The organism is Stenotrophomonas sp. YJH_SMC_122, from assembly GCF_059369535.1.
This window is the reverse complement of record NZ_JCAFST010000007.1, coordinates 112656-225088: the sequence shown is the minus strand read 5'-3', so window position 1 is coordinate 225088 and position 112433 is coordinate 112656. Positions and strand designations below refer to the sequence as shown.

Here is a 112433-nt window from a genome sequence, read left to right as displayed (position 1 = left end):
CGCCGACGCCAGGTCTCGCACCTGCTGCCCTTTTTTTATCCGCTTGATGGCATCAGCCAGTGGAACCGGATGTATGGTCCGGCCGGCTTCGTGCAGTACCAGTGCGTGCTGCCACCGCACGCGGCCGCAGATGGAGTTCCCGCCCTGTTGCAGGAAATCGCCCGCAGTGGCCAGGGTTCGTTCCTGGCGGTGCTCAAGCAGTTCGGCACGCGGCCGTCCCTTGGCATGTTGTCCTTCCCGCGCCCGGGTACCACCCTGGCCCTGGACTTCCCCAACACCGGCGAGGCGTTGTGGGCCCTGCTGCAGCGCCTGGACCAGATCGTCGATGCCGCGGGCGGTGCCCAGTACCCGGCCAAGGATGCGCGGATGACCGCCGCCTCGTTCCAGCAGGCGTACCCGCGCTGGCGGGACTTCAGCCGATTCATCGATCCACGTTTCTCGTCCGGCTTCTGGCGCCGGGTCACGGAGTAAGCATGCAGAACGTCCTCATCATCGGCGCCACCTCCGCGATCGCCGAAGCCGTCGCACGGCGTTACGCCGCACGCGGCGCGGCGCTGTTCCTGGTCGCTCGCCGTTCCGAACGGCTCGCCGCCATCGCCGACGACCTGCGCGTGCGCGGTGCACGCGCCACGCACGCTTCTTCGATGGACATCAACGATCTGGCCGCCCACGCCGAGCTGCTGGCGCAGGCCTGGCAGGCGCTGGGACGGGTGGATGTGGTGCTGGTTGCACATGGCACGCTGCCCGACCAGGCAGCGTGTGAGGCCTCGGTGGAAGCCTGCATGGCCGAGTTCGCCACCAATGGCACCTCCACCCTGGCCCTGCTGGGGCCTGTGGCCAATCGGCTGGCCGACGCCGGCAGCGGCGCGCTGGCGGTGATCACTTCGGTGGCCGGTGACCGCGGCCGCCAGAGCAACTACGTCTACGGCGCCGCCAAGGCTGCGGTCAGCACCTACCTCAGTGGCCTGCGCCAACGCCTGGCCAAGCAGGGTGTGGCGGTGGTCGACATCCGCCCCGGCTTCGTCGACACGCCGATGACGGCCCACCTGCGCAAGGGCCCATTGTGGGCAACGCCGGACCAGGTCGCACGCCGCATCGTCGCCGGCATCGGCCGCGGCACCCCGGTGCTGTATGCCCCGGGCTTCTGGCGGTTGATCATGACGGTGATCCGCCTGCTGCCGCAGGCCCTCTTCAACAGGATCTCGCTGTGAGCACTGCAATGGACTCCGTGCTGGAGCAGAAGATCATCATTCCCGGTGGTGCCGGCCTGGTCGGCCAGAACCTGGTCGCCATCCTCAGGCGCCAGGGCTATCGCCGGCTGGTGGTGATCGACAAGCACGCTGCCAATCTCGGGGTGCTCGCGCGTCTGCATCCGGATGTGGTGACCGAACACGCCGACCTCGCCGAACCTGGCGCCTGGGAGCGCCATTTCGCCGGTGCCGACGCCGTGGTGATGCTGCAGGCGCAGATCGGCGGCACCGATCCGCTGCCATTCGTGCGCAACAACATCACTGCCACCGACCTCATCCTGGATGCCATCGAGCGCCACGCCGTGCCCTACACGGTGCACGTCAGCTCCTCGGTGGTCTGTTCGGTGGCCGATGACGATTACACCCGCACCAAGCGTGAGCAGGAGCAACGGGTCGCCGCGCGCGGCATTCCATCGGTCATCCTGCGCCCGACCCTGATGTTCGGCTGGTTCGACCGAAAGCACCTGGGATGGCTGTCGCGCTTCATGCGCAGGGTTCCGGTATTCCCGATTCCCGGCGATGGCCGCTACATGCGCCAGCCACTGTATGCCGGCGATTTCGCCACCATCATCGCCAGCTGCCTGCGTTCGCGCATTGCGGGTCAGCGCTACAACATCACCGGCCTGGAGAAGGTCGACTACATCGACATCATCCGCCAGATCAAGCGCAGCACGCGTGCCCGCACCCTGCTGCTGCACATCCCCTACCGCCTGTTCCGCCTGCTGCTGAGGACCTGGGCGCTGTTCGACCGCGACCCACCATTCACCGCAGCGCAGCTGCAGGCGCTGGTGGCCCATGATGAGTTCGAAGTCATCGACTGGCCTTCGATCTTCAACGTAAGGCCGACGCCCTTCGCGCAGGCCATCGACGCCACCTTCAACGACCCTGAGTACGGCGACATCGCCCTGGAGTTCTGATCATGAGCGAGCGCATCGCCGTTCTCGGCGCCGGCCCCATGGGTCTTGCCGTGGCTTACCAGCTGGCCCGCGACGGCCATCAGCCCGTGGTGTTCGAAGCCGATGACCGCGTTGGCGGAATGACCGCGAGCTTCGACTTCGGCGGCATGCCGATCGAGCGCTACTACCACTTCCATTGCACCTCCGATCACGATTTCCTGGCCGTACTCGACGAGTTGGGGCTGGGCGAACGCATGCGCTGGACCGAGACCCGCATGGGCTACTGGTTCGGCAAGCGCCTGCAGCCGTGGGGCAACCCGATCGCCCTGCTGCGCTTCAGGGGCCTGGGGCTGATGGCCAAGATCCGTTACGGCCTGCATGCTTTCGTGTGCACGCGCCGCAACGACTGGCGCCCGCTGGACCACGTTGAAGCCTCGTCCTGGATCCGGCGCTGGGTTGGCGCCGAAGCCTATGAAACACTGTGGCGCCGGTTGTTCGACTACAAGTTCTACGACTATGCCGGCAACCTGTCCGCGGCCTGGATCTGGAGCCGGATCCGGCGCATCGGGCGCTCCCGTTACAGCCTGATGCGCGAAAAGCTCGGATATCTGGAAGGGGGTTCATCCACCCTGCTCGATGCCCTGCACGCGGACATCCAGCGCCATGGTGGCGAGGTGCGGCTGTCCAGCCCGGTGCAACGCATCGTGATCGAGGAAGGCCGCGTGCGCGGCGTCCAGGTCGGCGGCGAGCATCTGCCCTTCGACAAGGTCATTTCCACGGTACCGCTGCCGTTCGTGCCACGCCTGGCGCCGGACCTGCCGGAGTCCATCCTGGCGAAGTTCCGCGCCTTGAACAACATTGCGGTGGTCTGCGTGATCGCCAAGCTGCGCAGGCCGGTCTCGGCCAACTTCTGGGTCAACACCAACGACCCGGACATGGACATCCCCGGCATCGTCGAGTACACCAACCTGCGCCCGATGGATGCACATATCGTCTACGTGCCGTTCTACATGCCCGGCGAGCACGAGCGTTATGGCGACAGCGACGACGTGTTCGCCGACAAGGTGCGCCGCTACCTGTGCATGATCAATCCGCAGTTGGGCGCGGATGACTTCATCGACGTGCGGGTCAGCCGCTACCGCCACGCGCAGCCGATCTGCGAGCCGGGCTTCCTGGACCGGCTGCCGCCGCGCCGGCTGCCGGTGGAAGGACTGTGGGTGGCCGATACCTCGCACTACTACCCCGAAGACCGCGGCATCTCCGAGAGCATCGGCTTTGGGCGTGCCATGGCCCGCGAGGCGGTGGCGTGACCCTGTCCCGCCCGTTCCTGCTGTTCCTGCTCGCCGGCGGCACCGCTGCGCTGGCCAACATCCTGTCGCGCATGCTGTACAGCCACTGGATGCCGTTCACCCCGGCGATCATCGCCGCCTACCTCACCGGCATGGTCACCGCCTTCGTGCTGACCCGCTGGTTGGTGTTTTCCGGCAGCACACGCCCCCTGCACCACTCGGCGTTCTACTTCGTGCTGGTCAACCTGTTCGCGGTGGCCCAGACCTGGCTGGTCTCCACCCTGCTGGCCTACCACGTGCTGCCATGGCTGGGCGTGGACCTGCTGCGCCTGGAGATCGCCCACGTGGTAGGTGTGGCGGTGCCGGTGGTGTCCAGCTACTTCGGCCACAAATACCTGTCGTTCCGATGACTGCCCGGGAACGCTGTTTCCAGAAAACGGTTCCCACACATCCGTGGCCGTAAACTACGGCGCTGACCTCATCCAGGATCCCGATCGATGCCCCTGCCCGCCTTCAAGGCCTATGACATCCGCGGCCGCGTGCCGGAAGAACTGAACGAAGATCTGGCCCGCCGCATCGGCGTGGCGCTGGCGGCGCAACTTGCGCCGGGCCCGGTGGTACTGGGCCATGACGTGCGCCTGACCAGCCCCGCGCTGCAGGATGCACTGGCCGCAGGCCTGCGCGGTACCGGGCGCGAGGTGATCGACATCGGCCTGTGTGGCACGGAAGAAGTCTATTTCCAGACCGACCACCTGGGCGCGGCCGGCGGCGTGATGGTCACCGCCAGCCATAATCCGATGGACTACAACGGCATGAAGCTGGTCAAGGAGAACGCACGGCCGATCAGCTCCGATACTGGCCTGTTCGCGATTTCCGATGCGGCTGCCGCCGATACGTCCGCGGCGCAACCGCCGCGTGCCGCGCAGAGCGTCCAGCACGACAAGAGCGCGTACATCCAGCACCTGCTGAGCTATGTCGACACCGGCAAGCTGCGAGCGCTGAAGCTGGTGGTCAACGCCGGCAACGGCGGCGCCGGTGCCATCGTCGATCTGCTGGCACCACACCTGCCGTTCGAGTTCATCCGCATCTGCCACGAGCCGGACGGCAGTTTCCCCAACGGCATTCCCAACCCGCTGCTACCGGAGAACCGCGCCGCCACCGCCGACGCCGTGCGCGAACACGGTGCCGATTTCGGCATTGCCTGGGACGGTGACTTCGACCGCTGCTTCTTCTTCGATCACACCGGCCGCTTCATCGAGGGCTACTACCTGGTCGGCCTGCTGGCCAAGGCGATCCTGGCGCGCAACCCCGGCGGCAAGGTCGTGCACGACCCGCGCCTGGTCTGGAACACCGTGGACATGGTCGAACAGGCCGGCGGCGTACCGGTGCAGTGCAAGAGCGGCCACGCCTTCATCAAGGAAAAGATGCGCGCCGAAGACGCGGTGTACGGTGGCGAGATGAGCGCCCACCACTATTTCCGCGAGTTCGCCTATGCCGACTCCGGCATGATCCCGTGGCTGCTGATCGCCCAACTGGTCTCTGAAAGCGGGCGCTCGCTGGCCGACTGGGTCGAAGACCGCATGGCTGCCTACCCGTGCAGCGGCGAGATCAATTTCAAGGTCAGCGATGCCAAGGCCGCCGTCGCACGCGTGATGGAGCACTTCGCGGCGCAGTCGCCCACGCTGGACCACACCGATGGCATCAGTGCCGACTTCGGCGACTGGCGATTCAACCTGCGCAGCTCCAACACCGAGCCACTGCTGCGCCTGAATGTCGAAGCCCGGGGCGATGCCGCGCTGATGCAGGCACGCACCGACGACATCTCCCGCCTGATCCAGCAGTAACCGAGGAACGCATGAGCAGCATCCAGCCCGTCATCCTGTCCGGTGGATCCGGTACCCGCCTGTGGCCGCTGTCGCGCGAGGCGTATCCGAAGCAGTTCCTGCCCTTGGCGGGTGAACTGACGATGCTGCAGGCCACCTGGAAGCGCGTGGCGCCGATCGCCGCGCGCGGGCCGCTGGTGATCGCCAACGAAGAGCACCGTTTCGTCGCCGCCGAGCAGCTGCAGCAGGTTGGCGCCGAGCCGGCCGCGATCATCCTGGAGCCGGTCGGCCGCAACACGGCCCCGGCGATCGCGGTGGCCGCGCTGGAAGCCACCCGCGACGGTGCCGACGCCCTGCTGCTGGTGCTGCCGTCTGATCACGTGATCACCGACGAGGCCGCGTTCCGCAGTGCGGTGCAGGCGGCGGCCGGCGCTGCCGAGGCCGGCAAGCTGGTGACCTTCGGCATCGTGCCGACCGGCCCGGAAACCGGCTACGGCTACATCAAGGCCGCCGATGGCCAGGGCCTGCGTGCGGTCGAGCGCTTCGTCGAGAAGCCCGACCTGGACACCGCGACCGGCTACGTCAGCAGCGGCCAGTATTACTGGAACAGTGGCATGTTCCTGTTCAAGGCCTCGCGCTACCTGCAGGAACTGGAACGCTTCCAGCCCGCGATGCTGGCTGGCAGCCGCCAGGCCTGGCAGCAGGCGCGCCGAGATGCCGACTTCACCCGCCTGGACAAGGACGCCTTCACTGCCGTTCCGTCCGATTCGATCGACTATGCAGTGATGGAGAAGACCGCCGATGCGGTGGTGATTCCACTGGATGCGGGCTGGAACGATGTCGGTTCGTGGACTGCGCTGCGCGATGTCTCGCAGCAGGACGGCGATGGCAACGCCCACCAGGGCGACGTGATCGCCATCGACTGCCGCAATACCTATGCCTACGGTCAGCGCCTGGTGGCCATGGTCGGCCTCGATGACGTGATCGTGGTCGAGACCGACGATGCGGTGCTGGTGGGCAAGGCCGACCGCATGCAGGAGGTCAAGACGGTGGTGGCACAGCTGAAGGCCGAAGGCCGCAGCGAGGCCACCTGGCATCGCAAGGTCTATCGCCCGTGGGGCGCCTACGATTCGATCGACAACGGCGAGCGCTTCCAGGTCAAGCGGATCACGGTCAAGCCCGGTGGCACGCTGAGCCTGCAGATGCACCACCATCGCGCCGAGCACTGGATCGTGGTCAGCGGCACCGCCGAAGTGACCCGTGGCGATGAAGTGATCCTGCTGAGCGAGAACCAGAGCACCTACATTCCGCTGGGCGTGACCCACCGCCTGCGCAATCCGGGCAAGCTGCCGCTGGAACTGATCGAAGTGCAGTCGGGCAGCTACCTCGGCGAGGATGACATCGTGCGCTTCGAGGATACCTACGGGCGCAGCTGAGGTTTGCCCGGGGTCGGATCCGGTTGCTGCGCAGCGGGCTGTGACCCGTTCCTGATCGGCCCGGCCGCGCTGCGTCGCCGGGCATGGCCCGGCGCTACGGCCATCAGGCCAGCTCCGCCATCACCCGCTTCAGGCCGTCCTGCCAGGTTGGCAGCACGATGCCGAAATCCTGCTGCAGCTTGCGGTTGTCCAGCACCGACCAGGCCGGACGCTTGGCCGGGGTCGGGTACTCGGAGCTGGGAATCGCCTCGACCGTCGGCACCTTGGCCAACACGCCGGTGGCCAACGCTTCGGCGAAGATCGCCTCGGCAAACCCATGCCAGCTGGTCTGGCCGCTGGCGGTCAGGTGCCAGGTCCCGGACAGCTGCCCTGGATGCTGCAACGCCTGCAAGGTGACATCGGCGATCAGCGCGGCCGGCGTCGGCGTACCGACCTGGTCGGCCACCACCCGCAACGCATCGCGCTCGGCGCCCACGCGCAGCATGGTGCGCAGGAAGTTCGCGCCATGCGATGCATACACCCATGCCGTGCGGAAGATCAGGTGGCGCCCGCCTGCGGCACGCACGGCATCCTCGCCGTCGCGCTTGCTGGTGCCATACACGCCCAGCGGTGCAGTCGGCTCGTCCTCGCGGTAGGGCGCGCTGCCCTGGCCATCGAACACGTAGTCGGTCGAATAGTGCACGAACGGCACGCCGTGGGCCGCGCACCAGCGCGCGATCATGCCCGGCGCCTGCGCGTTGGCGGCGAAGGCCGCATCAGCGTCCTGCTCTGCGCGGTCAACGGCGGTGTAAGCGGCCGCATTGACCACCAGCGACGGCCGCACGCGGTCCAGCAAGGCAGGCAGGCTGTCGGGCTGGCCGAAATCGGCGGTTTCGCAGGCGCTGCCGTCGGGCAGCTGGCCGCTACGGGTGGTGGCAACCACTGCCCCCAGCGGGGCCAGCGCGCGCAGCAGCTCCTGGCCGACCTGGCCGTTGCCACCCAACACCAGCACGGTCATGGCACGTAGACCGGCAGGAGGTCTTCCGCGATGTCCTTCAGGAACGGCGCGTTCTCGTCCTTGGCCGACAACGTCGGTGCACTGACCGGCCAGTCCACGGCGATGTCAGCGTCGTTCCAGCGGATACCCGCATCGGCTTCCTTGACGTAGACATCCGTGCACAGATAGCTGAACAGAGCGCGCTCGGACAGCACGGCGAATCCGTGGGCGAAGCCTTCCGGAATCCAGAACTGCCGCCTGTTCTCAGCGCTCAGTACCACCGCTTCCCAACGCCCGAAGGTCGGCGAGCCGCGGCGGATATCCACGGCGACGTCGTAGACCTCGCCCTCCAGCACGGTCACCAGCTTGCCCTGCGGATGCGGCCACTGGTAATGCAGCCCGCGTAGTACGCCGCGCGCGGAGGATGAGACATTGCTCTGTACGAAATTGCCTGGCAATCCCTGTTCCTGGAAGCGCTCCGCATTCCAGGTTTCAAAGAAAAAACCGCGTTCATCGCCGAACACCGCCGGCTCGATGACCCGGCACCCCGGCAGTGACGTCTCGATCACTCTCACGGAACCACTCCGCGCTGGGCCAGCGTGTGCAAATACTGGCCGTAGCCATTCTTGATCAGCGGCGCAGCCAGTGCTTCCAGCTGCTCGGCACTGATCCAGCCCTTGCCGAACGCGATTTCTTCCGGGCAGCAGACCTGCAGGCCCTGGCGAGTCTGGATGGTCTCGATGAAGTTGGACGCCTCCAGCAGCGACTGATGGGTACCGGTGTCCAGCCAGGCGTAGCCACGGCCCAGCGCTTCCAGATGCAGGTTGCCTTCGGCCAGGTAGCGCTTGTTGAGATCGGTGATTTCCAGCTCACCACGCGGCGACGGCTTGAGTTCGGCCGCATGCGCGCTGGCATTGCCGTCGTAGAAGTACAGGCCGGTCACTGCGTAGTTCGAGCGCGGTTTCTCCGGCTTCTCGACCAGGTCGATGACCTTGCCACTCTTGTCGAACTCGGCCACGCCATAGCGCTCCGGGTCATTGACCCAGTAACCGAACACCGTGGAGCCTTCCACGCGCTCATCGGCGCGCTTGAGCACGTCGCGCAGGCCGTGGCCGTGGAAGATGTTGTCGCCCAGCACGAGGCAGCTCGGCTTGCCGGCGACGAAATCACGGCCGATCAGGTAGGCCTGGGCCAGGCCATCGGGGCTCGGCTGCACGGCGTACTGGATGTCCATGCCCCACTGCGAGCCGTCGCCCAGCAGCTGCTGGAACAGCGCCTGCTCGTGCGGGGTGTTGATGATCAGCACTTCGCGGATGCCCGCCAGCATCAGCACGCTGAGCGGGTAGTAGATCATCGGCTTGTCGTACACCGGCAGCAGCTGCTTGCTGACGCCCTTGGTGATCGGATACAGCCGGGTGCCGGAGCCGCCGGCGAGGATGATGCCTTTACGCTGCGTCATGTCGTCTCCAGGGTTCAGGCCGCAGTGCCGATGCGCTGCAGACGGTAGCTGCCGTCCAGCACGCCGTTGACCCAGTCCTGGTTGTCCAGGTACCAGTCGACGGTAAAGGCGATGCCCTGCTCGAAGGTGTAGGCCGGTTCCCAGCCCAGATCGTTCTTCAGCTTGGACGCATCGATCGCATAGCGGCGATCATGGCCGGGGCGGTCGGTGACATAGGTGATCTGGCTGCTGCGCGGCTGGCCATCCGCGCGCGGGCGGCGCTGGTCCAGCAGGGCGCAGATCGCCTGCACCACTTCGATGTTCTGCTTTTCCGAATTGCCGCCGACGTTGTAGGTCTCGCCGACCTTGCCCTTGGCCAGCACGGTGCGGATCGCCTCGCAGTGGTCGGACACGAACAGCCAGTCGCGCACCTGCTTGCCATCGCCGTACACCGGCAGCGGCTCGCCGGCCAGCGCCTTGGCGATCACCAGCGGGATCAGCTTCTCCGGGAAGTGATACGGGCCGTAATTGTTGGAGCAGTTGGTGGTCAGCACCGGCAGCCCGTAGGTGTGGTGGAACGCACGCACCAAGTGGTCCGAAGCGGCCTTCGACGCCGAATACGGAGAATTCGGGGCGTACGGCGTGGTTTCGCTGAACTTGCCGGTCTCGCCCAGGGTGCCATACACCTCATCGGTGGACACGTGCAGGAAGCGGAAGGCCGCGCCCTGCTCGGCCGGCAGCGCCTTCCAGTAATCACGCACGGCTTCCAGCAGGCCCAGGGTGCCCGCCACGTTGGTCTGGATGAAGGCACCCGGGCCATCGATGGAGCGATCGACGTGGCTCTCGGCGGCGAAATTCAGCACCGCGTCCGGCCGGTGTTCGGCCAGCAGGCGGGTCACCAGAGCGCTGTCGCCGATGTCACCCTGCACGAATACGTGGTTCGGGTTGCCGTCCAGGCTGGACAGCGTCTTCAGGTTGCCGGCGTAGGTCAGGGCGTCGAGATTGACGACCTTGATGCCACGGGCGACCGCTTCGAGAACAAAGTTACCGCCAATGAATCCGGCACCGCCGGTGACAAGCCATGTGGGCACTACCTGTTCTCCTGATCTAAATTCATCCAAGGGCGCGCTACCAAGCACCCAGCACAGCAGCACAGGATACATGTGGTTCGTCTTCACGACTGCCTGCGCGACGTGAACGACGCCTCGAATCGGACAAGCCATGCCGCATCGCAACATAACCATACGCATTCGCATGGTCGTCTCAAGCCAGCTAGAATCGGGATCCCACCCCCGAACCGGTCGCTGCGCCAGGACCGGACGTTCTCCCCGTTATTGAAGGACCCCGTACCAGATGAAAATCCTCGTCGCGTACAAGCGCGTGGTGGACTACAACGTCCGCATTCAGGTCAAGCCGGACGGTTCCGGCGTGGTCACCGACGGCGTCAAGCTGTCCCCCAATCCCTTCGATGAAATCGCCCTGGAAGAAGCCCTGCGCCTGCGCGACAAGGGCATCGCCAGCGAGGTCGTGGTCGCCACCATTGCTCCGGCCGACGCCCAAGCGCACCTGCGCAACGGCCTGGCCATGGGTGCAAACCGTGCCATCCACGTCATCACCGACCAGGCCATCCAGCCGCTGACCGCCGCACGCACCCTGCTCAAGCTGATCGAGAAGGAACAGCCGGACCTGGTGATCCTGGGCAAGCAGGCCATCGACGACGACGCGAACCAGACCGGCCAGATGCTGGCCACGCTGTGGGGCCGTCCGCAGGCGACCTTCGCCAGCAAGCTGGACATTGCCGACGGCAAGGCCACGGTGACCCGCGAAGTCGACGCCGGCCTGGAAACGCTGGAAGTGGACCTGCCGGCCGTGGTCACCACCGACCTGCGCCTGAACGAGCCGCGCTTCATCAAGCTGCCGGACATCATGAAGGCCAAGGCCAAGCCGCTGGAGACCCTGCAGCTGGCCGACCTCGGCGTTGAAGCCGCCGATACCTTCAAGACCACCCAATACGCCGCACCGTCCAAGCGCAGCAAGGGTGTGATGGTCAAGGACGCGGCCGAACTGGTGGCCGCACTCAAGCAGAAGGGGCTGCTGTAATGAGCAAGATTCTCGTCATCGCCGAACACCACGACGGCAAGCTCAACGCCGCCACCGCCAAGACTGTCAGCGCCGCCGCCGCCATCAGCGGTGCCAGCGTCGATGTAGTGGTGCTGGCCTCCGATCCGGCCGCCGTCGCCGCCGAGGCCGCGAAGATCAGTGGCGTCGCCAAGGTCCTGACCGTGGCCAACGCTGCCAACGCGCAGGCCATCGCCCAGGTGCTGGCGCCGCAGATCGCGCAGCTGGCCGAGGGCTACACCCACGTGTTCGGCCCGTCGACCACCTTCGGCAAGGACCTGATGCCGTGCGTGGCCGCGCTGCTGGGCGTCAACCAGGTCTCCGACCTGATGACCGTTGAAGGCAGCCATACCTTCAAGCGCCCGATCTACGCCGGCAACGCGATCATCACCGTGGAAGTCCCGGCCGACCAGATCGTGGTCGCCACCGTGCGTGCTGCCTCGTGGCCGGAAGCCGCCCAGGGCGGCAGCGCCGCCATCGAAGCAGCCAGCGTCGATGCTGTCCTGCCGACCCACACCCGCTTCGTCGGCCTCGCCGCAGGTGCCAGCGACCGCCCGGACCTGCAGAGCGCCAAGCGCGTGGTCTCCGGTGGCCGCGGCGTCGGTTCGGAAGAGAACTTCAAGGTGATCTTCCAGCTGGCCGACAAGCTCGGTGCCGCCGTCGGTGCCTCGCGTGCCGCGGTCGATGCCGGCTACGTGCCCAGCGACCTGCAGGTGGGCCAGACCGGCAAGATCATCGCCCCGGAGCTGTATGTGGCGGTGGGCATCAGCGGTGCGATCCAGCATCTGACCGGCATCAAGGACGCCGGCACGATCGTCGCGATCAACAAGGATCCGGATTCGCCGATCTTTGAGATTGCCGATATTGGGTTGGTGGGGGATCTGTTTGCGATCCTGCCGGAGCTGGAAGCGGCGCTTTAACCCTTATCGCATCATTTTCAAACTCTCTTGGACAAAAGTGCACATGGAATCCGGCAGGGATCTCGTCAGCGACACTATTCTCGACGTTTCTGTCGTCGTTCCCGTATATGGCTGCAAGGGATGCCTTGAAGAACTCGTGGACCGAGTAGGTGCGACCCTCGACCGGGAGGGTCGCACCTATGAAATCATCCTTGTTGATGACCAGAGTCCCGATCAAGCCTGGCCTAGAATCGAGGAACTTGCCAATCTTCGCTCGGAAGTGCGCGGATTGCGCCTGTCCAGAAACTTCGGACAACACGCAGCAATCAGCGCAGGCCTGGCCAACGCCGTCGGCCACCACGTCGTAGTAATGGACTGTGACCTTCAGGATATCCCGGAGGAGATTGCCCCGTTGCTGGCCGCGTTGCAGGGTGACGTGGAGGTCGTACTGGGGCAGCGCGCTGAGCGACAGGACGGCTGGCTGAAACGCAAGGGTTCCTTGGCCTTTTATCGCACGCTGGGCTGGTTGACGGATACAGAATACGACCCTAGCACCGCTAACTTTGGAGTTTATAGCCGCAAGGTTGTTGATGCCTTGAACCGCATGCCAGAAGCGGACCGCTTCCTTCCATTGCTGGTTCGCTGGACGGGATTCAACACACGGAAAATCGTCGTTTCCCACGGTCGGAGAACCGAAGGCAAGAGTGGTTATACGTTCGGGGCACTGCTCAAAATGGCGACCAGGATTGCGTTGTCTTTTTCGGACAAGCCACTCAGGCTTGTCATGACCGCAGCGCTGATCATCGCCGCAGGGGCAGCTGCGATTGCCGCATTCAGCGTTTATAGGTACACCGCAGGTGACATCCGGGTCGCTGGCTTTACCAGTGTCGTTGCATCGATCTGGCTGGTAGGGGGCTTGATCATGGCCAGCATTGGCGTGCTTGGCCTTTACCTGGGGAAGGTCCATAGTGAGTCCAAGGGACGTCCTCAATATCTCGTGTGGGAAGACACTCGGAAGCAGAAGAAATGACTCCATCCTCAACATTGACCGAGTCTGCCTTTGACTCGAAGCGCTTCGGCGTGAAAGTGGCGCGAGGATTGTTCGACGCAACCGACGCTGCCGAAGATGTCATCTTTGAGATTGCGCGAAGCGACGCTGACCTCATCATCTTCAGAGTCCCTGCTGGCCAGTCTCTCATCCCCACTTCACTGACGCGCCAAGGGCATGCAGTCATTCACGCCGACACATTGGTCTATTACGGCATCGACGTGCCTGCGCTGACACAGCCGGCGACGACGGCCAACGTCCGGCGAGCACGCGAGGACGATAGCGAGGCGGTTGCCCTGATCGCCAGAAATGGCTTCAACGGCTATCGGTCCCACTATGCCGCAAATCCCCTTCTGCCGGCCGAACTGGTCCATTCCGGATATGTCGAGTGGGCGATGAACCTTCTGGACGGATCGCGCGAAGGCAGCGCTACGTGGGTCGCAGAATCTGAAGGCGTCGTCGCTGGTTTCGCCAGCTGCGATTCGAAGGTGGATGAGATGGAAATCATCCTAAATGCGGTTCGACCGGATTTCGAGCGGCGGGGGCTCTATGGGAATTTGCTGCAGGCCATCATTCGTCATTGTTCTGAAGCCAGTGTCCCGAGGTTGACGGTGTCCACTCAGATCTGGAATTACACCGTGCAACGCCAGTGGATCAAGGCTGGCCTTCAGTTGTTCAAGGCCTACGATACCTACCATGTGGATCGACGCCTCACAGTTTCAGGAATTCAGAAGTGAGCCAGGTCTTTCCATGGCTGATGGTAGCGATGACGGTCATACTGACCAGCTACGGCCAGCTGATCATCAAGTGGCAAGCCGCCCTGTTCCAGCCTGCTTCGAACGGACTACTCGCCAAGCTTCCATCGGTTATCCAGTTGCTGCTGAAGCCTTGGGTTCTATCTGCATTCGTGGCGGCGTTTGGGGCCTCGCTTTGCTGGATGCTGGCAGTGTCCCGACTTGAGCTGAGCAAAGCTTACCCATTCATGGCGCTGAACTTCATACTTGTATGTGTCATGGCCGTCCCTCTTTTTGGCGAATCCTTTGGAATTGCCAAGGCACTGGGCTTGGCTACAGTTGTCGTCGGCCTGCTGATTCTCAGCCAAGGCTAGAAAGCCCATCCACCCAGCTACAAGGTGTTTCCATGATTCGTTTCAATCGACCCTTCATGACGGGCAAGGAACTTGGTGCCATTGAGCAGGCCCATACCAATGGGCACCTGTCCGGCGACGGCCCGTTCACGAAAATCTGTCATGCATGGCTGCGCGAGAAGACTGGAGCGCAGTCGGCGCTTCTGACTCATTCCTGCACTGCAGCCCTCGAAATGGCGGCCCTTCTTCTGCGACTGCGTCCGGGCGACGAAGTCATTCTACCTTCCTTCACTTTCGTTTCGACTGCAAGCGCATTTGCGCTGAGGGGTGCCGTTCCCGTATTCGTGGATATCCGCGCCGACACTTTGAACATTGACGAAAGCCTGATCGAGGCTGCCATCACCCCTCGTACGAAAGCGATCTGCGTCGTCCATTACGCGGGTGTTTCATGCGAGATGGATGAAATCCTGGATATTGCCCAGCGGCACGGACTGGCGGTTGTTGAGGACGCTGCGCAGGCCATCATGTCGATGTACAAGGGCCGCCCGCTTGGCACCATCGGTGACCTCGGCGCATTCAGCTTCCACGAGACAAAGAACATCATTTCGGGCGAAGGCGGCGCGCTGCTTTGTCGCGATGATCGATTCGCTGAAGAGGCAGAGATCATTCGCGAAAAAGGGACAAACCGAAGCCGCTTTTTCCGCGGACAGGTAGACAAATACACATGGGTGGAGGTGGGATCCTCATACCTGCCTGGCGAGATCACTGCGGCATTCCTGGCATGCCAGATGGAGGACGCAACGGAGATCACCCAACGTCGGCTGGCGATCTGGGACACCTACGATCAATGGGCAAAGAAACACGAAGCCTCTGGCCGAGTAAGACGCCCGGTTATTCCTGAGCACTGCACTCACAACGCACATATGTATTACATGCTGCTGCCCAGTCTCCATCACCGCACTCGCTTTATTGATGGATTGCGATCGCGTGGCGTGCAGGCTGTCTTCCACTATATTCCGCTGCACTCCTCTCCAGCCGGCATGGAATGTGGCCGAACCCATGGCACCCTTACGGTAACCGACGAAACTTCAGAGCGGCTTGTACGCATGCCGTTGTGGCTGGGCCTGGAAGACGAGATGGATGATGTACTTGCAGCTGCCAACGGGGCGCTGGATGAGGCATTCTCGTGAGCAGTCAGGTTCCATGGGGGCATTTCGAAGAAGGCACTCGATTTCGCTTGGATCGACGCGCGCTGTTCGTAATTTCGTACGTCGTGGCTTTTGTAGTATCAAAGTACCTGGGGTTTTCACCCGGCTATGCTCTTGACGATTACCACATCATCAGTGCACAGCAAGACGGCGAGAACATTTCATTCTTCATTTCCCAGGGACGCTATGGCTCTGCTTTGATAGAAGCAGCGCTACGTGGAAGTGGCCTGAACATGGCGAGCTTCTCAGTTGTGTCCTTGATCGCGTCCATGGTATTCAGCGGATTGTTTTTCGCCTCCGTTCTGTCACCAGACGCCAGAACCAGCGCCTTCACTACCGCAGCTGCGGCTGCGGTGCTTGGCGCCCACTCGTACTACAGCGAGTACGTGACGTTCCGGCAATCCGCACTGCCGATGGGGATGATGTTTGGATTGATGTGGCTTTCATCAGTCGCTTATCGTCAGTTCAGATGTAGCAATCAGCTCAAGCACGCGGCTATTGCACTTCTCGCTGCCACCGGCGCTATGGGCTTCAACCAGCTGGCAGTGTGCTACTGCGCGTCCGCCATTCTTTACATGCATCTGAAGGAGACAGCAAGCTCTCAGATAGAAGCAGGCGCCTGCCTCAAGGCAGCAGCCTGGGGAACGGTTGCCGCAGCTGGAACTGGAGCACTCCTCCTTGTTGCGAATACTGCATTATCAGCCTTGCTGCGGGAAGCACTGAGCCTCTCGACTGATGCCCGCGCGTCACTACTTGGCATTGCTCAAGTGCCTGAGCGCGGCGCTCAGATCCTTTCGCTGATTCCGCAGATGCTCTATCGTTCGGAGACAGTTGCGTCTCCATTGGCAAAGCTCACGCTGCTTGCAGGAATTGCAGCGCTCGTCATTCCACTCGGGCGCAAGGAACTCCGCAACTCTTTTCTCGCGATTTACTTTTTCTCAATTGGCACTGCAATCACGCTCGTTCCTGTGAGTCTCTCCAGCACGTGGTGGCCCGTTCCCCGTACATTGGTTTCGCTTGCTTTTGTTCTCGTAGGCACTGCCTCGATCATCAGCGCGGACGGCAGAAGGAGGCGTTCAATCCTTGCGGGAGCGCTTTTTACTGTAAGTGCACTTCTTTTCGCCGCACACAGCAATACTGTTTTACTCAATCAACAACGCTTGAACCGATGGGATATGGCGCAGGCCCAGGCCATCGCCCTCCGGTCAACCGCACAGTTCCCGGAGGCATCTGGAAGAATCGCCCTCTCAGGTGCCAATTGGTATCACCCGCTCGCACCTGGTATCGCTCAAGGGGACATGAATACATCCGCCATGGCCGTAGGATGGGCAGTTGACGCTCTGTTTGATGAAGCGACCGGCCTAGATCTTCATGTCCGAAACGCTCCAGACCGCGCTGCGATCTGCGAGAATCGCCAACCGTTCCCGGCAAGGGACTCCATGATTGATATTGACGGTGAGGTTGTCGTATGCCTTTGACCGCTCGAGCAGCCACCTCCATGCAAAAGCGCCAGAATCCATGATCGTCGGAAGCGGACTTCTCGCCAAAGCATTCTCGTCATCTTTTGCCCTTGACGATAGCATCCTTGTATTCGCGTCTGGCGTTTCGAACTCCTCGGAGCATCGGGGGTTCGAGTTTGCAAGGGAGCGCGACATGCTGCGCGCCGCGCTCAATGGCAGCCATCAAACTGTGTACTTCAGCAGTTGCGCAGTTGCCAACCCAAACCAACCAGCTACGCCCTACTTTTCCCACAAGCGAGAGATGGAACGGCTCGTCATCAAGAGCAACGGCATTGTCTTCAGACTTCCCCAAGTGGTGGGAAAATCGACCAATCCCAACACACTGACAAACTTTCTGTTTGATCGCATTCGCACCGGAGAGCCGTTTGACCTTTGGACCGGGGTGGAAAGGAATCTCATCGACATCGACGATGTGGCAATCATTGCCACTACCCTCATTCGTCGTGGCTTGGTAACTCCTGGAGCGACCGAATCAATTGCCGCACCGCGCTCTGTGACAATGCAGGAAATCGTGAACGTGTTTGAGGACGTGCTAGGCAAGAAGGCATCTTACGCCCCAATGGAAAAGCACCTCGCGTTCCCGATCGAAAGCGAACTGTGCCAAGCAGTTGCACGTGAATTGGGCATTCAGTTCAATGACTCCTATCTGCGAAACCTCATCGCAAAATACTATCCATCCGCAGATGCGTAGGGCAACCCGCCCTACGCAACACCCATGTAATTCTTGATTCCATGAAGGCTGGAGGTGAACGCAATCCAGCTTCTGTCCCGCGCAAGACTCATATACTGACTACGCCTCAGCTGAGCTCGCAGCTCTGTCGAAGTTGCCAGTTCCGTCAACTTGCGTGAGAAGGTAGCGACGTCCTCGAAATCCTCGACCAGCCAGGATCGATCGACGAAATCGCGTATCCCCCCGACGTCCGGGGCCACGATTGGCAACCCCGCAGCCGCCACATCGAAGAGGATCGTGGGCACCCCCTCCCATGCCGACGTGTGTAGATATGCCACGTGATCTGGACGAACAACATCTTCCAGTCTTTTGAATGGTCCATGCATGGTGACGTTTGGGAGCTTTCTAAGCTGCTCCTCAGCTGGGTCTCCCGCAGATATGACCGCAACGCCATGCACATCGAAATGGAAACTGGGCAACCTCAATGCAATCGCGGCGAGCACGTCAGGCCTCTTCTGTCGATCCAAACGACCTGCCCATAGAACACGTGGGCGGTCTACCGACTGAAGAGTGGCGCTCGACTCACTCCACTCACGATCATAAGGGAAGGGTAAAACCGTGAAGGAGTTGATTGGCACACCGAGCTCACGCGACCAAATGGACGGATATACGCTGTTGTCACAGAAGACAGTCTCGATGTGCTTGTAGCACTCGCGAAGATACGCTCTCGCGTATCCAACAGGCACCATGCTTGAGTTGTAGTCGTCGCAGAAGAGCGACGCAAACAGCATTGATCGCTGGCGCAACGCCAATCCAGCCAACTTGATCGACTGCCAAGCAACGCGTGAATTGATGTTATGAATAACAGCCGGCTTAAGCTGAATCAGCAATCGAATCATCAACTGGACTTGAACGTCGAAGTTCAACTCTCCCACAAGGCGGCCGAACTCAACCAATCGGACACCGGACGGGAGCTTATCTGCCCAAGGAGAGGGATTTGGCTCGGTGGTGATTACCAGAATCTGCGCGGGAGAAACCGATTCGCTCCACGCCTTGAGATGGTAGAGCGCGCCACGATCCGCCCCTCCCGGCACCAACCAAGGAATTATCATCACATGAGAGTAGGCCTTTCGACCGATCTCCTGCATTACTTCCTTGTAGACCTCGCCCGGCCGGGGGATCACAGGAATGCCGTAGTGCTGATAGTGAAGGGTGTCTCCATGCGGACTCAGCAACTCAGGCTCGATCTGCGCCAACGCCACGGCTTCCTCAACCAACCAGGATGGCATCTGAGGATTTCCATGCGTCGCCACATCGGCCACACGTCCCATGCGACGCGCAAACCAACCGAGAATGCGCCCCAGCTCATAGCGAGGATTGCTCAACAGCTGGCGAAAGCTGACTTTGCCTATCAGCTGGATAAGACGGCGGATCACGACAGCCCCTCGAAATCAAAGAGCTTGCTAGGCGGCATTACGACCTGCAGGGCTTTGCTCGTCTCGTTGACGGAACCGGAGAATTTCCGACGGTAGAAATACGCAGTTCCAGGAACAACCAGATGCTCATAGCCAGCCGCCGTCGTTTCGCAGTTCCAGTACCAATCTTCATAGCCGAAACCGGTGGTACCCGGGTAGCAGGCAAGATAAGGGATCTCACTAAACACATTGCGCCGTGCAAAAACAGCACTAATCCATGGATTGATCAGCAGCAAAGATTCACGCGAGTAATACTGACCACGCTGATCGATCTGCCAATTAAACGCGTTGTACATCCCGAAACTGACAACCATCTCCGGATGCAGGACAGCGTTCTCTGCCATACCAGCGGAGTATTCCACGTGCCGCTGGAAGTAGTCTCGACTAATCAGGTCATCTCCATCCAGAGTGCACACAAAAGCACCGCTGCACCGGTCGACTCCCACGTTGCGCGCCAGTGCAGAGTCTCCGACAGTCGTTTCAATTATCAGTTCATTTCCCGCCAAAGCAGGATGTCCACAGACGATACGCGTCGTTTCGGCGTCCGCATTGTCTAGCACCAGCACAAGCTCCATGTTCACACCAGCCTCGCGCGCCCGCTCTTTGGAGAGCAGGTAGCTGCGCAGCGTGGCGTGAGCCAGGATGCCCTCTCGATGAAACGTAATGATCGCCGACAACTGGCAGCTCACTTGACCGATCTCCTACCGAATACGTACGACAACATACGCAGAGACATCCTCACAATTCTTCTGAACGGAACTTGGTCCAGCGCTGTTGCCAGACGGTTCATTTCCTCTGCAGCGACATCACCAGGAAGGGGCGCCTGATGATTAATGCTCACAAAGAACTGGCCAGCGTTGGTGAGCCGGCGTGCAGCGTCCACAACACGACCGTAAGCAAGATCCAATTGTCTGACCTCGTCCTCAAGCCTCTCGATCCTGTTCAGAAGCTCCATCTTCTCAACTGTGGCACGCCGCGATGCCAACCTGAAGGCCGCTTTTGCTCCTGCAAGATCCTGGCTGTACCTATTGTTCTCTTCGGTAACTCGATCCAGCTCAGAGGTTAGATTGTGATACTGCCCGTCCAGCCAGTCCTTCGCGTCCTGTAGACGCTCTTGCCATTTCTGCCTGCGCTGCTGCTCGGTTCGTAGTTCGACCAACTGCGCACGCCATGACCGATTCGCCCATTGCCAGGCCAGACCAGGTCGAAGCGGTGTCTCCGCGGTCAACCGCAAGGCCGCGGCAAGACAGGCGGCCTCGTCCATGACAGCGGCAAACTCAGGCATGGCGAATGTTTCCGGTGCCTGCGGATCACCGACGACCGCACTCCAGTCTGGCTGCGCAGACAACCTGCGAACTTCGTTCAGCCCATGTGCCCAGGCATTTTTGGCACCGACGAGATCGCCGTGGCCAAAACGAATCCACCCCAGCCTCGTAGCGGCCGCGGTTGTTTTGGTTCCCAGCAAAGGACTGAAAGCCAGCACATCGAAACCGAGCACTCGCTGATAAAGCGCGGCAGCCTGCTCAAGCTCCCCCGCAGCGTGATGCACGGAGGCCGCCGCATATGTGAGCGAAACCTGCCAGCGGAGTACGGTTGGGTTATCCGCCGGGACTTCGATGTAGCGCGCAGCAGCGTCAAGCAAGGGTCTGCGGTCATCGCTCTGAACTGCCACCGGATCGTACAGAAGAACGCACAGCGCGGCTCCATGGTCCGCCGACCCGCTTGGGGCGTCGGCCAGGATCTGTCGGGCTAACTGTCTGCGCAGGGGAGCCGAATGAATGCGTAGACCATCAGCCACGATCAGCCTGACCACACTAGCATCCACGTAGTCACGCTGGAACGCGATGATATTTGGCAACTGGCAGTCCGACCTGCGAGTTACGCCGGGCCCTTTGGTCTTCACCGCCAGCAGCACCAGCGCATCGGCGACCGCCTTGCAGTCGGGATCGATCAGGAGCTGTCCACTGTCATCACGCAGCACCTCCAGAAACTGATTGACGCCTACCGGGCGAGACAGGCTCTGCCACCAAGCACGGTCAATCTGGAGCCCATGCTGGGTCAGCGCCTGCATCAAGGCACGCTCACCAATATGACGTCCGTCTTCCAGCGGCACGGCGATTACGAGACGGCCACTGCGCACGAGTGCTGTCTGCACGTCGTGGAGCTCCTGCGCCCAGTCCGATCCGTCGTGTCCAAGACAAGTGACGACCACGTCCGCTTCTGCAGCTTGAGGCTGCCATGTCGCACGCGGCAGCCAGGCAACGTCTGGCCCGAGGTCCGACGGCTCAGGTTGGTCAGTGACAACGCCAAGCCAGCCGCAGCGCGCCTGCTGATGCAGGATTCGCCAGAGATTGTGGTCTGCCGCGTCTGCGGCAAGCACCCTGTCGCCAGGGCGGACCAAGGCGGAGGCCAGCCCGTGGTAACACGCGCGCAACAGCGTTTGGTCTGATTCTTGATCGACACCGACGCGGGCGAGCAACAGCACGCAGAGCTCTTGGCTGACACTTCGTAACGCAAACTGAGCGGTATGCCGCTGCCAGCCGGAAGCCGCTGCCTCACCCACCCATAACGCGGCTTCATTGAGAAGCTCTCCAGGTGCGACTAGCATCAAAACAGCCGCGTCCAGTGCCAGTGCTTGCTGGCGCTGTTCCAGTGTCTCGCCCCAGGCGATGACGCCGCGTTCTGGACGCTCGAATGCAAGGGCCATGTCCCGGTGCGCGACCGCGCAGCCCGCCGCACGCAGTGGCGGCAGCAGATGCTGTAAGGCTGAGCCGACCAGTGCGCAGTCCGACGGCCCTACTGCCTGCAGGTAGTACTCGGCAAGCTCGCCTGCCAGCAGGGACGGAAGTGCTGGACGCATGACCTCTTGCAAGTCAGTCGTGGTCATCAAGGCCTCACGTAATGCCGTCGACGTCCGGCCCGCGGGCCTGATTCAACCGTTGGATCTCTGCGTTCAGCGCGTGATACTGCCCGTCCAGCCAATGGCGGGCCAGTTCCAACTCTGCCGTATGACTCTCCAACTCGCTGATGCGTTGCATGTGCTCGTGGTACTTGCCGTCCAGCCATGCCTTCGCATCGATCAGCTGACGTACCTCGCGCGCGCCCATGTTGATCTGCTCGGCACCATCAGCAGGTCCAGACACGACCGCGCGATCCTCGCCGTCGCCCAGCATCGTATCGCCTGCGCCCAGCAGGTCGGATAGCACGCTGGCATGTTGGCGCAGCACCAGGTAGGCATGACCAGGCCGGTCACCTCGGCTTCCATCACACTGAGTAGCGGCCAGATGAAGCAATCCGGCAGCCGCCGCCTCCGACCCGGCACACGATAGCGCCTGACGGGCGGCAGCCTGCACGCGTTGCCAGCGCTGCTGGGCACCGTCGCGCTGGCCCTGCAGCATCAGGATGACAGCAGCAAGCGCCTGCTTTCGCGCATCGCGCAGGGAGTCCGATCCATCCAAGTCGGCATCGAGCAGTGCCAGGGCCGCTTCGGGGTGGCCGTCGGCCAGCAATGTCCTGGCCTGCGCAAGCGGATCCGTTGAGGGCTGGTCGGCGGCGCTGGCCTTTCGCGCCAGCACCAGCAGCCACTCGCCGTCGCCGGTCGGCCCCACTGCCGGATCAATCTCCAGCATGGAGCGCGCCGAAAGATGCCGCTTCTGGCCACCGCCTGCATCCTGCAGCCAGGCTTTCTCGATTACAAATCCGTTGCGTTGAAACTGGGCGATCAGACGCGGCCAATCGTAGACATGGAAATGGAACGGATTGGGGTCTTCGCCGGTTTCGTCCGACCAGTCGTTGGGAACGCTTGCGTAGACTCGTCCGTGTGGCGACAGCACGCGGTGCAGTTCGGCCAGCAGGCGGTCGGGTTCGGGAAGATGTTCCAACGTCTCAACAGACACGGCGAAATCAGCTGATGCGTCGGCCATGCCTGACAGGTTCTGCGCATCACCGACGACGAACGTCATCGGCGTCGGTGACACCGGCGCAAAATTCAGATTGGCATACTCCACCGCGTAGTCGCTGGCATCGAGACCCGTAAACGAGGCAGCGTCGCTGTTGTGGGCCAACTGATAGGAACCGTAGCCAAGGCCGCAGGCCACGTCGATGACACGATCACCCGGTCTGATGAACTGGGCCGCCTGTGCGTAGCGGGTCATGTGGGCATCCGATCGCCGGCCCGGCTCGCGCGTCATATCGGTGTGCAGGTCGCGTTCTTCCTCAAGCGCTTTCAGCGGATACACAGCCAGTGCCGGTGCCGGAACACGCTCGAACGACACCATCAACAGTCCGGTAACGCGGTCGAGTTCGCCGTAAGGCGCGACGCGCTCGTTGAGCGGGTGCTTGCGCCACTCCGCCTTGATGAGCACGTGCTCCCAGGTCGCGCGATCAATCTGGGCAGCTGCGTCACCCAGCACTACCAGACAAACCGGTCCGGCAACGCCTGTGAGCAACCGTTGCACCTCCGTAGCCGGGGAAGCGCTTGCGTGCGCCCTCACAAGCACAGTGGCGGCTGCGGCGCTGCCGTCGCCGTCCGTAGTGACGTTGACTCCCGCCCGCCGCAGTGCGCGTGCGAGAGCCGGCACTTCATCCCCCAGCAGCGACACGGGCCGTGACGGCAGCCAGTTGAGCAGACGGGCGACTGTCACGCGCAGGATTGCGGGCGTCATCGCCGCTTGACGCAGGGGGGTGTTCGTTTCCATCACAGGCGCCTCGATCATTGTGCACCCACAACTTCCGCATGCATGCGGAGGTCGCAGACGCCGCCAAAGGTGTATTCCTTCTGACGCATTCCAACTTGGAAGAAAGCAGCTTCGTCGCGCCAATGCAGCATGCGTTGTGCTCCACCAAAGCGCTCAAGTTCTTCCGACACTGAGACCTGCACTTCGTAGAAGTTCACGCCCAGCGAGCAATCGAACTCAAAGCGCACGGTAAACGGCGTATCGGCCCGGAAGGTGGTGCCCCAAACCCCCGGATCCTGCCGACCTTCCTCCGTCCACAGGCGCACGTCTTGGTTGAGTGTTCCCCACGAGTAGAGCTTGACGCCTTCCTTGTTGCGCAAGCGGACATTCACATTGAGCTTGTCCATGTCACGCACCGGGCGTGCGGTCACCTCGATGACCAGCCTCTCGCGCGGCAGGAAGTAGGCGCATTCTTCGCCCTGACCATCCAGCACCCGAACCCGCTCGACCACGCAATCGTAGTCACCGAAAGAAAGCTTGTCGCTGCGCGCCCCCAGAACGGGGGATCCTTCATGCGGCCCTCCCTCGACAGGCGCATCAGCAGCGGCCTGCGCCTCCACGATCTTCTGCGCGTGCTGCAGATGCTGCGCACTGATGGACGCATAGTAATCACGCTCGTCCTCGTGCAACTGCTTGCGATACTCCAGCACGACGTCGGAAGACGGACCAGCGGCGCGCGCGACGCCGTCTCGCAGAAGAATCGCATGATCGGTCAGAGTACGAATGGACTCCTGGTCGTGCGACACCAGCAGTAGCGTGCAGCCATTGGCTCGCAGGGCTTCCATCTGCTGGAAGCAGCGCTTCTGGAACAGTGCATCACCGACCGCCAGAGCCTCATCGACGATGAGAATGTCCGGCTCGACCTGCGTCTGCACGGCAAAGGCCAGACGCAACATCATGCCGCTGGAGTAGGTCCGCACGGGCTGGTCGATGAAGTCTCCGATGTCGGCAAACGCCGCAATGGCATCGAAACGCTGTAGCACCTCGCGCTCGGTCAGGCCCAGGATCATGCCGTTCAGCAGCACATTTTCGCGCCCGGTGAAATCTGGATTGAAACCGCTACCGAGCTCCAGAAGGGCAGCAATGCGTCCGTTGACCTGTGCCCGGCCGGTCGTCGGCGCGAGTGTTCCGGCAATGATCTGCAGCAGGGTCGACTTGCCGGAACCGTTACGCCCGATGATGCCCACGGCGTCACCCCGCTTCACCCTCAGGCTGACATCGCGCAGGGCCCAGAATTCACGTCCGCGCTGCCGCGACGACCATTCGCCCGCGCCAGGCACGATCCGCCCCAACCTGGGCAGCAACATCTGCAGCAACCGATCAGATGGCTTCTCGAAAATGTTGAAGACTTTGCTGACATTTTCGATATCAATGACGAGATCATCAGACGACATCGGCGAAGGCCCTCCGAGTACGCTGGAACCACCAGTATCCAAAGAACAGGATGGCCAGCGACCAGCCCAGGGCCCATGCGTAGCGCCCCCAGTCCGGCAAGGTACCGCTGACGATGAGCGCGCGGATCTGCTCCACGTACACCGCAAGAGGGCTCAGCCGCATCCAGGTGCCGATCTTCTCCGGGAAAATGATCGACGGGTACAGCACTGGCGTAAGGTACTGGAGCACACGAGCCAGCAGGCCTGCAATCTGGTCCACGTCGCGGAAGAACACTCCCAGCGAAGCAAACAGATAGGACACTCCGAGGGTCAGAGCCAGCAGCGGCAGCACGAGCAGCGGCAACAGCACAATCTGCCAGTGCAGGCCAAAACTGCTGAAGATCAGGAACCCGACCAATGCAACACTGGCGACGCCCGCATTGTAAAGCGAGGACAGAACGACCACGGGAGGCAGGACTTCCAGTGGGAATACCACCTTCTTTACCAGATTCGGATTGCTGAGCACCGCACTAGGTGCACGCGTCAACGACTCGGCAAAGAAGTTGTAGACGATCAGTCCGATGAACAGCAGAACGGCATAGTCCACCCTGCTGTGCGTTTCGATGCCTTTCCATTTCGCACTGAAGATGGTGGCAAAGATGATCGTGTAAATGGCCAGCATGATCAGGGGCACAAGCACGCCCCACAGCGCACCCAGCAGTGAATCCTTGTACTTCTTCTTGATGTCGCGCCCGGTCAGGCTGAGCATCAACTCGACGCGCTGCCCCATCATGCCCCGGCGGCCTCCAGCGCCCTTTCCAGATCCACCTGCAGATCCCCCAGCTCCTCCACGCCCACGCTCAGCCGCACCAGCGCATCGCTGATCCCCAGCTGCTCCCGGCGCGCGACCGGGATCGAGGCATGCGTCATCACCGCCGGATGGTTGACCAGGCTTTCCACGCCGCCCAGCGATTCGGCCAGGGTGAACAGTTCGGTCTTCTCGCAGAAGCGCTTGGCGGCTTCGAAACCGCCCTTGAGCACGATCGAGACGATGCCGCCGTAGCCCGCCATCTGCTTCCCGGCCAGCTCATGCTGCGGGTGCGAGGGCAGGCCCGGGTAGATCACTTTCTCCACCGCTGGATGCTTGTCCAGCCACTGCGCCAGCGCCATCGCATTGGCACAATGCGCCTTCATGCGCAGCGGCAGGGTCTTCAGGCCGCGCAGGGCCAGGAAGCTGTCGAACGGGCCCTGCACGCCACCCACCGAGTTCTGCAGGAACGCCATCTGCTCGGCCAGCGGCGCGTTGTCGCCGACCACGACCATGCCACCGACCATGTCCGAGTGGCCATTGAGGTACTTGGTGGCCGAGTGCAGCACAAGATCGGCGCCCAGCAGCAGCGGGCGCTGCAGCATCGGCGAGGCGAAGGTGTTGTCCACCACCACGATCAGGCCATGGCGCTTGGCGATGGCGGCCACCGCGGCGATGTCCACGATCTTCAGCATCGGGTTGGTCGGGGTTTCAATCCAGACCATCTTCGTCTTCGGGGTGATCGAGGCTTCAAAGGCCGCCAGATCGGTCAGGTCGACGAAGCTGAAGTCCAGCCCGGCGGTACGGCGGCGCACGCGCTCGAACAGGCGGAAGCTGCCGCCGTAGATGTCATCCATGGCCACCACGTGGCTGCCGGCGTCCAGCAGCTCGATCACGGTCGAGCTGGCCGCCATGCCCGAGGCGAAGGCGAAGCCGCGGGTACCGCCTTCCAGCGAGGCCACGCAGCGCTCATAGGCGAAGCGGGTCGGGTTGTGGGTACGCGAGTACTCGAAGCCCTGGTGCTCGCCCGGGCTGGACTGGGCATAGGTCGAGGTGGCGTAGATCGGCGGCATCACCGCACCGGTGCTGGGATCGGGCGACTGGCCACCGTGGATGGCCAGCGTGGCCAGGGCCAGCGCGCGGTCGGGCGAAGAGGAGTTGGACATGTCGTTTCCTGAATGGCGCCGACGTGCGGCGCCGTCAAAGGATCGGGAGTCTATCAGCGCAGCCTTAACGAGCTTTGACGCGAATAAACCGGAATTCAGCGGTGAACGGCAGCGATCAGCGGCTTACTGCACGCGACGGCGCAGATAGTTCAGCAGGTCGATGCGGGTGATCAGGCCGAGGAAGGCGTCACCGTCCATCACGATCGCCACCTGCCCGCGGTCGAACACCGGCAGCAGGGCCTCGATCGGCGACTTCACGTCCAGCCGGTCCAGCTTGCTGACCATCGCAGTGGCGACGGTATCGCGGAAGCGCGCTTCGTCGCCGTAGACGTGCAGCAGCACGTCACTTTCATCGACGATGCCGACCAGCTGGTCGCCGTCCATCACCGGCAGCTGCGACACGTCGTACAGCTTCATGCGCTGGTAGGCGGTGGTCAGCAGGTCGTTCGGGCCGATCACCACCGTGTCGCGCTGGCCGTACGGGCGCAGGATCAGGTCGCGCAGGTCGCCATGCTGCGGGCGCTGCAGGAAGCCGTTGTCCAGCATCCAGTAGTCGTTGTACATCTTCTACAGGTACTTGTTGCCGGTATCGCAGACCAGCACCAGCACCTTCTTCGGCGTGGTCTGCTCCTTGCAGTACTTCAGTGCCGCGGCCAGCAGGGTGCCGGTGGACGAACCGCCGAGGATGCCTTCCTTGCCCAGCAGCTCGCGCGCGGTGTGGAAGCTCTCGGCATCGCTGATGGCGTAAGCCTTCTTGACACGGCTGAAGTCGGAGATCGAGGGCAGGAAGTCCTCGCCGATGCCTTCCACCAGCCAGCTGCCCGACTTGTCGTTGAGCACGCCGTCGTTGATGTACTCGGCCAGGATCGAGCCGACCGGATCGGCCAGCACCAGCTCGGTCTTCGGCGACAGCCTGGCGAACGCACGCGACAGGCCGGTCATGGTGCCGGAGCTGCCGCAGCCGAACACGATGGCGTCGAGGTCGCCGCCCATCTGCTCGAGGATCTCCGGGCCGGTGCCGAACTCATGCGCGGCCGGGTTGTCCGGGTTGCCGAACTGGTTGATGAAATAGGCGCCCGGGGTCTGCTCGGCGATGGTCTTGGCCAAGTCCTGGTAATACTCGGGATGGCCCTTGGCGACGTCCGAACGGGTCAGGCGCACTTCGGCGCCCATCGCCTTCAGGTTGAAGATCTTTTCGCGGCTCATCTTGTCGGGAACGACCAGGATGAGCTTGTAGCCCTTCTGCTGGGCCACCAGTGCCAGGCCCAGGCCGGTATTGCCAGCGGTACCCTCGACCAGGGTCGCCCCCGGCTTCAGGTCACCCCGCTGCTCCGCTGCCTCGATCATCGACAGGCCGATGCGATCCTTGATCGATCCGCCCGGGTTGGCGCTCTCGAGCTTCAGGTAAAGCTCGCAGACGCCGGTGTCCAGGCGCTGGGCCTTGACGATCGGGGTCTGGCCGATGAGTTCGAGGACGGAAGAATGGATGGGCATTCGGAGGACTTTCGATTCGCGCCACGCAGGGCCGGACCGATGATTATCCGACGGATGGCGCTGAATGTCAGGTCGGTGCGGGCAAGCCGCCCGCCGGCCCGTAGAGGGATGCGGGCGGCCCCGGATCGACGAGGAGACCGGTACCGCCCGCATCGGTGAGTGGTGCCTGCAGGCCAAGGCACCACCGCCTGTGGTGCCTTGGCGCGACCGCCTCATCGGCGGTGCCGCGATGCCGGGGCAGGAGCGCACGGCGGGGCCATCGATGGCCGGGTCACGCCATTCCGGGCGTGACGACATGCGTCAAAGCGTGGGGGACGTCGTTGGGAGCGGTGTTTCGTACATTCGCAGAAGACGTTGCTTGGCCAGCAGCTTCTCACGCTTCATGCGACCCAGGGTGACATCATCGATCGGGAGTACACCCAACTCCGCGTCCATGCACTTCTTGTTCAACTTGCGGTGCTGGTCATGGAGTGCCCTGAACTCCGGATCACGCGCGCGACGGGCGTCGATCTCGCTCTGGGGCTGATCTTCAAACATGATGGACCTCCTTCGACAGATACACGAACGCCCCGGCCGCAAGGCACGGGGCGTTGTTCATGGAGGAGTGCCGGTCGATGGCCACCTGGACGCCTGCAACGACCTGCGGCACTGGCCTGCGCACGTCGATCTGCTGCGGTTCGCGCCCTGCTTGCATCGGCCCGGCCCTCCCATCGTCCGGTCCGCGGCATTGCGTCCCGGACGATTGACCCTACGCCTGCTCAGGGCGGGGTACAAGACCCCTGCGACAAAAAGACCGAACCCCGCCGGGGCGGGGTTCAGGCTGAATGCTCATTGCAACGAAAAACAAACAATATCAATGCATTACGGCGCGATGATGACCTCGGCCGAGCGCGCCCGGGTGGACGCAGCCTTCTTGCCACTGACCTGGATCCGGTTGCTGGCGACACCACCTGCGACCAGGGCGTCGCGCAGCGCTTCGGCACGCTTCTGGCCCACGCCGTTGGCACTGTCGTAGGCCTCGATGCGCAGGCGCCCCTTCTTGCCGATGTTCAAGTACTCGGCGAGCGCTTTGGCCTGGTTGCGGGCGCCGCCAGACAGGCTGGACGCACCTGCAGCGAACGCGTCGCCCCCGAAGGTGAAGACCTCACCGCGCGCATCGAACCTCGAACCCGGCAGCTTCTGCCCAGACACCAGCTCGGCCTCCTCACGGGCCAGCTTGGCGGCGTTCTGCTGGGCAGCGCTCAGACGCTGCTGCTGCTTGCCGGCCACGCTGGTCAGGGCGTTCTCGGCGTCCTGGCGGGCAAGGGTCTCGGCCTCGGCGGCCTGGCGCAGGCGTTCGGCCTCCTCGGCCTGCATCTGCGCCTGCATGCGCAGCTGCTCGGCTTCCTGGCGGGCACGGGCGGCATCGCGGCGGCTGGCCTCGATCAGCAGGTCGCTGCGGGTACGCTCCAGACGGTCGACCTCGCGCGCGGCCAGCGCGGTGCGCACGGCGGTCTCGGCAATCTCCACCCGGCGCTCGGCCAGGTACGTGGCCAGCTCCTGGTCGCGGCGCTTGGCCTTGTCCAGGGTGGCGATCGCCTGCTGCGCCTGCATGCGCTCGAAGGCGCCCAGCTCAGCGGTATCGGGGTTGGCCTGGATGGCCATCAGGCGCTGGCTCAGCTGCGCCACCATCGGGTTGTCGGCGGCCACGGCCAGGGTCGGCAGCGCCAGCAGCGCGGCCAGGGTTGCGGCGGTCATCGGCTTCACCGGCGGTCCTCCCCGGTCGACAGCTGGCGTTGCAGCTGGTTGACCTCGTTGCGGCGCAGCTGCAGCTGCGCGGTGACGGTGGCTTCCTCACTGCGGACGCGGGCCAGGTCGGCATCGGCGGCAGCGCGCAGGGCCATCGCCGGGGCGTTCTTGCGCTCGCGGCGGTCGCCGGCGGCGCGCTGGGCCTGCTCCAGCCCCTGCCGGGCCAGCCCGATCAGGTCCGGGGCGTACTGGTCGGCATCGGCCTGGGTGGCCTTGTCGACCGCCTGCCGGGCCTGCGCCAGTTCCAGGGCGGCGTCCTGCGCCCAGGCGGGGGCAGACAGTGCGAATGCAAACGCCATCACATACAGGCCATGGCGCATTCGTGCGAAGCTAAGTCGTTTCATTGGGGAGGCCGTACCGGTTGTCGGTTCACGGCCATTGTCGTCAAGCCGACACCGTGCTGGCAACGGGCGTCGGCCGTTTCGTTGGGGAAAATTCGCAATGGATATCGGCTACTTCCTGAAGCTGATGACCGAAAAGAACGCTTCGGACATGTTTCTGACCACCGGGGCACCGGTCTACATCAAGATCGAGGGGAAGCTCTATCCGCTGGGCAACACCGGCCTGCCGCCGGGCATGGTCAAGAAGATCGCCTACTCGCTGATGGATGAGGGCCAGGTGCCGCAGTTCGAGCGCGAGCTCGAGCTCAACATGGCCATCGCCCTGCCCGATGCCGGGCGCTTCCGCGTCAACGTGTTCAAGCAGCGGGGCGAGGTCGGCATGGTCATCCGCGCCATCCGCAGCCGCATCCCGAGCATCGAGGAGCTGAACCTGCCGCAGGTGCTGAAGGACGTCATCATGACCCCGCGCGGGCTGGTGCTGGTGGTGGGGTCCACCGGCTCCGGCAAGTCGACCTCGCTGGCGTCGATGATCGACCACCGCAACAGCACCACCACCGGTCACATCCTCACCATCGAGGATCCGATCGAGTACCTGCACAAGCACAAGATGTCGATCGTCAACCAGCGCGAGGTCGGCCTGGACACCCATGCCTTCCACAACGCGCTGAAGAACGCGATGCGTGAAGCGCCGGACGTGATCCTGATCGGCGAGATCCTGGATGCGGAGACGATGGAGGCGGCGATCGCCTTCGCCGAGACCGGCCACCTGTGCCTGGCCACCCTGCACTCCAACAACGCCGACCAGACCATCGAGCGCATCCTCAACTTCTTCCCGGAAAGCGCGCACAAGAACGTGCTGATGAACCTGGCGCTGAACCTGCGCGCGGTGATCAGCCAGCGCCTGGTGAAGAACAAGGAGGGCCGACGCCTGCCGGCCACCGAGGTGCTGATCAACACGCCGATGATCCGCGACCTGCTGCGTCGCGGCCAGGTGCACGAGATCAAGGCGGCGATGGAAGCCTCGCTGGAAGAAGGCATGGAGAGCTTCGACCAGTGCCTGTTCCGGCTGGCCAAGGCCGGCACCATCGAGCAGGAGGAAGCGCTGCGCGCAGCCGACTCGCGCGATGGCCTGGCCCTGAAGTTCCGCCTTTCCGAGGGCAGCAGCGGCGAGCACGACCCGTACGCGGACTTCTCGGCAGGCGCACCCAGCATCACCCACGGCTTCTGATCCCACGAAAAAGGGGACGGAGGGGATTAAGTCGTTTGTGCACTTGCGACTTGATCCCCTCCAATCCCCATTTTCTGAAGAATTCAGGGGCGGTCTCATCCAATGAGACCCCTCATCCGTAGGTTTCCTCAATGGAAACCATACGCAAGCTGGCCATTCTGGCTGATGCCGCCAAGTACGATGCCTCCTGCGCCTCCAGCGGCTCGGGAAAGCGCGATTCGCGCGCCAGTGGCGGTATCGGCAGCACCGAGGGCATGGGCATCTGCCACAGCTACACGCCCGATGGCCGCTGTGTTTCGTTGCTGAAGATCCTGCTGACCAACTTCTGCATTTACGACTGCGCCTATTGCGTGAACCGGGTCTCCAGCAACGTGCCCCGTGCGCGTTTCAGCGTGGATGAGGTGGTCACGCTCACCCTGGACTTCTACAAGCGCAACTACATCGAGGGCCTGTTCCTGTCCAGCGGCATCATCCGCAATGCGGACTACACCATGGAACAGATGGTGGAAGTAGCCCGGCAACTGCGCGAAGAGCACCGCTACGCCGGCTACATCCACCTCAAGACCATTCCCGAGGCCTCGCCGGACCTGCTGGCCAGCGCCGGGCGCTATGCCGACCGCCTGTCCATCAACGTGGAACTGCCGACCGAAGCCGGCCTGAGCGCCTTGGCGCCGGAGAAGACGGTTCATTCCATCCGTGGCGCGATGGGGGAACTGCGCTGGCGCATCGAGGAAGCCAAGGAAGCTCGCAAGGCCCCTGCAGCGGTGGCACCGACGGCCAGCCGCAGCGCTCGCCCGCGCCCTCCCCGTTTCGCACCGGCCGGGCAGAGCACCCAGATGATCGTCGGCGCGGACGGGGCAAACGACCAGCAGATCCTGGCCAGCGCCGACAGCCTGTACGGCAACTACCGCATGCGCCGGGTCTATTACTCCGCGTTCAGCCCGATTCCGGACGCCAGCCGGCAGCTGCCACTGCAGCCGCCACCGCTGCAGCGCGAACATCGCCTTTACCAGGCTGACTGGCTGCTGCGCTTCTACGGCTACGGCGTGGATGAGATTACCGATACCACCCAGGACGGCATGCTTGACCTGGATATCGACCCGAAGATGGCCTGGGCGATCCGCCACCCCGAGCGCTTTCCGGTCGATCTGAACCGGGCACCGAAGGAAATGCTGCTGCGCGTACCCGGCCTTGGCGTGCGCAACGTCAAGCGCGTGCTGATGGCACGCCGCCACGGGCGGCTGCGCGTGGCCGACATCGCGCGCCTGAAGGCACCGATGAGCAAGCTGCTGCCGTTCGTGCTGCTGGCCGACCATCACCCGCGCAAAGCACTGGATGATCCGGCGGCGCTGCGCGCGCAGCTGGCCCCGCCGCCGCGCCAGGGTTCGCTGTTCGATGCCCCGTCCGCGGCCTGACGCGCAGCGCTGGTCGCTGCGGGTGGATCCGCCATGGTCGCTGCAGGCCTGGCGCGATGCTGCGCGCGAAGCGTTGCTGCGCGGCGTTGCCCCGCCGCAGCTGGACTGGCTGGAAGGGAGTGACACGTCGCTGCTGGATGCGCCGGCCGTGCAGCAGGCGCCGATGCTTGCCGATGCCGGTGCACCCAACGTTCCACGTGACTTCCTGGAGCTGGCGGCCACCTGCCTGTGCCATCGCGATCCCCAGCGCCTGGCCTTGCTGTATCGCCTGCTGTGGCGCATCGCCCATGGCGAGCGATCAGTGCTGGGCAACCCCGCCGACGCCGATGTCCTGCGCGCGACAGCCCTCGCCCAGGCCGTCCGCCGTGACACGCACAAGATGAAGGCATTCGTGCGCTTCCGCGAGGTGCCTGGCCAGCCTGATGCGTTCATCGCCTGGTTCGAGCCACAGCACCACATCGTCGACCGGGTCGCGCCGTTCTTTGCGCGCCGCTTCACCGGCATGCGCTGGGCGATCCTGACCCCTTCGCGCAGCGTCGCCTGGGATGGGCAGGCGCTTGCGTTCGGCCCCGGTGCACGGCGCGAGGATGCCCCGGCCGAGGATGCACGCGAGTCGCTGTGGCAGACCTACTACGCCAGCATCTTCAATCCGGCCCGGCTCAACACGCGGATGATGATGCAGGAAATGCCGGCCAAGTACTGGCGCCACCTGCCTGAAGCACAGTTGCTGCCACGCCTGGTGCGCGATGCGGCCGACCGCGTGCAGGAGATGCATGACCGGCCGGCGCAGGCGCCGCAACGCAGGATTCGCCCACGTGCGAACGCTGCGGCGCCGGCAACCGATGCCAGCAGTCTGGACAATCTGCGCGGACAGGCCAGCGCCTGCCGCCAGTGCCCGTTGTGGGAGCACGCCACGCAGACCGTGTTCGGCCAGGGGCCGGCAGGGGCCGAGGTGATGCTGGTCGGAGAACAACCCGGCGACACCGAGGATCTGCGCGGGCAGCCGTTCGCAGGACCCGCCGGCCAGGTGCTGGACCGCGCACTGGCGGAGCTGGGAATCGATCGCGCCCAGCTGTACCTCACCAACGCGGTGAAGCACTTCCACCATGAGCGGCGCGGCAAGGTGCGGCTGCACAAGCGACCGGAAAGCCGCCACATCCAGGCCTGCCGCCCCTGGCTGATGGGCGAGATCGCGCGTGTGCTGCCCAGGGTGATCGTGTGCCTGGGCGCGACAGCGGCAGCTTCAGTGTTCGGTCGTGACTTCGACCTCTCGCGCGACCGCGGACGCTGGCACACCCTCGAAGACGGCACCCGCGGCTACGCCACCGTGCACCCGGCGTGGGTGTTGCGGCAGGCCGACGATGCGCGCCGCGAGGACGCCTACCGGGTGTTCCGCGATGACCTGGCCCGTTTGCGGCAGAAAGGGGACGGAGGGGATTAAGTCGTAAGTGCATATACGACTTAATCCCCTCCGTCCCCTTTTTTCAGGCGGCGTCGAGCTGGTGTTCCGGGCGGGCGCGGTCGAAGGCATCCAGTGCCTGGCAGGCCGCTTCGATGCGGCGCAGGGTCGGGTACGGTGCCAGGTCCAGGCCGAAACGGTGGGCGTTGTACAGCTGCGGCAACAGGCAGATGTCGGCCAGGCCAGGACGGTCGCCGTGGCAGAAGGTGCCGGTGTCGCGGCTGTTGGCCAGTATCGCTTCCATCGCGTCAAAGCCTTCGGCGATCCAGTGCAGGGTCCACTGGGTGCGGGCATCGGCAGGCAGCTGCAGGTCGCGTTCCAGGTACTGCATCACCCGCAGGTTGTTGATCGGATGGATATCGCAGGCCACAAGCTGCGCCAGCGCCCGCACCCGTGCGCGGCCCGCAGCATCGGCAGGCAGCAGCGGCACCTGTGGGAAGCGCTCTTCCAGGTACTCGATGATCGCCAGCGACTGGGTCAGCGTGTGCCCATCATGCAGCAGGGTCGGCACCAGCTGCTGCGGATTGAGCGCGCGATAAGCCTCATGGTGCTGCTCGCCACCGTCGCGCACCAGATGCACCGGCCGCGCCTCCCAGGCCAGGCCCTTCAGCTCCAGGCCGATGCGCACGCGGTAGGCGGCGCTGGATCGCCAGTAGGTGTACAGCACGATGCCGTCGTCGACCGGAATCTCCATCGCCGCCTCCATGCTCAGGGCTTGGCCGCCTGTTCGATGCGCTGCTCGATCGCACCGAAGATGCTGTTGCCGGCAGCGTCGAGCATCTCGATGCGGACCACGTCGCCGAAGGACATGAACGGCGTGCTCGGCTTGCCGTCACGCAGGGTCTCGACCACGCGCTGCTCGGCGAAGCATGAGGCACCCTTGCTGGTGTCTTCGTTGGCGATGGTGCCCGAGCCGACGATGGTGCCGGCACCCAGCGGGCGGGTCTTGGCCGCATGCGCGACCAGCTGGGCGAAGTTGAACTGCATGTCCACGCCCGCCTCCGGCGCACCGAACCACTGGCCGTTGATGTGGGTCAGCAGCGGCAGGTGCACCTTGCTGTCCTGCCACGCAGCACCCAGCTCATCGGGGGTGACGAACACCGGCGACAGCGCCGAACGCGGCTTGGACTGCAGGAAGCCGAAGCCCTTGGCCAACTCGCCCGGGATCAGGTTGCGCAGCGAGACATCGTTGACCAGGCCGACCAGCTGGATGTGGCCGGCGGCCTGTTCCGGGGTGGCCGCCATCGGCACATCGTCGGTGATCACCACGATCTCCGCTTCCAGGTCGATGCCGTAGTCCTCGCTGACCACCTTGACCGCATCGCGCGGGCCGTAGAAACCGGCGCTGGTGGCCTGGTACATCAGCGGGTCGGTGTAGAAGCTCTCCGGCACCTCCGCACCACGGGCGCGGCGCACGCGCTCGACATGCGGCAGGTAGGCGCTGCCATCGACGAACTCATAGGCACGCGGCATCGGCGCTGCCAGTGCCTGCGGATCGAGATCGAACACGCCATCGGCGTCGCCGGCGTTGAGCGATTCGTACAGGGCGTTCAGGCGCGGTGCGATGTGGCTCCAGTCCTCCAGGGCCTGCTGCAGGGTGGCGGCAATGCCGGTGGCGCGCACGCCGTGGCGCAGGTCGCGCGAGACGACGATCAGGGTGCCGTCGCGGCCGCCTTCCTTCAAAGAACCAAGCTTCATGGGTGGGTGTCCGGAGTCGTGGGCAAACAAGTTTCAAGTGTAATCAAATCTGCGGCGGCGCCAAGCCGCAGCGCGGCATCGGCCCACCCTACCGTAGTGGGGGGTTCGGCAGGGCTTGCAGCCCTGCACCTGCTTCAAGCCAAGGCAACAGCCGACGCAACAGCAACAGCGGGCATTCCGTGGGATGGCGAGGCACTGTGGGTTTGCGGGGACGCCGTAAACCCATCCATGGGGGCTTGGTCGCGGCATCCATGCCGCTCACACCCCGCAAACCCACAGTACCCCGCCTTCGACAGTAGGCCGGTGGCCAGTAGATCCACGCCCTGCATGGATGAAATCTGTCAGATATCGAATGAAATTCCGGGGTCAGATCCGTTTTCCTGCGGAAAACGGATCTGACCCCATGCCATTCCGACAGATCGCAGGAAACTGTCGAAGGGGGGGTGGGTCCGGTGGCGGGAGTGTCCGCGGCATGGATGCCGCGGCCAAGCCCCCAGGGACGGGTTTACGGCGTCTCCCGCCACCGGACCCACCCCGCCATCCCACAGGAAATCAGCTTTTGCCGTTGCCATTGCCATTGCCCTGGCCTCTGCGGGTGCAGGGCGCAGCCCTGCAGAGAGAACCCCTACCTGAACAGGCCTTTTTGCGTGAAGTCTCAAACATCGTTTAGACTTGCGCGGTCTGCAGCGGCCGTCCGTTTCCCTTCGGGATCGCCGGCGACCAGGGTCCGCCCTCTTCGCCCGCCCCCACTCCGACGCCGTTCGTCACGCATTCCAGCCTGCGCTTCGTGCCGGCTGCACCCAATTCTCGCAGCGCGGTTCACGGGAACGCTCCGAGTCAGCCGATCACTTTGATCTGCCCCCGTCTGTCCGTTCGGACAGGCGTTTCTTGTACCTGGAGCAATCTCAATGTCTTTTGAATCGCTGGGCCTGGCGCCCTTCCTGCTGCGTGCGCTTGCCGAGCAGGGCTACGAAAACCCGACCCCGATCCAGCAGCAGGCGATCCCGCTGGCGCTGGCCGGTCGCGACCTGCTGGCCGGCGCACAGACCGGTACCGGCAAGACCGCCGCGTTCGGCCTGCCGCTGCTGCAGCACCTGGGCACCGCCTCGCAGGAAGTGCGTGCCGGCCCGCGCAAGCCGCGTGCGCTGATCCTGGCCCCGACCCGCGAACTGGCCACCCAGGTGCATGACAGCCTGCGCGGCTACAGCAAGTACCTGCGCATTCCCAGCGCCTGCATCTACGGCGGCGTCGGCATGGGCAACCAGCTGGACATCCTGCGCCGTGGCGTCGACCTGCTGGTGGCCTGCCCGGGCCGCCTGATCGACCACCTGGAGCGTCGCAGCGTCGACCTGTCCGGCATTGAACTGCTGGTGCTGGACGAAGCCGACCGCATGCTCGACATGGGCTTCCTGCCGTCGATCAAGCGCATCCTGGCCAAGCTGCCGAAGCAGAACCGCCAGACCCTGCTGTTCTCGGCAACCTTCGAGGACAACATCCGCCAGCTGGCGCTGGAGTTCATGCGCAACCCGGAACAGATCCAGGTGACGCCGAAGAACACCGTGGCCGAAACCATCACCCATCGCGTGCATCCGGTCGATGCCGGCCGCAAGCGCGACCTGCTGCTGCACCTGCTGGCGCAGGACAGCCGCGAGCAGACCCTGGTGTTCGCCCGTACCAAGCATGGCAGCGACAAGCTGGCCACGTTCCTGGAAAAGTCGGGCATCAAGACTGCGGCGATCCATGGCAACAAGAGCCAGGGCCAGCGCCTGCGTGCGCTGGGCGACTTCAAGGCCGGCCGCGTGACCGTGCTGGTGGCCACCGACATCGCCGCGCGCGGCATCGACATCAACGAGCTGCCGAAGGTGATCAACTTCGACCTGCCGATGGTGGCCGAGGACTACGTGCACCGCATCGGCCGTACCGGCCGCAACGGCGCGACCGGCCAGGCGATTTCGCTGGTGGCGCAGGATGAAGTGAAGCTGCTGCGCGCGATCGTGCGCCTGCTGGGCCGCGACATGGACATCCGCGATGTGCCGGGCTTCGAACTGCAGACGCCGATCCGCTGGGGCAACAGTGCGCCGGGCAAGGCCGAGCACGATACCGGCGAGCGCGCACCGCGCAAGAGCCACGCTCGCCGTCCGCACGGTGATGCGCCGCGCCATGCGCATGCCGGCCCGAAGAAGGCCGGTGGCGGCCGCCGCGAGGGTGGTGGCAACGGCCAGCAGCGTGCGGGTGCAGGCGCCGGTCAGGGCCAGCGTCGTGGCGGTGGCGGTAATGGTGGCGGCCGTGGCCGCGGCCAGGGAGGCAACGGCGGCGGTCGCGCCGGCTGATCACAGCTGACAGCTGTTGTGCTTCCCGTTGCGCGGGAGGCTATCGAGGGACGGCGCTGACGCGCCGTCCTTTTTTGTTGCTGGCTACCGGGTGATGAAGCACGCGGTGGCGGTACCGAGGGCGGATGGGCATGGGGCAGCGCAGAACACGCTGTAAATACGTCCATGTAAGCCGAAGTCGCGATTCCTGGCTGTGCTTTTGCTTTTGCCCTTGCTCCCGTCTTGGGGTCTGATGCGTCCGCGCCCGCAGGAAACCGTCGAGGGGCGGCCGGGCGGGCTGCGCAGGACCGTTGGCGCCATGGATGGCGCCATCGAGCCCCCAAGGACGGGTTTACGGCGTGTCCTGCGCAGCCCGCCCGGCCGCCCCCACACGCATCAGTCAAGGCGCCAAACGCCTCAACCCCGCGCCTTGCTCGGATTCACCAGATTCCCGAAGAAGATCGCGTTGATCAGCAACCGGTCCGTGCCATGCCAGTACTTGCGATGCGCCGGATCATCGGCAAACAGCACCACGTTGCCCTGCCCCTGCGCCGACACCAGCAGCCACGCGCTGCCGGCCACCCGCGCACGGTTGCGCTCGGAAAGATAGCCATTCACCCGCGGCGGCGTGTCGATGCGTACCACCGTCGAGAATGGGTTCGCACTCGGCTGCAGGGTCACTGTGTTCTCCTTGTTGATCGCCAGTTGCCGGCGCGGCACGCCGAACGCCAGCGGATGACTGGTGTCCACATCGGCGCTGAGGATGTTGCCGCTGACCCGCTCGATCGCGGCGATGTCGCGCTGGTCGCCGAACGCACGGCGGCTCTCGTCGGCAGTCTCTTCTTCCTTGCCGAGCTTCTCGCCGTCGGCGAGTTTCTGTTCGATCGCCCACTTCGAAGCACTGCCGTAGGTCACCAGCGAGCCACCGGCCTGCACCCAGCGCTTCAGCGCAGCCACCGCCGTGGTATCGACGCCGGTGTAGGTCCCCCCGGACAGCACGATCGTGGTGTAGCGGTCCAGGGACACTTTGCCCAGCTGCTGCGGGTCCAGCTTGCTGGCGGGCAAGTGCAACTGCTGGTCGAGCAGGAACCAGGCCGAGCCGATCTCGGTGGCGGCCACGCCCTCACCCATCACCAGCGCAACCGCGGGTTTGCGCAGCGCCTTGACGCCGTCACTGCCCAGATCGATGCCTTCGCGGCTGCGGCCACTGGACAGCGCGTGCACCTGCACACCCGCTTCGCGCGCGGCCGATGTCACTGCCTCAAGCAGCGCCGCGCCCTGCAGCGTTTGCCCGGCAACCGGAATCACCAGGCTGCCGGCGGCGAAGCTGACCTCGCCCTGCGCGGTCGCGGTGGTGAACGGCTGGAATGCCGCACGTGCGCTCACGCCTTTGCCCTGCAGCGCGGCCAGCGCGCGCCCGGCGTTGTAGTCGCGCCAGTCGATCGCGTACGCGAATCCGGCCTGGCCACCCAGCACCGCACCCTGCTCCGCCGGCAGCGCGGTCACGCGTGCGCCACCGTCGACGCGGCTGCGGCTGCCGGCGAACGCCACGCCGTAGGCCGGTGCGATCGCATAGCTGGTGCTGCCGTAGAACACATCCCCCTTGATCGGCGGCGTCTCGGCAAAGATCGAATGCACCAGGCGGAACTGCGCCTGCTGCACCGGCACCACGTAGGCGCTGCCGGCATCGAAGCGCTGCCCATCGACAGTGACTGCACGCTCCAGTGCGCGCACCTCGATGCGATGCAGCAGCAACAGTCCCAGCAGGCGACGGGTCAGTGCCGGATCGTGCGCGTCGCCGAACACGAAGCTCTTCACCGGCTGCTGTGCGGCCTGCTTCAACGCGCTCTGGAAGAACTGCTTCTGCAGGTCGAACAGGCCGCTGCGCTCAGCTACCGCACCACGCACCGTGCCCAGCCCGGTGGCGACCTGGTTGCGGATGGTGAACGGGAAGGTCAGCAGGCCATTCACCGATTCCTGCACGCGGCCACGCGAACTGGCCTGCTCGACGGTGACGCCGACCGCGCCGTGGAAGTCCGGATAGGTCGAGCCGTACACCGGCGAGAAGTTGTCGAAATTCTCGCCGGTGTAGTACAGCGAACCCAAGACATCCAGCGCCTGCGCGTGGTACCTGGCCAGGGTCTTGTTGAACTCGTACGACGGCGCCGGAATCAACGGGCTGTGCATGCTCTTCGGCGAAGGCTCGAAGTAGTACGTGCTGTCCTTGCCCATTTCGTGGAAATCGATCTGCACGTTCGGGTACCACTGGTGGAACACCTCTACCTTCGGCCGTGAGTCCTGCTGGGTCAGGGCAAGCCAGTCGCGGTTGAGATCGGTGAAATAGTGGTTGGTGCGCCCTTGCGGGAACGGCTCGACATGTTCCTTGTCGGCGGGGTCGGCCGAAGCCGGATCGGAGGCCCAGGCATTGTGCCAGTTGGCGGCACGGTCACGGCCGTCCGGATTCTGCGCCGGGTCGAACAGCACTACCGCCTGCTGCAGCCACTGCTGGGTTTCGGCACTGCGGTTGGCCACCAGGTAATAAGCGGTCAGCATCGCCGCCTCGGCACTGGAGGTCTCGTTGCCATGCACGCTGTAACCCAGCCACACCACCACCGGGCTGTCGCCGGCCGCGCTGCGCGGTTGCGCCGGATCGGCCAGGGTCGCGTGCTGTTGGCGCAGCTGTTCCAGCCGCGCGTGGTTGCCGGCGGCGGTGACGGTGGCGATCAGCAGCGGGCGGCCCTCGTAGCTGCGGCCGATCTCGCGCACGCTGATCTTGTCCGAGCGTCTGGCCAGTTCCTGGAAGTACGCCACCAGCTGGTCGTGCCGGGTGTAGCGGCTGCCGATCGGGTAGCCGAGGAACTGCTCCGGTGTCGGCACCGCTGCATCGAACGCTGCCGCATCCGTGGCCTGCGGGAAGAAATAGGCACTCTGTGCCTGCGCCGGCTGCGGGCAGGACAGTACAGTGGCGGCGGCAAGCAGCAACGGAAGAACGGCACGGCGATGCAAGGACACGGTGACTCCCCTGGAACACAACGGCAGACAGTTGCGCGGCCGGTCCCTTCAGGTGGCCGGCCGCGGCGGATGGATCAGAAGCGGTAATCGAAGCCCAGCGTGAAGTAGCGGCCGCGCAGGTCGTATTGGCTGAAGTCGTACGGCGCGCGGATGCCCGGGAACGAGGCGTCGTACGGCGGCGTCTTGTCGGCCAGGTTCTGCACCTTGGCGTACACGGTCAGCTTGTCGATGCCGGTATAGGCCAGGTACAGGTCGTACTGGCTGTAGCTGCCGACGCGCTGCTGCACGGCCTTGGCCGCGGTGCTCGCTTCCTGGCGGTAGCCGCTGGTGTAGTACCAGGTCACGGCTGCGTTGAAATCGCCGTACTTCCAGTCCAGCGTGGTGGTGGCCTTGTCCTTGGGCAGGGTCGCGCCCAGGTTGCTGCCGGCGTAATCGACCAGCGGGCCGCCGACCACGGTCGGGCGACGATAGTCGCGCACGTGGGTGTAGGCCGAGGACACGGTGAAGTCGCCGAGTGCAGCGGTCGGGATGCGCTGGCGCAGCTCGACATCGATGCCCGAGGTCTTCAGCTCGCTCAGGTTCTGGTAGCGGTTGTAGACCGCCTGCAGCTTGCCGCGCTCGTCGCGCTGCACGGCACCGGCCACGTTGTCGTTGACCAGGGTCTGGGTGTTGTTGGTCCCGACCAGGTTGTCCAGCTGGATGCGGTAGTAGTCCACGCTCAGGTTGGTGTTGGCCCACGGCGACAGCACCACGCCGAAGTTCACGCTCCTGGTGCGCTCGGGCTTCAATGCGTTGTTGCCGACGGTGAAGAAGGTCGGGTTCTGCCGCGAGCCCGGCACGTCCGGATCACGCGGATCGACCACGCTGCCATAGGCGATGCTGGTGCTGTTGGAGTTTTCCGACAGCGACGGTGCACGGAAGCCCTTCGACGCCGAGGCACGCACCAGCAGGAAGTCGAGCGGCTGCCAGCGCAGGCCGATCTTCGGCGAGAACGCATCGCCGAAATCATCGTAGTGATCGGCACGCGCGGCGGCGGACAGTTCCAGGGTCGAGGCCAGCGGCACGTTCACTTCGGCGTAGGCGGCACTGACCTGGCGCTGGCCGTGCACTTCGGCGATCGCCGGGCGCACCTGCAGGCCGGCATCGATCTGCCACGGGTTGTTGGAATCGAGCTTCTCGCGGCGCCACTCGGCACCGGCGGCGAAGCCGATCTCGCCGGCCCAGGTGTGGCCCAGGCTGCCGGAGATCTTCGCGTCGACGCCCTGCAGCTTCGACTCGGCCGGGCGCAGCGTGGCGATGTTGATCGAATCACGTACCGACTGCGGCGTGGCCGCCGGATTCAGCAGGTTGTAGCTGCCGGTGGCCAGCGCGTCAGCCAGCGCCCAGCGGTTGGCGAAGCCGCCGGACACGCTCTCGCGCTCGCTGCTGCGTGCGCCGAATGCGGCCACTTCCCAGTCCCAGTTCGCAGTGGTGCCACGCAGGCCGAACACGCCGCGATAGGCGGTGGAACGGTTGGTCTTGATGGTGCCGCCGAGGTCGAAGAAGGTGTACTCGATCGGGATCGCGCGGCCGTACGGGTTGTACGGATTGTTGGCCGGCAGCAGCGACGACACCGGTTCGGCCAGGCCACTGTTCGCGTTCAATGCGAAGCGGCCGCTCTCCAGGGTGAAGAACGGGCTGCTGCCGAACCACGCGGCGCTCTTGATCTGGCTGTACAGCACTTCGCCGAAGGCCTCGACGTTGTCGTTCAGGCGGAAGGTGCCGTTGGCATAGGCCTGGTAGCGCTTGGTCGAGGGAATCAGCGTGGTGAACGGCGCCTGGTTGAAGCCGCAGGTATCACCGGACAGGCCATCGATCGGCGCGCTGGCGACGCGGGTGGTGCCGGCCGGGCAGTTACCGTTGGCGTCGAGCATCGGCACCGACACGCCGTTGACCAGGTAGCGCGCGCCCTTGGCCGACCAACCGTTCCAACGGCCACCGGGCTTGTCGGTGTAGATGCCACTGCGGGTCAGGTTGCGCTCGTCCTGGTCCAGGCGCTCGCGGTTGTAGCCCTGCAGGCTGAAGAGGATGTTGTAGCCGTCGGTGTCCAGATCACCGAGGCCACCGACGAACTTCAGGTTCTGCTCGTGCAGGCCGCCCTGGTCGGCACCGCCGAAGCTGCCGCCGATCTCGGCGCCTTCGAAGTTCTGCCGGGTGATGATGTTGACCACGCCGGCCACGGCGTCGGAGCCGTACACCGCCGAGGCGCCGTCCTTGAGCACTTCGATGCGCTCGACCGCGACCAGCGGCAGCGCATTGAGATCGACGAAGGTGTCGGACAGGCCGCCGGCCGGGAAGCCGTAGTTGGCCAGGCGGCGGCCGTTGAGCAGCACCAGCGTGTTCTTCTGCGACAGGCCGCGCAGGCCGATGCCGGCCGAGCCGGAGGCCCAGCCGTTGTTGGTGGTTTCGTTGGCAGCGTTGCCGGTGTTGGCCGAGATCGAGCGCAGCACGTCGGCCACGGTGGCCTTGCCGGTCTGTTCCAGCTGCTGGCGGCCGATCACCTGCACCGGGTTGGAGGCCTCGGTATCGGTGCGCTTGATGTTGGAACCGGTGACGCGCACGGCGGCCAGGGTATTGGCGTCGCCAACGGCGTCGGTGGAGGTTTCGGCGGCGGCGGACAAAGGCGCGGCCAGAGCGACGGCCAGGGCCGCCACGAGCAGGGTGTGCTTGGGCATGACGATGTGGGGGAGGTGGTGAGGACGACGAAGTTCCGCAGTAGTCCATGCCTGGCCGGCGCCCGGCCAATAACATCTCTTCATACGGATATAAGAGAAACTATCATCTCTTCATCCGGATGGAAAGAGTCACTTCACGGAAGACCAACGTCCGCTCAGGCTGCCGGGCCGCCTGCGGCGTACAATTGCGCCATGGAAATCTTCAAAATCTTCATGCTCGAGGCGGCGCACCGCCTTCCCAACGTGCCGCCGGGGCACAAGTGCGCGCGCCTGCACGGCCACTCGTTCCGGGTGGAACTGAAGGTCGAGGGCGAGCCCGGCGCGCAGACTGGCTGGATCATGGACTTCGGCGACGTGAAGGCGGCTTTCCAGCCGATCTATGACCGCCTGGACCATCACTACCTCAACGACATCCCCGGCCTGGAGAACCCGACCAGCGAGAACCTGGCGGTGTGGATCTGGAACGAACTCAAACCCAGCCTGCCGGCGCTGAGCGAGATCACCGTGCACGAAACCTGCACCTCCGGCTGCCGCTACCGCGGTCCGACGTCCTGATCAACCCATTGATCTGAAAGCTTTTTCAAAGGCGCCCTGAGCGCCTTTGTTATTTTTGTTGCATTGCCGCATCAAGGGCGTATGCTGCGTTGCATCAAGCCACTCCCTGATGCCCCCATGGCCGCCGCCTTCAGCGATCGCTTCAGTGATGCCACCCGCCAGCTCGCCACCGCGGCAACGCGTGCGAACCGGTTGGCGTTGGAGAACGCGGAAAGCATGTTCGGCGTGCAGTTGAAGGCGATGGAGCGCAACCTGACCGCGACCGGCGGCTGGCTGGGTGAACTGGCCCGCAGCGACGACGCGGCCGGGATGCTCAACAAGGGCGCACAGCTGTGGCAGGACAACCTGCAGCGGCTGGGCCGGGCCCAGCAGGATGTGGTCGGTCTTGGCCTGCAGGCCAGCAAAGCGTGGTCCGAACTGGTGCAGGGCTACAACGAATCAACGGCGGACGCGAGCAACCACTGACGCGACGCAACGCTCATTGCGTGGGTCCCTCCCCCCACGCAATCCGGACCCGGCAGATCCCTCCCTCTGCCGGGTCTTTTTTTGCCTGGCGTTTGGGTATCGAAGTGCGTCTTCGCCCGACGTCTCGGCCGGCTGAAGGGCCCCGCCGGGGCTCGGCGTGCGGTGAGGAGAGCGCAGCACGCGCGGCCGCCTTTCAAGGAAGCGCCGACGAACTCCGAACGCAGGGCGGAGGCCCTTGCGTACGAAGTAAAGGGGGAGGTGACGGCCAACGGCCGGCGCCGGAGGACATTCGTACGCAAGGGCATCCGCCCGGCGCCGCGCTGAATGAATCCGCGACACGCGTGTCTTCATCCGACGTCTCTGCGGCTGAAGGGCCCCGACGAGGCTCGGTGTGCGGTGAGGAGAGCGCAGCACGCGCAGCCGCCTTTCAAGGAAGCACCGACGAACTCCGAACGCAGGGCGGAGGCCCTTGCGTACGAAGTAGAGGGGGAGGTGACGGCCAACGGCCAGCGCCGGAGGACATTCGTACGCAAGGGCCTCCGCCCTGCGCCACGCAGAACACGCCGCGAAGTAACCTCAGCGCCCGCGATTACCGTGCCAGTGCTGGTGCCACGCCTGGAACATCAACACGTTCCACAGGTGCGTATGCCACTTGCGCTCGCCGCGCACGAACGCTTCCCAGATGCCGCGCACCCGTGCCGCATCGAAACAGCCCTGATTGCGCAGCAGCTGCGGGTCCAGCAGCGCCTCCGCCCAATCGCGCAACGGACCGGCCAGCCAGCGCGCCATCGGCGGGCCAAAGCCGCGCTTGGGACGGTACACCAGCGGCTCGGGCAGGTAGCGTGCCAACAGGTGCTTCAGAATCAGTTTGTGTTCGCCATCGTGGTACTTCAGGTGCTGCGGCAGGCGCCAGGCCAGTCGCACCACCTCCATGTCCAGCAGTGGCGCGCGGGTTTCAACGCCCGCCGCCATGCCCGCGCGGTCAACCTTGGCGAGGATGCCCTCGGCCAGGTCCATGCGGAAATCCAGCAGCTGGATGCGCGCTTCGGCCGGCAGCGCCGAGTCCTGCTGCTGGAAGATCGTCACCGGTTCACGCGCGCCCAGCACCACCTGCGCCGGCTGCCGCCAGCGGGTCACCCGCTGCAGGTAGTGGCCTTCCACATCGTTGGCAGCAACCTCGGCCACCAATGCACGCCATCCACCCAGGCGACCACGCTCAGCGTTCATGCGGTTGCCGCTGCGCCGCGCCAGATCACGCACCCAGTCCGGCAAGCCACCGCACAGGCGCGCATTGCGCAGCGCGCGGCCATAGCTGGGGTGGCCGAAGAACAGTTCATCGCCACCGTCACCGGTCAGTGCCACCGGCTTGCGCGCCCCCAGCAGTTCACTGGCCAGCAGCGTCGGCAGCTGCGAGGCGTCGGCGAACGGTTCGCACCAGACCTGCGGCAGGCGCTGCAGCAGGTCCAGGCCCTGGCGCGCGTCCATGCGGTGCAGGTGGTGCTGCACACCCAGATGGCGCGCGACCTGCGACGCCCAGTCGCTCTCGTCATGTCCCGGATCGTCGAAGCCGACCGTCCATGCTTCGATTGGCAGGGTGGATTGGGCCTGCATCATCGCCGTCACCAGCGAGGAGTCGGTGCCACCGGACAGGAACGCGCCACAGGCCAGCGGCGAGTGCATGCGTGAAGCGATGGCTTTCTGAAGTACCGCCTCAAGCTGGTCGGTGGCCTGTTCCAGGCTCGGCGCCGGTTGCAGCGGCTCCTGCAGTGCACTCTGCATCGCTTCGCGTGCGCACCAGTAACGCGCCCCCCCCTGCGCGGCCTGGCTGGAGCAACCCGCGGCATGGTCGCTGAGATCGATGCGCAGCATCGCGCCCGCCATCAGCTTGTGGATGCCGCGGTAGATGGTGTGCGGCGCCGGCACATAGTCGTGGCGCAGCAGCAGGCTCAGCGCATCCTGGTCGATGCTCGGTGCGAACCCGGCGAAGGCCTGCAGCGCCTTCAACTCCGAGGCGAACAGGAACTGGCCCTGGTACCAGCCGTAATACAGCGGCCGCTCGCCCACCGGGTCGCGGGCCAGCCACAGCACGCGCGACTCGCGGTCCCAGACGCTGAAGCCAAAGGCGCCCTCGATACGCGCCAGCGCCCGCTGCACGCCCCATTCGACGATCGCCTGCAGCAGCAGCCGTGCATCGCTGCAGCTGCGTGGCAGATCGCGCAACTGCGCCTGCAGGTCAGCGCGGTTGTACAGGCGGCCGTCCAGGCACAGCACGTAGCGACCGCAGCCCGAGCTCAGCGGCTGCAACGGCGTATCGGTCGGCGCCCGGCAGTGGCCCAGCGCGAGGCCGGCCTCGGCGTCGGTCCAGTAGCCGATGCGGCCACGCCCACGCTGCTGCAGCGCCCGCAGCATCGGTGCCAGCTGCTGCAGCAGCTGCTCGTCCTCGGCGGGCGGCAACCAGGCCCCGACCACGCCACTCATCGGGAGCCTCCGCACTGGCGGCGGCGGGACGGGTTCAGCAGGCAAGAGGCGGCGGGCGACATGGGGACGGCACGCGGAGCGGAGGAGACTCCATGCTCGGCGCCGGGCCGCGCGGCGTCAGTCGCTTTGCTGTCAGCGATCGTCACCCGCCGTATCACGAAGGTAACGCTTTGTAACAGCCTCGGGCTATGCTCAACGCCAAGCTGTTGCCAGGCCTGAAGCGCGGCCCCAGCGCCAGCAACCCCGGCTGAATGGCGCCCACCCGCTGTACCCGGTCGGCCCGCAGGCTGGGATAGCATCGCCGCGCTCGTGCCGTGGCGGTACGTTTGCGTCCACGGAGGCCTTGGAAATGCTGGATATCGTACTGGTCGAAGACGATGCCCGCCTGGGAACGATGGTCAGTGACTACCTGCAACGGCATGGCTACCAGGTGGCCCACGAGCGTAGCGGCGAGCGCGCAGTGGCCCGCATCCTGGCCGAGAAGCCAGCCCTGGTGCTGCTCGATGTCGGCCTGCCCGACCAGGATGGTTTCGAAGTGTGTCGGCAGATCCGGCCCCACTATGACGGCATCATCTGCGTGCTGACCGCCCGCACCGACAACATCGACCAGGTTCTGGGACTTGAGCTGGGGGCCGACGACTACATCGGCAAACCGATCGAACCGCGGGTGCTGCTGGCGCGGCTGCGCGCCCACCTGCGCCGCCACCGCCGGGTCGAACCGCGCGACGGCAGCCTGCGCTTCGGCGAGCTGAACATCGACCCGTCCACCCGCAACGTGCACCTGCAGGGCGGCCTGCTGGAGCTGACCACGGCCGAGTTCGACCTGCTGTTCCTGCTGGCCAGCAACGCCGGCCAGATCCTGGACCGCGACGCGCTGCTGCGCGGCCTGCGCGGGATCGCCTTCGACGGCCTGGACCGTTCGATCGATGCCCGCATCTCGCGCCTGCGCCGCAAACTGGGCGACAACCCCGAGCAGCCGGAACGGATCAAGACCGTGCGTGGCCGCGGCTACCTGTTCAGCCGCTCGGCATGGGGATGAAGCGCACGCCCTCGGCGATGCGCGGCCACGCCTTCCACTTCCTGCGCTACGGGATCGGTTTCCTGGTCGCCCACCTGTTGTTGATCGTGCTGGGCCTGTGGGCCTGGGACGCCCTGCTGGAAGACCGCACCGAAGCCGGCCTGCAGGCCGAGATGCGCGGCACGCACGCGCTGCTGCAGCATCGCTTCGCCGAAACCCCGCGCGAGCAGTGGCCGGCACTGGCGCGCGAACTCGACGCCGATTTCGCTTACGCGCTGCGCATGGTGCCGCTGGCCGAGGCGGTGAGGGCGCTGCCGGCCAGCCAGCGCCCGCCGTTCAACAACGGCCGCGTACAGATCGACCTGGAGCACATGCGCAGCCTGCAGCGGATCGGCGACAGCGACTACGCGGTGATGCTGGGGCCGCTGGACGAAGCGCTGCCGGACGAGGGCTGGCAGGACAGCGAAGTGTCCGGCGTGGCGATCCTGCTGCTGATCCTGATGGTGGCGGTGGCACTGCCGATGTACGTGATGGTGTACCGGCTGTGGCGCGACGTCTCGCAGCTGGCCCAGGCGGCGCGGCGCATGCGCGACGGCCAGCTGGACACGCGGGCGCCGCGCGCCGGCACCGCACTGGTGCGGCCGCTGGCCAATGCCTTCAACCACATGGCCGAGCAGCTGCAGCAGCTGCTGGAAAGCCAGCGTGTGCTGGCGCAGGCGGTGGCGCACGAAGTGCGCACGCCATTGGCGCGGATGCGTTTCGGCCTGGCCGACCTGGAGGACACCGCGCTCGATGATGGGCAGCGCGATGCACTGGGCGGGCTGCGCACCGACGTCGATCGGCTGCAGCACCTGACCGATGCAGGCGTCGAGTACGCCGCACTGGGCCGCTGCCATCAGCTGACCCGGCAGCGCCTGCAGCTGGCGGCACTGGTGCGCGGCGTGGTCGCCCAGTTTGCACCGCTGCCGATGCCGGTGCAGCAGGCGCTGTCGCCGGTGGGCCTGGTCAACGTCAACCGGCACATGCTGGAGCTGGCACTGCGCAACCTGCTCGGCAATGCACTGCGTTACGCGCGCCGGCAGATCCGCATCGCCAGCACGGTCAATGACGGCTGGCTGTGCCTGCAGGTGGAGGACGACGGCCCCGGCATCGCACCCGAACTGCGCGGCCAGGTACTGCAGCCCTACGTCCGGCTGGACCCGGGCAGTCCCGGCTTCGGCCTCGGCCTGGCGCTGGTGCAGGTGGTGGCCGACAAGCATGGCGGCCACGTCGAAGTGACCGATTCGGCGCTGGGCGGTGCCTGCATCCGCCTGCACCTGCCGCTGGAAAACGGCGGCATCGTCGAATGCGAAGCGGCCTGCTAGGCCGCCGGTTCCGCACGCGGCAAGGCAAACACGAACAGCGCGCCACGCTCGCTGTCGCGCAGTTCGATGCGGCGGCCATGCAGCTGCACGATGCGCTGCACGATCAACAGGCCCAATCCGCCGTTCTCGCCGCGCCGCGCGCCCAGCGCGGCCGGTGCCTGGAACAGCTGGGTGCGCAACGCCGGCGCCACCCCGGGGCCGTCATCGGCCACGCTGACCTCCACGCTGTCGGAGGTCGCGCGCAGGCGCACCTCGATCTGTCCACCGTCGGGTGCATGCCGCAGCGCGTTGTCGAGCAGGTTGGTCAACACCCGTTCGACCAGGCCCAGGTCGGCGCGGACCAGCGGCAGGCCGGGCGGAAACGCCGCGTGCAGCTGCTGGTCACGCGCCTGCGCCGCCAGTTCGAACTTCTGCAGCACGTCCTGCAGCAGCTCCGGTAGTGCGAACACCTCCCACTCCAACCGCACTTCGCCATGCTCCAGCCGCGCCAGTTCGAACAGCGCGCGCGCCAGCCGGCCGACCTTGGCGCTCTGTGCCAGCGCAATGCCGAGATAGCGGCGGCGCTCGTCCGGCGACAGCGTAGCGTCCTTCAACGCCAGCGTTTCCAGGTAGCCATGCAGCGACGACAGCGGCGTGCGCAGGTCGTGCGAGATGTTGGCGACCAGTTCGCGGCGCTGCAGGTCCTGCTGGCGCAGCTGCTGCCACTGCTCGCCCAGCCGCTGCGCCATCTGCGCGTGCGCGTGTTCGAGGATCACCAGCTCGTCGCGCTCACCGGGGCGCAGCGGCGCCGGCGGCGGCAACGGCGTGGGTGCGTCGATGTCGAAGGCCTGGATGCGCCGGGTCAGCCGCCGCAGCGGACGGGTCACCCAGTAGAACGCCACCAGCCCGGCCAGCAGGCCGAGGCCACCGACCAGCACCACCGACCACAGCGTGGTGTTCCACTGGCTGCCGGCGGCAAGATCGTCGGCCAGCATTTGCCGGTGCTCGCCGACCAGCACCACGTACACATAGCCCGCCGGCCGGCCCTGCACGATCAATGGTGCCGCGCTGAACACCTTGCGGCCATTCGCGCTGCGCGGGTCATCGCCGAGGATCGGCAACGGCGCACCGGCCAGCAGGCGGCGCAGCGGCGCCACGTCCACCCGGTTTCGCACCAGGTGCCCACTGGGTGCATCGTGGCCGAGGATGCGGCCCTGGTCGTCCAGCAGGTAGACCTCGACGCTGGGGTTGACCGCCATCAGCTGGCCGAACAGCGCGCGCACCGCGGCATCGCGCATGCCGCTGGTGTCCATCAGTTCGCTGCGCTGGGCGATGTGTTCGGCCAGGCCCAGCGACAGCCGCTGCACGACTTCCTGCTCGTGGCGGGTGTTGGCACGCATCTGCAGTGCCAGCAGCGCCATGCAGCACATCAGCATCAGCGCGGCGGTCACCACCGCCAGCTTCTGCCACAGGTTCGGCTTGATCATGCCGCCGCCCCGGCCGGGTCGACCAGCTTGTAGCCGCGGCCCCACACCGTCAGCAACCGCCGTGGGTTGGCCGGGTCGGGTTCGATCTTGCTGCGCAGGCGGTTGATGTGGGTGTTGACCGTGTGCTCGTAGCCATCGTGCTGGTAGCCCCAGACCTGGTTGAGCAGTTCCATGCGCGCGAACACCTGGTCCGGGTGACGTGCGAAGAACAGCAGCAGGTCGAACTCGCGCGGGGTCAGCTCCAATGGCTTGCCATCCACCGAGGCGGTGCGCGCGACCGGGTCCAGCTGTAACCCGCCCAGCTCGATCGCACCGGCATCGATGCGCGCGCTCTGTGCCATCGCCTCGGCGCGGCGCAGCAGCGCGCGCACGCGTGCCACCAGTTCCGGCATCGAAAAGGGTTTTGCCAGGTAATCGTCCGCGCCCAGCTCCAGGCCGACGATGCGCTGCGTTTCGCTGCCGCGCGCACTGATGATGATGATCGGCACGTAACGCGCCATCGCGCGTGCACGCTGGCAGACCTGCAGGCCATCCACGCCGGGCAGCATCACGTCCAGCACCAGCGCATCCCAGGGACCTTCCTGCTCGAGCAGGCGCAGGCCGGCATCGCCGCTGGCAGCATGGGCGACGTCGTAGCCCTCATCGCCCAGGTGCATGCGCAGCAGGTCGGCGATGTGGGCATCGTCTTCAACGATCAGCACGCGTTTGGTCGACATCGGCAACTCGGGGCCAGTGGGGAGGCTGGCTGCATTGTGGCGCGGGACGGCCGCCGATACCTCACGAAAAATTGAATCCTGCGTGAGGATTCGTTGACCCGGGCGGGCGCAGCATGGCCCCGTCGCCCCTTCCCGGAGTCCGCCATGTCCCTCTCCCGCCGCCATCTGCTGGGCCTGGGCGGTGTTGCCACCGCCGCCGGCCTGCTCGGCCTGGGGGCCTGCAACCGCGCCGCCCCGGCCGCCGCCGAAGCGCGTCCGTCGCGACAGTTCGAGGTCATGCACAGCGATGCCGAGTGGCGCCAACGCCTGACCCCGGCGCAGTACGCGGTGCTGCGCCAGCAGGCGACCGAGCGCCCCTACAGCAGCCCGCTCAACAAGGAACACCGGCAGGGCACCTTCGCCTGCGCCGGCTGCGCGCTGCCGCTGTTCTCCTCGTCCACCAAATTCGAGAGCGGCACCGGCTGGCCCAGCTTCTGGGCACCGCTGCACAACGCCATCGGCGAAGACCGCGACGTGACCTTCGGGATGCTGCGGGTGGAGGTGCACTGCCGCCGCTGCGGTGGCCACCTCGGCCACGTGTTCAACGACGGCCCGCGCCCGACCGGGCTGCGCTACTGCATGAACGGTGCGGCGATGGTGTTCGTTCCCGGCGCCACGGATGGCACCGCCGACGGCTGGCGGGTGCCGGTCGGTTCTTCTCCTGTTTCCGGAGCCTGACCATGCTGCTGTTGCTGCTTGCCTACCTGGGGGGCGCGCTGACCCTGCTCAGCCCGTGCATCCTGCCGGTGCTGCCGTTCGTGTTCGCGCGTGCCGACCGTCCGTTCCTGCGCAGCACGCTGCCGCTGCTGCTGGGCATGGCGCTCACCTTCACCGTGGTTGCCAGCCTGGCCGCGGTGGGCAGCCAGTGGGTGGCGCAGGCCAACCAGGTCGGACGCTGGATCGCCCTGCTGCTGATGGCGCTGTTCGCGGTGGCGCTACTGTGGCCGCGACTGGCCGACCACCTGCTGGCACCGTTCCAGCGCGTGGGTGCCCGTCTGAGCGCGCGCGCCGATGCCGCTGATGCCGCTGGGCGCGGCGGCGCGTGGACCTCGCTGCTGATCGGCATCGCCACCGGCCTGCTGTGGGCACCGTGTGCAGGTCCGATCCTCGGCCTGGTGTTGACCGGTGCCGCCCTGCATGGTGCCAGCGTGGGGACCAGCACCCTGCTGCTGGCGTATGCGCTGGGCGCGGTCACTGCGCTGGCGCTGGCGGTGTGGGTGGGTGGCCGCGTGTTCCGTGCGCTGCAGGCGCGGCTTGGCCTCGGCGATGTGCTGCGCAAGGGGCTGGGCGTGGCCGCCCTGCTGGCGGTGGTGGCGATCGGCCTGGGCTGGGATACCGGCCTGCTGACCCGTCTTTCCACGGTCAGCACCGCGCGTATCGAGCAGGGCCTGCTGGACGCGGTACCCGGCGCGCAGCCGTCGGCACCGCCGATGATGATGATGGCCGGTGCCAACGCCGCTGCCGATGCACCGCTGCCGGTGGAAGGCACGCTGCCCGCGCTGGACGGGGCCACCGGCTGGCTCAACAGCCCCCCGCTGGCAGCCCAGCAGCTGCGCGGCAAGGTCGTGCTGATCGATTTCTGGACCTACTCCTGCATCAACTGCCTGCGCGCGATGCCGTTCGTGCACGAATGGGAGCGCCGCTACCGCGACCACGGCCTGGTGGTGGTCGGCGTGCACACACCGGAGTTCGCCTTCGAGCGTGACCCGCGCAACGTGATGAAGGCGGTGCAACAGCTGAAGGTCGAGTACCCGGTGGCGCTCGACAACCAGTACACGATCTGGCGCGCGTTCAACAACCGCTACTGGCCGGCGCAGTACTTCGTTGATGCGCAGGGCAACATCCGCGGCCACCAGTTCGGCGAGGGCAATTATGCGCGCTCGGAACAGATGATCCGTCGCCTGCTGACCGAAGCCGGCCAGACGAATCTGCCGCCGCCGGCCGATCCCGCTGCCGCCGAGCTGAAGGGCGTGGCCGTGCAGGCCGACATGGGCAACCTGCGTTCGCCGGAAACCTATCTGGGCCACGCCCGCGCCGAGCAGTTCGCCTCGCCCGGCGGACAGCGCAGTGATGCCGCGTTCGACTACTCCTTGCCGGCGACTCTGGCGCTGAACCAATGGGGACTGTCGGGGCGCTGGACCGTCACCGATGAAGCCGCACAGCTGCAGCAGGCCGGTGGCCGCATTGCGTTCCAGTTCCATGCGCGCGACCTGCACCTGGTGCTGGCGCCCACCCGCGACGGCTCGCCGGTGCGCTTCCGCGTCTGGTTGGACGGCAAGCCACTTCCCGCCACCGATGCCGGCAGTGATGTCGGCGCCGATGGCAGTGGCGTGGTCGACGAGCATCGCCTGTACCAGCTGGTACGCCAGCGCGGCACGGTCAGCCCGCATCGCTTCGAGATCGAATTCCTCGATGCAGGCGTGCAGGCCTATGCCTTCACCTTCGGTTGAACCGGGAGCACATGATGAAACTCTCCTTTGAACAGGGCATCGCCGCCGGTGTTGCCGGCCTGGTGGCCATGGCATTGATTGCCGGGGTGCTGCTGGTCGATCACGGCGCGGCTGCGGCGCCGGTCGAAGCCAGCGCGCAGATCCAGGCACTGCCGGCCCCCACCGGCGACGCGGCGTTCCGCGATGACGCCACCCACGCCAGCGTGGTGTTTGCCGGCGGTTGCTTCTGGGGCGTGCAGGGCGTGTTCCAGCACGTCAAGGGCGTGAACAATGCAGTGTCCGGCTACATCGGTGGCAGTGCGGCCAATGCGCGTTATGAGCGCGTCAGCGGTGGCCAGACCGGCCATGCCGAAGCGGTGAAGATCGACTATGACCCGCGCCAGGTCAGCTATGGGCAGCTGATGCAGGTGTTCTTCTCGGTCGCGCACGACCCGACCCAGCTCAACCGCCAGGGTCCGGATCACGGCAGCCAGTATCGCTCGGCGATCTTCAGTGATGACGCCCGCCAGCAGGCCGCCAGCCGTGCCTACATCGCCCAGCTCGGCCAGGCCGGCAGCTACCGCGCACCGATCGTCACCCAGCTGGTCAGCGGCCAGCGCTTCTACCCGGCCGAGAGCTACCACCAGAACTACATGACCAACTACCCGCAGGCCGCCTACATCCGCTACTACGACGCACCGAAGCTGGCGGCCCTGGCCAAGCAGTTCCCAGCGCTGTACCGGCGCGAGGCGGTGCTGGTGCCGATGCGCTGACGACCTGGGTAGTGCCGGACGCTGGCCGGCAACCGCGCCGTTCCGGATCCAGGGATTGCCGGCCAGCGGCCGGCACTACCCAAAAAAGACGCACGGCCATCCAGCCGTGCGTTTGGGAAGTATCGGCCACGCCCCGATCAGGCCCGGCCGACGACGACATGGTAGGCTCGCCATCATCATGGGTACAGCACCAGATGGCGGGATGTTCGATGGATACAGATGACCAGGCCACGATGATCCCTCCGCGCTACCAGCGGCTCTCCGACGAACTGGCCGAGGCCATCCACGGCGGTCGCCTTCCGGTCGGCAGCCGCCTGCCTTCGCTGCGGCAGATGGCGTCGCAGCGCAGGCTCAGCCTCAACACGGTGATCGCGGCCTATCGCCAGCTGGAAGATGCCGGGCTGGTGATTCCGCGGCCGAAGGCGGGCTTCGAAGTCGCGCCGCGGCTGTCGGTGCCGGAGCGTTCGCTGCGCGACACCCCGTCCGCGCCCACCGCGCCGCTGCAGCAGGTGCTGATGGCCCGGGTACTGGAAGCACAGCGCCGCCCGGGTGTGGTCGATCTGGCCTTCGCCGGCCCACGTGGTCGCCAGTTCTATCCCGGCGCGCAGCTGGCCCGGCATACCGCGCAGGTGCTGCGCCACGGCCAGCAGACGGTGGAGACCTATGCGAGACCCAACGGCTCCCCCCGGCTGCTGACGCAGATCGTGCGCCGCGGCCCGCGCATGGGCCTGCATACCCACAGCGAACGCCTGCTGCTGACCCACGGTGCGATGGAAGGGCTGCAGCTGGCGCTACGCGCGGTCACCCAGCCCGGTGACGCGGTGGGCATCGAGGCGCCGTCCTACTTCAACCTGTATCCGTTGCTGGCCAACCTCGGCCTGCAGGCCATCGAGTTGCCCACCCACCCGCAGCACGGACTGGATGTGGATGCACTGGATGCGCTGCTGGAGCACACGCCGCTGGCCGCACTGGTGGTGATGCCGACCGTGCACAACCCGCTCGGCTGCACCATGCCGACCGCCGCCAAGCAACGCCTGGCCGAGCTGGTCAACGCACGGCAGCTGCCCCTGATCGAGGATGCGGTGTACGCCGAGCTGCAGTTCTGCGAACCGCCGGCACCCTTGCTGAAAGCCTTCGATCGCGATGGCTGGGTGATGGTGGTCGGTGGCTTCTCAAAGACACTGGCGCCGGATTACCGCATCGGCTGGCTGGATGGCGGCCGCTTCGCAGAGCGCATCGCACTGCTGAAGTTCCAGTCCACCGGCGGCGAGCCGCAGCTGCTCGGTGACGCGGTCGCCGCGTATCTGGAAGCCGGCAGCTACGAGCACCATCTGCATCGCATGCGCCGCCTGTACCGCGAACAGGTGGGACGGCTGCGCCAGCTGGTAGCCGAGCATTTCCCGGCAGGCACCCGCGCCACCGAACCACAGGGCGGATTCCTGCTGTGGCTGGAACTGCCGGGCGTGGACACGCGCGAGCTGTTCGAGCGAGCGCTGCAGGAGGGCATCGTGTTCATGCCCGGCCAGGTCTATTCGCGTGGCGCGCGCTATCGCCACTGCCTGCGGCTGTCGTGCTGCCAGACCCTGGATGCGCGCTTCATCGGCGCGGTGGAACGGCTGGGTGCGATCGCGCGGGAGCTGGCGGCTGCAGCACGGTAGTGCCGGCCGCTGGCCGGCAACTGCACGGACGTGATTCATCGAGGTTGCCGGCCAGCGGCCGGCACTACCCCAGGTCGTCGAGCAGGTGCGCCGCCAGCACTTCACCACTGGCATTCGGCAGATGCGGCAGCCGCCCCCAGCACGGCATCGGCAGGCGCTTCTGCAGCGTGGCGATGTTCTCGTCCTGGCGCTGCATCGCCGGGTCGATGTGGTTGCCGATCCAGCCCAGGCAGTCCACGCCGCTGGCCTGCAGCGACTGCGCAGTCAACCGCGCGTGGTTGACGCAGCCCAGCCGCATGCCCACCACCAGCAGCACCGGCAACTGCAGTGCTCGCACCAGGTCGAGCTGGTCCAGCGTGGCCGAGACCGGCGCCAGCCAACCGCCCACGCCCTCCACCACCACGATATCGGCCTTCGCGCGCAGGCGTTCGAACGCGGCCATGATCGGCGCCAGCTCCACCTGCACGCCGTCCTCGGCAGCGGCCAGCTCCGGTGCCAGCGGCTGCCGCAGCGCATAGGGATTCAGGTCGGCATAGTCCGGCACCGGCCAGCTGGCCGACTGCAGCGCCAGCGCGTCCTCGTTGCGCAGGCCCTGCCCCAGATCCTCGCTGCCGCTGGCCACCGGCTTCATGCCCACCGCGCGCAGGCCACGCTGGCGCAGCGCATGCAGCAGCGCGGTGCTGGCCGCGGTCTTGCCGATTCCGGTATCGGTGCCGGTAACGAACAGGGCGGGCGGCAGCGTAGCGGGCAACGGCATCGATGGGCTCCAACAGGGCAACAGTGCGTGCATTATCGCCGGCCCGGTGCACTTGCTAGACTGCAGGCATGTTCGCCAATGCCTCGCTCACCGGCAGCAAGCCGGAACAATACGCCCAGCTGCTGGAACAGGCCCGTGGCCTGGTCTACGCCGAGTCCGACCGCATCGCCAACGCGGCCAACCTCTCCGCACTGGTCTACCACGCCCTGCCCGACCTGAACTGGGTGGGTTTCTACCTGTACGATGGCAAGGAACTGGTGGTTGGCCCGTTCCAGGGCCTGCCGGCCTGCGTGCGCATCCCGCTGGACAAGGGTGTGTGCGGTGCCGCCGCCAGCCAGCGGGTGACCCAGCGCGTGGACGACGTCGATGCCTTCCCCGGCCACATCGCCTGCGATTCGGCCTCGCGTTCGGAGCTGGTGGTGCCGCTGCTGCGCGGCGATGAACTGATCGGCGTGTTCGATATCGACAGCCCGAAGGTCGGCCGCTTCGACGCCGACGATCAGGCCGGGCTGGAAGCCATCGCCCGCGTGTTCGTCGAGGCGCTGGGATGAGCGCACCGAAGCTGCGCAACATCGGCCCGAAGAGTGCAGCGTGGCTGCGCCAGGTCGGGCTGCGCAGCCGCGAGGACCTGGTCGCGACCGGCGCGGTCGGCGCCTTCGTCAAGGTCAAGCGGGCCGGCTTCAAGCCCAGCCTGAACCTGCTGTACTCGCTGGAAGGCGCATTGCTGGACTGCCACTGGCAGGAACTGAGCGAGCCGCAGCGTGAGGCGCTGGTGCAGGATTACGAAGCACGCATCGCCGCGCACCCGCTGAAGGCGGCCGGCCCGGCGTCGGGTCCGGTGCATGAGCGACGCTTCGATGCCGACGATGACGCGGAAGACAGCGTGACCGAGGATGCGGACGCGGATTGACTGCACCGGTAGTGCCGGCCGCTGGCCGGCAACTGCGTGATCCTTGCAACGTTCCTGAGGCTGCCGGCCAGCGGCCGGCACTACCGGTGGGTTACGGCTGCTGCAGTTCCAGCAGCTCGCCCACCAGCCCGGCTTCGCCCCGCTCCAGCCACACCCGCAGGCGCGTGCCGTGGTCGATGCGCAGGGCCCAGCACAGCGACATCGGCAGGCCGCAGACCTGCGACAACACCATGCGCAGCGGGCCACCATGGCTGACCACCAGCGTCGGCACCGGATCATCATCATCGAGCAGGCGATCCAGCGCGCGCGCGATGCGCCGCTCGAAATGACCCCAGCTCTCGCCGTTCGGCGGCGGGAACGCATGCGGATCGGCGTGGAAGGCCGCCAGTGCATCCTCCGGCAGCTCGAACAGCGACTGCCCGTCCCAATCGCCGAAATCCAGTTCTTCCCATTCCTCGTCCGCTTCCACGTCCAGCCCGCGTGGGGTGGCCAGCGCCATCGCCGTGTGCAGCGCGCGCAACCGCGGTGAGCTGATCACCCGCTCCCAGCGTTGCTCGGCATAGGCCTCGACCAGCTCCTGCGGCAGGCCGGCCAGCTGCGGTGGGTCGCTGCGGCCATCGAGGAACTCATCGCGACCGTTGCCGGCATGGCGGACCAGGTCGAGGATCATGCGTGCGTCCCGGACGGGCGACGCAGGTACAGCGGAGAACGGGCGGACATCGGCAACGGCACCACGGGATCGAGCAACCATTCTAAAGGCACAGCAAAGGCAGCCGCGCAGGCGCGACGCAACGGACCAGCCTGCGATGCCGTAGACTGCGCGCACTTCCAGGTGACCTGCGGCCACGGCCGGCAGGTTGAAACGGGAAGCCGGTGACGCGTGATTCCACGCCAGGCCGGCGCTGCCCCCGCAACGGTAAGCACGTCAGTTCCAGGCAACACCGCCACTGTGCCGCAGGCATGGGAAGGCGCCTGGACGGTGGCCTCGCGCCACCCGGCGGCAAGCCCGGAGACCGGCCCGGAAGCCTCAGGTCGCGATGCGGTGGGCATGGCGCTGGATGACCGCAGCGTGCGCTGCGGCATCGGCGCGTGCCTGCCTTCGCGGCTCCTCCCCTTCGCCACGCGGGCGTGCGTGGCACCTGGAGTCCCCCATGAAGCTGCAGTCCCGAATCTTGTCCCTGGCCGTGCTGGCGGCCCTGCCCGCGCTTGCCCAGGCCGCCGAAGACACCACCGCGCTCGACCAGATCCTGGTCACCGCCACCCGTACCCCTATCGCCCTGCAGGACAGCATCGCACCAGCCCAGGTGATCGACCGCGCGCAGATCGAATCCAGCCAGGCCACCTCGCTGCAGGAACTGCTGCGCGGCCGCGCCGGCATCAACCTGACCAATGCCGGCGGGCTCGGCAAGCAGAGCTCGCTGTTCCTGCGCGGCACCAACTCAGGCCACACGGTGGTGCTGGTCGATGGCGTGCGCATCAACAGTGCCGACCTCGGCCTGGCCATGTACCAGGACCTGCCGTTGGCGCAGATCGAACGCGTGGAGATCGTGCGCGGCCCGCAGTCCAGCCTGTACGGCGCCGACGCCATCGGTGGCGTGATCCAGATCTTCACCCGCCGCAACCAGGGCGATTTTGCTCCGCACTTCCAGCTCGGTGGTGGCAGCAACGGCTTGCGCGAAGCCAGCGGCGGGATCGGCGGCGGGACCGAACGCGGCTGGTTCGGCGCCGACATCGCCTACCAGCATTCCGATGGCATCGATGCCTGCCGCGGCTCGGCAACGCTGTTCACCGGCTGCTTCGCCGACGAACCCGACCGCGACGGCTACCGCAACCTGTCCAAGAGCCTGCGTGGCGGCTACACCTTCAACGACCAGTGGAACGTGGAAGGCAGTGCGCTGCGCGCCGACGGCAAGAACCACTACGACGGCTACTACAACTATTCGGAAACCCGCCAGCAGGTGCTGGCCGGCAAGGTGCGCTACACCCCGTCCGAACGCCTGGCGTTCACCGCCAATGTCGGGCGCAGTGACAACGAGTCGGACAACTTCGGTGACTTCGGTGCCCGTGGCAGCGCTCAGACCCACCGCGACAGTGCCTCGCTGCAGGGTGACTTCGCCTTGGCCGAAGGCCAGCTGCTGAGCACCGGCGTGGACTGGAGCGAAGACAACCTGGATGGCAGCAGCGCGGGCTACCTCGTCGACAGCCGTCGCAACACCGGCGTGTTCGTGCAGTACCAGGGACGCTTCGGCCGCCACCAGCTGCAGGCCAGCGCGCGCAACGACGACAACCAGCAGTTCGGCAACCACGCCACCGGCAGCCTCGGCTGGGCGATGGAGCTCGGCCACGGCCTGCGTGTCAATGCCAGCTACGGCACCGCGTTCAAGGCGCCGACCTTCAGCGACCTGTACGACCCGTGGAGCGGCGTGCCGACGTTGAAGCCGGAGAAGTCCAAGAGTGCCAACCTCGGTGTGTCGCAGCAGGGCCAGGGCTGGCACTGGGGCCTGGACGTCTATGAAACCCGCATCGATGATCTGATCACCTACGATGCGGCGACCTTCCAGATGCAGCAGGTGGAGAAGGCGCGCATCCGCGGTGCCGAACTGACCGGTGGCGTGCTGCTGGCCGGCTTCGACATCAACGCCCAGCTGAGCTACACCGACCCACGCAACCGCACCGGCGGCAGCACCCAGTTCGACAACTGGCTGCCGCGTCGTGCACAGCAGACCGCGCGGCTGGACATCGATCGGCGTTTCGGGGACTTCCGCGCAGGCCTGACCGTGCAGGGCGCGGGCAAGCGCTATGACGATGCCGCCAACGCGGTGAAGGTGGGGGGGTACGGCACGCTGGATCTGCGCGCCGAATACGCGCTGACGCCGTCGTGGTCGCTGCTGGCGCGTGCCGCCAACGTGTTCGACCGCAGGTATGAGACGGTGGCGTGGTTCAACCAGCCCGGCCGCGAGTACCAGCTGAGCGTGCGTTACCAGCCGAAATGACCGCGACGGTCATGGTAGTGCCGGCCGCTGGCCGGCAACATCATGACCCTCGGCAACGTCCTCGGGGTTGCCGGCCAGCGGCCGGCACTACCTGTTGCGTCGGCCGGGTTACCGGCCCGCGGCCAACCCCGGCAACTCACGCAGGTCGTCAATCACCGCCACCGCATGCGCGGTGGCCAGGTCCAGGCCGCGCGGATAGCCGTAGCGCACCAGCGCGATCGGCATGCCCGCATCTTCGGCGGCGCGGTAGTCGGTCAACGAATCACCCACCATCAGGCAGGTATCCACCGCCAGCCCGAAGTGCGCAGCGATGTGCCGCAGCGGCTCACCGCTGGGCTTGCGCTGCGGCAGTGAATCGCCGCCCAGTACCAGCGCGAACGCATCACCAATGCCCAGGTGCTGCAGCAGCGGCGGCACCAGTGCTTCGGGCTTGTTGGTGCAGATCGCCAGCGGAACAGCGCGTGCACGCAGCTGCATCAGCGCTTCGGCCACGCCATCGAACAGGCGCGGGCTGCGCAGCAGGCACTCACGGTAGTGCACCATGAACACCGGCATCACCTCGGCCAGGTCGACTTCACGACCGGCGGCGTGCACCGCCTGTTCGACCAGGCGGCGCACACCGTCGCCGATCCAGCCGAGCACGGTGGCTTCCGGCACGCGCGCCATGCCGATGTCTTCCAGCGTACGGTTCAGCGCCTCGGCGATGTCAGCTGCGCTGTCGACCAGCGTGCCATCGAGATCGAATACGACCAGCGGATAGGGATACGACAAGGGACGACGCCTGTACAACGTGGAGCCGTCCATTGTACGCCGCGCTTTTGCCCCGGGATCCGCCTCAGCCGATCCTGCGTGCGCGGGTGGCCAGGAACGTGGGCAGGTAACGGTCGATCAGGAAGCGTGGCTTCGGCTGCCAGTCTTCCATGAACCGATCAATCACGAAGCCTGCATCCAGCTGCCCGCCGATCAGTTCGGTCAGGCTGTGGCCAAAGGTCAGCGCATCGCCGCGGGTGAGTTTCGCCTCACGCTCTGCGGCGGGCAGGTCTTCCAGGTCCGAATAGGGAATGGCGTACTGCGGTCGGATCAGGCCCTGCGCATCGAGCTGCGGATCGCGCGCACCGACGAACAGCACCGGATTGTAGAAGCTGGCCATCAACATGCCATCGCGCGCCAGCACGCGGCGGCATTCGGTCCACACCGGGCGCACGTCGGGTACGTACAGGTTGGAGATCGGATGGAACACCACATCGAAGCTGTCGTTGGCAAATACGTGCAGGTCGCGCATGTCGCCCTGCACCGTGCGCAGCCGCAGGCCGTCGCGCGCAGCGACCCTGCGGTCCTGTTCCAGCTGCCCGTCGGACAGGTCGAACACGGTGACGTCGGCGCCCGCAGCGGCCAGCACGGGTGCCTGCTGGCCACCGCCCGAAGCCAGGCACAGGATGCGACGGCCACGCACGTCGCCCAGCCAATCCAGCGGCAGCGGGCGTGGGGTCAGGTGCACCTGCCAGCGGCCTTCGCGCGCGGCGGCAATGGTTGAACTTTCCACCGGGCGCGACCATTCGCGCACTTCGCTGGCCTGGCGGTCCCAGGCAGCACGGTTGTGCTCGATCAAGGCCTGTCCATGGTTCATGTGTTCTCCTTGCCCGGTGGGCGCCAATCCAGATCCTGGAAGGCCGGGCTGGCGAAACACTCGGCCAGGTAATCCAGGAATCGCCGCATGATAGCGGGCTGCTGGCGCCGTGACGCGTACACGGCATGAATGCCGAGCTCGTCCAAACTGAATCCGGGCAGCACTTCGATCAGCTCGCCGCTGCGCAGCAGTGGCGCCACCTGGTAGGTCGGCAGCATGGCGATCCCGGCACCGGCGCGTACCGCCTCCAGCAGCAGCGAGGCCTCGTTGGCGCTGATGTTGCCGCCCACCGCCACCGACAGCGAACGGCCATCCCGGTGCAGCTGCCACAGGCTCTTGCCGACGTAGTGGTGGGTCAGGCAGTTGTGCGCGGCCAGGTGCTCCGGTGCGGTCGGCGTGCCACGCGCCTGCAGGTACGACGGCGTCGCGCACAGCACCGAGCGGCAGGTGGCCAGCCGCCGCGCGATCAGGCTGGGGTCGATCTGGCGCGCGATGCGCACGGCCAGGTCCACGCGCTCCTCGATCAGGTTCACCGTGCGGTCGACCAGCAGCAGCTCGATGCGCGCCGCCGGATGGCGCGCGACGAAACCGGCCACCGCCCGTGCCAGGTGGCTCTGCCCGAACGACACGCTGGCGGTCACCCGCAGCGTACCGTGCGGCTCGGGATCATCACTGGCCAGCTCGCCCTGCAGTTCTTCGCCGATCGCCAGCATCTGCCGGAAGCGCGCCAGCGCCGCCTCGCCCGGGCCGGTCAGGCTGACCCGGCGTGTGGTCCGGTGCAGCAGGCGTGCGCCCAGCCAGCCCTCGACCTCGGCCAGGTAGCGGCTGACCATCGCCCGCGACATGTCCAGCACTTCCGCAGCGGCGGTGAGGCTGCCGCGCTCGGCCACCTCGACAAACACGGTCATGGCGGTCAATCGGTCCATATGCTCGATCCACGCAACAAACAAGCGCGTTATACGCTGTTTTTCGAGCGACTGCAGCGGCCTAGAGTGGCGCCATTCCCAGCCCACACCGCCCCACGGAGTCCTGCCATGAAGATCGCCCTCGTTGGTTCCACCGGCAACATCGGCCGCCAGATCGCCCGCCACGCGCTGGCCCACGGCCACGAACTCACCCTCATCGTGCGCAGCGCGCAGGACCTCCCGGCCGAGCTGGCCGGTGCCCATCCGGTGATCGCCTCGCTGGATGACCAGGACGCGCTGGTTGCCGCCATCGCCGGCCACGACGTGCTCGCCAGTGCCTACGGCCCGCGCCCGGGCGATGACATCGGCCGCGTCGGCGAGGTCGCCGCGCAGCTGGCGGCCGCCGCACGCAAGGCCGGCGTGCCGCGCCTGGTAGTGGTCGGCGGTGCCGGCAGCCTGGAAGTCGCACCCGGCGTGCAGCTGGTCGATACCCCCACCTTCCCGGAGGCGTACAAGCCGTACGCGCTGGCCCATCGTGAAGCCTTCAATCGCCTGCAGGCAGTGGACGACCTGGACTGGACCTTCTTCTCGCCAGCCGCCGAAATCGGCCCGGGCGAAGAACGCGGCCGGTACCGCGTGCAACCCAGGGCCTTCCTGGCCGACGCCAGCGGCCACAGCCGCATCAGCTATGCCGACTACGGCGCCGCGTTCGTCGCCGAGCTGGAAGCGCACGCGTACCCGAAGCAGATCATCACCGCAGCGTATTGATCCACGCACGTCCCATGTAGAGCCAAGCCCGCGCTCGGCTCTACGCGAACATGCAGCCGGGCATTGGCCCGGCTCTAGACAAGGAATTCCCATGCGTACCGCTGCCCTGCTGCTTCCCCTCGCCCTGGCCGCCACTTTCACCAGTGCGCCGCTGCTGGCCGCACCGGCCACCGCGGCGCCGACCACCGCGACGAAATCACAACTGCACCTGCAGACCTTCCATCCCGGCCCGCAGGCGATGTTCCCGGTGTCCTCGGTGCTGATCGAAGGCCGCCATGACGCGATCCTGGTCAACGCGCAGTTCGGCGCCAGCGACGCGCGCAAGCTGGTCGAACTGATCCGCGCCAGTGGCAAGCAGCTGACCACGATCTACATCAGCCACGGCGATCCGGACTACTACTTCGGCCTGGCCACCCTGCAGGATGCCTTCCCGCAGGCACGCATCGTCGCCACTGCGCAGACCGTCGCCCACATCCAGCAGACCCAGGCCGGCAAGCTGGCCTACTGGGGACCGAAGATGGGTGCCGACGTGCCCGCGCGCGTCGTGGTGCCGCAGGTGCTGGATGGCGATGCCCTGCAGCTGGAAGGCCAGCGCCTGCCGTTGATCGGCCTGGATGGCCCGACCCCGGACCGCACGGTGCTGTGGGTACCGTCGCTGCGCGCGATCGTCGGCGGCATTCCGGTGGTGGCCGGTGAGCACGTGTGGATGGCCGACACGCAGACGCCGAAGTCGCACACTGACTGGCTGCAGACCCTGCAGCGACTGCAGGCATTGAAGCCGAAGGTGGTGGTGCCCGGGCACTACGCGCCGGGTGCCGCACTGGATGCCAGTGCGCTGCGCTTTACTGCGGACTACATCCGCGCGTTCGATATCGAAGCGGCAAAGGCGAAGGACAGTACGGCGCTGGTGCAGGCAATGCAGGCGCGCTACCCGAAGCTGGATGGCGTCGCATCGCTGGAGCTGAGCGCGAAGGTGGTCAAGGGCGAGATGCAGTGGCCATGAGGTAGGGAGTTTTCTTTTGCAGGGCTGCGCCCTGCACCTGCAGAGGCAACAGCAACAGCCGAAGCAACAGCAAAAGCAACAGCTGGCTATCCGTGGGAGGGCGAGGTGGGTCCGGTTGCGGGGGACGCCGTGAATCCGTCCATGGAGGCTCGGTCGCGCCATCCATAGCGCTCACGCCCCCGCAACCGGACCCACCCCGCCTTGGACAGATCTCGGCAATCTGCCGGGGTCGGATCCCGTTGCTGCGCAACGGGCTCTGACCCCGCCTTTGCCGATCAGAGGGATGTGGACTCGTTCGGTCCGTGCTCGAACAATTCCCCCTGCACCACGGCCTCCTTTTCGCGGAACCCACCCAGCCCGACCCCGACCAGCCGATAGCGCGTCTCCGCCGGCAGGTCGACGCGGGCGCGCAGGGCCAGTGCTATGTCGCGCAGTTCTTCCATCGACTCCGGCGGACGTTCCGGGGTGAAGCTGCGGGTGAGGATGCGGAACTGCGCGGTCTTCAACTTCAGCACCACGGTATGGCCGACACGTTCGGTCTTGCGCGTGGCCTTCCAGGTCTTCTCCGCCAGTTGCACGATCGCCTCGCCCAGGTCTTCCAGCAGCAGGTCCTCGGCGAAGGTATCCTCCGAGGAAATCGACTGCACCTGCTGGTCCGGTTCCACCGGCCGCTCGTCGATGCCGCGCGCCCGGTTGTACAGGCTGCGCCCGAAACTGCCGAACGCCTCTTCCAGATCGGTCAATGCCCATTGCCGCAGATCGCCGCAGGTGACGATGCCGCGCGCGGCCAGCTTGCCCTCCATCACCTTGCCGACGCCGGGCACCCGGTTCACTGGCAACGGCTGCAGGAACGCGTCCACCCGCTGCGGCGGAATCACGAACTGGCCATCCGGCTTGCGCCAGTCCGAGGCGATCTTGGCCAGGAACTTGTTCGGCGCGATCCCGGCTGAAGCAGTCAGGTTCGTTTCCTCGCGGATCTGCATGCGGATGGTACGGGCGATGTCGGTAGCCAGTTCGATGCCGCTCTTCGGCTCGGTCACGTCCAGGTAGGCTTCGTCCAGCGACAACGGTTCAACCAGGTCGGTGTGGCGCAGGAAGATCTCGCGCACCTGGCGTGACACCGCCTTGTAACGTGCGAAGTCGGGCGGTACGAAAATCGCGTCCGGGCACAGGCGCTCGGCGCGCACCGCGGGCATCGCCGAACGCACGCCGAACATGCGTGCCTCGTACGATGCCGCGCACACCACCGAGCGTGCGCCGCGCCATGCCACAACCACCGGCTTGCCGCGCAGTGACGGATCGTCGCGTTGCTCCACCGACGCGTAGAACGCGTCCATGTCAACGTGGATGATCTTGCGCAGTCGGGTCATGTCAGGCGGGAAAGGCGGGGGCGAGGCGGGCAGGCCACACGCCGAAGTATGGTCGTTGCACATCAACAGGATGCGCGTATTCCCTTGAAAACACTACGGTTGCGTACGGTTGAAATGTTTGATCGGGACAGTTTCCACGGGCATCCTCGAGAACTTGTTTTCCCGTTTCCCCGCTTCCAGGATTGTGTTTCATGACCCGTCTCCACGCGTTCAACCGCGATCAGCTGCTGGCCAGCGCACGCGGTGAACTGTTCGGCACCGCCGCCGGCCGTTTGCCCAACGATCCGATGCTGATGTTCGACCGCATCACCGATATCCACGAGGATGGCGGGCCGCACGGCAAGGGCATGGTACGCGCCGAACTGGATATCCGCCCGGACCTGTGGTTCTTCGGCTGCCACTTCATCGGCGACCCGGTGATGCCCGGCTGCCTCGGCCTGGATGCCATGTGGCAGCTGACCGGCTTCTTCCTGACCTGGCTGGGCGCTCCCGGCAAGGGCCGTGCACTGGGCTGCGGCGAGGTGAAGTTCACCGGCCAGGTACTGCCGGACGCCAAGCTCGTACGCTACGAGATCGACATCAGCCGGGTCATCAACCGCAAGCTGGTGATGGCGCAGTCGGACGCCCGCATGTACGTGGATGACCGCGAAATCTACAGCGCGCGCGACCTGCGCGTCGGCCTGTTCACTGAAACCGGGAGCTTCTGATGCGTCGTGTTGTCATCACCGGCATGGGCATCACCTCCTGCCTCGGCAATGATCTGGATACCGTTTCGGCCGCGCTGCGCGAAGGGCGCTCGGGCATCACCGCCCTGGCCGACCACGCCGAAGCGGGCCTGCGCAGCCAGGTCGGCGGCCGCGTCGACCTCGACCTGGACGCCCTGATCGACCGCAAGCAGAAGCGCTTCATGAGCGACGCGGCGGCCTTCGCCTACCTGGCCATGCGCGATGCCATCGCCGATGCCGGGCTCAGCCCCGAGCAGGTCAGCAGCCTGCGTACCGGCCTGATCGCCGGTTCCGGTGGCGGCTCCAGCGAATGGCAGATCGGTGCCGTCGACCTGCTGCGCGAACGTGGCGTGCGCAAGGTCGGCCCGTACATGGTGCCGCGCACGATGTGCTCGACGGTCTCGGCCTGCCTGGCCACGGCCTACCAGATCAAGGGCGTCAGCTACTCGCTGTCGGCTGCCTGCGCGACCTCGGCGCATTGCATCGGCGCCGCTGCGGACATGATCCGGCACGGTGCGCAGGACATCATGTTCGCCGGTGGCGGTGAAGACCTGCACTGGTCGATGAGTGTGATGTTCGACGCGATGGGTGCCCTGTCGACCAGCTTCAACGATACCCCGGCCAGCGCCTCGCGCCCGTACGACAAGGACCGCGACGGCTTCGTCATCGCCGGTGGTGGCGGCATGCTGGTGCTGGAGGATTACGACCACGCCGTCGCACGCGGTGCTCACATCCATGCCGAACTGATCGGCTATGGCGTCACCTCCGACGGTGCCGACATGGTCGCGCCATCCGGTGAAGGTGCGGTGCGCTGCATGAAGATGGCGCTGCAGGGTGTCGATCGCCCGCTGGACTACCTGAACACCCACGGCACCTCGACCCCGCTGGGCGACGTCACCGAGCTCAACGCGATCCGCGAAGTGTTCGGCGATGCGGTGCCGCCGCTGTCTTCGACCAAGGCGTTGTCCGGGCACTCGCTCGGTGCAGCCAGCGTGCACGAGGCGATCTACTGCCTGCTGATGATGCGCGATGGCTTCGTTGCCGGTTCGGCCAACATCGGCGAGCTGGACCCGAAGGTGGAGAGCTTCCCGATCCTGCGCGAGAGCCGCGAGCAGAAACTGGATACGGTGATGTCCAACAGCTTCGGCTTCGGTGGCACCAACGCTGCGCTGGTGTTCGGGCGGGTGTGAGGGGACAGGTATGCCGACCAACAGTCGGCACCCACCCACGGATGTAGAGCCGAGCCCTGCTCGGCTCAGTGCCAACCAAGGTTGACACCCACCTTACCTCGGCAGCAACGGCAGCAGCAGCGCGTGCGCGTCCACCAGGGATCCAACGATGCGGTGCCCCAGGGCACGCAGCTCTTCATCCGGATGCACCAGGTCAGGCACCTGGATCACGGTCATGCCGGCCGCCAGTGCCGCGCGCGTACCGGCCGGTGAATCCTCCAGCGCCAGGCAACGCCCGGGCACCTGCCCCAGCCGCTGCGCGGCCAGCAGGTAGATATCCGGCGCCGGCTTCGGCCGCGCCACGTCGCCACTGGTGATCACCACATCGAAATACGGCAGCAGGCCGGCAGCGGCCAGCTTGCGGTTGGCCCGCGGCTGCCGCGTGGTGGTGGCCACCGCCCGCGGTACCGCGTGCGCCTTCAGCAGCTCCAGCAGCTCCAGGATGCCCGGACGCAACGGCAGGCCGGTCTGTGTGCGCGCTTCGTACAGTTCGTGGCAGCGTGCAGCGACCGCCTCGATCACGCTGTCCTCGATACCCTGCGCACGCAGCAGCGCGTGCGTGTCACGGTCACCGAGGCCGACCATGCGCAGGAACACCGCCTCGTCCAGGCCCAGCCCGAATGCGTCGGCGGCCTCGCTCCAGCAGGCCAGCGAGACCCGCTCGCTGTCGATCATCAGGCCGTCCATGTCGAAGATGACGGCGTCGGGAAGGAACGGCAGCGCAGCGAAGGGGGTCATGGAGCGAACAACGTATCCAGGTCGGTGGAGGTGAGCTGCCGCCATTGCCCTTCGTCCAGCCCCTGCAGGTCCAGCCCGCCGACGCGGCTGCGGTGCAGGGCCTGCACGTGGTTGCCGGTGGCGGCGAACATGCGGCGTACCTGATGGTAGCGGCCTTCGTGCAGCACCAGCCGCGCACGGCGCGCATCCAGCACCTCCAGTTCAGCCGGCAGCAGGGGCGTCTTCTCGGACTCAAGCATCAGCGTGCCGCTGGCGAACAGCGCTGCCTCGTCGCCGCGCAGGTCCTCGCTCAACTCGACCTCATAGACTTTCGGCAGCTTCGACTTCGGCGAGATGATCCGGTGCAGCAGGCCACCATCGTCGGTCAGCAACAGCAGGCCACTGGTCTCGCGGTCGAGGCGGCCGACCGTGGACAGCACCGGATCACGGTCGCGGAAGCGCGGCGGCAGCAGGTCGTAGATCAGGCGGCCGGTGTCCTTGGTCGAGCAGGTGTAGCCGGCCGGCTTGTGCAGCGCGATCGACAGGCCCACCGGCGGGTCCAGCGGCTCGCCATCAACCCGGATCGCCTCATGCGGCACCTGGTCGTCGGCATACAGCACCTCGCCGTCGGCGTCGGTGATGCGGCCTTCGCGGAACATCCACTGCACCTGCTTGCGGCTGCCGTAGCCCAGGTTGGCGATGTGCTTGACCAGCTTCACTTGCCCTTCCCCTTCACTGCTTCAACCAGCTTGAAGCCGTCGCGCTCGGCGACCACGCGCACCGCGCCAAAGCTCTCGTTGAGCGTGTACTCATACGGCAGGTGGCGATTGGCCACCACGTACAGGCGTCCGCCCGGGCGCAGCGCCTGCGCGGCCACGGCGATGAAGCGCTGGCCAATGTCCGGGCGATCGGCGCGCGACGGCGTGTGGAACGGCGGGTTGCTGATGATGACGTCGTAGCCCGGCTCGATGCCGGCGGTGACGTCGCGCCACAGGAAGCGCAGCGGCAGCGGGCGCGGCGGCGGCGCCAGGTTCAGCTCGGCCAGCGCCAGTGCGCGTTGCTCGGCTTCGTACAGGTCCAGCGCGGTGATCTTCGGGCAGCGTTCCAGAAGTTCGCGCGACAGATAGCCGTAGCCGGCGCCGAGGTCGGCGGCGCGTCCGGCCAGGTCGGCCGGCAGGTGCTCGGCCAGCAGCGCCGACGCCGGATCGATGCGATCCCAGGCGAACACGCCCGGGCGGCTGAGGTAGCGACCGCCCACGATCGGGCGCACCGCATCCAGCGCCGACCAGCGCTTGGCCAGGTCAGCGTCGTGCTGGCCCTGCAGCGGGGCGGTCCAGTACACGCGGCAGTGGTTCTTGGTCAGGCAGCCACCGAGGCCGGCCAACTGCTTGAGGTCGCCCTCGCCCGAACGCGCACCTTCGTTGTTGGACTGGCAGGCAACGATGCGGCCGCCATCGGCGACCAGCGCCAGCGCACGGGCGAACAGCGCACGGGCTTCTTCGCGCTGGCGCGGCGGCAGCACCAGTACCAGCGGATAGCGACCCTTGCCGGCCGCGTCATCCAGCTGGCCGCTGACGGTCCAGCCGGCAGCCTGCTGCAGCGGTTGCGCGAACGGGGCGAAGCTCTGTTCGCAGTGCACCTCGCGGTTGCCGGCCGCTTCGCGCAATGGCCAGCCATCGCGGGCACGCAGGAAGGCCACCGGGCCCTCCGGCCAGTGCAGGGCGCCTTGGGAGAACGGCAGGAGCAGGGTCTGCAGGGGGGCGTCGTCGCTGGAGGCCATCGGCGCGGGTACTTCAGGCGTGAGGGCCGTCCATTGTACCGGCTTGGCCGGGCCGGCCCCGGCGGCCCGCTTTGCGAAACCCGAACGGGGCCTTGATCCGCCAGAAACATTGAAACGTTCAGGGTAGAGGCTCCCCCCGGAAACCCAGGAGAACCTGCATGCGAGCCTTGTTCGTCGGTGGCGTGGTCGACAACAGTGAAATGGACCTGGAAGGCAGCCATCCGCCCGTGCACTACCCCGAGGACACCGGCGGCGGCCACTCGCGCTACCGGCTGCACCAGGTCGGTCATGGCGCCGACGGCAGCGTTGCCTACGCCGTCTATGGGGCACCGGACCTGGCCGATGACGAGGTGGCGAGGGTTGCAGAGGAGCGGGCGTACGCACGCCGATTCGAGGCGACGCCGACCCTGTTCGAGCATTGACACACCGGTAGCACCCGAGCCCACGCTCGGGCGACGGCGCAGCCGAGCGTGGGCGCGGCTCTACATCCGATCAAGGCGCCTTGGGTGGCAGGCGGTTGATGCTGGCGATTTCATCCAGCCACACGTGGTGCTGCTGCACCGGCGTGTCGTAGTCATCCAGGCGCAACTGGCCGTTGCTGCCTTCGTCGCCGGCCTCGTTGCGGTATTGCTGCACGGTTGGCCTCACCGCCACCGTGCCGAGCAGGCGGCGGCCATCGTGCAGAATCAGTTCCACCTGCGTTTCGCCATCCAGCTGCGGCAGCAGGGCTTCCAGGCGCGCGATCTGCGCCGGATCGGTGTGGATACGTGGAGCTATACGGGACATCGGCGACCTCCTGACTGCAGGGTCGCCGATCGGCCGTGAATGTTCAGTGCAGCGCGCTGTCCGCGCGCGGTACCTGCACCTTGCGCACGGCAGCCACCAGCTGCGCCACCGAGTACGGCTTGGCGACGTGCTCCTGGAAGCCCGAGGCCAGCGCGCGGCGACGGTCGTCGGCACGCGCCAGTGCAGTCACCGCCACCGCAGGCAAGGTCGCCGCGTCCACGCCCATGTCCTCGCGCAAGGTGCGCACCAGGCCATAGCCATCCATGCCCGGCATGCCGATGTCGGTCAGCAGCACGTGGTACTGCAGGTGGCCGGTGTCGGCCAGCAATGCCAGCGCTTCGCCGGCCGAACTGGCCGCCGACACGCTGGCGCCCTGCTCTTCCAGCATGCGCCGCAGGTACTCCAGCACTTCCGGCTGGTCTTCCACCGCCAGCACATGCATGCCGCGCAGCGGATACGGCTCGACGATCACCGGCTCCAGGATCGGCCCGCTGATCACTTCACGCAACGGCCGCCGCTCGGCATCGGGAACATGCTGGGGCAGGCGCACGGTGAAGGTCGCGCCGTGGCCGTGGCCCTCGCTGGCGGCAGTGACCGTGCCACCATGCAGTTCGACCAGCTGCTGCACGATCGCAAGGCCCAGGCCCAGGCCGCCATGGCGACGGGTGGTGGTGCCGTCGGCCTGGCGGAAGCGGCTGAACAGATGATTGAGGAATTCGGGTGCGATGCCATCACCGCTGTCACGCACGGTGATCTCCCAGTAGTTGCCGTCGGCCCGCAGCTGCAGGTCGATGCGGCCTTCAGCCGGGGTGAACTTGATGGCGTTGGACAGCAGGTTCCAGAACACCTGCTGCAGGCGCGTGGCGTCGCCCAGCACCAGGCTGGGTTGCGCGGGCAGCTGCAGGTGCACGTCCAGCGCCTTGCCTTCGGCCACCAGTTCCTGCGCGCCGATCGCCTCACCCAGCACCGCGCACAGGTCCAGCACTTCCACCTCCAGCTGCACCTTGCCCAGCAGCATGCTGCTGAGGTCGAGCATGTCCGAGATCAGCCGCTTCTGCGCACCGGCGCTGTTGGCGATCACGTTCAGGCCCTTGTACAGCGGGCTGGTGTTGTCCACGCGCTGCAGCAGCAGTTCGCTCCAGCCGAGGATGGTGGTCAACGGCGTACGCAGCTCATGCGACAGCGTGGCCAGGAATTCATCCTTCAGCCGCGCCATGTTTTCCGCAGCACTGCGCGCGGCGCGCTCGGACTGCAGCAGTTCCTCGCGGGCCAGCTCGATCTCGCGGCGTTCGGTCACGTCCGGGCTGCTGCCGGCCAGGCCGATGAAACGGCCCATGCGCGAGAAGCGCGGGCGCGCGTTCATCTCCAGCCAGCGCCACTGGCCATCGGCGCGGCGTGCGCGCACCAGCGCATGCATCGAGCGCTGCGCTTTCAGTGCTTCCTGCAGTTCGTACTCGAAGACCGACGCGTCGTCCGGATGCACCAGGCCGCGCCAGACGTCCTCCGGCACGCGCGTCTCGTCACCACCGAAGAACTCGCTGAAGGCACTGTTGACGAAACGGGCATGGCCGCGCTCGTCCAGCACCCACACCGGCATCGGCAGGCCGTCGGCCAGCGCGCTGAAGCGGGCTTCGCTTTCGCCCAGCTCCACTTCCATCTGCTTGCGTGCGGTGATGTCGAAGAACAGGATGCCGACCTTGTCCTCGCCCGGCCGGCCCACGCGCACCGCATCCACCGCGAACGAGCGGCCCAGCGCACGCGCTTCCATCTCGAACTGGGCCGGGCGGCCGCTGCGTGCGACCTCGCCATAGATGCGGAACCAGTCCTGCTCATGGCCGGGCTCCAGCGCCGTCATGCGCTTTCCACGCGCATCCTTCAGCCCGGTGTGGCGCTCGAAGGCATCGTTGACCTCGATGAAGCGGTAGTCGACTGCGCGATCACCCTCGAACAGCACCTGGATCACGCAGAAACCCGCGTTGATGCGCTCAAGCACGCCACGATGCAGGTCAGGTTCGGGCGCCGGCACCATCATCGGTGGGCGCTCCACGAGGGGCGGCAGTGTGGACAAGGGTGTCTGTGCAGGCCAGGTTGGAGGCACAGCATCTTCCAAAGGGCGTATTCACAGCGTCAAGCGCCGTCAGTCATGGTTGACGTCGATGAATTGGCGGCAACCGCCCCTGCACACGACGCAGCCGGCCATTGCCGATACCGGGAAGCAGGATCACACTCGATCTGAGATCAACATCGCCCCCATCGAGGGGACGCAGGAGACCGTGATGAAACGCTCACTCGCGATTGCCCTGTTGGCAGGCGCCCTGGCGGCGGGCGGCGCCAGCGCGGCACCGCGCACCGTGACCGACCCGGAAGCCCCCCGCGCATTGCAGGCCGATGGCCCGGTCAGCGTGAAGTGGGACGATCCGGCCAAGTTCACCGAGATCCGCCAGAGTACCAACCGCTTCGAAGCCGAGCGTGGCGACTGGGTGCAGCAGCTGGCACGCTACCTGCAGACCGCTGCCGCCAAACCGCTGCAACCGGGACAGACGCTTGATGTGACCCTGGTCGACATCAAGCGCGCCGGTGACTACGAGCCGTGGCACGGCCCGCGCGGCCGCGACATCCGGATCATGCGCGACATCTACCCGCCGCGGATCAGCCTGCAGTACACGCTGAAGGACGCCAGCGGCCGCATCGTCAGCGAGGGCGACGCGCGCCTGAGCGATACCGGCTACCTGCACAACATCGGCCTGAAGAGCGACAGCGATCCACTGCGCTACGAGAAGCGCCTGATCGACGACTGGGTGAAGCGGCAGCTGACAGCGCAGGCCACCGCAGCAGGGTAGGTCCATCGGTAGGTGTCGACCTTGGTCGACACGCATTCACAGCGCCAACCAAGATAGGCTGCTACTGAAGCCGAGCATGGGCTGGGCTCTACACGTACACCTTCGCCACGCGCTTGACCGCGCACGGCAGCTGGTAGGCACTCACGCCACAGCGCGGCGCCAGCTCCGACAGCGTCGGCGCGGAGCCCCACAGCTCCACCACGCTGCCGATGCCGGCCTGCGGATGCGCGGTCAGGTCCACCGTCAGCATGTCCATCGACACGCGCCCGATCAGCGCACCGGGCTGGCCGTCGATCAGCACCGGGGTGCCATTCGGTGCAAACTGCGGATAACCGTCGGCATAGCCGAGTGCAACCACGCCTACGCGGGTGCGCGCCTTGGCCACGAAGCGCGCGCCATACCCCACCGGTTCACCGGCTTCGATCCAGCGCTCGGCGATCACCTTGGACTGCATCGTCATCACCGGGCGCAGTCGCTCGGTCAACACGGTGTTGTCCGGCAGCGGGTTGGCGCCATACAGCATCAGGCCCGGGCGCACCCAATCGCTGCGCACCTCCGGCCAGCCCAGCAGTGCGGGCGAGTTGCACACGCTGGTCTCGCCCTCCAACCCATCAATGGCGCGCGCGAAGGTCGCCGCCTGTTCGCGGGTGCGTTCGCTGTCCAGCTCATCGGCGCGCGCAAGGTGGGTCATCAGCACGATGCGCTCGACCTGCGGCAGCGCCGACAGGCGCGCGTGCGCCGCGCGGAAGCTGTCCGCGTCCAGGCCGAGGCGGTGCATGCCGCTGTCCAGCTTCAGCCACACCGTCAACGGGCACGGGCTGTCGAACGCCGCCAATGCCTCCACTTGCCACGGCGAACCGACGGCGAACCAGAAGTCATGCTCGGCCACCAGCGCCATGTCGCTGGGCTCGAAGATGCCTTCCAGCAGCAGGATCGGCGCACGGATGCCGGCCTGGCGCAGCTCCAGTGCCTCTTCGATGGTGGCCACGCCGAATCCATCGGCCTCGCCTTCCAGCGCCTGCGCACAGCGCACCGCGCCATGCCCATAGGCATCGGCCTTGATGATCGCCAGCGCCTTGCCCCCGCCCAGTTCACGGGCGAGGCGGTAGTTGCTGCGCAGGGCGCCCAGATCGATCAGCGCGCGGGCAGGACGCATGTGCGGTTCTCGTGTTGCGGCGCGTGACCGTACTGGCCGTAGCGGAAAATATCCAGGCCTTCGGTGCTGATCTGCGGCTGTCGCGCGCTCATCAGGTCGGCAAGGTAGCGGCCTGAGCCGCAGGCCATGGTCCAGCCCAGCGTGCCGTGTCCGGTGTTGAGGTACAGGTTGCGGAACGGCGTGGCGCCGATCACCGGCGTACCGTCCGGCGTAGCCGGACGCAGGCCGGTCCAGAACTGCGCGCGCGACAGGTCGCCGCCCTTCGGATAGAGATCCCTGACCACCAGTTCCAGGGTCTCGCGGCGGCGCTGCGACAGCGACAGGTCGAAGCCGGCCACTTCGGCCATGCCACCGACACGGATGCGGTCGTCGAAGCGGGTCACCGCCACCTTGTAGCTCTCATCGAGGATGGTCGAGGTCGGCGCCATCGCCGGGTCGGTGATCGGCAGGGTCAGCGAATAGCCCTTCAGCGGGTACACCGGCAGGCGCATGCCCAGCGGTGCGACCAGCGCTGGCGAGTAGCTGCCAAGCGCGACCACGAAGCGGTCGGCGGTTTCCAGCTTGCCGTCAATGCGCACGCCGGTGATGCGGTCGCCATCGAATTCCAGGCCGGTGATGTCCTGGTCGAAGCGGAATTCAACGCCGGCATCCACGCACATCTGCGCCAGGCGGCGGGTGAACAGCTGGCAGTCGCCGGTCTGGTCACGTGGCAGGCGCAGCGCGCCGACCAGGCCATCGACGTGGGCCAGGGCCGGTTCGGCCTGGATGATGCCGGCGCGGTCCAGCACCTCGTACGGCACGCCGTACTGGGCCAGGATCTCGATGTCCTGCGCCGAGGCATCCAGCTGCTGCTGGGTGCGGAACAACTGGGTGGTGCCCAGGTCGCGGCCTTCGAATTCGATGCCGATCTGCGCGCGCAGCTCGTTCAGGCAGTCGCGGCTGTACTCGGACATGCGCACCATGCGCGCCTTGTTGATCGCATAGCGCTCGTGGGTACAGTTGCGCAGCATCTGCCACAGCCAGCGGTACTGGGCCAGGTCCATGCCCGGCCTGATCGCCAGCGGCGCGTGCTTCTCGAACAGCCAGCCGATCGCCTTCTTCGGCACGCCCGGCGCCGCCCACGGCGAGGTATAGCCAAATGACAGCTGGCCGGCATTGGCGAAGCTGGTCTCCAGCGCCGGGCCGGGCTGGCGGTCGATGACCGTGACTTCAAACCCGGCCTGTCGCAGGTACCAGGCACTGGTAGTGCCGATCACGCCGCTGCCGAGAACTAGGACTCGCATGGGACTTCTCCAACCCGATCATTCCCTGCACTGGAGCGTGCCGGGGCCATAATTGGGGAAGTATAGACAGGCAATACCAGTTGATTTGCCTGAATTGAAATCCACCGGCAGGATGTTCTCCTGCAATTCATTCCCCAAGGTTGACGGCCATGGCCACCCGTACCCGCGAACTGGACAAGATCGACCGCAAGATCCTGCGCATCCTGCAGGCCGAAGGCCGCATTTCCTTCACCGAGCTGGGCGAGCGGGTCGGGCTGTCGACCACCCCGTGCACCGAGCGCGTGCGCCGCCTGGAACGCGAAGGGGTGATCACCGGCTATCACGCCCACCTCGACCCGGCCGCAGTGAAGGCCAGCCTGCTGGTATTCGTGGAGATCAGCCTGGCCTACAAGTCCGGCGACATCTTCGAGGAATTCCGCCGCGCCGCGCTGAAGCTGCCCAACGTGCTGGAGTGCCACCTGGTGTCGGGCGACTTCGATTACCTGCTGAAAGCACGGATCAGTGAAATGGCCTCCTACCGCAAGCTGCTCGGCAGCACGTTGCTGACACTGCCGCATGTACGTGAGTCGAAGAGCTACATCGTGATGGAAGAGGTGAAGGAGACGCTGAGCCTGCCGATTCCGGATTGAGGCCGGCTGTGGCTTGGGGTCAGATCCCGCAACGCGGGCTCTGACCCCGGATCCGTCAGCGCTGCTGCGGATGCTTCTGCGAGCGCTGTTCCTGCTGCTTGCCGCCCTTGTGCGGCGGCTGCGGCTCCATCTGCTGTTGCTGTTGCTGCTGCGGGTTACGGCCCTGCGGTTCCTTGCCGGGATGACGGTTCTGCTGGTTTTTCATGGTCGCGATCCAGTGGAAGGACATGCGGCGGCGGAATGCCGGCGCAGGGCCACGGTGGTCCCGCAACGGTTAATCGCAGGCGAAAAAGCAGTGATCGGCTGGATGCTGTTTTCGTGCGTTCAGCCCGCTCAGCGTCAGCTAGCAGCCAACCTTGGTGGCACCCGGACTCAGCGCTTGATCTGCTGCCCATCGCCGGCCGGCACGCTGTCGTAATAGCGGCCGGTGCGCGAATCGAACACGCGGTTCGGGCCGGCCGGGCGCACGCCAGGAACGATGCGGCCATTGCGGTCATAGACCTTGTCGGCCGGCTTCGGCACCGGCGCCGGCGCGACCCTGGCCGGACCGGTGGACTTGATCGGCTGCGCCGGTTGCGGCGACGGCAGCACCTGCGGTTGCGGGCGAGCGGCCTGTGCCGGTGGTGCCACGGGCTGCGGCGCCACGGTGGTCGCGCTGCGGGTCGCAGTCGGGTCGGCGGTCGGTACCTGCGCCAGCGCCACGATGGGCAACAGGGCCAGCAGCAGGGGAAGGATCGGTTTCATGGCACGCTCCAACGTGGATCGCGTTCACCTTGCGCCTGCCCCTGTGTGCCGCCCATGAACAGCCATCACACTTGCAAGGTTGCGCTTTCACCCCCACGTTTTCCGCCATCCCCAGGCCATCGACCCCACGGAGCGCCACCATGACCGCCTTCGACCTGACGCCCCCCACTGCCACCCAGACCGAGGCGCTGGTCGCCGGCCTCAGCAGCGAAGAACGCCGCGTGCTGCTGCAGCACGGCACCGAGGCACCGTTCTGCGGGGTGTTCCTCGACAACAAGCGCGAGGGCGTCTACTGCTGCCGGCTGTGTGCGCTGCCGCTGTTCCGCTCCAGCACCAAGTTCGACTCCGGCACCGGCTGGCCCAGCTTCTTCGCCCCGTTCGACCCGGCGCACGTGCGCGAGATCCGTGATACCAGCCACGGCATGGTGCGCACCGAGATCACCTGCGCGCGCTGCGGCAGCCACCTGGGCCACGTGTTCCCGGACGGTCCGCCGCCCACCTACGAGCGCCACTGCCTGAACTCCGTCTCACTTTCGTTCACCGCCAACGGCGAGCCCTGGCCCGACCCCTTGCAGCGTGGCGGTGCAGAAAGCGGCGTGGCGGACTGAAACACCCCGCCGACCGATTTCACAGAATTCCCTCTTCAGAAAACCTGGCGACGGGCCGACAAGGAGATATCCCCTCTCCTTGCGTCGCCCCATGCTCATCATCGTTGGATTCCTGGTCGTCATCATCAGCGTGATCGGGGGCTACCTCGGTGCCCACGGCCGCCTGGGTGCCCTCTGGCAGCCCTATGAGCTGGTCATCATCGGCGGCGCCGCGCTCGGCGCCTTCCTGGTCGGTACCCCGGCCAAGACGGTCAAGCAGACCCTGCAGGCCATGGTCGGTGTGTTCAAGGGCCCGCGCTACAAGCAGCAGGACTACATCGATGTGCTCAGCCTGCTCTATGAACTGCTCAACAAGGCCCGCCGCGAAGGCTTCATGGCGCTGGAAGACCATGTCGAGCGCCCGGCCGAAAGCGCGCTGTTCGGCAACTACCCCAAGGTGCAGGCCGACCACCACCTGATCGACTTCATCACCGACTGCCTGCGCCTGATGATCGGCAGCAACATCGAGCCGCACGAGCTGGAGCCGCTGCTGGAACTGGAACTGGAAAAGCACCACGCCGAGGCCATGGCACCGTCGCAGGTGCTGACCAAGGTCGCTGACGGACTGCCCGGTTTCGGCATCGTCGCGGCGGTGCTGGGCATCGTCATCACCATGGGCTCGATCGGCGGCGACATCGTCGAGGTCGGTGGCCACGTGGCCGGTGCACTGGTCGGTACCTTCCTCGGCATCCTGCTGGGCTATGGCTTCGTCGGCCCGATGGCCGCCGCGATGGAGGCCCGCGCCGAGCAGGACAGCCGCATCTACGAATCGGTCAAGACTGCCCTGCTGGCCTGCCTGCGCGGTTACAACCCGAAGATCGCGCTGGAATTCGCCCGCAAGACGCTGCCGTCGAACGTGCGCCCGGCCTTCTCCGATTTCGAGCAGCACCTGAAGACGGTCAAGTAAGCCATGGCCGAGACCAAGCCCACCGTCATCGTCCGCCGGGTCAGGAAGGCCGGCCACGCCGCCCATCACGGAGGCTCGTGGAAGGTGGCCTATGCCGACTTCGTGACCGCGATGATGGCGTTCTTCCTGGTGCTGTGGCTGATGGCCACCACCAACAAGAACGACCGTGCGGCCATTTCCGAGTACTTCCGCAACCCCAGCCCGCTCAGTGGGCAGAACGCCACGCCGGCGCCCGGCATGGCCGGCCCGGGCGGCGCCAGCACCTCGATGATCAAGCTGGGCGGCGCCACCGACATCTCGCGCGGCAGCAGCAACGATCCCTTCCAGAACCAGAAGGAAGCGGTGCCGCAGCCGGTGGACCAGCAGCAGCGCGACAAGCAGCAGCTGGAAGCACTGATGAAGGAGCTGCAGGAAGCGATCAGCAGGAGCCAGGCCCTGGAGCCGTTCAAGGACCAGCTGCTGCTGGACCTGACCCCGGAAGGCCTGCGCATCCAGATCGTGGACAAGCAGAACCGGCCGATGTTCGACCTCGGCAGCGCCACGCTGAAACCGTACACGCAGCAGATCCTGCACGAGCTGGCCGAGTACCTGAACCACGTGCCGAACCGGATCAGCCTGACCGGCCACACCGACATCACCGCCTATTCGGCTGCGCGTGGCTACGGCAACTGGGAACTGAGCGCCGATCGTGCCAATGCCGCCCGCCGCGCGCTGGTGGACGGCGGCCTGGAGGACAGCAAGATCACCCGCGTGGTCGGCCTGTCTTCATCGGTGCTGTTCGATAAAGCCGACCCGCAGAACCCGATCAACCGCCGCATCAGCATCGTGGTGATGACCCGGGCCGCCGAAGCGGCCGCCCTGGCCGGCGCCGGTCCGCAGGTCGGGTTGTCGGCACCTACCGCTGACCCCGACGTGCAGGCCGCGCAGGGGCCGGCAAAGTAATAGACGATAGGTGCGGACCAGGGTCCGCACCTATCAGGGGCATCACCCCGCACACCCGCTACAATGGTGGTCTTTCCGTTTCCAGGTGACCCCACCCCATGTCCCAGTCCTCCAAGGCCAAGCGTGACAAGCGCAAGAAGCAGCAGGGCAAGCGCCCGTTCCTGCGCCTGAATGCCCAGCAGCAGGTGCAGAACCATGCCGTGCTGACCAACGAAGACGGCCAGGTGGTCGCCGCCATCGGCCTGCAGGGCCGCGAATGGCTGCTGGCCATCGGTGGCCAGACCATGGGCAACGCCGAGAACCCGGTGCCGATGCTGGCCATGCTCAAGCACCTGTCCAACGTGCAGGAAAAGGAAGGCCGCAAGGTCAACCTGGAGTATTCCGAGCTGCTGCAGAAGCTGCTGGACACCCTGGCCGCCGAATCCGGCCAGACCGCTGACGAGTACCTGGACAAGCTGGTGTCCGAGTTCGAGACCGTGGAAGCCGAAGAAGGCGAAGAAGCCGCTGAGGCCGCCGGAGGCGATGTGGTTGAAGCTGCTGCCGACGCCGAGGCTACCCCGGCCGCTGACAGCGACAGCAAGCCGCAGGCCTGAACCGGCCGCGGCGTTGACGGTCTACGTCGATGACGCGGTGCATCCCTGGCGCGGACAGCGCTGGGCGCACCTGATGGCCGACACCCTGGCCGAGCTGCACGCGATGGCGGCGCAGCTCGGCATCCCCCCGCGGGCCTTCCAGAACAAGGCCAGCGGTGCTCACTACGATGTCACGGCCGAGCTGCGCGCGCAGGCGATCGCGCTTGGCGCGCGAGCGATTTCCCGGCACACCGAGCGCGAGCTGGTCAAGGCGGTGATCGCCAACGCCCGGGCGCAGTACCGGCCATAGGCTCGGCTGCCGTTTGCCTCCTGTAGAGCCGGGCCGATGCTCGGCTGCTCTTCGCGAAATGCCGCCGTGGTGGGTGCGGACCTTGGTCCGCACATCTGGCACAGGGCATGCCAACCAAGGTTGGCATCCACTTGTAGGCGGGCTCCGCCCCCACCTGCCCGCTCAGAACGGGTCGCTGCCCAGCCGGATTTCCACGTTCAGCAGCGAGCACAGCGCCAGCATCGCGTCATCGTCGCGGGTCAGCGCCATCACCCCGGCAAAGCCATCACTGCCGGCATCCACGCTCCACAGCGTGTAGTTGTGCTCGCGCAGGCGGTCGAAGGCGGTGGCCATCAGCTGCACGCCGTCCAGGCCTTCGGCAAAGTCCTCGTCGTCCAGGTCGCCACCCCAGTCCAGCTGCAGGTTGAAGCGCGCCGACAGCTCGTTGACCGCCGACTGCAGCGATTCCAGGTCGTCGCGCTCCACATCGAAACCGGACTGCCAGGCGATGGCGGTGAACAGCGCCGGCAGCCAATCACTGTCCGCTTCCAGCGGCTGCCCGTCCTCGGACAGGTGCTCGCGCCAGCGGTTGAACTGCTGCAGGGCCAATTCTTCGTCGCCCGGGTTGATCAGCACCAGCAGGTTCCAGACCCGCGCCTCGAATCCGTCCTCGTCGAAGTCGTGGATGTCTTCCTCGAAGTCAAAATAGTCGCTGTTGTCGGGCATGGCGGAACGTCCTCTGGGGCAGGCCGGCATTCTACGGTTTATCCTGTGCCGCTGAAGCCGGCCTTGGTGGCCGTCACTGTGAATGAAGATGAGCGATACCCCTCCCGACCACCTGGCGATCAACCCGGCCAGCCCCTTCCATGATGCACAGGCGCTGGAGCGCGGCGTCGGCGTGCGTTTCAACGACGTCGAGCGCGACAACGTCGAGGAATACTCGGTCAGCGAAGGCTGGATCCGCGTGCAGGCCGGCAAGGCCCGCGACCGCCGCGGCAACCCGATGACCATCAAGGTCAAGGGCAAGGTCGAGGTGTATTTCCTGGACCAGAAGCCGGAATAACCGGCACCGGCATGTAGAGCCGAGCCTGTGCTCGGCTGCTTTTGTTCCGGGTTCATGACGCCTGAAGCAAGCGCAGCCGAGCACGGGCTCGGCTCTGCATGCCAGGGTGGAATCCGCGTCAGCGTCAGCAACGCCCGGTCCCAGGCGTCATTCGCGCTTGCGCGATTCCAGCAGGTCAAGGTTGCGGATCAGGCGCCGCGAGATCTCGTCGGAGATCACCCCGCGCCGGGTCAACCGGAACAGTTCCTCGCGTTCGGCATTGAGGCCGGCGCTGCGCAGCTGGCGGTACCCCAGCTCCATCCGCCGCACCTTCTCCGGGTCCACGTCGGGCCCGTCGTTGTCCTTCTCCAGGTGCCGCTGGTACAGCAGGCTCACCCGCGAGGCAGCGTCGTTGTACAGCTGCACGTTCTCGGTGCTCTGGTTCATCACCAGCTGCTGGCGCATGCGCTCGACCCCAGCCAGCGCGGCCTTGGACGACAGCCGGCGTGCCAGGTCCTCTTCCTTGCGCTCGCCCGAATCGGCCGGCAGCTGCAGGCCCTTCAGCAGCTGCGGCAGCGCCACGCTGGCGCCGACCAGCGAGAACAGGATCACCGCCGCGGCCAGGAAGATCACCAGGTCGCGCGCCGGGAACGCGCTGCCATCAGGCAGGAACAACGGCAGGGTCAGCACGCCGGCCAGGGTGATCGCGCCGCGCACGCCGGCCACCGAGGTCGCCACCACGATGCGCCAGTTCGGTGCCTCGCCGCGCTCCAGGCCTCGACGGCGTGCACGCAGCAGGTTCCAGCGCAGCGACAGCCATACCCACAGCAGGCGCAACAGGATCAGCGCCAGGTTGATCACCACCACGTACACCAGCAGCCACCATGCACTCTGGTGGCCGGACTCGTTCATGGTGGTGGTGGCGCGTTCGACGATGCCGGGCAGCTGCTCGCCCAGCAGCACGAACATGATGCCGTTGAAGCTGAACTGCAGCATGTTCCAGACGCCCGCGCGCTGTACGCGCATGCTGCCGGAGACACGGCCGGTCAGCTCGACGTAGCTCATCGCGATGCCGGCCGCCACGGCAGCGAGGATGCCCGAGGCATGGATTTCTTCGGCCAGCAGGTAGGCCGCGAACGGGATCAGCAGGTTGACCAGCATTGCCGCACCCGGTTCCTCGCCGAAGCGGCGCCACAGCCAGCGCTGGAACGTGGACACGCCGAGGGTAACCGCTACGCCCACCGCCAGGCCGGCCACCGCCACCCACAGGAAGGTCAGCGAGGCCGTGGCCAGCGAGAAGGAGCCGGTCATCACCGCCGCCACCGCGAAGCGGAAGCAGACCAGGCCGGACGCATCGTTGAGCAGCGACTCGCCTTCCAGGATGTGCATCAGTCGCTTGGGAATCGGTGCCTTGGAGGCGATCGCGCCGACCGCCACCGGGTCGGTCGGCGAGACGATGGCCGCCAGCGCAAAGCACACCGCCAGCGGCATCACCGGAATCATCCAGTGGATCAGCAGGCCGGCACCGATGACGGTGAACACCACCAGGCCGAACGCCAGTTCGAGGATCGCGCCCTTGTCGCGGAACAGGCCCTGCTTGGGGATGCGCCAGCCATCCAGGAACAGCAGCGGCGGCAGGAACAGCAGGAAGAACACTTCCGGCTCCAGCGCGTGGCCGCGGTTGAACACCCCGGCGATGACCGCGCCCAGGCCGATCTGCACCAGCGGCAGCGGCAACGAGAACGGGAGGACGCGAACCAGGTAGCCGCTGGCGACAACGGCCACCAGCATCGCCAGGACGACTTCAATGGTATGCATGCTTCTTCCAGGAAGCGGCGCGCGGGGAGGCTCGAAGGCCAGCGCCGGAAACCCGGAAAAAACTACCACATGCGGCCATGAGCGCGACGGCCGGGGCGGTCGCGCGTCAGCCCCGGCTCATGCCCCGTCGAAGCGGTACAGGTCCATGGCGAGGAAGCCGGCGTCGATGCCGGCATCGATGCGGCGTGCACCGAAGCCGTCCTCGCCGGCTGCGCCCATCGCGAAGAACAGCGGCAGCAGGTGCTCGTCGGTCGGGTGCGCGCGTTCGGCGAACGGTACCCGCCGGCGGTAGTCGAACAGGGCCTGGCGATCATCGGCGGCCAGGCGCTGTTCCACCCATTCGATGAAGGGCCGCACGTACGGCGCTTCCTTGCCGTCCTGGTAGTCGCCCCAGTCGTGCAGGTTGTGGGTGATGCTGCCCGAGCCGACCAGCAGCACGCCCTGCTCTCGCAGTGGCGCCAGTGCGCGGCCCAGCGCGAACTGGTGCTCGGGGCCGAGCAGCGGCTGGATCGACAGCGGCACCACCGGGATGTCGGCCTGCGGGCGCAGCAGCCGCAGCGGCACCCACGCGCCATGGTCGAGGCCACGCTGCGGGTCGAGCGCCACCGGCAGGCCGGCGGCGGCGATGCGGCCGGCCACTTCTTCGGCCAGCGCCGGATCGCCCGGCGCCGGGTACTGCAGTTCGAACAGCGCGCGCGGGAAGCCGCCGAAGTCATGGATCGTCGGCGGCTGCGGATGCGCGCCGACCAGCGGCTGCCGACCCAGCCAGTGCGCCGAGGCCATCACGATGGCGCGCGGCGTCGGCAGGTCGCGCGCCAGCTCGGCCAGGCGCACGCCGACCTGGCCCGGATGCAGGGCGGTCATCGGCGAGCCGTGGGAGATGTACAACGAAGGCAGGCGGGACATGGAATGCTCCAGTTGCAGGATCAGGCGGCGATCAGCGCGAACGCAGGGTCCACTTGCCGTCGCCGACCAGGAACAGCACCACCAGCGCCAGCGACCAGAACGCCGGGTATTCCCAGCCGCCGCCGGCATTGGCGAAACCGAAGCCGTTGGCGCCGTGCACGGTGACGATGGTGCCCAGCAGCAGCGGCACGCCGGCCAGGCCCACCCAGCGCGCGTAGACGCCCAGCAGCAGCGCGACGGCGATCACCAGCTCGACGCCGATGGTGAGATAGCCGAGCACGCCGGGCAGCCCCAGCGACTCGAAGAACGCCGCCGTGCCCGCCGGCGTGAACAGCAGCAGCTTGGTCAGCGCGTGGACCAGGAACAGCACACCCAGGGCCAGGCGCAGCAGGGCGGCCCCGTACGGGGCCAGCGGCGAGACAGGAGCGGTCGTGGTGTGCATGGCAAAGCACCTTGAAGGGAGTGGAGACAGGTTATTGCGCCTTCAAGGGCCGATAAATACGATCGCTTGACCGTATTTGTTTCAGAAGGCGCAACAATGGACACCCTCGAGGCGATGCGCGTGTTCGTGGCGGTGGTCGAGCGCAACGGCTTCAGTGCCGCGGCCCAGGCCCTGGACATGTCGACCGCCGGCGTCACCCGCCAGGTCGCGGCACTGGAAAAGCGCCTGTCCACCCGCCTGCTCCACCGCACTACGCGGCGGGTCAGCCCCACCAGCACCGGCGCCGCCTATTACGCCCAGTGCGTGCGCCTGCTGGCCGAGTTCGACGCACTGGAAGCCAGCATCGGCGCGCAGGCGCTGGAACCCTCGGGCACGCTGCGCATCAACGCACCGGTCAGCTGGGGCATCGCCCGCCTTGGCCCGTTGCTGGCCACCTACCGCGAGCGCTTCCCGCAGGTGGAACTGGACCTGGCCCTGTCCGACCGCCTGGTGGACATGGTCGAGGAAGGCTACGACGTGGCCATCCGCATCACCCGCGAGCCGAGCCCGGCGCTGATCGCGCGCCGGCTGGGCGAATCGCGGGTGAGCCTGTGCGCGGCGCCGTCCTACCTGGCTGCACGCGGCACCCCGCAGAGCCCGCAGGACCTGCAGGATCACGCGTGCCTGAGCTACAGCTACTGGGCCGCTGGCGACCAGTGGCCGCTGCAGGGACCCGGCGGTGAAGTGAGGGTGGCGGTGAACAGCCTGCTGCACGCGAACAACGGCGACGTGCTGCGCGAAGCGGCGATCGCCGGCATGGGTGTGATCCTGCAGCCGGATTTCCTGCTGGAAGACGCGCTGGCCGATGGCCGCCTGGTGCGCGTGCTACCGGAATGGGAGGCCTCGCCGATCGGCATCTTCGCGGTGTATGCCAGCCGTAGCCACCTGGCGCCGAAGGTGCGCAGCTTCATCGACCACCTGGTGGAAACCGGGGTGTAGCCGAATCGGGTGCCTGCCGGCCAGCGGCCGGCACTACCATCATGCTTCGGTCGGGCGCCTGCCGGCCAGCGGCCGGCACTACCGTCATGCTTCGGCCGGGTAGTGCCGGCCGCTGGCCGGCAAATACGAAGCCCCGATCAGGCAGGGACTTCATCCAGCGCGCCGATGATGCGCTCCAGCGGCGCCGGCCGCCCCAGCAGGTAGCCCTGCACCTGGTCGCAGCCATGCGCAGCCAACCAGTCCAGCTGCCCCGGCGTTTCAACGCCCTCGGCGATGATGGTCAGGCCCATGCTGTGGCCGAGCGACAGCAATGCGCGGCAGATCGAAGCGTTGCGCGGATTGGTTTCCACGTCGGCGACGAAACTGCGATCGATCTTCAGGATGTCCAGCGGCAGGTGCTGCAGGTAGGACATGCTGGAATAGCCGGTGCCGAAATCGTCCAGCGACACGCTGATGCCCTGCTCGTGCAGGCGTTGCATGGTCTGCATCGCCTGCGCCGGCTTGCGCATCAGGCTGCTCTCGGTCAGCTCCACGTGCAGTGCGCCGCGGGCCAGTCCGAACTCCTGCTGGACGCGGGTGAATTCGGCCACCAGGTCGCTGTTGAAGAACTGCACTGCCGACACGTTGACTGCGATCGGCAGCTCGCCCCAACCGGCCTCGACCAACCGCCGCTGTGCCTTCGCCGCGGCGCGGATCACCCAGCGGCCCAGTGCCAGGATCAACCCGGTGTCCTCGCACAGCTGGATGAACTCGTTGGGCGGGATGAAGCTGCCATCGGCCTGCGGCCAGCGCAGCAGGGCCTCCAGCGCGGCCGGGCTGCCATCGCTGGCGTGCCGGATCGGCTGGAAGTACAGCTGGAACTCGTTGTCGATGGCGGCGTGGATGCGCCCGGCCAGGCGCAGGCGGTCGGCCAGCCGCGTGGTCACTGCCGCATCGAACCAGACCACCACGTTGCCCTCGGCACGCGCCGCGTGCGCGGCCTGCGCGGCCATGCCGATCACCTGCTCGGCGCTGTGGCCGTCACCGGCAGTGTGCACGGCCACACCGATGCGCGGTTCGAACTGGTGCAGTGAATCCTTGCCACGCATCGGCGCTGACACGATCTGCAGCAGGTCATCCAGCACGCGCTGGGTATCGTGCTCGGCCCCAATGGCCAAGACGAAATCTTCGGCCGGCTGGAACGCCAGCGTGCCATAGCGCGCGCCCAGGCCCCCGAGCCGGGTCGCCATCGACTGCAGCACCGCATCGCCGATCTCACGGCCCAGCGTATCGGCCACAAGCTGCAGGCCACGCAACTGCACGAAGGCGATGGTGTAGCCCTGCTGCTGCTCGTCCAGCTGTTCGGTCAGGGCGCGCACGTTGAGCAGGCCAGTGGCCGGGTTGTGCCGTGCCCGATAGGCCAGGTCACGCTCGTAGGCCAGCCGTTCGCTGACATCCTCGGCCAGCACGAGGCACGCGGGTTGTCCGTCGAAATCGAGCTTGGACAGGTGTGCGCGCACCTCGAACACACTACCGTCCTTGCGCCGGTGCAGGCGCACGGTCGCGTCGGGTGGATCGCCCACCTGTGCCCGCTGGATGGCACCACGCACTTCGTCCCAGCCTTCGCGCGGGCGGATGTCGAGGATGCTCATCGACAGAAACTCGTCGCGGCTGTAGCCGTACTGGCGCACCGCAGCGTCGTTGACCTCGATGAAGCGCAGCGTATCCGGGTCGAACACCCAGAACGGTGCAGGATTGCGGTCGAACAGCAGCCGGAAGCGGCGTTCGACCTCGCTCACCTGCTCGCGCGCCTGGTAACGCTCGCTCAGGTCGGTCAGCGCGCCGATCATGCGCCGCTCGCTGTCGGCCACTTCCACCCGCTGCCCACGTGCGCCCACCCAGCGCACCTCGCCCCCGGGCAGTACCAGGCGGAACACCTGGTCGAGCACGGCGCTGCCGGCGAATGCCTGGTCAAAGGCATGCTGCAGGCGCGCGGCATCGTCGCGGTGCACGCGTGCGAAGAAATCGGCCACCGGCAGCGCATCGGTCTGCACGCCAAAGATCTCGCGCGCCAGCGGCGACCAGCGCAGCAGTGCGGCGTCCTCATCCACGTACCAGGTACAGACACGACCGACCTGGTGCGCAAGACGCAGCTCGGCGTGGCCTGTTTTCAGCTCCTCGGCCATCGCCTGCTGGCTGCGGGTGCTGCGCCGCACGGCGTACAGCAGCACCAGCAACACCGCGATGTAAGCCAGTACGATCGCCACCGACGCCTGCAGGTACGGCCACCACGGCGCCAGTACGTCTTCGTCGGCCAGGCCGACCTGCACCGCCAGCGGGCTGTGTTCCAGCGTGCTGATGGTGATGATGCGCGGTACGCCGTCGACCGCACCCGGCACGCTGCCCAGCTCGACCACCGCCTGCGTGCCGAGCAGGTCACGGCGCGGCAGGTCGTAGCGGCGGCCCACCGTGCCGTGCGGATCAGGCACGCGGGCCAGCATGTAACCCTCGGCATCGCTGATCGAGACCAGTCCGTTGGGGCCGACATCGAGGCCGCCGACGATGCGTTGCAGTTCGCCACAGCGCAGCCGCGCCAGCAGCCAGCGCCCGTCGGCCATCGCCAGCGCCAGCGGGACCACCCAGCCGTCATCGCTGGCCCGCTGCGGCGGGCCGATGTACAGCGCGCTGCTCAGGCCACGGCGCTGCGGATCGGTCCACAGCGGCAGCTGCAGGTCGCCCGTGCCGGCCGTCAGCGGTCGGCCATGGCTGTCGAGCACGACGATGCTGTGCAGCTCGGCATGCCGGCGCAGCACGCCGCCGATGGAGGCATCCATCAAGGCCGGCGCCTGTACCGGCACACTGCGGAACACCTCGGCGGCGTCGGCGGCGATGCCGGACATGGCGCGTTCCAGGTTGCGCAGCTCGAGCGCCAGCAGGCGCTCGCTGCCCACCGCCAGCGCGCGGCTCTGGCGCTGTGCCGCTTCCAGGCGGCGGTGGTAGTCATTGACCAGCATGAGGGTCAGGCCGGTCACCAGCAGAACGCCCAGCAGCACACCGCCCCAGGTGATGGCGCGCAGCGGCCGGGCCAACGCGCGTTTCAGCGCGGGCATCGGCGGGTGTTCCTTGTGCAGTCGGCTGGCTTCATGCGCGAACGAATCCTCCACGTCCCCGACCTCAACGGCCGGTGGACGCCATTCTTGACGCCTGATCCGCCCCCGCATGGCCACCTCCCCGTGTCCGCGCAGGGCTCCAGGGTCCAGCATGCACCACCCCGGTGACGGCGTGAAGATCGCGTCTGCGCGTTCAGCCAGATCCTGCACAGGACGGGCGGCGCAAGGACGCGGCCAGTGGCGCCGCAGCGGATTAGACTTGGGGTTTTCCGCTGCAAGAGAAGTCCATGTCCAAGCTGCGCCGTCCCACCCTGGCGCTGGCCATCGTTGCCAGCCTGTCCCTGGCCGCCTGTGACCGGCCGGCCGAACCGGCCGCCGGTGCCACTGCGCCGGCCGATGCCGCCCCCGCTGCGGCCAAGCCGATGCTGGGCAGTTTCGGCTTCGATGCCAGCGGCATGGACCGCAGCATCGCCGCTGGCGACGACTTCTTCGGCTTCGCCAATGGCACCTGGGTGAAGAACACCGAGATTCCGGCCGATCGCTCGCGCTTCGGCAGCTTCAACGTCATTGCCGAGAAGACCCTGGCCGACACCCGCGCCATCCTGGAAGGTGCCGCCGGCAACACACAGGCCAGCGGTGACGACAAGCTGATCGGCGATTACTACGCCGCTTACATGGACGAGGCCGGCATCGAGCAGCGCGGCGTTGCACCCGTGGAGCCGCAGCTGAAGGCGATCGATGCGATCGCCGACAAGGCCGGCCTCGCGCGTGCCCTCGGCGGCGACCTGCGCGCCGACGTCGACCTGCTCAATGCCACCAACTTCTACACCGACCGCCTGTTCGGCCTGTGGGTGTCGGTGGACCTGCTGCAGCCCGACCGCAATGCGCCCTACCTGGTGCAGGGCGGCCTGGGCATGCCCGACCGCGATTTCTACCTGGGCGGCGGCCGCATGGCCGAACTGCGCAAGCAGTACCAGGCCTACATCGCACAGATGCTGCAGCTGGCCGGCGTCGCCGATCCGGCCGGCAAGGCACAACGCATTCTCGCGCTGGAGACGAAGATCGCGCAGGCGCATGCCACCCAGGAAGAAACCAATGATGTGACCAAGGGTGCCAATCCGTGGACCCAGGCCGACTTCAATGCCAAGGCGCCCGGCATGGACTGGAACGCCTTCCTCGACGCGGCCGCGCTGGGCAAGCAGCAAGACTTCATCGTCTGGCAGCCCAAGGCCGTGGCCGGCCTGTCCAGGCTGGTCGCCACCGAGCCACTGGAGGTGTGGAAGGATTACCTGGCCTTCCACGCGCTGGACCGTGCCGCCGCCTACCTGCCGAAGAAATTCGCCGATGCCCGCTTCGCCTTCCACGGCACCGCGCTGAGCGGCACGCCGCAGCAGAGCGACCGCTGGAAGCGCGCGGTGGACGACGCCAACCACGCAGTGGGCGAAGCGATCGGCAAGCGTTACGTCGAAAAGCACTTCGACGCGAAGACCAAGGAACGCGCGGACGAGATGGCCAAGAACATCATTGCCGCCTTCGCCAAGCGCATCGACGCGCTGGCGTGGATGTCGCCGCAGACCAAGGCGAGCGCCAAGGCGAAGGTGGCCGGCCTGACCGTGGGCATGGGCTATCCGGAAAAGTGGCGCGACTACACCGGCCTTGAGATCCGCCGTGATGACCCGCTGGGCAATGCGCAGCGCGCCGAGCTGTTCGAGTACCAGCGCAACATCGCCAAGCTGGGCAAGCCGGTCGACCACAGCGAGTGGGCGATGCTGCCGCAGACCATCAACGCGATGAACGTACCGCTGGAGAACCGCCTGGTGTTCCCGGCCGCGATCCTGCAGCCGCCGTTCTTCGACGGCGCCGCCGACGACGCGGTGAACTACGGTGCGATCGGCGCGGTGATCGGCCACGAGATCAGCCACGGCTTCGACAACGCCGGTGCGCTGTTTGATGAAACCGGCAAGCTGCACAACTGGTGGACCGCCGAGGACCTGAAGCAGTTCAACGCCGCCGGTGACGCGCTGGCCGCGCAGTTCAGCAGCTACGAGCCGTTCCCGGGCGTGCATGTGAACGGCAAGCTGACCCTGGGCGAGAACATCGCCGACGTGGCCGGCCTGGGCACCGCCTACGATGCCTACCAGCTGTCGCTGCAGGGCAAGCCGGGCCAGACCCTGGAAGGTTTCACCCCGGATCAGCGCTTCTTCCTTGGCTTCGCCCAGGCCTGGCGCAGCAAGAGCCGCGAGCAGGCGCTGCGCAACTCGCTGCTGACCGATGTGCATGCACCGGGCCAGTTCCGCGCACTGACCGTGCGCAACATCGACGCCTGGTACCCGGCGTTCGAGGTGAAGGAAGGCCAGAAGCTGTACCTGGCCCCGGACAAGCGGGTCAAGGTGTGGTGATGTAACCGGAACGGGCGCCGCAAGGCGCCCGTTTCATTTCAGGTGGCGGCCAACCTTGGTCGGCACAGGGTGGGAATCCACGCATGGCGTGGCTCTACCTGCGGGTGGTGGCAACCATCAGCAGAGCACTCCCCGCCAACACCGCCGCAGCCCAAAGCGTGGCGTGCAGCCCGATGCCATCCAGTAGGCGACCACCACCCCAGGCGCCCAATGCGATGCCGATGTTGAACACCCCCACGTACAGCGCGGTGGCGATCTCCACGGCCTGCGGCACCGCTTTCATCATCCAGCCCATCAGACCGACCGACACGCCGCCATAGGCCAGGCCCCACACCAGCATCAACACGCTGCCACCGGCCGGTGTGCTTCCCATCCACAGGAACAGCACAGGCGTCAGCAGCAGGCTGGACGCGATGGCCAGCAGCGTGCCGCGTGGATGGCGTGCTGCCAGTGGCCCGGCCAGGAAGTTGCCGACGATGCCAGCCAGGCCGTACCCAAACAGCAGTGCACCTATCCACGACGTATCCACGCCCGATACGGATGTCAGCAGCGGCCGCACATAGGTGAACGCGATGAAATGCCCGGACACCAGCAGCAGGGTCAGCCCAAGTCCCCGCTGCAGTCCGCGATGACCGAGCTGCTGCGCGAACTGCCGCGGCCGCACCGATGTACTGACCGGTAGCGCCGGAACCACCCACACGTGCAGCGCCATCACTGCCGCGCTGAACAAGGCCATCGCGATGAATGCACTGCGCCAGCCCCAGGCATCCCCGATCAGCACGCCCAACGGAACACCCAGCACCGAAGCTGCGGCCACGCCTCCGAAGATGATCGAAGTGGCCAGGCCAATGCGCTGCGCAGGTACCAGGCGCGCTGCCAGCCCACCGGCGATGGCCCAGATGCCACCCATGCAGAACCCCACCAGTACGCGCGCGGCCAGCAGCGAGCCGATGCCCGGTGCCAGTGCCGACGCAAGGTTGGCGACCAGCAGCAGGCCCAGCAGCGCGTACAGGATGCGGCGACGATCGATGCCACCGGCTGCAATCACCACCAGCGGTGCGAACACCGCCGCCAGCACGGCCGGCAGCGAGATCATCAGGCCGGCCGTACCGGTGGACGCGCCGAGATCTTCAGCGACCGGGGTCAGCAGGCCGACCGGCAGCATTTCAGTGGTGACCACCGAAAACGTGGCAAGGCCCACGGCGGACACCGCCCACCACGGATGGCGGGCCACGGGCGCGGGATGCGCAGGCGATGACGCGCTCACGGGATGATTCCTTCGGGGGATCTGGACGCGGCAGACGGGCGCAGCGCACGCTGCGCGAACACGGCGAACAGCAGCACGCCGCCGCCTGCCGCCAGCGCCACCACAAAACCGCTGCGCACGCCCCCCGCATCGACGCTCTGCCCGGACAGCGCTGCGCCCAGCGCCACGCCGATGTTCAATCCGGCCAGCAGCCAGGTCATGCCCTCGGTCAGGCGCGATTGGGGCACGTGTTGTTCGACCAGCGACATCGCCACGATCATCGTCGGTGCGAAGAACACCCCGGCCAGCAGCACCGCAAGGGCCAGCACCGGCAGGCTGCCGACCCACAGCAGCGGCACCGTGGCCAGTGCGGTGGCCGCTGCTCCGGCCAGCAACAGGCGCGGCAGCGGCATCGGCAGCTTCAGGGCACCAAACAGCAGGCCCGCCGCGCAGCTGCCCAGCGCGTAGGCCGACAGCACCCAGCTGGCAGCTAGTGGCTGTCCGCGCTGTTCGGCGAAGGCGACGCTGGTGATGTCGACCGTGCCGACGATCATCCCCATCGCCAGCATCAACAGCGCAAGCAGGCGGATTTCTGGCCGCCGCAGCAGTGATCGCACGGGGGTGACGCTCTCGCGGGGCTGCAGCGGCGGTTCGGTGCCGCGCTGCAGGACCAGTGCGATCACCCCGAGCACCAGCAGCAGAGCCGCCGCCAGAACGCCCGCCTGTGGCCATACGGCCACCGACAGTCCCACCGACAACGGTGGTCCGGCAATGAAGGTCACCTCGTCGAACACCGTCTCCAGCGAGTTCGCGGTCTGCAGCAGCGGACGGCCGCGATGGATCGCGGTCCAGCGCGCACGCACCATCGCCGACACGCTGGGCATGCAGCCGCACAGCATCGCCGCAATGAACAGCATCCAGTCCGGCGCAGCCAGCAGCGTGCATGCGGGCAGCAGCAACAGACCGGCCGCGCTGGCCGCAGTGGCCCACGGCAGCACCTTGTTTTGCCCACGCCGGTCGACCCAGCGCGACACCTGTGGCGACAGCAGCGCGTAGGTCAGTACGAAGGTGGCCGACACCGCACCGGCCAGCGCATAGCTGCCACGCAGCTGGGACAGCAGGGTGATGATGCCGATCCCGGTCATCGGCAGCGGCAGGCGCGCCACCAGCCCGGCCAAGGCAAGGCCGGCAGTGCCGGGGGCAGTGAACAGGTCGCGGTAGGGGGTAGCCATCAGTTCTCCAAGGCAGCGACTTGCCTGGCGCACAGCGCGCCACGACAATACATACACAGCGTATGAATAAGAGGCTACATTCATACGCGTCGTATGTAAATAATCATGCACTCCGTATGTAAGGAGCTCCGAATGGTTCGTCGCACCCGCGCCGAGATGGAAGAAACCCGCGCCACCCTCCTGGACACCGCCCGCCGGGTGTTCAGCGAGCATGGCTATGCCGCCACCTCGATGGACGACTTGACCGCCCAGGCCGGGCTGACCCGCGGCGCGCTGTACCACCACTTCGGCGACAAGAAGGGGCTGCTGGCGGCTGTCGTCGCCCAGCTCGATGCCGAGACCGACCAGCGCCTGCAGGCGATCAGTGATGCCGCCGACGATGCCTGGGAGGGCTTCGTGCAGCGTTGCCGCGCCTATCTTGAGATGGCGCTGGAGCCGGAGATCCAGCGCATCGTGCTGCGCGATGCGCGCGCGGTGCTCGGTGGCGCCTCACCGGACTCGCAGCGCCACTGCGTGCACTCGATGCAGCACCTGATCGAACATCTGGTTGCCCAGGGCGCGGTGGCGCCGGTGAATGCGCAGGCGCTGGCGTCGCTGATCTATGGCAGCCTGGCCGAGGCCGCGTTCTGGATCGCCGAGGGCGAGGATGGCGACGTGCGCCTGCGGCAGGCGACGGCGGCGCTGGAGATGCTGTTGCGCGGGTTGAAGTCGGCGGGGTAAGGCCCATCCACGCATGGCGTGGATACTGCGGAATCCGCGCTGGTAGATGCCAACCTTGGTTGGCGCTCCTGCGGCACCACGCGCAACGCGTGCCAACCAAGGTTGGCACCTACCGGGGAACGGTGGGCCACTCGCGCAGGATCTCCACCGGCGCGCCCATGCGCGCACAGGCGCGACTGGCCAGGCCATCGGGCAGCGCACGGCGGAACAGCGGCGCCATGCCCTGCATCAGCTTCGCAGACCCCGCCGCCTGGGCGCGCTGACGGCCACTGCGTTCAAGCATGCCTTCGGCCCAGTCCGGCAGCAGCGCCGCGCCCGCACCGAGGAACACCTCGCGCGACAGCCCCGGCACCGGTACCGGCAGGCGCACGCCGGACAGCACCTCCAGCACCTCGCGCGAGCGCTCATCCACACGCAGCTCCGGCTGACGTGCACAGAAGTACGCCGCCACTTCCGCTTCGCTGCGCGGCACATCCACCGCGCCCAGTGCCTCGGCCACGCAACGGTACTCGTCGTAATAGCGATCGGCGATGTTCGCCGGCACCTCGCGCCCGTAGCGTCGGAAACCCTGCAGGAAACCGAAGGCTTCGGTCACGTGTACCCAGGTCAGCAGCTGCGGATCGTCCGCGGCGTAGGGCTCGCCCTGCGCGGTCTGGCCGCGGATCTGCGCATGGATGCGGCGCACCTTGGCCACCAGCGCCTCCACCTCGCCGCTGGGCGCGTAGCTGGTGCCGGCAACAAAGGCCGTGGTACGACGCAGGCGTCCCACCAGGTCCTGGCGGAAATTGGAGTGGTCATAGACCCCGGCCAGCGCGCGTGGGTGCAGGGTCTGCAGCATCAGCGCGCACAGGCCACCGGCGAGCATCGAGGGGAACTCGGCGTGCAGGCGCCAGGTCACGCTGTCGGGTCCAAACCAACCCGGGTCACCCAGCGGCTGGTCGTAATCGATGCCGCTCTGGCCACGGGGGAAGGCCTCCAGCACCCAGCGCCGGATCGGCGCCGTGACGGGGCGGGAGAGTCGCTGCAGCAAAGCCGGCATCACAGTTCCAGGAGAGGCGGAAGAACAGTCGCGTCTTGCGCGGTTGGCTCCGATTCTCGGCGATCACGCCTCCGGCGGCGAGCCTCCCCGCTCAGCGACGGTTTCATGTGCGGCCGCAGCACGTTTCACCCTGCGACATCCTGTCGCAGGCTGCGACTACGCTGCTGCAGCGCATCAATTTTCACTCCCACCGGTCAAACCCTTGCGCCGCTTGGCATTGCCCCCGTTGCACGGCCCGCTGGAAGTGCTAGAACTGGACCTGCCACACCGTCCAATGCTGATCGACGCACGTTCCACAAGGAGCCAGCCATGATTGCCTTGTTCAAGGGTTTGGGAATTCTGCTTCGCGACAACGAGCTCTACAGCAGCCCGTTCGACAAACAGGTGGCGCACTGGCGCAACCTGAGCGAGCAGCAGATCCGCGATGAAGTGGCGGTGCTGGCCCAGGCCAAGTGCCAGTGGCTGATCGCGTCGATCGTTGGCTGGCAGGCGGCCTCGCTGCTGATCCTCGGCCTGATTGCCAACTACCTGTGGCGCGACGATTTCCATATCACCTTCACCCGCGTGGTGATCGTCTTCGGCTCGTGGGTCTCGATCCTGTTCGTGATCTGGTTCATGGCCAACATGTTCGATCAGCAGGCCGGCTTCGAGCGCTGGATGAAGGCCTTCAACAGCCGCGCCCGCATCAGTTCCAAGGCCGACAGCGTCGAGCACGTGGCCGAGGCGCTGGACCTGGCCGAGCACTACCCGGAAGTGCTGGACTACAAGCAGGCGGTCACCGCCAGGCGCGAACTGCGCCACGAGGACATCCGCATCATGACCGAGATCGGCCGGATGAAGCAGCACTCCGAACTGGTCGGCCGCCTCAACCATGTGGGCGAGACCGAGCACCATCACGACCTGACACTGCAACCTGCCTACTGAGCCTTCAGGGAAGCGGGGGGACCCACACTGCCACCGTGATCACTCACGGTGGCAGTGTTCTATCGGGTCCTGGCTGACGCACTGGCGGAAGCCGTTGGGTAGCCCACGCATGGCCTCGGTCTTGCCTGCTGCAACTGCGAACCGGCGCAGCGGCGGTGTGGCACACGCCGCATCGGGGCTGCAGCCCGGATCGAGCACCAGGTAGTGGCAGGCGCCACTGCTGCTGGCGATGCACTGGAAACGCGCCTCGCCATCGACGACGGTAGCCTTGCTGTACAGCGTGTCCACGCCGTTGGCGTGGGTGCGCGTGATCGAGGTGTTGCGGGACCTTTCGCAGCCGGCCAACGCCAGCACGACGATGCACGCAATCAACAGTCGGGGCATGTTCGTTCCTCGGTGAAGGGGGATGCTGCTGCGGCTACATGCCGCGGAACAGGCTCATGAACGGCTGGCTGACCACCAGCGTCTCCGTGCGCCCGCGCAGGCGCAGCACGCCGCGCCCGGTATCGTCGCGGCTGACCGCCGCCACCGCCTTCATGTTGACGATGGTCGAACGGTGGATCTGGCGGAAATGCTGCGCATCGAGCACTTCCAGCAGCTCGCGCAACGGCGTGCGCAACAGGCTCTCGCCAGCGGCGGTGACCACGGTGGTGTACTTGTTGTCGGCGCGGAAGTAGGCCACGTCCTCGAGCATGATCAGCTGCGTCTCGCGGCCGTTGCTGGCGGTGATCCAGGCCAGCGGCGGGCGCTCCGCCGCGCCCTGCGGGGTGCCCAACCGCTGCAGCAGGCGCTCGAGCACGGCATCGTCCTGCCGCGTCGACGGCAGCCGCGACAGGATGCGCTCGCGGGTCGCCAACAGGCGTTCGTCGCTGACCGGCTTCAGCAGGTAATCCATCGCGCCCTGCTCGAACGCGTCGATGGCGTACTGGTCGTACGCGGTGACAAACACCACCTGGGTGCGCGGGCTCAGCTCGGACAGCGAACGTGCCACCTCGATGCCACTGATGCCGGGCATGCGGATGTCGAGGAAGGCGATGTCCGGCTGTTTCTCGGCCAACTGCTCCAGCGCGCTGGCGCCGTCCTCGCACTCGGCCACCAGCTTCAGTTCCGGCCACAGCCGGCCCAGCTGCTCCACCAGTGACTGCCGCAGCAGCTCTTCATCTTCGGCGATCAGGGCTTCAAGCGGCATGGCTGCGCTCCTTGGGCGACTGCGGCAGGGTCATGGTCGCCGCCACGCCGCTGGGGAAGTTGGCGACGATCGCCACCCCGGCCTGCTCACCGCAGGTCAGGCGCAGGCGCTCGCGCAGGTTCTTCAGGCCGATGCCGGTGCCGCTGGTACCGTGGCCGAAGCCGAGGCCATCGTCGGCCACGGTCACGGTCACGTGGTCGTCGAAGCCGCGCGCCAGGATCCAGATCGTACCGCCGCCGGGCTTGGGTTCCAGGCCGTGCTTGATCGCGTTCTCCACCAGTGTCTGCAGCGCCATCGCCGGCAGGTGGACGCTGTGCAGTTCGTTGGGCACCTGCACTTCCACCGCCAGGCGTGCCCCCATGCGGATGCGCAGGATCTCCAGGTAGGCGCGGGTGCGTTCCAGCTCCACGCCCAGCGTGGACACCGATTCGTCCACCTGTGGCAACGAGCTGCGCAGGTATTGGATCAGGTGGCCGAGCATCTGCTCGGCCCGTGCCGGGTCGGTGCGGGTCAGCACCTGCGCATTGGCCAGCGTGTTGTAGAGGAAGTGCGGTTCCACCTGCGCATGCAGCAGGTTCAGCCGCGCCACCGACAGTTCCTTTTCCACCTGCGTCTGTTCGGCCGCAGCCTGCTCGTCGCGGCGCTGGTCACCGACGCGGCGGCTGATCGCGCGGGTGACCGCTTCGGCATTCTCGTAGTTGCTGCCTTCATCCAGCGCCAGCAGGTCGGCCCACCAACCCGCGTCGGGTTCGAACAGCAGGGTCACGGTGCTGGTGCCCTGCCCCGGTGTCACCGTGGCCAGCACGCTGTTGCGCTTGATCGCCAGCCGCGCCGGCAGGTTCCAGCGCGAGGGCTGGCGACCGTTCCAGAGGTCGACCCGGCGGACATAGGCACGCACCTGCAGGCTGCCGGCCGAACTTTCCACGTCTTCCACGCGGGGCAGTTCGGAGATCGCCGCCTCCACCACCGAGAAGGCGTGGCCGGCGTCCATCGGCAGTTCGATCTGGCGGCGTTGGCGGCCGGACAGGGTGGTGGCATCCAGGCGACCGGCCACCAGCCAGACCCGGCGGATGTGGGTGATGGCACTGCCGAGCGCGGAAATGATCAGGAACATCGCCAGCAGCCCGAAGATCCAGCCCGGGCCATCGTTCATGCCACTGAAGATGCCGCTCCAGACCATGCCAGCGACGAACAGCGCCGCAGCCCAGGCCAGCAGGTGACGGAACAGGAGAGAGAGGCTGGCGAACACGGCGGCGCCTTGAGGAAGGGGGTGAGCCGAGCATAGGGCGGCCCGCCGGGCAAGCAAGCAGGCTGCGACGAAGGCCGGGAAAGTGGGGATGGAAGGCCTTCTGGTAGTGCCGGCCGCTGGCCGGCTCCCCATGACCTCCGCAAGCATCACAAGGTTGCCGGCCAGCGGCCGGCACTACCCGGGAGGCGCCGGGCGAACCCGGCGCATTCCCTTACCTGCGCTGGTCGGCGCTGGCGTCACGCACGGCGCGGAACGACTCGTCCTTGCTCCAGTTCGGCCAGCTGCGCGCGTTGGCCAGCTGGTTGCCCAGCGTGTACAGCACTTCCAGGTCGCGGGCGGCACCGGCGAACACCCAGTCCGGCTGCCATTCGTCGCCCTGCTGGTGGTAACGCTTGGCGGTGTAGTCCTCGGAGGCCTTCTTGCCTGCGGCGACGCCACCGTCCACCCAGTCCTGGCCGGCCGACCAGGACAGCGCCGGCACGCCACGCTTGGCGAACGGGAAGTGGTCGGAGCGGAAGAACAGGCCCGCTTCCGGCTTCGGGTCCGGCGTGTAGCGGATGTCCCAGCCCTTGGCCACGTCCTTCAGCTGGTCCAGCAGCTCGAAACGCGCGGCACCGTAGATGCCGAAGTCACGCGACGGGCCGAACGGCGCCATGCCGTCCATGTTGATCACCGCCACGGTCTTTTCCAGCGGGTACAGCGGATGGGTGGCGTAGTACTCCGAACCCAGCAGGCCCTTTTCCTCGGCGGTGACCGCCAGGAACAGCAGCGAGCGCTGCGGGCGCTTTTCCTTGGCGAAGCCACGGGCAAGCTCGATCAGCGAGGCGGTACCGCTGGCGTTGTCCAGTGCGCCGTTGAAGATGCGGTCGCCGCGCGCGTCCGGCTCGCCCACGCCGATGTGGTCCCAGTGCGCGCTGTAGATGATCGTCTCGTCCGGGTGGCGGCTGCCTTCCAGGCGTGCGGCCACGTTGTGCGAGGTGATCACTTCGGTCTTCACCGCGTACTTGGCGTCCAGGCTGGCGCCGGTCAGCGGCACCGGGGTGAAGTCGCGCTGCTGCGCCTTCTTCTTCAGCGCCTCGAAGTCCTGCCCGGCCGAGCGGAACAGCTCCACCGCCAGGTCGCGCTGGATCCAGCCTTCCAGCAGCGGGTGGCTTTCGGCCGGGTTGTCGCGCACCACGTCGAACATGGTGTTGGTGTTGGAACCGGCCACGGTGGCCCAGCCATAGGAGGCCGGTGCGGTCTCGTGCACGATCAGCACGCCCAGTGCCCCCTGGCGCGCGCCTTCCTCGTACTTGTAGGTCCAGCGGCCGTAATAGGTCATGCCCTTGCCGTCGAAATCACCCTGGCCGGTCTCGAAGTCCGGATCGTTGATCAGTACGACGGCGATCTTGCCCTTCAGGTCCACGCCCTTGAAGTCGTCCCAGTTGCGCTCCGGCGCTTTCACGCCATAGCCGAGGAACACCAGCGGGGCCTTGCTGATGTCGACGTTGCTGGCGCCGTTCATGGCGGCGCGCACGGCGATCTGCTTGCCCTGCTCCAGCGGCACGGTCTTGCCGCCCTGGTGCAGCGCCAGCTGCGGTGTGCCGACGATGTCGCCCTTGCGCAGCGGTACGGCCTGGGTCCACAGGCGCTTGCCGTCCTTCAGGTCGCCGCCCGGCTGCAGCCCCGCATCGGCAAACTGCTTGCTGAGGTAGGCGATGGTCTTCTCTTCGCCGGCGGTGGCCGGCGAGCGGCCTTCGTAGGCGTCGGAGGCCAGTTCCTTGACGTCGGCGGAGATCCGCGCGCCATCGAATTTCGGGGTGGCTGCCATCAGTGCGCTCGACACCGACAGGGCCAGCACGCCCAGTACCACTCGTTTCATTGCTCTCTCCAGCAGGGAAATCCTTCTGGAGTGTAAGGGGTAAGGGGTTCGGCAGGGCTGCGCCCTGCACCTGCGGTAGTGCCGGCCGCTGGCCGGCAACGTCGGGGGCAACAGCCGAAGCAACAGCGGCATTCCGTGGGATGGCGGGTCGGTCCCGCTGCTGTTGCTGGCTGTCGACCCGGGTCGACACGGACGGAAACACGAAGGGGTCAGATCCCTTTCCCGGCGGGAAAGGGATCTGACCCCATCTGTGTGTTGCTTGGGCGTGTTACCAGTTCGGATCTTCGGCCGGGGCCGCGGCGGGCTTGGGCTTCGGCTTGGCCGCCGGGCGTGCGGCCGCTGCAGCCGGGCCAGTCCCGCCCGCAGCAGCGGCGGCAGCCGGCTTGCTGCCCAGCTTCTGGCGCAGTTCGATCTGGCCCGGACGGAAGCCGCCGCGCATCGCGTCGACGCCATCTTCGATGGTGCCGTACGAGGTCTGTGCAGCCACGCGGTCGATGCGGATGGTGCAGCACGGGTGTTCGCTGCGGCCCAGCGAACGGCCGGTCTGCGGGTCCTTCAGTTCCTCGCCCAGGCGCACAGCCTGCCAGCGCTGGCCGGCCTGCACGGTGTCACCGCCCTGGCTCAGCACCACCTGGTCACCGTCCACCGACACCACCGATACCGGGAACAGCGTGGTGACGATGCTGGTGCCGATCTGGCCGGACAGCGATTCCATCATCGCCGCGGCCATGTTGCGGCCGTTCACCACACGCGGCAGGGTGCTCGGCCCGGTCGATGCCAACTGGTGGTCGAAGCTGTCGGACATCACCACCTGGCCGGTGGTGGCGTTGACCAGGCGCAGGGTGATGCGGCCGCCCCCGGAGTACGAGGTCACCTGACGGTCGGACATGCGCAGGTTGCGCACGCTGCGCGGGTACTCGAAGCGTTCGATGGTCGGGATCAGGATCAGGTCGGTCGCCAGCTGCTGGCCGACGCGGGCAGTGTCCTGCAGACGCACGTTGCCGCTGTTGATGTGGTCGATCTCGGCCTGCAGTTCGTCGCCGAACTCGCGATCCAGCACGATGAAGCGCTGGGTCTGGGTCAGCGTGTCGGACAGGCGTGCGCGGATCGCGTCGGCCACTTCATCGGCGCTCACGCGGCCATCGCCCACGGCATAGCTGCCGGCCTTGGTACGCGGCAGCGCGACCACGATCTTCGGCTTGCCCTGCTCGTCCGGTGCGCGGTACTGGGCGATCTGGGCACGCACGCGTACCTTCCAGTAGCTGCGCATGCTGCGGTGGGTCACGTCGGAATCGAACGAGCTTGCGCCACGCTTGGCATCGACACTGACCTTCTCGTCGTAGCGCTCCTTGACACTGGCCGAGGCACCGCCGCCCTTTGCCGTGGCTTCGCCAGAGGCGCTGGCAGAGGCCGAGCCCTTGAAGCTCCAGCCTTCATCGCTGGCGCGCACGCGGGCGATGGTTTCCTCGTCCAGCTGCCGCACTTCGTCCTGCGACAGGATTTCATAGCCCAGCACCGCGCCCTGCGAGCCGGCGATCATCTGCTGGGTGAACGCGTCGGCGCGGATATCGCCGACGTGTTCGTCATCCACGTCCACATGCAGGCCTGCGCGCAGGCTCTGCATCTGGCTGGCCACGCGTACGCCGTTGACCTGCGCCACCGCCGACTGCAGCGCCGCCAGCACCGCCAGTTCCGGGGTGCTGCCGATGCCATCGGCCTCGCGCGCGACCTGGGTGGTGCCGCCGAAATCCGGCGTGCCACGCAGGGGCGCGGCTTCCATTGGCGCATTGCTGGCCAGTGCACTGGTTGCCTTGTCCTTGGCGGGTGTGGGCGCATCGGCGGCCGGGGCGTCCTGCTTGCCGCAGGCTGCAAGCAGCACGGCAGCCAAGCCCAGGCCGATCAAACGGGAGGTCGTACGCATGGGGTTGATCCTCGGATCAGATCGAGTCGAGCATCGAATCGGCGTTCGACGGCACCTTCACCTTGCTCTTCTTGGCGAAGGTCACGGCCGACTTGGTCGAGCCGTACAGGCCCTGGATGAAGCCCGGCGATTCCTTGGCCACCCATGCACCGGCAGCCAGCTTGCGGCCGACGGTGGCCATCTGGGTGGCGCCCAGGTTCTTCATACCGGCGGTGAAGTTGCTGGCTTCGCCGCCCAGCTTCTGCGCTTCGGCAGCCGAAGCCAGCAGCGAGACCAGGCCTTCGGCATAGTGCTGCTTGGATTCAGCGTTCAGCTCCGGCTGCGCGGCCTGGCGCTCGTCGATCGCGGCCTGAGCGGCTTCGCTGACCGACACCGACTTCTTCATCGCATCGACGCTGACCGAACCCGACGACAGCGCCTGGCGCTCGGCTTCCAGCAGCTGCACCTGCTCGGCCAGGCCGAAGGCACGGGCGAACGAGGTCTGGGCCTGCAGCGAGTGCGACTGCGAGCTGACGAAACGACGCACCAGTGCTTCCTGCGCGGCTTCATCCGGTGCGGCGGCGCTGGAGGCGCTGCTGCTGGAGGTACCGGTGGCGGCGCCGGCCAGGTCCTTCAGCTTGCCCAGGCCAGCGTGCGCCGGCATCGACAGGGTGGCGGCAGCGATGGCCAGGACAAGAGCGGTATTGCGGATCATGTGAGAGTCCTTTGGGAGAGACGGCCGCGGTGCGGCACGTGGGGAATCGGTAAGCCCTGGGGCGATGCCGAGCGCGCTCGGCACCCACCGGGGCGGCGGATCAGCGCACTGCCTTGACGTTCAGCTCGTTGATCATCTGCTGGGCGGCCTTTTCGGCAGCCAGCTGCAGTGCGTTGGTACGGGCCACGGTTTCATTCGGGCCGGTACCGGAGAACTGCACCGGGCCGACCGACGACACGGTGCGTGGGAAACGACCGGTCACATCCAGTACCTTGCCGGTAACGGTGACGAACACGCGGGTGTTGCCACTGGCCGGATCACGGTCGCGCATGCCGATGTCGAGGGTGCCGACGGCGATGTACGGAATGTTGGCTGCACGGATGCCGTTGGCGGTGTCACGCAGGGTGGCCGGGGCCAGGTCGTTGCCGGTGCTGAAGTCCTTGCGGATGCGCTCGATGCTGAGCAGGCCACGCGACTCGCCTTCCACGTATTCGGCTTCAACCACTTCGTAGCCGGCGGCGCTGAAGGCACCGGTCATCGCGGTGTTGACCTCGGCGGCGTTGGCCACCTTCCAGGTGATGTTGTCGGCGCGCGCGGTGGTGCTGCCGCCGCTGGTGACCGACACCGAACCATTCTGGTTGATGCTGCCGTTGGTGCTGACCGAGTTGCCGCGGAAGCTGTCGCCCTCACGGGTGTTCTCGCTGTAGCTGCTGCTGGCGTCGACGCGGCGGTATTCCTTGTCCTGGAACGACTGCACGGTGTCCTGCGAGCGCGCCATGAACAGGAAGGTCAGCAGCGAGCGCTGCGCGGCGGTGGCACCGGCAACGGCCGAACCCGCATCCAGCTTGGTCTGCAGCAGGGTGGTGTTGATCTCGGCCCGGACGGTGACGGTGTAGGTCTTGGCTTTCTTGTCTTCGGTGTCCGACAGCTGCACGGCGCTGAGCACGTAGCGGTCGATCTCGCCGATGAACTCGGCGCGACGCGCTTCGAACAGGCGCAGCTTGGCCGCACCGGTTTCGGCGATGTACGCCTCCAGGGCATTGACCTTGGCCTTGTTCAGGGCCTGGGCACGGGTATCGGCACTCAGGCGCAGGCCGTAGCTGGCCGAGCCGGTGCCGCGCGAACTCGCGGTCTGCGCAGCGACCGGCGAGGCCACCACCAGCGCGATGAGGATGAGCAGGATGGTACGCATCAACGACATGACTTGATCAACTCCTGGAGGGCTTGGGTCTGCTGCTGCAACGGGCGGCCGCCCGGCTTCTGTTCGTCCAGCCAGGCGCGCGAATCGGCACGCTTGGCGGCGGCGCCGGCGAAGGCGTCGAGCCCGGCCAGCAGGGTTTCGTAGCTGGCCGACCACTGGTCGACCTGCCACTGCGTGGCCGGAACCACCTTGGTGGCCCCCTTGCGCAGCGGCTGTTCGAAATAGACCTTCCCCGAGAACGGCTCGGTCACCTTGGCGGTGAAGAAGGCGCCGAACAGCATCGTCTTCATCGCCGGGGTTTCATTGATGACGCCGTTCTTCAGCGCATCGACCTGCACGGTGATGACATAGTCCGGCTCGGGAATCTTCAGCTGGTAGACCTTGCCGTCGGCAAAGCGCGCCGCCATCGCACCGCCGATCGCCTGGCCCGAGGCCGGCGGCAGCAGCCCGACGCCGGTGTTGGACGACAGCGTCTTGGACAGTTCATGGGCCAGGGTGGCGCGCAGCGGCGCTTCCCACTTCAGGTCGGGCAGCTTGGCGCGGACCGCGTCGGACAGGGTTACACCACCGACCTGCAGACGGCGCACCGCCGCGTCGGGCAACCTGGCCTGGGCAAGGCTGGCCGCCAGCACCTGCGACAGGCTGGTATCGGCGCCGCCATACAGCAGATCGGCGACGATCGCGTCGATATCGTCGTTGTCCGGTCGGTAATCCTGCACGTCGATGCGCTGCAGCGTGAGCGGATAGGACGCGATCACCTGGCGCTCGCGGAAGTCGAAGAACAACGCCTGCAGCGCGACTTCCACCAGCACCTTGTACTGGTCACCGATCGGCTCGACCGAGACCAGTTCGCGGTCCAGCGCGGCGGCCAGCACGGTGGCACTGGTGGTGCCGTCGAGCATCGCCACCGGCTGGTCGATCAGTTCCAGGTTGGCCGGCGCGCGACGCTTGAGCCCCTGCGCCAGCGTCTGGTTCAGCGGGACCAGGCCACGCCGTTCCAGCACCGCATGCGCATGAGGGGTGGTCGCCTGCACGGCGGCGGCGTCAGCGGTATAGGCAAAACCGGCCCAATAGGCCTGCTGCGATTTGTCCGCGGCCTGCACGGCCGCCGGCCATACGGCCAGGCACAGGGCACAGGCAAGCAGGCGCGCAAAAGCGCGCGATGCGCTCTTCGTCCTTGAATACATTCAACCGCTCCTCGGTCAATACGCACGGAATGCGGACGCTGATGCGTCCGCTGGGCGCGAAACATAGCCGCTCAGGCGCGCGGCGACAAGTGCTGTCCTTGTCGGCTCAGTCCGTGGGCGGCAGGCCGGCCCGTTGCCGCAGCAGTCCGCGCTCGGCCTGGTTCTGGCTGAGCCGGGCGGCCTGGCCAAAAGCGTCACGCGCGTCCTGCTCACGTCCCAGTGCCTGCAGCAGCTCGCCGCGCACCACCTGCAGCGGCGCGTAGTCACGCAGGCGCGCGTCGACCAGCAGGGGCTGCAGCTGCGCCCACGCGGCGAAGGGACCGTCGCTGCGCAGGATCGCCACCACCCGGTTCAATGCCACCACCGGCGAAGGTTGCACCTGCAGCAGCTGTGCATAGAGCGCAGCAATGCGCGGCCAATCGGTATCCTCGGGGCGCCGCGCCGCTGCATGGCAGGCCGCAATGCGCGCCTGCAGCACGTAGGGATCGTCGCCACCACCTGCCGCCAGCGCACGCGCCAGAACCTGCTGCCCGCGTTCGATCTGCAGCCAATCCCAGCGCGCGCGGTTCTGCTGGTCCAGCAGCACCGGCACACCCTGCGCGTCCACCCGCGCCGCTGCGCGCGAGGCCTGCAGCTCCATCAGCGCCAGCAGGCCCAGTACCGGCGGCACCGGCAACCGATGCGCCAGGATGCGGGCCAGCCGCAGCGCTTCCTCGCACAGTGCCGGGCGCATCCAGTCATCGCCAGCGCTGGCCGCATAGCCTTCGTTGAACACCAGGTAGATCGCCTCCAGCACCGAGGCCAGGCGCTCGGGCATCGCCTCCGCGCGCGGCACTTCATAGGGCACCTGCTTCTGCGCCAGGGTGCGCTTGGCGCGCACGATGCGCTGGGCGATGGTCGGCTCCGGCTGCAGGAACGCGCGCGCGATCTCCACGGTGGTCAGGCCACCGAGCAGGCGCAGGGTGAGTGCCACGCGCGCATCGGCCGGCAGCACCGGATGGCAGGCCACGAACATCAGCCGCAGCAGGTCATCGCCCAGGTCATCCTCCAGCGCCTGGCTGTCATCGGGTGCCGGCAGCGCCGCCGGATGCAGTTCCTCGCCCCATTGCGCGTGCTGCTGCGCCACGCGCTGGTGCTGGCGCAGCACGTCGATGGCACGGTTGCGCGCGGTGGTCATCAGCCAGGCTCCGGGATTGTCCGGGATGCCCTGCTCCGGCCAACGCTCCAGCGCGGCCAGCCAGGTGTCCTGGGCCAGTTCCTCGGCACGGCCGACATCGCCACCGAGCAGCCGCGCCAGGCGCGCGATCAACACTGGCGACTCCATCCGCCAGAGGGTTTCCAGACGCTGCGTCAGTGCGGGCTCGAGCATGCGCCGATCACAGCACGCACGCCCGGCCCACACAAGCGCCGCAGCTCACGCTTCAACAATCGGCTTGAAGCCGCCCCAGAACATGCGCTTCGTATCGAACGGCATGTCCTTCGGGCCCAGCGACGCCAGTCGCGGGTCGGCCATCACCCGGGCATTGATGCGGTCGCGTGCCGCGCGCGAGCGGAACACCACGAAGGCGACGATCACCGTCTCGCCCGGTTTCGCCTTGACCGCGCGCGGGAACGAGGTGCTCTTGCCCGGCTCCACATCGTCGGCCACGCATTCCATGTACTGCAGCGCGCCATGGTCCTTCCACACCGCGCCGGCCTTGCGGGCAAGGCGGCGGTAGGCCGCCACCTTGTCCTGCGGGCACGGCAGCACGTAAGCGTCCACGTAAGCCATGCGGATTCTCCTGCGGCGGCCGTCAGCCCGGCTCGCCGTCCATGTGTGCGATCTCCCAGAGATGGCCGTCCAGGTCCTGGAAGCCACGCTGGTACATGAAGCCGTAGTCGCGCGCCGGCTGCGGTTCGCTGGCGCCGGCGGCCAGGGCCTTGTCCACCAACTCGTCAACGGCCTTGCGACTAGGTGCCGAGAGTGCGTTGATCACTTCGGTGTGGGTGTGCGCGTCGGCAATCGGCTTGTTGGTGAACTGCTGGAAAAAGGGCTGGGTCAGCAGCATCACGTAGATGCTTTCGCTGATGACCATGCCGGCCGCGTCGTCGTTGGTGTAGGTCGGATTGAAGCTGTAGCCCAGCGCGGTGAAGAACGCCTTCGACTTCTCCAGGTCCTGCACGGGCAGGTTGACGAAGATCATCTGCGGTTGTGGTGCACTCATCGTTGAAGCTCCTTGTGGATGACAGAGGCGGGATCAGGGCTGCTTCATGCAGTTGACCATCCACGGCTTGCCGTAACGGTCGATCAGCATGCCCCAGCGATGTGCCCAGAACGTTTCGGCGATCGGCATCTGCACCTGGCCACCTTCGGCCAGTGCAGCGAACACGCGTTCGGCTTCTTCGATGCTGTCCAAATCGACATTGATGGTGGTCGAGCCGCCCTCGCCGCCGCCGGGGCCGTCGGCTGCCATCAGGATGGCGTTGCCGATCTCGAGCTGGCTGTGCGCGACGTGGTCGAGGGTTTCCGGCGGCATTTCGTTGCAGCCCGGCGAGCCATCGGAGGGCGGCATGTCGCGGTACTTCATTTCCGAGGTGACCTGGCCACCGAGTGCCTTGGCATAGAACGCCATTGCCTCGTGGGCCTGGCCGCTGAAGCCGAGGAAGGGAATCAGTATCATGGCAATACTCCGTTGTGCGATTCAGGGTGGTAGTGCCGGGGCGTGCCCGGCTGGGAGAGGAATCGGGTCAGCCTTCCAGCTGTGCACGCAGACGCTGTTCCTGCTGCTGTAATTCGGGGGTGAAGGCTTCACCAAAGTCTTCTGCGGAGATCAGGGGACGCAGTTCCAGCGTGCCGCCCTCGCCGAACGGCGCACGGCTGGCCCATTCAACGGCCTCGTCCAGCGACCGCACCTCCCACAGCCAGAAGCCGGCGATCTGTTCGCCGGCGGGACCGAACGGACCGGCCTCGACCTTGGGTGCCCCGCCGCCGAAATGAATGCGACGGCCGCGCTGGGTGGCGTGCAGGCCTTCACCGGCGAGCATGATGCCGGCGGCCACCAGTTGTTCGTTGAAGGCGCCCATTTCGGACAGTTCCTGTTCGCTGGGCATGCGGCCGGCTTCGGAGTCGGCGTTGGCCTTCACGATCACCATCACTTTCATTGCGGTCTCCTGTGGGACGCGTGGTGCGTGCCCTTCATTGGGTACAACGAACCAGGGGGCTGGGAATCGACACGTCTGTTGGAAATTTTTTCTTGCGCGGAAAGCGCGCCTTCGGCGGGATCGGCGAACGGCGGAGCCCCTCCGTGGAGGGGTGGGTTGGTCGCTGAAAGCTCGGGTTCATGGGTTTGGCCGGGTGGGTAGGCGGGTCGGGGGACGCCGTAAACCCGTCCGTGGGGGCCAGATCACAGATCAGACACCCCCGCCCCGCCTACCCACTCGGCCCTGGACAGTTTCCTGCCTCCGGTACCCACCACGGGAAGATCAAGAGAAAAGGCAACAGCAACAGCAAAGGCAACGGCGGTTGGCTGGCGGGGTCGGCTTTGCGAGCGAAGCGACCCGCTTTTTGCTCTTGTTGTTGATTTCCCGTGGTGGGTCAGCCGCAGAGATCTGTCCAAGGCCGGGCGGGGAGGCAGGGCAGGGGCGTGAGCCGCATGGATGCGGCGACCGAGCTTACATGGACGTACTTGCAGCGCCCCCTGCCCTGCCTCCCCGCCCGGCCCACCCTCAGGAAACCCGCTTTCAGCGACCAACCCCACCCCGCCACGGAGGGGCTCCGCCGTTCGCCGATCCGCCGAAGGCGCGCTTCTGCGCTGCAACATGCCCGTGCGCAATCCTGCGCCATCATGGAACCCCCGCCCCCGCCCCCGCCAGGACCGTGCCATGCAGCAGTACCTGCTTCTGATCTACATCGAGCCTGCCCTGCTGCAGGCCCTGCCCACCGAAGAATTCAACGCGCTGATGCGCGACTGCCTGGCCCACGCCGACAAACTGCAGGCCGAAGGCACGCTGCTGGCCGCACAGAAGCTGCAGCCGGTCGACACCGCACAGACCCTGCGCGTGCGTGATGGCCACAGCCGCGTGCTGGACGGCCCCTTCGCCGA

General features: G+C 66.4%; 105 protein-coding genes, 1 pseudogene and 1 riboswitch (2 of these 107 cut by a window edge). Of the genes and pseudogenes, 48 read left to right on the top strand and 58 right to left on the bottom strand.

Features of this window, described 5'->3' with window-relative positions; all coding sequences use genetic code 11:
- From AC5P66_RS11995 to AC5P66_RS11965, 7 genes are all read left to right on the top strand, one after another.
- A protein-coding gene (locus tag AC5P66_RS11995) for an FAD-binding oxidoreductase (protein WP_099495419.1) crosses the window boundary here: on the top strand, positions 1 to 471 show its final stretch. The gene continues 834 nt to the left of window position 1, outside the view; 471 of the gene's 1305 nt are visible here — the last part of the coding sequence; its start codon lies off the left edge, out of view; its stop codon occupies positions 469 to 471.
- Positions 472 to 473: 2 nt separating this feature from the next.
- A complete protein-coding gene (locus AC5P66_RS11990) occupies positions 474 to 1211 on the top strand; it encodes an SDR family oxidoreductase (RefSeq protein ID WP_049440700.1) in 738 nt (245 codons plus the stop codon).
- An 8-nt stretch (positions 1212 to 1219) separates the two neighbouring features.
- Complete coding sequence (locus tag AC5P66_RS11985; RefSeq protein ID WP_198994656.1) at positions 1220 to 2167, top strand: NAD-dependent epimerase/dehydratase family protein; 948 nt, start codon at positions 1220 to 1222, stop codon at positions 2165 to 2167.
- Positions 2168 to 2169: 2 nt separating this feature from the next.
- Positions 2170 to 3456: an NAD(P)/FAD-dependent oxidoreductase gene (locus tag AC5P66_RS11980; RefSeq protein WP_495216380.1), complete on the top strand. Its 1287-nt coding sequence runs from the start codon at positions 2170 to 2172 to the stop codon at positions 3454 to 3456.
- Positions 3453 to 3845 carry a GtrA family protein gene (locus AC5P66_RS11975; protein ID WP_495216378.1) on the top strand — a complete coding sequence of 131 codons (393 nt, stop codon included), beginning with the start codon at positions 3453 to 3455 and terminating at the stop codon, positions 3843 to 3845. Before AC5P66_RS11980 ends, AC5P66_RS11975 begins: the two co-directional genes overlap by 4 nt.
- Before the next feature lie 87 nt (positions 3846 to 3932).
- Positions 3933 to 5279, top strand: coding sequence for a phosphohexomutase domain-containing protein (locus tag AC5P66_RS11970; RefSeq protein WP_049416852.1), 1347 nt, complete (start codon positions 3933 to 3935; stop codon positions 5277 to 5279).
- Between the two features lie 11 nt (positions 5280 to 5290).
- Positions 5291 to 6694 (top strand): mannose-1-phosphate guanylyltransferase/mannose-6-phosphate isomerase, encoded by a 1404-nt coding sequence (locus AC5P66_RS11965; RefSeq protein WP_049465337.1) that lies wholly within the window; start codon positions 5291 to 5293, stop codon positions 6692 to 6694.
- 103 nt (positions 6695 to 6797) lie between these two features.
- On the opposite strand, the gene rfbD is transcribed toward AC5P66_RS11965, so the two are convergent.
- From rfbD to rfbB, 4 genes are read right to left on the bottom strand one after another with little or no spacing between them, the layout of a single operon-like run.
- Complete coding sequence (rfbD, locus tag AC5P66_RS11960) at positions 6798 to 7691, bottom strand: dTDP-4-dehydrorhamnose reductase (RefSeq protein ID WP_478489157.1); 894 nt, start codon at positions 7689 to 7691, stop codon at positions 6798 to 6800.
- A complete protein-coding gene (gene rfbC, locus AC5P66_RS11955) occupies positions 7688 to 8245 on the bottom strand; it encodes a dTDP-4-dehydrorhamnose 3,5-epimerase (protein WP_478489156.1) in 558 nt (185 codons plus the stop codon). The genes rfbD and rfbC overlap by 4 nt, the downstream gene beginning before the upstream one ends.
- Complete coding sequence (rfbA, locus tag AC5P66_RS11950) at positions 8242 to 9129, bottom strand: glucose-1-phosphate thymidylyltransferase RfbA (protein ID WP_065186261.1); 888 nt, start codon at positions 9127 to 9129, stop codon at positions 8242 to 8244. The genes rfbC and rfbA overlap by 4 nt, the downstream gene beginning before the upstream one ends.
- Before the next feature lie 14 nt (positions 9130 to 9143).
- Complete coding sequence (gene rfbB, locus AC5P66_RS11945) at positions 9144 to 10199, bottom strand: dTDP-glucose 4,6-dehydratase (protein ID WP_495216374.1); 1056 nt, start codon at positions 10197 to 10199, stop codon at positions 9144 to 9146.
- 262 nt (positions 10200 to 10461) lie between these two features.
- Here rfbB and AC5P66_RS11940 point away from each other — a divergent pair, with 262 nt between their 5' ends.
- Genes AC5P66_RS11940 through AC5P66_RS11905 form a run of 8 tightly spaced genes read left to right on the top strand, consistent with a single transcriptional unit; the run spans position 10462 to position 17679 of the window.
- The gene (locus tag AC5P66_RS11940) at positions 10462 to 11208 is read left to right on the top strand and encodes an electron transfer flavoprotein subunit beta/FixA family protein (RefSeq protein ID WP_099486275.1); all 747 of its coding nucleotides are present in this window, start codon (positions 10462 to 10464) and stop codon (positions 11206 to 11208) included.
- Positions 11208 to 12146, top strand: coding sequence for an electron transfer flavoprotein subunit alpha/FixB family protein (locus AC5P66_RS11935; RefSeq protein ID WP_099495414.1), 939 nt, complete (start codon positions 11208 to 11210; stop codon positions 12144 to 12146). The genes AC5P66_RS11940 and AC5P66_RS11935 overlap by 1 nt, the downstream gene beginning before the upstream one ends.
- 43 nt (positions 12147 to 12189) lie before the next feature.
- Entirely contained in the window at positions 12190 to 13155 is a 966-nt protein-coding gene (locus AC5P66_RS11930; RefSeq protein WP_478489150.1) for a glycosyltransferase family 2 protein, read from the top strand.
- Positions 13152 to 13910 (top strand): GNAT family N-acetyltransferase, encoded by a 759-nt coding sequence (locus AC5P66_RS11925; RefSeq protein WP_329916040.1) that lies wholly within the window; start codon positions 13152 to 13154, stop codon positions 13908 to 13910. The genes AC5P66_RS11930 and AC5P66_RS11925 overlap by 4 nt, the downstream gene beginning before the upstream one ends.
- Positions 13907 to 14281, top strand: a complete 375-nt coding sequence (locus AC5P66_RS11920) for a DMT family transporter (protein WP_329916039.1) — start codon at positions 13907 to 13909, stop codon at positions 14279 to 14281. Before AC5P66_RS11925 ends, AC5P66_RS11920 begins: the two co-directional genes overlap by 4 nt.
- 32 nt (positions 14282 to 14313) lie before the next feature.
- Positions 14314 to 15450 carry a dTDP-4-amino-4,6-dideoxygalactose transaminase gene (gene rffA / locus AC5P66_RS11915; protein WP_478489148.1) on the top strand — a complete coding sequence of 379 codons (1137 nt, stop codon included), beginning with the start codon at positions 14314 to 14316 and terminating at the stop codon, positions 15448 to 15450.
- Positions 15447 to 16946, top strand: a complete 1500-nt coding sequence (locus tag AC5P66_RS11910) for a hypothetical protein (protein ID WP_478489146.1) — start codon at positions 15447 to 15449, stop codon at positions 16944 to 16946. The genes rffA and AC5P66_RS11910 overlap by 4 nt, the downstream gene beginning before the upstream one ends.
- On the top strand, positions 16924 to 17679 hold the full coding sequence (locus AC5P66_RS11905) for an NAD-dependent epimerase/dehydratase family protein (RefSeq protein ID WP_478489144.1): 756 nt from the start codon (positions 16924 to 16926) through the stop codon (positions 17677 to 17679). The genes AC5P66_RS11910 and AC5P66_RS11905 overlap by 23 nt, the downstream gene beginning before the upstream one ends.
- Before the next feature lie 11 nt (positions 17680 to 17690).
- On the opposite strand, the gene AC5P66_RS11900 is transcribed toward AC5P66_RS11905, so the two are convergent.
- From AC5P66_RS11900 to AC5P66_RS11850, 11 genes and pseudogenes are all read right to left on the bottom strand, one after another.
- Positions 17691 to 19094 carry a glycosyltransferase family 4 protein gene (locus AC5P66_RS11900; protein ID WP_329916035.1) on the bottom strand — a complete coding sequence of 468 codons (1404 nt, stop codon included), beginning with the start codon at positions 19092 to 19094 and terminating at the stop codon, positions 17691 to 17693.
- The gene (locus tag AC5P66_RS11895; RefSeq protein WP_346607663.1) at positions 19091 to 19822 is read right to left on the bottom strand and encodes a glycosyltransferase; all 732 of its coding nucleotides are present in this window, start codon (positions 19820 to 19822) and stop codon (positions 19091 to 19093) included. Before AC5P66_RS11895 ends, AC5P66_RS11900 begins: the two co-directional genes overlap by 4 nt.
- The gene (locus AC5P66_RS11890; protein WP_329916033.1) at positions 19819 to 22020 is read right to left on the bottom strand and encodes a hypothetical protein; all 2202 of its coding nucleotides are present in this window, start codon (positions 22018 to 22020) and stop codon (positions 19819 to 19821) included. Before AC5P66_RS11890 ends, AC5P66_RS11895 begins: the two co-directional genes overlap by 4 nt.
- A gap of 7 nt (positions 22021 to 22027) precedes the next feature.
- A complete protein-coding gene (locus tag AC5P66_RS11885; RefSeq protein WP_495216369.1) occupies positions 22028 to 23830 on the bottom strand; it encodes a class I SAM-dependent methyltransferase in 1803 nt (600 codons plus the stop codon).
- A gap of 14 nt (positions 23831 to 23844) precedes the next feature.
- Positions 23845 to 25263 carry an ABC transporter ATP-binding protein gene (locus AC5P66_RS11880; protein ID WP_099486306.1) on the bottom strand — a complete coding sequence of 473 codons (1419 nt, stop codon included), beginning with the start codon at positions 25261 to 25263 and terminating at the stop codon, positions 23845 to 23847.
- On the bottom strand, positions 25253 to 26035 hold the full coding sequence (locus tag AC5P66_RS11875; RefSeq protein ID WP_099486308.1) for an ABC transporter permease: 783 nt from the start codon (positions 26033 to 26035) through the stop codon (positions 25253 to 25255). Before AC5P66_RS11875 ends, AC5P66_RS11880 begins: the two co-directional genes overlap by 11 nt.
- Positions 26032 to 27216, bottom strand: coding sequence for a cystathionine gamma-synthase (locus AC5P66_RS11870; protein ID WP_099486310.1), 1185 nt, complete (start codon positions 27214 to 27216; stop codon positions 26032 to 26034). The genes AC5P66_RS11875 and AC5P66_RS11870 overlap by 4 nt, the downstream gene beginning before the upstream one ends.
- A 123-nt stretch (positions 27217 to 27339) precedes the next feature.
- Positions 27340 to 28710 (bottom strand): annotated as a pseudogene (locus tag AC5P66_RS11865) (pyridoxal-phosphate dependent enzyme).
- A 300-nt stretch (positions 28711 to 29010) separates the two neighbouring features.
- Positions 29011 to 29247 (bottom strand): HP1242/YdcH family protein, encoded by a 237-nt coding sequence (locus AC5P66_RS11860; protein ID WP_005407964.1) that lies wholly within the window; start codon positions 29245 to 29247, stop codon positions 29011 to 29013.
- Between the two features lie 324 nt (positions 29248 to 29571).
- The gene (locus AC5P66_RS11855; RefSeq protein WP_099495409.1) at positions 29572 to 30456 is read right to left on the bottom strand and encodes an OmpA family protein; all 885 of its coding nucleotides are present in this window, start codon (positions 30454 to 30456) and stop codon (positions 29572 to 29574) included.
- Positions 30453 to 30818 carry a DUF4398 domain-containing protein gene (locus tag AC5P66_RS11850; protein ID WP_005415160.1) on the bottom strand — a complete coding sequence of 122 codons (366 nt, stop codon included), beginning with the start codon at positions 30816 to 30818 and terminating at the stop codon, positions 30453 to 30455. The genes AC5P66_RS11855 and AC5P66_RS11850 overlap by 4 nt, the downstream gene beginning before the upstream one ends.
- Positions 30819 to 30939: 121 nt before the next feature.
- Here AC5P66_RS11850 and AC5P66_RS11845 point away from each other — a divergent pair, with 121 nt between their 5' ends.
- The 3 genes from AC5P66_RS11845 to AC5P66_RS11835 all read left to right on the top strand — a co-directional run bounded on the left by AC5P66_RS11845 (position 30940) and on the right by AC5P66_RS11835 (position 34923).
- Entirely contained in the window at positions 30940 to 32067 is a 1128-nt protein-coding gene (locus tag AC5P66_RS11845; RefSeq protein ID WP_049416904.1) for a PilT/PilU family type 4a pilus ATPase, read from the top strand.
- Between the two features lie 131 nt (positions 32068 to 32198).
- The gene (locus AC5P66_RS11840) at positions 32199 to 33482 is read left to right on the top strand and encodes a putative DNA modification/repair radical SAM protein (RefSeq protein ID WP_099495408.1); all 1284 of its coding nucleotides are present in this window, start codon (positions 32199 to 32201) and stop codon (positions 33480 to 33482) included.
- On the top strand, positions 33463 to 34923 hold the full coding sequence (locus tag AC5P66_RS11835; RefSeq protein ID WP_495216366.1) for a UdgX family uracil-DNA binding protein: 1461 nt from the start codon (positions 33463 to 33465) through the stop codon (positions 34921 to 34923). Before AC5P66_RS11840 ends, AC5P66_RS11835 begins: the two co-directional genes overlap by 20 nt.
- Positions 34924 to 34966: 43 nt before the next feature.
- On the opposite strand, the gene maiA is transcribed toward AC5P66_RS11835, so the two are convergent.
- Complete coding sequence (maiA, locus tag AC5P66_RS11830) at positions 34967 to 35635, bottom strand: maleylacetoacetate isomerase (RefSeq protein ID WP_049414451.1); 669 nt, start codon at positions 35633 to 35635, stop codon at positions 34967 to 34969.
- A gap of 14 nt (positions 35636 to 35649) precedes the next feature.
- Complete coding sequence (locus AC5P66_RS11825) at positions 35650 to 36639, bottom strand: fumarylacetoacetate hydrolase family protein (RefSeq protein ID WP_065179110.1); 990 nt, start codon at positions 36637 to 36639, stop codon at positions 35650 to 35652.
- Positions 36640 to 37547: 908 nt separating this feature from the next.
- Between AC5P66_RS11825 and AC5P66_RS11820 the strand changes: the two genes are divergently transcribed.
- Positions 37548 to 38969 carry a DEAD/DEAH box helicase gene (locus tag AC5P66_RS11820; RefSeq protein ID WP_049414254.1) on the top strand — a complete coding sequence of 474 codons (1422 nt, stop codon included), beginning with the start codon at positions 37548 to 37550 and terminating at the stop codon, positions 38967 to 38969.
- A 396-nt stretch (positions 38970 to 39365) separates the two neighbouring features.
- Here the strand turns inward: AC5P66_RS11820 and AC5P66_RS11815 are convergent, their stop codons facing one another.
- Complete coding sequence (locus tag AC5P66_RS11815; protein WP_495216364.1) at positions 39366 to 41960, bottom strand: M14 family zinc carboxypeptidase; 2595 nt, start codon at positions 41958 to 41960, stop codon at positions 39366 to 39368.
- A gap of 74 nt (positions 41961 to 42034) precedes the next feature.
- Positions 42035 to 44674, bottom strand: coding sequence for a TonB-dependent receptor plug domain-containing protein (locus AC5P66_RS11810; protein WP_099495405.1), 2640 nt, complete (start codon positions 44672 to 44674; stop codon positions 42035 to 42037).
- Positions 44675 to 44866: 192 nt separating this feature from the next.
- On the opposite strand from AC5P66_RS11810, the gene queD reads away from it, so the two are divergent.
- Positions 44867 to 45229: a 6-carboxytetrahydropterin synthase QueD gene (gene queD / locus AC5P66_RS11805; RefSeq protein WP_099495404.1), complete on the top strand. Its 363-nt coding sequence runs from the start codon at positions 44867 to 44869 to the stop codon at positions 45227 to 45229.
- Between the two features lie 117 nt (positions 45230 to 45346).
- Positions 45347 to 45694: a phasin family protein gene (locus AC5P66_RS11800; RefSeq protein ID WP_049414819.1), complete on the top strand. Its 348-nt coding sequence runs from the start codon at positions 45347 to 45349 to the stop codon at positions 45692 to 45694.
- Between the two features lie 576 nt (positions 45695 to 46270).
- On the opposite strand, the gene asnB is transcribed toward AC5P66_RS11800, so the two are convergent.
- Positions 46271 to 48172, bottom strand: a complete 1902-nt coding sequence (gene asnB, locus AC5P66_RS11795) for an asparagine synthase (glutamine-hydrolyzing) (RefSeq protein WP_495216361.1) — start codon at positions 48170 to 48172, stop codon at positions 46271 to 46273.
- 349 nt (positions 48173 to 48521) lie between these two features.
- On the opposite strand from asnB, the gene AC5P66_RS11790 reads away from it, so the two are divergent.
- Positions 48522 to 49211: a winged helix-turn-helix domain-containing protein gene (locus AC5P66_RS11790; RefSeq protein ID WP_010484092.1), complete on the top strand. Its 690-nt coding sequence runs from the start codon at positions 48522 to 48524 to the stop codon at positions 49209 to 49211.
- The gene (locus tag AC5P66_RS11785) at positions 49208 to 50554 is read left to right on the top strand and encodes an ATP-binding protein (protein WP_262223514.1); all 1347 of its coding nucleotides are present in this window, start codon (positions 49208 to 49210) and stop codon (positions 50552 to 50554) included. The genes AC5P66_RS11790 and AC5P66_RS11785 overlap by 4 nt, the downstream gene beginning before the upstream one ends.
- Here AC5P66_RS11785 and AC5P66_RS11780 read toward each other — a convergent pair.
- On the bottom strand, positions 50551 to 52020 hold the full coding sequence (locus AC5P66_RS11780) for a sensor histidine kinase (protein ID WP_262223513.1): 1470 nt from the start codon (positions 52018 to 52020) through the stop codon (positions 50551 to 50553). The two genes, AC5P66_RS11785 and AC5P66_RS11780, sit on opposite strands and share 4 nt — an antisense overlap.
- Complete coding sequence (locus tag AC5P66_RS11775) at positions 52017 to 52736, bottom strand: response regulator transcription factor (protein WP_111097235.1); 720 nt, start codon at positions 52734 to 52736, stop codon at positions 52017 to 52019. The genes AC5P66_RS11780 and AC5P66_RS11775 overlap by 4 nt, the downstream gene beginning before the upstream one ends.
- A gap of 144 nt (positions 52737 to 52880) precedes the next feature.
- Between AC5P66_RS11775 and msrB (AC5P66_RS11770) the strand changes: the two genes are divergently transcribed.
- The 4 genes from msrB (AC5P66_RS11770) (at position 52881) to AC5P66_RS11755 (ending at position 57635) form a co-directional block, all read left to right on the top strand.
- Positions 52881 to 53453, top strand: coding sequence for a peptide-methionine (R)-S-oxide reductase MsrB (gene msrB / locus AC5P66_RS11770; RefSeq protein ID WP_495216357.1), 573 nt, complete (start codon positions 52881 to 52883; stop codon positions 53451 to 53453).
- Positions 53454 to 53455: 2 nt separating this feature from the next.
- Positions 53456 to 55225 carry a cytochrome c biogenesis protein DipZ gene (locus AC5P66_RS11765; RefSeq protein ID WP_099486324.1) on the top strand — a complete coding sequence of 590 codons (1770 nt, stop codon included), beginning with the start codon at positions 53456 to 53458 and terminating at the stop codon, positions 55223 to 55225.
- A gap of 14 nt (positions 55226 to 55239) precedes the next feature.
- On the top strand, positions 55240 to 55977 hold the full coding sequence (msrA, locus tag AC5P66_RS11760) for a peptide-methionine (S)-S-oxide reductase MsrA (protein WP_099495422.1): 738 nt from the start codon (positions 55240 to 55242) through the stop codon (positions 55975 to 55977).
- Between the two features lie 209 nt (positions 55978 to 56186).
- Positions 56187 to 57635: an aminotransferase-like domain-containing protein gene (locus tag AC5P66_RS11755; protein ID WP_049414829.1), complete on the top strand. Its 1449-nt coding sequence runs from the start codon at positions 56187 to 56189 to the stop codon at positions 57633 to 57635.
- A gap of 64 nt (positions 57636 to 57699) precedes the next feature.
- Here the strand turns inward: AC5P66_RS11755 and bioD are convergent, their stop codons facing one another.
- Positions 57700 to 58392: a dethiobiotin synthase gene (gene bioD, locus AC5P66_RS11750; RefSeq protein WP_099495400.1), complete on the bottom strand. Its 693-nt coding sequence runs from the start codon at positions 58390 to 58392 to the stop codon at positions 57700 to 57702.
- Between the two features lie 68 nt (positions 58393 to 58460).
- Here bioD and AC5P66_RS11745 point away from each other — a divergent pair, with 68 nt between their 5' ends.
- Together AC5P66_RS11745 and AC5P66_RS11740 are read left to right on the top strand one after the other, a co-directional pair.
- Positions 58461 to 58943 carry a GAF domain-containing protein gene (locus tag AC5P66_RS11745; protein WP_004140850.1) on the top strand — a complete coding sequence of 161 codons (483 nt, stop codon included), beginning with the start codon at positions 58461 to 58463 and terminating at the stop codon, positions 58941 to 58943.
- A complete protein-coding gene (locus AC5P66_RS11740) occupies positions 58940 to 59302 on the top strand; it encodes a TfoX/Sxy family protein (protein ID WP_099495399.1) in 363 nt (120 codons plus the stop codon). The genes AC5P66_RS11745 and AC5P66_RS11740 overlap by 4 nt, the downstream gene beginning before the upstream one ends.
- A 91-nt stretch (positions 59303 to 59393) precedes the next feature.
- Here AC5P66_RS11740 and AC5P66_RS11735 read toward each other — a convergent pair whose 3' ends face one another.
- Positions 59394 to 59972 (bottom strand): histidine phosphatase family protein, encoded by a 579-nt coding sequence (locus tag AC5P66_RS11735; RefSeq protein WP_099495398.1) that lies wholly within the window; start codon positions 59970 to 59972, stop codon positions 59394 to 59396.
- 143 nt (positions 59973 to 60115) lie between these two features.
- Positions 60116 to 60338, top strand: a riboswitch (cobalamin riboswitch).
- Positions 60339 to 60453: 115 nt separating this feature from the next.
- Here AC5P66_RS11735 and btuB point away from each other — a divergent pair.
- Positions 60454 to 62295, top strand: coding sequence for a TonB-dependent vitamin B12 receptor (gene btuB / locus AC5P66_RS11730; protein ID WP_049414833.1), 1842 nt, complete (start codon positions 60454 to 60456; stop codon positions 62293 to 62295).
- A gap of 108 nt (positions 62296 to 62403) precedes the next feature.
- Here btuB and gph read toward each other — a convergent pair whose 3' ends face one another.
- The 3 genes from gph to AC5P66_RS11715 form a co-directional block, all read right to left on the bottom strand.
- Positions 62404 to 63066 carry a phosphoglycolate phosphatase gene (gph, locus tag AC5P66_RS11725; protein ID WP_099495397.1) on the bottom strand — a complete coding sequence of 221 codons (663 nt, stop codon included), beginning with the start codon at positions 63064 to 63066 and terminating at the stop codon, positions 62404 to 62406.
- Positions 63067 to 63130: 64 nt separating this feature from the next.
- Positions 63131 to 63922, bottom strand: coding sequence for a class I SAM-dependent methyltransferase (locus tag AC5P66_RS11720; RefSeq protein ID WP_099486332.1), 792 nt, complete (start codon positions 63920 to 63922; stop codon positions 63131 to 63133).
- Positions 63919 to 64848: a LysR family transcriptional regulator gene (locus AC5P66_RS11715; RefSeq protein ID WP_049414839.1), complete on the bottom strand. Its 930-nt coding sequence runs from the start codon at positions 64846 to 64848 to the stop codon at positions 63919 to 63921. The genes AC5P66_RS11720 and AC5P66_RS11715 overlap by 4 nt, the downstream gene beginning before the upstream one ends.
- A 108-nt stretch (positions 64849 to 64956) precedes the next feature.
- Here AC5P66_RS11715 and AC5P66_RS11710 point away from each other — a divergent pair, with 108 nt between their 5' ends.
- On the top strand, positions 64957 to 65595 hold the full coding sequence (locus AC5P66_RS11710) for an NAD(P)-dependent oxidoreductase (protein WP_099495396.1): 639 nt from the start codon (positions 64957 to 64959) through the stop codon (positions 65593 to 65595).
- Positions 65596 to 65686: 91 nt separating this feature from the next.
- The gene (locus tag AC5P66_RS11705) at positions 65687 to 66598 is read left to right on the top strand and encodes an MBL fold metallo-hydrolase (RefSeq protein ID WP_099495395.1); all 912 of its coding nucleotides are present in this window, start codon (positions 65687 to 65689) and stop codon (positions 66596 to 66598) included.
- A gap of 275 nt (positions 66599 to 66873) precedes the next feature.
- Here AC5P66_RS11705 and dinB read toward each other — a convergent pair whose 3' ends face one another.
- Positions 66874 to 67968 (bottom strand): DNA polymerase IV, encoded by a 1095-nt coding sequence (gene dinB, locus AC5P66_RS11700; RefSeq protein WP_099495394.1) that lies wholly within the window; start codon positions 67966 to 67968, stop codon positions 66874 to 66876.
- A gap of 191 nt (positions 67969 to 68159) precedes the next feature.
- Here dinB and fabA point away from each other — a divergent pair, with 191 nt between their 5' ends.
- Both fabA and fabB read left to right on the top strand, forming a co-directional pair.
- Complete coding sequence (fabA, locus tag AC5P66_RS11695; RefSeq protein WP_049412752.1) at positions 68160 to 68675, top strand: 3-hydroxyacyl-[acyl-carrier-protein] dehydratase FabA; 516 nt, start codon at positions 68160 to 68162, stop codon at positions 68673 to 68675.
- Positions 68675 to 69883 (top strand): beta-ketoacyl-ACP synthase I, encoded by a 1209-nt coding sequence (fabB, locus tag AC5P66_RS11690; protein ID WP_049412751.1) that lies wholly within the window; start codon positions 68675 to 68677, stop codon positions 69881 to 69883. Before fabA ends, fabB begins: the two co-directional genes overlap by 1 nt.
- Before the next feature lie 93 nt (positions 69884 to 69976).
- Here the strand turns inward: fabB and AC5P66_RS11685 are convergent, their stop codons facing one another.
- The 3 genes from AC5P66_RS11685 to AC5P66_RS11675 are packed head-to-tail and all read right to left on the bottom strand — an operon-like array spanning position 69977 to position 72419.
- On the bottom strand, positions 69977 to 70660 hold the full coding sequence (locus AC5P66_RS11685; RefSeq protein WP_049412750.1) for an HAD family hydrolase: 684 nt from the start codon (positions 70658 to 70660) through the stop codon (positions 69977 to 69979).
- Positions 70657 to 71358 carry a pseudouridine synthase gene (locus AC5P66_RS11680; protein ID WP_049412748.1) on the bottom strand — a complete coding sequence of 234 codons (702 nt, stop codon included), beginning with the start codon at positions 71356 to 71358 and terminating at the stop codon, positions 70657 to 70659. The genes AC5P66_RS11685 and AC5P66_RS11680 overlap by 4 nt, the downstream gene beginning before the upstream one ends.
- Positions 71355 to 72419: a class I SAM-dependent methyltransferase gene (locus AC5P66_RS11675; protein ID WP_049412746.1), complete on the bottom strand. Its 1065-nt coding sequence runs from the start codon at positions 72417 to 72419 to the stop codon at positions 71355 to 71357. Before AC5P66_RS11675 ends, AC5P66_RS11680 begins: the two co-directional genes overlap by 4 nt.
- A 158-nt stretch (positions 72420 to 72577) precedes the next feature.
- Here AC5P66_RS11675 and AC5P66_RS11670 point away from each other — a divergent pair, with 158 nt between their 5' ends.
- Positions 72578 to 72841, top strand: coding sequence for a hypothetical protein (locus tag AC5P66_RS11670; RefSeq protein WP_005407925.1), 264 nt, complete (start codon positions 72578 to 72580; stop codon positions 72839 to 72841).
- A 70-nt stretch (positions 72842 to 72911) separates the two neighbouring features.
- Here the strand turns inward: AC5P66_RS11670 and AC5P66_RS11665 are convergent, their stop codons facing one another.
- A complete protein-coding gene (locus AC5P66_RS11665; protein ID WP_005415124.1) occupies positions 72912 to 73205 on the bottom strand; it encodes a DUF3247 family protein in 294 nt (97 codons plus the stop codon).
- A gap of 43 nt (positions 73206 to 73248) precedes the next feature.
- Positions 73249 to 75237 carry a hybrid sensor histidine kinase/response regulator gene (locus tag AC5P66_RS11660; protein ID WP_049412744.1) on the bottom strand — a complete coding sequence of 663 codons (1989 nt, stop codon included), beginning with the start codon at positions 75235 to 75237 and terminating at the stop codon, positions 73249 to 73251.
- 244 nt (positions 75238 to 75481) lie between these two features.
- Here AC5P66_RS11660 and AC5P66_RS11655 point away from each other — a divergent pair, with 244 nt between their 5' ends.
- Entirely contained in the window at positions 75482 to 76045 is a 564-nt protein-coding gene (locus AC5P66_RS11655; protein ID WP_495216349.1) for a DUF3016 domain-containing protein, read from the top strand.
- Between the two features lie 88 nt (positions 76046 to 76133).
- Here AC5P66_RS11655 and alr read toward each other — a convergent pair whose 3' ends face one another.
- Positions 76134 to 77201, bottom strand: a complete 1068-nt coding sequence (alr, locus tag AC5P66_RS11650) for an alanine racemase (RefSeq protein WP_099486350.1) — start codon at positions 77199 to 77201, stop codon at positions 76134 to 76136.
- Entirely contained in the window at positions 77180 to 78484 is a 1305-nt protein-coding gene (locus AC5P66_RS11645) for a D-amino acid dehydrogenase (RefSeq protein ID WP_099486354.1), read from the bottom strand. The genes alr and AC5P66_RS11645 overlap by 22 nt, the downstream gene beginning before the upstream one ends.
- A 149-nt stretch (positions 78485 to 78633) precedes the next feature.
- On the opposite strand from AC5P66_RS11645, the gene AC5P66_RS11640 reads away from it, so the two are divergent.
- Positions 78634 to 79113, top strand: coding sequence for an Lrp/AsnC ligand binding domain-containing protein (locus tag AC5P66_RS11640; RefSeq protein WP_005407919.1), 480 nt, complete (start codon positions 78634 to 78636; stop codon positions 79111 to 79113).
- Positions 79114 to 79168: 55 nt separating this feature from the next.
- Here AC5P66_RS11640 and AC5P66_RS11635 read toward each other — a convergent pair whose 3' ends face one another.
- Positions 79169 to 79342 (bottom strand): hypothetical protein, encoded by a 174-nt coding sequence (locus tag AC5P66_RS11635; protein ID WP_049440114.1) that lies wholly within the window; start codon positions 79340 to 79342, stop codon positions 79169 to 79171.
- Positions 79343 to 79485: 143 nt separating this feature from the next.
- The gene (locus AC5P66_RS11630) at positions 79486 to 79857 is read right to left on the bottom strand and encodes a hypothetical protein (RefSeq protein WP_049412735.1); all 372 of its coding nucleotides are present in this window, start codon (positions 79855 to 79857) and stop codon (positions 79486 to 79488) included.
- Positions 79858 to 79997: 140 nt separating this feature from the next.
- Here AC5P66_RS11630 and msrB (AC5P66_RS11625) point away from each other — a divergent pair, with 140 nt between their 5' ends.
- The 5 genes from msrB (AC5P66_RS11625) (at position 79998) to AC5P66_RS11605 (ending at position 83235) form a co-directional block, all read left to right on the top strand.
- Entirely contained in the window at positions 79998 to 80465 is a 468-nt protein-coding gene (msrB, locus tag AC5P66_RS11625; RefSeq protein ID WP_099495393.1) for a peptide-methionine (R)-S-oxide reductase MsrB, read from the top strand.
- A gap of 91 nt (positions 80466 to 80556) precedes the next feature.
- Positions 80557 to 81411, top strand: a complete 855-nt coding sequence (gene motA / locus AC5P66_RS11620; protein WP_005407915.1) for a flagellar motor stator protein MotA — start codon at positions 80557 to 80559, stop codon at positions 81409 to 81411.
- Between the two features lie 3 nt (positions 81412 to 81414).
- A complete protein-coding gene (motB, locus tag AC5P66_RS11615) occupies positions 81415 to 82353 on the top strand; it encodes a flagellar motor protein MotB (RefSeq protein ID WP_099495392.1) in 939 nt (312 codons plus the stop codon).
- A 98-nt stretch (positions 82354 to 82451) separates the two neighbouring features.
- Positions 82452 to 82946, top strand: a complete 495-nt coding sequence (locus AC5P66_RS11610) for a hypothetical protein (RefSeq protein WP_049412730.1) — start codon at positions 82452 to 82454, stop codon at positions 82944 to 82946.
- Positions 82947 to 82959: 13 nt separating this feature from the next.
- Complete coding sequence (locus AC5P66_RS11605; RefSeq protein WP_049412728.1) at positions 82960 to 83235, top strand: DUF4031 domain-containing protein; 276 nt, start codon at positions 82960 to 82962, stop codon at positions 83233 to 83235.
- 162 nt (positions 83236 to 83397) lie between these two features.
- Here the strand turns inward: AC5P66_RS11605 and AC5P66_RS11600 are convergent, their stop codons facing one another.
- A complete protein-coding gene (locus AC5P66_RS11600) occupies positions 83398 to 83940 on the bottom strand; it encodes a DUF6630 family protein (protein ID WP_049412726.1) in 543 nt (180 codons plus the stop codon).
- Positions 83941 to 84028: 88 nt separating this feature from the next.
- Between AC5P66_RS11600 and AC5P66_RS11595 the strand changes: the two genes are divergently transcribed.
- Positions 84029 to 84277, top strand: a complete 249-nt coding sequence (locus AC5P66_RS11595) for a DUF3297 family protein (protein WP_005415112.1) — start codon at positions 84029 to 84031, stop codon at positions 84275 to 84277.
- Positions 84278 to 84424: 147 nt separating this feature from the next.
- Here AC5P66_RS11595 and AC5P66_RS11590 read toward each other — a convergent pair whose 3' ends face one another.
- The 3 genes from AC5P66_RS11590 to AC5P66_RS11580 form a co-directional block, all read right to left on the bottom strand.
- On the bottom strand, positions 84425 to 86074 hold the full coding sequence (locus AC5P66_RS11590; protein ID WP_495216346.1) for a Na+/H+ antiporter: 1650 nt from the start codon (positions 86072 to 86074) through the stop codon (positions 84425 to 84427).
- A 117-nt stretch (positions 86075 to 86191) separates the two neighbouring features.
- A complete protein-coding gene (locus tag AC5P66_RS11585) occupies positions 86192 to 86980 on the bottom strand; it encodes a dioxygenase family protein (protein WP_099495391.1) in 789 nt (262 codons plus the stop codon).
- A 31-nt stretch (positions 86981 to 87011) separates the two neighbouring features.
- Positions 87012 to 87422, bottom strand: a complete 411-nt coding sequence (locus tag AC5P66_RS11580; protein WP_049412721.1) for a DoxX family protein — start codon at positions 87420 to 87422, stop codon at positions 87012 to 87014.
- Positions 87423 to 87518: 96 nt separating this feature from the next.
- On the opposite strand from AC5P66_RS11580, the gene AC5P66_RS11575 reads away from it, so the two are divergent.
- Positions 87519 to 88400, top strand: a complete 882-nt coding sequence (locus tag AC5P66_RS11575; protein ID WP_495216345.1) for a LysR family transcriptional regulator — start codon at positions 87519 to 87521, stop codon at positions 88398 to 88400.
- 137 nt (positions 88401 to 88537) lie between these two features.
- Here the strand turns inward: AC5P66_RS11575 and AC5P66_RS11570 are convergent, their stop codons facing one another.
- Entirely contained in the window at positions 88538 to 91600 is a 3063-nt protein-coding gene (locus AC5P66_RS11570) for a bifunctional diguanylate cyclase/phosphodiesterase (protein ID WP_099495390.1), read from the bottom strand.
- 176 nt (positions 91601 to 91776) lie between these two features.
- On the opposite strand from AC5P66_RS11570, the gene AC5P66_RS11565 reads away from it, so the two are divergent.
- Entirely contained in the window at positions 91777 to 93888 is a 2112-nt protein-coding gene (locus AC5P66_RS11565; RefSeq protein ID WP_099495389.1) for a M13 family metallopeptidase, read from the top strand.
- Positions 93889 to 93982: 94 nt separating this feature from the next.
- Here AC5P66_RS11565 and AC5P66_RS11560 read toward each other — a convergent pair whose 3' ends face one another.
- Together AC5P66_RS11560 and AC5P66_RS11555 are read right to left on the bottom strand one after the other, a co-directional pair.
- The gene (locus AC5P66_RS11560) at positions 93983 to 95155 is read right to left on the bottom strand and encodes an MFS transporter (protein ID WP_099495388.1); all 1173 of its coding nucleotides are present in this window, start codon (positions 95153 to 95155) and stop codon (positions 93983 to 93985) included.
- Positions 95152 to 96366 (bottom strand): MFS transporter, encoded by a 1215-nt coding sequence (locus tag AC5P66_RS11555; protein WP_111097029.1) that lies wholly within the window; start codon positions 96364 to 96366, stop codon positions 95152 to 95154. The genes AC5P66_RS11560 and AC5P66_RS11555 overlap by 4 nt, the downstream gene beginning before the upstream one ends.
- A gap of 132 nt (positions 96367 to 96498) precedes the next feature.
- Between AC5P66_RS11555 and AC5P66_RS11550 the strand changes: the two genes are divergently transcribed.
- The gene (locus AC5P66_RS11550; RefSeq protein ID WP_049411431.1) at positions 96499 to 97086 is read left to right on the top strand and encodes a TetR/AcrR family transcriptional regulator; all 588 of its coding nucleotides are present in this window, start codon (positions 96499 to 96501) and stop codon (positions 97084 to 97086) included.
- Between the two features lie 109 nt (positions 97087 to 97195).
- Here the strand turns inward: AC5P66_RS11550 and AC5P66_RS11545 are convergent, their stop codons facing one another.
- A complete protein-coding gene (locus AC5P66_RS11545) occupies positions 97196 to 98125 on the bottom strand; it encodes an oxygenase MpaB family protein (RefSeq protein ID WP_099495386.1) in 930 nt (309 codons plus the stop codon).
- Positions 98126 to 98434: 309 nt separating this feature from the next.
- Here AC5P66_RS11545 and AC5P66_RS11540 point away from each other — a divergent pair, with 309 nt between their 5' ends.
- Positions 98435 to 99049, top strand: a complete 615-nt coding sequence (locus AC5P66_RS11540; protein ID WP_049411437.1) for a hypothetical protein — start codon at positions 98435 to 98437, stop codon at positions 99047 to 99049.
- Positions 99050 to 99088: 39 nt separating this feature from the next.
- Here AC5P66_RS11540 and AC5P66_RS11535 read toward each other — a convergent pair whose 3' ends face one another.
- The 13 genes from AC5P66_RS11535 to AC5P66_RS11475 form a co-directional block, all read right to left on the bottom strand.
- Positions 99089 to 99433: a hypothetical protein gene (locus AC5P66_RS11535; RefSeq protein ID WP_099495385.1), complete on the bottom strand. Its 345-nt coding sequence runs from the start codon at positions 99431 to 99433 to the stop codon at positions 99089 to 99091.
- 34 nt (positions 99434 to 99467) lie between these two features.
- Positions 99468 to 100238, bottom strand: a complete 771-nt coding sequence (locus AC5P66_RS11530) for a LytR/AlgR family response regulator transcription factor (RefSeq protein ID WP_049464569.1) — start codon at positions 100236 to 100238, stop codon at positions 99468 to 99470.
- Positions 100228 to 101487, bottom strand: coding sequence for a sensor histidine kinase (locus AC5P66_RS11525; RefSeq protein WP_049439164.1), 1260 nt, complete (start codon positions 101485 to 101487; stop codon positions 100228 to 100230). Before AC5P66_RS11525 ends, AC5P66_RS11530 begins: the two co-directional genes overlap by 11 nt.
- 211 nt (positions 101488 to 101698) lie before the next feature.
- Positions 101699 to 103348, bottom strand: coding sequence for a M28 family metallopeptidase (locus AC5P66_RS11520; RefSeq protein ID WP_049411451.1), 1650 nt, complete (start codon positions 103346 to 103348; stop codon positions 101699 to 101701).
- A gap of 268 nt (positions 103349 to 103616) precedes the next feature.
- Complete coding sequence (locus AC5P66_RS11515; RefSeq protein ID WP_099495384.1) at positions 103617 to 105269, bottom strand: CsgG/HfaB family protein; 1653 nt, start codon at positions 105267 to 105269, stop codon at positions 103617 to 103619.
- Between the two features lie 16 nt (positions 105270 to 105285).
- On the bottom strand, positions 105286 to 105963 hold the full coding sequence (locus AC5P66_RS11510) for a hypothetical protein (protein ID WP_005415096.1): 678 nt from the start codon (positions 105961 to 105963) through the stop codon (positions 105286 to 105288).
- Positions 105964 to 106063: 100 nt separating this feature from the next.
- Positions 106064 to 107164: a hypothetical protein gene (locus tag AC5P66_RS11505; RefSeq protein WP_032953880.1), complete on the bottom strand. Its 1101-nt coding sequence runs from the start codon at positions 107162 to 107164 to the stop codon at positions 106064 to 106066.
- Positions 107155 to 108351: a hypothetical protein gene (locus AC5P66_RS11500; RefSeq protein WP_099495383.1), complete on the bottom strand. Its 1197-nt coding sequence runs from the start codon at positions 108349 to 108351 to the stop codon at positions 107155 to 107157. Before AC5P66_RS11500 ends, AC5P66_RS11505 begins: the two co-directional genes overlap by 10 nt.
- Positions 108352 to 108457: 106 nt before the next feature.
- Positions 108458 to 109720, bottom strand: coding sequence for an RNA polymerase sigma factor (locus AC5P66_RS11495; RefSeq protein WP_049438307.1), 1263 nt, complete (start codon positions 109718 to 109720; stop codon positions 108458 to 108460).
- A 45-nt stretch (positions 109721 to 109765) separates the two neighbouring features.
- Positions 109766 to 110122: a DUF1428 domain-containing protein gene (locus AC5P66_RS11490; protein ID WP_010484145.1), complete on the bottom strand. Its 357-nt coding sequence runs from the start codon at positions 110120 to 110122 to the stop codon at positions 109766 to 109768.
- A 22-nt stretch (positions 110123 to 110144) separates the two neighbouring features.
- Complete coding sequence (locus AC5P66_RS11485) at positions 110145 to 110555, bottom strand: VOC family protein (RefSeq protein WP_005415091.1); 411 nt, start codon at positions 110553 to 110555, stop codon at positions 110145 to 110147.
- A gap of 33 nt (positions 110556 to 110588) precedes the next feature.
- Positions 110589 to 111011: a VOC family protein gene (locus tag AC5P66_RS11480; protein ID WP_099495382.1), complete on the bottom strand. Its 423-nt coding sequence runs from the start codon at positions 111009 to 111011 to the stop codon at positions 110589 to 110591.
- Between the two features lie 67 nt (positions 111012 to 111078).
- Positions 111079 to 111492, bottom strand: a complete 414-nt coding sequence (locus AC5P66_RS11475) for a YciI family protein (protein ID WP_099495381.1) — start codon at positions 111490 to 111492, stop codon at positions 111079 to 111081.
- Between the two features lie 720 nt (positions 111493 to 112212).
- Between AC5P66_RS11475 and AC5P66_RS11470 the strand changes: the two genes are divergently transcribed.
- Positions 112213 to 112433, top strand: the 5' portion of a protein-coding gene (locus AC5P66_RS11470; RefSeq protein ID WP_049413606.1) for a YciI family protein. The gene runs 187 nt beyond the window's last position; only the first 221 of its 408 coding nucleotides appear in the window; its start codon is at positions 112213 to 112215; its stop codon lies beyond the right edge, outside the window.

Bases quoted from the DNA above. Each gene is read 5' to 3' on its own strand.
- AC5P66_RS11925 (WP_329916040.1), top strand. From the start codon at position 13,152: ATGACTCCATCCTCAACATTGACCGAGTCTGCCTTTGACTCGAAGCGC.
- AC5P66_RS11480 (WP_099495382.1), bottom strand. From the start codon at position 111,011: ATGATACTGATTCCCTTCCTCGGCTTCAGCGGCCAGGCCCACGAGGCA.
- AC5P66_RS11740 (WP_099495399.1), top strand. From the start codon at position 58,940: ATGAGCGCACCGAAGCTGCGCAACATCGGCCCGAAGAGTGCAGCGTGG.
- AC5P66_RS11965 (WP_049465337.1), top strand. From the start codon at position 5,291: ATGAGCAGCATCCAGCCCGTCATCCTGTCCGGTGGATCCGGTACCCGC.
- AC5P66_RS11710 (WP_099495396.1), top strand. From the start codon at position 64,957: ATGAAGATCGCCCTCGTTGGTTCCACCGGCAACATCGGCCGCCAGATC.
- AC5P66_RS11475 (WP_099495381.1), bottom strand. From the start codon at position 111,492: ATGAAAGTGATGGTGATCGTGAAGGCCAACGCCGACTCCGAAGCCGGC.
- AC5P66_RS11550 (WP_049411431.1), top strand. From the start codon at position 96,499: ATGGTTCGTCGCACCCGCGCCGAGATGGAAGAAACCCGCGCCACCCTC.
- AC5P66_RS11505 (WP_032953880.1), bottom strand. From the start codon at position 107,164: ATGTCGTTGATGCGTACCATCCTGCTCATCCTCATCGCGCTGGTGGTG.
- AC5P66_RS11930 (WP_478489150.1), top strand. From the start codon at position 12,190: ATGGAATCCGGCAGGGATCTCGTCAGCGACACTATTCTCGACGTTTCT.
- AC5P66_RS11665 (WP_005415124.1), bottom strand. From the start codon at position 73,205: ATGTCCCGTATAGCTCCACGTATCCACACCGATCCGGCGCAGATCGCG.
- AC5P66_RS11875 (WP_099486308.1), bottom strand. From the start codon at position 26,035: ATGATGGGGCAGCGCGTCGAGTTGATGCTCAGCCTGACCGGGCGCGAC.
- msrB (WP_495216357.1), top strand. From the start codon at position 52,881: ATGTCCCTCTCCCGCCGCCATCTGCTGGGCCTGGGCGGTGTTGCCACC.
- AC5P66_RS11825 (WP_065179110.1), bottom strand. From the start codon at position 36,639: ATGAAGCTTGGTTCTTTGAAGGAAGGCGGCCGCGACGGCACCCTGATC.
- AC5P66_RS11630 (WP_049412735.1), bottom strand. From the start codon at position 79,857: ATGAAACCGATCCTTCCCCTGCTGCTGGCCCTGTTGCCCATCGTGGCG.
- AC5P66_RS11835 (WP_495216366.1), top strand. From the start codon at position 33,463: ATGCCCCGTCCGCGGCCTGACGCGCAGCGCTGGTCGCTGCGGGTGGAT.
- queD (WP_099495404.1), top strand. From the start codon at position 44,867: ATGGAAATCTTCAAAATCTTCATGCTCGAGGCGGCGCACCGCCTTCCC.
- AC5P66_RS11860 (WP_005407964.1), bottom strand. From the start codon at position 29,247: ATGTTTGAAGATCAGCCCCAGAGCGAGATCGACGCCCGTCGCGCGCGT.
- AC5P66_RS11870 (WP_099486310.1), bottom strand. From the start codon at position 27,216: ATGTCCAACTCCTCTTCGCCCGACCGCGCGCTGGCCCTGGCCACGCTG.
- AC5P66_RS11780 (WP_262223513.1), bottom strand. From the start codon at position 52,020: ATGATCAAGCCGAACCTGTGGCAGAAGCTGGCGGTGGTGACCGCCGCG.
- AC5P66_RS11755 (WP_049414829.1), top strand. From the start codon at position 56,187: ATGGATACAGATGACCAGGCCACGATGATCCCTCCGCGCTACCAGCGG.
- AC5P66_RS11645 (WP_099486354.1), bottom strand. From the start codon at position 78,484: ATGCGAGTCCTAGTTCTCGGCAGCGGCGTGATCGGCACTACCAGTGCC.
- AC5P66_RS11640 (WP_005407919.1), top strand. From the start codon at position 78,634: ATGGCCACCCGTACCCGCGAACTGGACAAGATCGACCGCAAGATCCTG.
- AC5P66_RS11890 (WP_329916033.1), bottom strand. From the start codon at position 22,020: ATGACCACGACTGACTTGCAAGAGGTCATGCGTCCAGCACTTCCGTCC.
- msrA (WP_099495422.1), top strand. From the start codon at position 55,240: ATGAAACTCTCCTTTGAACAGGGCATCGCCGCCGGTGTTGCCGGCCTG.
- AC5P66_RS11520 (WP_049411451.1), bottom strand. From the start codon at position 103,348: ATGAAACGAGTGGTACTGGGCGTGCTGGCCCTGTCGGTGTCGAGCGCA.
- AC5P66_RS11655 (WP_495216349.1), top strand. From the start codon at position 75,482: ATGAAACGCTCACTCGCGATTGCCCTGTTGGCAGGCGCCCTGGCGGCG.
- asnB (WP_495216361.1), bottom strand. From the start codon at position 48,172: ATGAGTGGCGTGGTCGGGGCCTGGTTGCCGCCCGCCGAGGACGAGCAG.
- AC5P66_RS11585 (WP_099495391.1), bottom strand. From the start codon at position 86,980: ATGTCCCGCCTGCCTTCGTTGTACATCTCCCACGGCTCGCCGATGACC.
- AC5P66_RS11790 (WP_010484092.1), top strand. From the start codon at position 48,522: ATGCTGGATATCGTACTGGTCGAAGACGATGCCCGCCTGGGAACGATG.
- bioD (WP_099495400.1), bottom strand. From the start codon at position 58,392: ATGCCGTTGCCCGCTACGCTGCCGCCCGCCCTGTTCGTTACCGGCACC.
- AC5P66_RS11840 (WP_099495408.1), top strand. From the start codon at position 32,199: ATGGAAACCATACGCAAGCTGGCCATTCTGGCTGATGCCGCCAAGTAC.
- AC5P66_RS11660 (WP_049412744.1), bottom strand. From the start codon at position 75,237: ATGATGGTGCCGGCGCCCGAACCTGACCTGCATCGTGGCGTGCTTGAG.
- AC5P66_RS11575 (WP_495216345.1), top strand. From the start codon at position 87,519: ATGGACACCCTCGAGGCGATGCGCGTGTTCGTGGCGGTGGTCGAGCGC.
- rffA (WP_478489148.1), top strand. From the start codon at position 14,314: ATGATTCGTTTCAATCGACCCTTCATGACGGGCAAGGAACTTGGTGCC.
- btuB (WP_049414833.1), top strand. From the start codon at position 60,454: ATGAAGCTGCAGTCCCGAATCTTGTCCCTGGCCGTGCTGGCGGCCCTG.
- AC5P66_RS11845 (WP_049416904.1), top strand. From the start codon at position 30,940: ATGGATATCGGCTACTTCCTGAAGCTGATGACCGAAAAGAACGCTTCG.
- AC5P66_RS11800 (WP_049414819.1), top strand. From the start codon at position 45,347: ATGGCCGCCGCCTTCAGCGATCGCTTCAGTGATGCCACCCGCCAGCTC.
- AC5P66_RS11850 (WP_005415160.1), bottom strand. From the start codon at position 30,818: ATGCGCCATGGCCTGTATGTGATGGCGTTTGCATTCGCACTGTCTGCC.
- rfbD (WP_478489157.1), bottom strand. From the start codon at position 7,691: ATGACCGTGCTGGTGTTGGGTGGCAACGGCCAGGTCGGCCAGGAGCTG.
- AC5P66_RS11600 (WP_049412726.1), bottom strand. From the start codon at position 83,940: ATGCCCGACAACAGCGACTATTTTGACTTCGAGGAAGACATCCACGAC.
- AC5P66_RS11775 (WP_111097235.1), bottom strand. From the start codon at position 52,736: ATGTCGACCAAACGCGTGCTGATCGTTGAAGACGATGCCCACATCGCC.
- AC5P66_RS11990 (WP_049440700.1), top strand. From the start codon at position 474: ATGCAGAACGTCCTCATCATCGGCGCCACCTCCGCGATCGCCGAAGCC.
- AC5P66_RS11530 (WP_049464569.1), bottom strand. From the start codon at position 100,238: ATGCCGCTTGAAGCCCTGATCGCCGAAGATGAAGAGCTGCTGCGGCAG.
- AC5P66_RS11540 (WP_049411437.1), top strand. From the start codon at position 98,435: ATGATTGCCTTGTTCAAGGGTTTGGGAATTCTGCTTCGCGACAACGAG.
- AC5P66_RS11510 (WP_005415096.1), bottom strand. From the start codon at position 105,963: ATGATCCGCAATACCGCTCTTGTCCTGGCCATCGCTGCCGCCACCCTG.
- maiA (WP_049414451.1), bottom strand. From the start codon at position 35,635: ATGGAGATTCCGGTCGACGACGGCATCGTGCTGTACACCTACTGGCGA.
- AC5P66_RS11980 (WP_495216380.1), top strand. From the start codon at position 2,170: ATGAGCGAGCGCATCGCCGTTCTCGGCGCCGGCCCCATGGGTCTTGCC.
- AC5P66_RS11570 (WP_099495390.1), bottom strand. From the start codon at position 91,600: ATGCGGGGGCGGATCAGGCGTCAAGAATGGCGTCCACCGGCCGTTGAG.
- AC5P66_RS11675 (WP_049412746.1), bottom strand. From the start codon at position 72,419: ATGGCCTCCAGCGACGACGCCCCCCTGCAGACCCTGCTCCTGCCGTTC.
- msrB (WP_099495393.1), top strand. From the start codon at position 79,998: ATGACCGCCTTCGACCTGACGCCCCCCACTGCCACCCAGACCGAGGCG.
- AC5P66_RS11785 (WP_262223514.1), top strand. From the start codon at position 49,208: ATGAAGCGCACGCCCTCGGCGATGCGCGGCCACGCCTTCCACTTCCTG.
- AC5P66_RS11885 (WP_495216369.1), bottom strand. From the start codon at position 23,830: ATGGAAACGAACACCCCCCTGCGTCAAGCGGCGATGACGCCCGCAATC.
- AC5P66_RS11595 (WP_005415112.1), top strand. From the start codon at position 84,029: ATGAGCGATACCCCTCCCGACCACCTGGCGATCAACCCGGCCAGCCCC.
- AC5P66_RS11500 (WP_099495383.1), bottom strand. From the start codon at position 108,351: ATGTATTCAAGGACGAAGAGCGCATCGCGCGCTTTTGCGCGCCTGCTT.
- AC5P66_RS11880 (WP_099486306.1), bottom strand. From the start codon at position 25,263: ATGTCGTCTGATGATCTCGTCATTGATATCGAAAATGTCAGCAAAGTC.
- AC5P66_RS11705 (WP_099495395.1), top strand. From the start codon at position 65,687: ATGCGTACCGCTGCCCTGCTGCTTCCCCTCGCCCTGGCCGCCACTTTC.
- alr (WP_099486350.1), bottom strand. From the start codon at position 77,201: ATGCGTCCTGCCCGCGCGCTGATCGATCTGGGCGCCCTGCGCAGCAAC.
- motA (WP_005407915.1), top strand. From the start codon at position 80,557: ATGCTCATCATCGTTGGATTCCTGGTCGTCATCATCAGCGTGATCGGG.
- fabB (WP_049412751.1), top strand. From the start codon at position 68,675: ATGCGTCGTGTTGTCATCACCGGCATGGGCATCACCTCCTGCCTCGGC.
- AC5P66_RS11610 (WP_049412730.1), top strand. From the start codon at position 82,452: ATGTCCCAGTCCTCCAAGGCCAAGCGTGACAAGCGCAAGAAGCAGCAG.
- AC5P66_RS11555 (WP_111097029.1), bottom strand. From the start codon at position 96,366: ATGGCTACCCCCTACCGCGACCTGTTCACTGCCCCCGGCACTGCCGGC.
- dinB (WP_099495394.1), bottom strand. From the start codon at position 67,968: ATGACCCGACTGCGCAAGATCATCCACGTTGACATGGACGCGTTCTAC.
- AC5P66_RS11495 (WP_049438307.1), bottom strand. From the start codon at position 109,720: ATGCTCGAGCCCGCACTGACGCAGCGTCTGGAAACCCTCTGGCGGATG.
- AC5P66_RS11715 (WP_049414839.1), bottom strand. From the start codon at position 64,848: ATGGACCGATTGACCGCCATGACCGTGTTTGTCGAGGTGGCCGAGCGC.
- AC5P66_RS11810 (WP_099495405.1), bottom strand. From the start codon at position 44,674: ATGCCCAAGCACACCCTGCTCGTGGCGGCCCTGGCCGTCGCTCTGGCC.
- AC5P66_RS11765 (WP_099486324.1), top strand. From the start codon at position 53,456: ATGCTGCTGTTGCTGCTTGCCTACCTGGGGGGCGCGCTGACCCTGCTC.
- AC5P66_RS11735 (WP_099495398.1), bottom strand. From the start codon at position 59,972: ATGATCCTCGACCTGGTCCGCCATGCCGGCAACGGTCGCGATGAGTTC.
- AC5P66_RS11935 (WP_099495414.1), top strand. From the start codon at position 11,208: ATGAGCAAGATTCTCGTCATCGCCGAACACCACGACGGCAAGCTCAAC.
- AC5P66_RS11485 (WP_005415091.1), bottom strand. From the start codon at position 110,555: ATGAGTGCACCACAACCGCAGATGATCTTCGTCAACCTGCCCGTGCAG.
- AC5P66_RS11565 (WP_099495389.1), top strand. From the start codon at position 91,777: ATGTCCAAGCTGCGCCGTCCCACCCTGGCGCTGGCCATCGTTGCCAGC.
- AC5P66_RS11685 (WP_049412750.1), bottom strand. From the start codon at position 70,660: ATGACCCCCTTCGCTGCGCTGCCGTTCCTTCCCGACGCCGTCATCTTC.
- AC5P66_RS11745 (WP_004140850.1), top strand. From the start codon at position 58,461: ATGTTCGCCAATGCCTCGCTCACCGGCAGCAAGCCGGAACAATACGCC.
- AC5P66_RS11820 (WP_049414254.1), top strand. From the start codon at position 37,548: ATGTCTTTTGAATCGCTGGGCCTGGCGCCCTTCCTGCTGCGTGCGCTT.
- AC5P66_RS11545 (WP_099495386.1), bottom strand. From the start codon at position 98,125: ATGCCGGCTTTGCTGCAGCGACTCTCCCGCCCCGTCACGGCGCCGATC.
- AC5P66_RS11535 (WP_099495385.1), bottom strand. From the start codon at position 99,433: ATGCCCCGACTGTTGATTGCGTGCATCGTCGTGCTGGCGTTGGCCGGC.
- AC5P66_RS11635 (WP_049440114.1), bottom strand. From the start codon at position 79,342: ATGTCCTTCCACTGGATCGCGACCATGAAAAACCAGCAGAACCGTCAT.
- AC5P66_RS11670 (WP_005407925.1), top strand. From the start codon at position 72,578: ATGCGAGCCTTGTTCGTCGGTGGCGTGGTCGACAACAGTGAAATGGAC.
- AC5P66_RS11720 (WP_099486332.1), bottom strand. From the start codon at position 63,922: ATGAACCATGGACAGGCCTTGATCGAGCACAACCGTGCTGCCTGGGAC.
- rfbA (WP_065186261.1), bottom strand. From the start codon at position 9,129: ATGACGCAGCGTAAAGGCATCATCCTCGCCGGCGGCTCCGGCACCCGG.
- AC5P66_RS11490 (WP_010484145.1), bottom strand. From the start codon at position 110,122: ATGGCTTACGTGGACGCTTACGTGCTGCCGTGCCCGCAGGACAAGGTG.
- AC5P66_RS11580 (WP_049412721.1), bottom strand. From the start codon at position 87,422: ATGCACACCACGACCGCTCCTGTCTCGCCGCTGGCCCCGTACGGGGCC.
- AC5P66_RS11970 (WP_049416852.1), top strand. From the start codon at position 3,933: ATGCCCCTGCCCGCCTTCAAGGCCTATGACATCCGCGGCCGCGTGCCG.
- motB (WP_099495392.1), top strand. From the start codon at position 81,415: ATGGCCGAGACCAAGCCCACCGTCATCGTCCGCCGGGTCAGGAAGGCC.
- AC5P66_RS11590 (WP_495216346.1), bottom strand. From the start codon at position 86,074: ATGCATACCATTGAAGTCGTCCTGGCGATGCTGGTGGCCGTTGTCGCC.
- AC5P66_RS11940 (WP_099486275.1), top strand. From the start codon at position 10,462: ATGAAAATCCTCGTCGCGTACAAGCGCGTGGTGGACTACAACGTCCGC.
- AC5P66_RS11985 (WP_198994656.1), top strand. From the start codon at position 1,220: ATGGACTCCGTGCTGGAGCAGAAGATCATCATTCCCGGTGGTGCCGGC.
- fabA (WP_049412752.1), top strand. From the start codon at position 68,160: ATGACCCGTCTCCACGCGTTCAACCGCGATCAGCTGCTGGCCAGCGCA.
- AC5P66_RS11515 (WP_099495384.1), bottom strand. From the start codon at position 105,269: ATGCGTACGACCTCCCGTTTGATCGGCCTGGGCTTGGCTGCCGTGCTG.